This is a genomic window from Streptomyces sp. AC555_RSS877, assembly GCF_019049245.1.
Lineage (GTDB): Bacteria > Actinomycetota > Actinomycetes > Streptomycetales > Streptomycetaceae > Streptomyces.
In genome coordinates, this window is sequence record NZ_JAGMUK010000040.1 from 527,613 (window position 1) to 613,523 (window position 85,911).

Sequence of the window (85,911 nt, forward strand, 5' to 3'; positions counted from 1 at the left end):
CGAAACCGCCGCGCGACCGCGAGCTCGTGGGAGTCGACGTCGCCCGGGTTCTCACCGCGCACTTCGCCGATCCGAACGCTGTGCCGAGTGCGCTGAGCGACCGCTTCCATGACGTGTACGTTCCGATCCACTACAACGAGCCCATCGCCTCCGCCGCCAGAACGGCTGGGGAAGTCCGAGCCCGGGAAGCCGGCCGGTGGCTGGTACGGCACGGGACCGCCACCTCCGCCGTCACGGTCGGGTTGGCCTTGCTTGCGGCCGTTGGCAGGGTGGATGACATCCCGTTGATCCAGACCATCGGACTGCTCTCCTGTACGTTCGGACCGCTCGCGGCACGGGGCCTTGAACGCTTGCCGAGCGGTGCCGACTCACTGATCTGGCTGGCCGAGCGGGTGACCGGCTGGGGCCGGGTGTACGTGGTGGAGGCCCTGTGCGGGCTAGTGGACAGCGACCCGGCCGTTCGGCCCTGGCTCTTGCGGAGGGCGGTCGACGGCGACTACCTCAACGGCTACTTCGCGGGCCAGGTCGCGCGGATGGCCGAACTCCACGAAGCCGTCATGGCATTCGGGGACGACGCCGAGCTGATTGACCACACGACCCGGCTTCTCCATGTGATGACGTACAGCGACGGCATGGGCACTTCACTACGTCGCTATCCGTACGCGGTCGTCGTCCTGGAGGCACACGTTCGCTCTCTCGGAGGCCTCGGGCCCACGATCGAGCGCTACTTCGCCGCGGCCATGATCGCCCAATACCTGGCACACGAGACACCGATCGGCAGCGACGATCCTGGCATGAAAGCCCGTTGGGAACGATGCGGGACCTCATATCTCGCGCTGCTCGACCAGGAGACTTGGGGTGACACGGCGGGTCAGGGACTCGCTGCCGAGGACGACCGGCTCAAGTGGCTGGCCGACTCCGGGTTCCGGCGCCTGTGTGGCCCCGGAACTCAAGCCGAGGCCCCTCCAGCACAGCAGGTCGAGAGTGAGGAGTAACGCAACGCGGTCGGGGGATGACCAGCGGACCACATGCCTGGTCAGGTGTTGTCCGTACTCCAGGTCGCGGGGCCACGGGAGATCAGTCCGGTCTCGTACGCGAACACGACGGCCTGGGCCCGGCTGTTCAGCGTGAGCTTGCTCATGCATCGGTGGACGTGTGTCTTGATGGTCGCTGTGCTGAGGACGAGTCGCTGGGCGATGTCGGAGTTGGACATGCCCGCCCCGACCAGCCCGAGGACTTCCAACTCCCTGGGGGTCAGGGTGTCCAGTCCGCAGTGCGGCTCGGGTACGGCCGGGCGGGGGGTGTAGGTCTCGATGAGCCTTTTGATCACCGGGGCGCTGAACAGCATGTCGCCGGCGTGCACGGTGTCGATGGCGGCGAGCAGCCGGTCCGGCGGGGTGTCCTTGAGCAGGAAGCCGCAGGCGCCGACCTTCAGCGCGCCGTGGACGTACTCGTCGAGGTCGAAGGTGGTCAGGACGAGGATCTTGGGGAGCGGGGGCGCAGCCTGGGCGAGGATCCGCTCGGTGGCGGTGATCCCGCTGATGCCCGGCATGCGAATGTCCATCAGGATGACGTCCGGTCTGGTCCGCGCGGCCAGCTCGATCGCCTCCTCGCCGTCCTGCGCCTCGCCGACGACCTCGACGCCCGGTGCGGCCCGCAGGAGCGCGATGAGCCCCGAGCGGATCAGGAACTGGTCGTCTGCGACGAGCACTCTGGGCATGCGTGGCTTCCCCCTCCTCCACGGCTGCCCCGCCGGGAGCCGAGACCCTTCCTCACCTGTCGCGGGTCACGGGAACGGTCAATTCCACATCGAACCCGCCTCGCGGATCGGGGCCGGCGGTCACCGTCCCGATCGCGCGTGCCGATCAAACCATGGGCAGCGGGCCCAGCGGTGATGACGGCCGTAACTCGCTCTGTCCGGCGTCGGCCCCGAGGACGTGGAGTGCGTTGCGCGAACCTCGTCCGAGCCCAGGCCCCAAGCGATCGCACCACCCGGTTTCACCCACGGCTACACCCCTGGTGGTACATCAACAACCACTCTGGTCGCAGGCACGGTTCAACCCCTGGTTGGGCTGCGGGAGCCATGCCGCAGGCCCTGGAAGTCGGTGCTGTTCGGGTTCAGCATGAGCGTCCGGCCGGTGATGGGGCTCGACTTCGGGAGGAACACCAGGTCGCTGGAGGCGGTGCCCGAACGTGTGGTCCAGCTCGACTTGATCTGGGCGAACAGTTCCGGGTCCCGCCATTGCAGGGTGGTGCGGTTCAGGAACTGACCGGCGTCCCACAGCATGGTGGTGAGGTCGCGGCGGCGGGCGTAGTCGCCCAGGAACTCGAAGTACTTGCGCTGCTCGCCGAGTTGGATGATGCCGGGCCGGTTGTGGTCGTAGGCGAGCAGGGCGTACTCGCCGATGATGACCGGGATGCCGCGTGCGACGAAGGCGTTGTACGCGCGGTCGAAGGTGCCGGTGAGATCCTGCTCGGAGGTGGCGTCGAGGTCTCCTCATCATCACGTGCACCTTCCGTTGGTGGGCGGCGCAGTCCGGGCAGGTCCTCTGCCGGACGCGTCGACACGTGGGCTCGGCCTGCAGGCGGCCGGAAAGGGGTGAAGAAGGAAAGTTTCGCCGTATGCGGCGGAGAAATTAACATGACGATGTGTCCTGGGCCACAGGTTCGTCGGTAAGAGATGCGAGAATGGCCGTGGCACACCCATACGACGCTGTTCAACCGGCTCGTGCGTCAGACTCCTGGCCGGGCGCGGGCGGTTCGATGATCGAGAAGGCGACCTTGGCGGACTATGCAGTTGACGGGCCGGTGGACAAGGACGGTGGGCAGGGCGACACGTCCCGGCCGGTCACCATCGCGTACATCGCCCAGTCGGCGGGGGTCTCGGTCCCGACCGTGTCCAAGGTGATCAACGGCAAGTCGGGGGTCTCCGCGGACACACGCGCACGGGTCGAGGAACTGGTCAGCAGGTACGGCTACCGAAGGCCCACCGGCGCCAACCGGAACAACGTCGTGGAACTCGTGTTCCGCGAGCTCAAGCACATGTGGGCGATCGAGATCATCCGGGGCGTCGAGCAGGTGGCCCGCCGGCATCGTGTGGGCGTCATGGTGTCCGAGTTCGGGCTGCACGAAACCGCCCCGCCCACCTGGGACGACACCGTCTTCCGGCGCCCGAACTGCGTCTTGTCCGTGGCCCAGCTCTCCGAGGCCGAGCGTGAGCAACTGAAGGCGAAGGGCATCCCGTTCGTCGTCTTCGACCCCGCCACGGAACTGCCGGACGACGTCCCGTTCGTGGGCGCCACCAACTGGTCCGGCGGCCGGGCCGCGACCCGCCACCTCACCGAACTCGGGCACCGGCGCATCGCCGTGATCGGCGGCCCCCAGGACCAGCTGTTCTGCTGCGCCCGGATGGACGGATACCGCTCCGCGATGCACGCCGCGGGCCTGCCGGTCGACCCGGACCTCGTCGTGCACGCGCCGCTCACGCAGGAGGACGGCTGCGCGGCGGCACGTTCTCTGCTGGCCCGGTCCGACCGCCCGACCGCGATCTTCGCCGCCAACGACCTGCAGGCGCTCGGCGTCTACCAGGCGGCACGTGAAGCAGGCCTGCGCATCCCCGACGACCTGAGCGTCGTCGGTTTCGACGACCTGCCGGTCGCGGCCTGGGTGGATCCGCCCCTGACCACCGTCCACCAGCCCCTGACCGAGATGGCCGCAGCCGCGACCGAGCTCGCGCTCACACTCGGTCGCGGCGAGGCGGCTCCCCAGGTCGGGTTGGAGATCGCGACGACCCTGACGGTCCGCAACAGCACGGCACCGCCCAAGAGTTGATCCCGCGAGCGCGGCTTCCCGCGTGACCGACGGCGTTGACGCCCGCAGTGGGCGGCGGTCGGCATGCCCTGCCTGGCGCAGCCGGGTGCGTTCCGCGTGGGGAGAGGGTCGCACGGCCATTGACCACTGTGGCGGGCCGTCGATAGCCTCCGCTGGAAACTATCTGGATCCCGCTACGAAACTTTCGCATCGCGCCACGGATCTCCGCCGTGTGGACACACCAGTGACAGGAGTCGATGAGGGTGCCGAGCATGCCCGAGACGGACAACACCATCAGCAACCCCGTGATCCCCGGCTTCTATCCCGATCCGTCCGTCTGCCGGGCCGGCGAGGACTACTACCTGGCCTGCTCCAGCTTCGAGTACTTCCCCGGGGTGCCCATCTTCCACAGCCGGGACCTGGTCCACTGGACCCAGATCGGGAACGCTCTCGACCGGCCCAGCCAACTGCGCCTGCCACTTGACTCGCCTTCCTCGGGCGGAATCTACGCACCCACACTGCGCTACCACGACGGCCGCTTCTGGCTGATCGTCACCAACGTCAGCGGCGACGGCAATCTGCTGTTCACGGCCACCGACCCCGCCGGCCCCTGGTCCGATCCGATCCGACTGCCCGGAGTGCACGGCATCGACCCGGACCTCGCCTGGGACGACGACGGCAACTGCTGGTGCACCACCGCCGGAGTCGGCCAGATCCGCATCGATCCCCACACCGGGGAGACGCTCGGCGCGGCCCAACGGATCTGGTCCGGCACCCCCGGCGCCAAGGCCCCCGAAGCCCCGCATCTCTACCACATCGGTGACTACTGGTACCTGCTCATCGCCGAGGGCGGCACCGAGCGCTGCCACAGCGTCTCGATCGCCCGTGGCCGCACGCCCACCGGTCCCTTCGAGCCGTGCCCCGCCAACCCGATCCTGAGTCACCGGGGCACCGAACACCCCATCCAGAACACCGGCCACGCCGACCTGGTGCAGGGGCCCGACGACTCGTGGTGGATGGTGCTGCTCGGCGTGCGGCCGGGCGGTGGCACCCCGGGCTGGCACGTACTCGGCCGGGAGACGTTCCTGGTGCCGGTCGACTGGGTCGACGGCTGGCCCGTAGTCGGCGAACTGTCGTCCTCCCTGCCCGTGCCCTCCTGGCCACTGCAGCCGCATGCCGTCGTGCCGGACCGGGACGACTTCGAGCGGAGCGAGCCGGCTCCGTACTGGATCTCGCTGCGGCACCGGCCTGCGGAGGTGTGCACCACGAAGGAACGGCCCGGCTGGCTCACCCTGCACGCCCGAGGCACCTCACTCGACGACACCGACGTGACGTTCGTCGGCCGGCGGCAGCAAGACCTGTCCTGCCGGGTACGGGCCTTGGCCGACGTGTCGGAAGGAGGCGGAGGCCTGGCCGTCCGTCTCGACGAACAGCACCACTACGACATCGAGGCCTGGTCCGGCCAGGTGCAAGTGCGCGCCCGTATCGGGCCGTTGCACACCGTCGTGGCGTCCCGGGCGACACCTCCGGGACCCGTGGTTCTGCGCATCGAGGTGGCTGCCGTCCACACGATGAACGACGCGCGCACCGGCCCCGATGTCGTTTCGCTCGGCATCGAGGAGCCGGACGGCACATACGCCGAACTCGCCACTCTGGACGGCAAATACCTGTCCACGGAGGTCGCCGGCGGCTTCACCGGCAGGGTCATCGGAATGTTCGCCGCGGCCGGGGCCGTGCACTTCGACTGGTTCGAGTACCAGCCGCTCGATCACTGAGGCAGGCCCCACGCGGCCGACGACGAACCGCTCCGGGCGACGAAGTCTCCCTGCGGCCCGGAGCGGTTCCCTCGGCGAGCCTGGTGAAAGGGTCTGGTCGTGCACTGCCCGCTTGGACACGGGCAGGTCCAGGGACCGGTGGAACAGGTCCAAGCGGCCGACATCGTGCTGCGCGACCCACCACCCACAACCGCGGTGACCGCGCGGCTCTGTTCGGCTCCCTCCCGCGCGGAAGTGCCCCCGATCGTGTCGGCGATTCGTCCCTGAGGGAGCGTGAAGGGGGGGAGGAGAGTCTCCCTGCCACGAGCGATGCCGGTGCTGAGATGCTGCCCGTGTGAGCAGCCGCCGCCAAGGCACGCGGTCGCCAGGATCCGCGGTGATGACGATCCCGCCTCCCCTCCCGCCGTCGTGTACGACTGACCTGTCTGTGATGTGAAGGCGTACGTATGTCTACTGATCCGACGAACACGACGTCGACGGGGTCGTGCACGCGGTCATCGTCGACAGCAGCATCGGCCGCGGTCGCATCACGTCGATCGACACCGGCGCCGCCGAAGCCCTTCCGGGCGTGCTGAAGGTGATCCACCACCGCAACGCGCGGAAGTTGCCATACCGCGACAACGCCGGGTCGAACAATTAGGCCGGGCGGCGGTTGAGGACCTTCCAGGACGACCGGGTGCTCTTCCACGGCCAGCCGGTCGCGGTCGTCGTGGCTGTCACTTTGGAGGCAGCGCAGCACGGTGCGAGCCTGGTGCAGGTCGGCTACGACGCCCGGCAGCCCGCGACGGACCTGCGCGAGGCCGACCCGGACGAGCCGACCAACTACTGACCTGCGGCGGCGAACTCGACGTCTCCGTACAGCGCGTCGATCCCGCGACCCGGCCGCACCTTTCCACGGCCCTCGCCGAGGCCGTTCGAGGACGACCGGTCGCCGTGGCCCAGGTCGTGGACGGCCCCGACGGCCTCGTCGGCTCAACTCCGAGCGTCCTCGACGAGGATCACGTCACCTACGGGGGTGTGGACGGCGGGCCGGTGGACCGGGCGGTGGCCGATCAGGCCAGGGCCATGCTGTGGGCCGGCCGCACCGCCCGCGTCGACATCGGCGGGGAGGGAGACGGATGCCCGCAACGGCTGTCCGTCCTCTTCCACGGGCGTGCGTCCCGGCCGCGCCTGCTGGTGTTCGGTGCGGTGGACTTCGCCGCCGCCCTCAGCCAGGCGGGCCGCTGCCTGGGCTACCGGGTCACCGTGTGCGACGCCCGCCCGGTCTTCGCCACCGCGGCACGCTTCCCGTACGCGGACGAGGTGGTCGTCGACTGGCCTCACCGCTACCTGGAGCGCACCGAGGTGGACGAGCGCACCGCCGTCTGTGCCTCACCCACGAGGCCAAGTTCGACACCCCGCTGCTGCGCCTGGCACTCGGCCTGCCCGTCGGTTACGTGGGGGCCATGGGCTCCCGGCGCACCCATGACGAGCGCCTGCGCCTCCTGCGCCAAGAGGGCGTGACGGACGGCCGGTTGGCGCGGCTGCGTTCCCCGATTGGCCTCGACCTCGGAGCCCGCACGCCCGAGGAGACGGCTGTGTCGATCGCCGCGGAGATCATCGCCCACACCAACCAGGGCACAGGTCTGACCCTGACCCGGATCACCGGCCCGATCCACCGGCCGACCGGGCAGACGCGGCCGGTCTCGGCCAGGTGAGTACCGATGGCCCATCCGGCCGCGGCACAGTCGTGCTTCAGCCGACTGTGATGCGTGCGTTGACGCGACGCATCCAGTCCTGGTCGGTGTTCCACATGGGGTGGTGAGGTGCCGCGTTCGAGGTCAGAACGACACCCTTGAACCCTGCCTCGAGGCATCGGTCGACGACGAACTCCGCGAGGTCCTTGCCGACGGCGTCCTCCTCGAAACGGGTCAGCAGAGGCGTGTATCCCACCACGCCTTCGCCGAGGACGGCCGGGATTCCGCGGCGGCGGGCGAATCCGGCGACGGAGTCGACCCACAGGGCCAGGGTCTGCCGCATGGCCTCGCGGTGCGGAAGGTGGTTGTCGTACAGCCACAGGTCCCAGCGGTCGGGATGGACCCAGTCGTGCGCGTAGAACAGTTCGCGCGGGATCCCGGTGGCTGCCAGCCGCCAGGGCTCGTCAGGCTGGCAGTCGGCGAAGGCGGGTGCGTCCGGGCGCAGCATGCGGGCCAGTTCGGGGGTGGGCCAGGTGGCTGTGAGGGGTGCCTGCTCGGTGCCGTGTCCGAGTCCGGCGGCCTGGTACAGCGCGCCGAGGACGCCGTAGACGTAGAAGTGGAAGTGGGTGATCTGCGCCTGCTCCGGCAACTCGTCGAGTTCGAGTGGCCAGGGCTCTCCCAGCGAGTACGTGACGGGGATGCCGGGGTGACGCGCCCGCAGCAGCTCCACGGCACGGCCGAGGGGGCCGGCCATGCCGCGTACGCCGCGGCGAAGGGCGCACTGTGCTCGTTGGGACGCCAACTGGCCGTCGAGTACGGTCCGTACATCCGCGTCAACACGTTGCTGCCCGGGCCCATCCTCACCGCGGCCTGGGACTCGATCCCCGAGTCGGAGCGGGCGCGCAGTGTGGCGGCCACGGCGGTCGAGCGGTTCGGGCAGCCGGAGGAGGTGGCGGCCGCCGTCGCCTTCCTGGCATCGGCGGACGCCTCCTATGTGAGCGGCGCGAGCCTCGTGGTCGATGGAGGATGGAGCGTCATGAAGGAGTCCTCGCGAGCGACGCGCACCGTGCGGAAGGCCGTGCGCGGTCTCCGCGAACAGGACCAGAGCGGAAACGGAGAACGTGGTGACCCATCCGGGCAAGGGGCTGCACGGCCAGGCGGTGGAGGAGCTGGGCCGACGCATCATCCGCGGCGACTACCCCCCGGGCTCCGTGGTGGACCCGATCAAGTTCGAGACAGACCTCGGTGTCAGCAAGGCCGTGGTGCGCGAGGCGATGCGGGTACTGGCCTCCAAGGGTCTGCTCGAGTCGAAGCAGAAGCGCGGTACGACCATCAGGCCCCGCGCCGACTGGAACCTGCTCGACAGCGACCTGCTGCGCTGGCAGGGCAGCAGCGCGCCGACCGACGACTTACTGGAGGACCTGGCCGAGGTCCGAGCCATAGTCGAGCCCGCCCGAGCCCGGCTCGCCGCGACCCGCCGTACCGCGTCCGACCTGGACGCGATGCGGCAGGCACTCGACGCGATGGCGGCGGCGGGGACGGACGCCGACGCGATGGTCGAGGCGGACCTGGCCTTCCACCGCGCCCTGCTGGACGCCGCGCACAACGAACTGCTCAGCCGCATGGAGGTCGTCGTCGAGGCCGGTCTGCGCGTGCGCGACCGGATCGTGCACGGCGCCCAGCACTTCTCCGACTCCATCCCCGTGCACCAGGAACTGCTGGACGCCGTCGAAGCCGGTGATCCGGACGCCGCCGTGGCCGCCGTCGCCTCCCTCCTGGCGCAGGCTTCCGACGACCTGGCGGTCGTACGGGCGCGGGACGACCACGACCACGACGACGTCGCGACTGACACGCCGCCGGAGGAAGGCTCTTGAAGATAACCGGACTTGAGACCTTCCTCGTCGCCCCGCGCTGGCTGTTCCTGCGCGTCGCCACCGACGAGGGCATCACCGGCTGGGGCGAGCCGGTGGTCGAGGGGCGTGCGGAGACGGTACGCGCGGCGGTCCACGAACTCGCCGACCACCTCGTCGGCCAGGACCCGCTGCGCATCGAGGACCACTGGCAGGTGCTCACCAAGGGCGGCTTCTACCGTGGCGGCCCCATCCTCTCCAGCGCCGTCGCGGGCATCGGCCAGGCACTGTGGGACATCGCCGGCAAGGCCTACGGCGTCCCGGTGCACCGCCTCCTCGGCGGCCCGGTCCGCGACCGCGTCCGCATGTACGCCTGGATCGGCGGAGACCGCCCGAGCGACGTCGCCGAACTGGCCAAGGCACAGGTCGAGGCCGGCTTCACCGCGGTGAAGACGAACGCCTCGGCCGAACTCGCCGCGATCGACACCCCGGCCCGCACCGCCGAGGTCGTCGAGCGCGTCGCGGCCGTCCGCGAAGTGCTCGGCGACGAACGGGACATCGCCGTCGACTTCCACGGCCGGGTCTCCACCGCCATGGCCCGCCGCCTGCTGCCCCTGCTCGAACCACTGCACCCGCTGTTCGTCGAGGAGCCCGTCCTGCCGGAGCACTCGGGACACCTGCGCAGCCTGGTGGAGTCCACGAGCATTCCGCTCGCCACCGGCGAACGCCTCTACTCCCGCTGGGACTTCCGCGAGGTCATGACCAGCGGCATCGCCGCCGCCCAGCCCGATCTCTCACACGCCGGCGGCATCTCCGAGGTCCGCCGCATCGCGGCCATGGCAGAGACGTACGACGTCGCCATGGCCCCCCACTGCCCGCTCGGCCCGATCGCCCCTGGCAGCCAGCCTGCAGATCGCCTTCGCGGTTCCCAACTTCCTGATCCAGGAACGGAGCATGGGCATTCACTACAACCAGCAGTGCGACCTGCTGGACTACGTCATGGACCCGGAACCCTTCCGCTTCGACAACGGCTACGCCGTCGCCGCCTCCCGCCCCGGGCTGGGTGTCGACATCGACGAGAAGGCCGTACGTCGCGCCGCCGAGACCGGACACCGCTGGCGCAACCCCGTATGGCGCGGCGCCGACGGATCGTTCACCGAATGGTGACCCACCGACCGTCCACGGAATCACCCGCTCAAGGAGAGCACCCCTACATGAACCTGGTGGAATCACTCCGAGTTCACCGACTGCTGGCGATCGTACGAGGCAAGGACAGCGCCGCGGCCCTGCGCACCGTCGTCACGCTCGCCGAGGAAGGCGTCGCGGCCATCGAGGTGTCGCTGACCACCGCCGACGCGCTGACCGTGATCAGGCAGGCGCGTGCTGAACTCGGCCCCGACGCAGTGCTCGGCGCCGGAACCGTCCGCTCGGCCGCGGACGCCGCCCGCGCCGTCGACGCCGTCGACGCCGGAGCCTCGTACCTCGTCACGCCGGCACTGGTCGACGGGTTGGAGCCCTACGGCGTACCCGTGCTGATGGGTGCCCTGACACCGAGCGAGATCGAACTCGCCCTCGCCCGGGGCGCCGACGCGATCAAACTCTTCCCCGGCTCCCTGGGCGGACCCCCCTACCTGGGCGCCCTGCGCGACCCGTTCCCCGAGGTGCCGTTCGTCCCCGTCGGGGGAGTCGACGCAGCGGCCGCCCGCGACTACCTCGACCGGGGCGCGGTCGCCGTCGGCGTGGGCTCCCCGCTGATCGGCGACGCCGCCGACGGCGGGGACCTGGGCCAACTCCGTGGCCGCGTGGCCGCGTTCCGCGCCACCGTCACCCGGGAGACGCCATGACGACACCGGCTCACCAGACCGCGCCCGAAGTGGTCACCTTCGGCGAGACGATGGCCGCTCTCCGGGCCCACAGCATGCTGCGGCTGGGCGGAAGTCTCGGCCTGTCCGTGGCGGGAGCCGAGTCCAACGTCGCCATCGGCCTCGCCCGGCTCGGACACCGGGTGCGCTGGGCCGGCCGGGTCGGTGCGGACGAACTCGGCGCCCTGGTGCTGCGCACCCTGCGCGCCGAGGGCATCGACACCGCGTACGCGGTTGCCGACGACACCGGACGGCCGACCGGACTGCTGCTGACCGAACCCCGGTTGGGCACCCTGACGCGCGTCAGCTACTACCGTGCCGGTTCCGCGGGTTCGGCCGTCTCACCGGCCGACGTGCTGCCCGCCCTCACGCCGGAAACCCGCGTCCTGCATCTGACCGGCATCACGCCGGCGCTCAGTCCGTCCGCGGCCGAGGCGGCTGCGGCGGCCGCGACAACGGCTCGCGAGGCCGGCATCACCGTATGCCTCGACGTCAACTACCGCTCCCGGCTGTGGACCGCCGACCGGGCGCGCACGGTGCTCCGGCCTCTGCTGGACCGCACCGACCTGCTCATAGCCTCCGAGGACGAATTGCCGCTGATGCTGGAACGGCCCGACGCGGGCGAGCCCGAGGGCGTGAAGAGCCTCCTGGCCGCAGGTGTCAGGGAGGTGGTCATCAAGCGGGGCGCACGCGGGGCGACCGCCAATACCGCCGACGGCACGACCGACCGCTCCGCACGGCAGGTCGACGCGGTCGACCTGGTCGGCGCGGGCGACGCCTTCGTCGCCGGATACCTGTCGGGCCTCCTCCACGGCGCCGACATCCCGGCACGCCTGCTCCGAGCCGTCACCACCGCGGCCTTCGCCGTCGGCAGCCGGGGCGACTGGGAGGGCCTGCCGACGCAGGACGAACTCGGCCTGCTCGACGAACCGGACGGCACCACGATCCGCTGACGAGGAGGGCGACGATGACATCCGCCGCACAGCAGTCGACGACGATCGTGGTCCAAGGCGGCTACGAACTCGCCGAAGGGGGGCGTTGGACCGACGGCCGGTTCGTGTACGTCGACATCCTCAGCGGCCGGCCCTTCGAAGTGCACGACGGTCCCGACCTGGCCCCGCACCAACTGGCCCTCCTCGACGTGCCGTTGGGCGCCGTCGCACCGGTGCGTGACCAGCCGGGCACCTGGATCGCCGCCGCGGGCACCGGCATCGCGCTGCTCAGCGCCGACGGCAGGCTGGAATGGCTGGACCGTCCCGAGGACCGCACTCCCGTGCCCAGCCGGATGAACGACGGCGTCGCCGACCCGGGCCGGCCGCTTCTGGGCCGGCAGCATGCCCTACGACGGCACCCCAGGCGCGGGCTCGCTGTACCGCACGGATCCCGACGGCACAGTGGAGCGCGTCCTCGACGGCCTCACCATCGTGAACGGACCGGTGTTCAACAGCGACGGCACGGCCCTCTACCTCGCGGACAGCGCTGCCGGCACCATCCACCGCTGGCGGGTCGACCCGGCCACGGGCGACCTCACCGGGCACGAGATCTTCGCCCGCTTCAGCGGTGACGAGGGCAGCCCCGACGGAATGACCGTCGACGACGAGGACTGCCTGTGGGTCGCTGTGTGGGGCGGTGGCGCGGTCCGCCGGTACCGCCCGGACGGCCGCCTGCTCCGGACGCTGACCGTGCCCGCCCCACAGCCCACCTCGGTGTGCCTGCACCCCTCGGAGCCCCGTCTCCTGATCACGACAGCCCGGCACGGGCTGCGTCGCCCGACGGCGGCCTCGGGGGCGGTGATCAGCGTCCACGTACCGGCCCGGGCACCGGAAGCCCGGTCCTGGGGCGGGAGTTTTGGTGGGGCGGCTGCACGGTGACGACCGTCAGCCCGGCTCCACGGTGAAGGCCGCGCGCCCGGCTCCACGAGGCGTCACGCGAGCGGCTGCGATGCCGACAGGTTCCGGCCGGCTGCCCAGGACGCGAGGAGGCGCAGCCGTTCGTGCGTGGGGGAGCCCGGCGCGGCGGTCCAGACGGTCAGGTTCTGGTCGGGATCCGTGTTGGCGGTCAGGGTGTCCCAGTCGAGGACGAGTTCTCCGACGACCGCATGGTTGAGGGTCTTCGTGCCCACAGTGCGGCCGGCTACGTGGTGGTCGCCCCACCACTGGGCGAACTGCTTGTCACGCAAGGACAGTTCACCGACCAGCTCGATCAGACGGGGGTCCTCGGGGTACTTCGCGGCTTCCATCCGGAGCTGGGCCACGGAGATCTGCGCGGAGGTCTCCCAGTCGGCGTACAGCGTGCGCATGGCCGGGTCCGTGAACTGGATCCGGGGATAGTTCCGGTGCTTCTCCGGGAGGCGGGAGAAGTCGGTGACCAGGGCGGCGGCCAGCGCGTTCCAGGCCAGAATGTCCCCGCGCCGGCCCTGCACGATGGCGGGTGTGGCAGTGAGGTCGTCCAGGACCCGCTGCAGCTGCGGTTGGACCTTCTGCCGGCCGCGCCGCCGGGTGCGGGTGGTGGTCTTGCCCGCGAGCTGGAAGAGGTAGCCCCGCTCGTCGTCGTCCAGGTGGAGTACCCGGGCGAGGACGTCCAGCACCGGCGCGGACGCCTGCATACGGCCCTGTTCGAGTCGGGTGTAGTAGTCGGTGCTGATATTGGCGAGCTGGGCGACCTCCTCGCGGCGCAGCCCGTCCACCCGGCGGGGCCTGCCGCTGTCGGGCAGTCCCACCGTGCGCGGACTCAGCTCCGAGCGGCGCTTCTTGAGGAATTCCCCCAGCTCATTGAGGGGGACGTCGCTGGTCACGCTTCCCAGCATGACACTGATCGCACCTGCGAAAGGGGGGAGAGTTTCCTCCCTGGATGTTTCTTTCCCAGGACACTTCTCTCCGCTTTTCGCGCCTGCCCTCGCGTGTGAGGCTCGAACGTGAGCAGTCGTTTCCGACCGCGGCTGCGGGCCACGGACCCTCGCACTGAAGGAAGCAACCCCCATGCGCGGAGCAGTCATCTACGCCCCCGGCGATGTGCGTTTCGAGGAGCGCGACGACCCGAAGATCACTCAGCCGACCGACGCGGTGATCCGCACGGTCGCCGCCTGTGTGTGCGGCTCGGACCTGTGGCCCTACCGCGGCCTGGAACCCGTGGACGAGCCCCACCCGATGGGGCACGAGTACGTCGGCATCGTCGAGGAGGTCGGCAGCGAGGTCACGTCGGTCAAGCCCGGTCAGTTCGTGGTCGGTTCGTTCGCAACGTCGGACAACACCTGCGCGAACTGTCGCAATGGCTGGCAGTCCCACTGCCTGCACCGCGAGTTCATGAGCACCTGCCAGGCCGAGTACGTCCGCATCCCCAACGCCCATGGCACGCTCTTCGCCACGGACGAGCACCCGGACGAGGAATTCGTGCCCGGCCTGCTCGCCGTCTCCGACGTGATGGGCACCGGCTGGTGGGCCGCCCTCGCCGCCGAGGTGAAGCCCGGCTCCACCGCGGTCGTGGTCGGCGACGGGGCGGTCGGGCTGTGCGGCGTCATCGCCGCCAGGGAACTCGGCGCCGAGCGGATCATCGCCATGAGCCGCCACGCGTCCCGCCAGAAGCTCGCCCTCGAGTTCGGCGCCACCGACATCATCACCGAACGCGGCGACGAAGGCATCGCACGCGTCAAGGACCTCACCGGCGGCATCGGCGCCGACTCCGTGCTGGAGTGCGTCGGCACCCCCGAGGCCATGCGACAGGCCCTGAGCTCAGCCCGGCCCGGCGGCGACGTCGGCTTCGTCGGCGTTCCGCACGGCGTGGCGATCGACGGCGAGGAACTGTTCCACTCCCACGTCGGCCTGCGCGGCGGCCCCGCGCCCGTGCGCCGCTACCTGCCCGAACTGATCGACCTGGTCCTGTCCGGCCGGATCAACCCCGGCAAGGTCTTCGACCTCACGCTGCCCCTGGAGCAGGTCGCCGAGGGCTACAAGGCGATGGACGAGCGCCGCGCCGTCAAGGCACTCCTGACTCCCTGACGGCCCACCCTCCAGGTCCCGGGGCGCGCCGCCGACGGTGCGCCTCCGACGGATCAGCCCCGCCCACACAAGGACTCGTCATGACCACCTTCGCACTCGTCGGTGCCGGACCCGGTCTCGGACTCGCCACCGCCCGCCGCTTCGGAGCCACCGGCCACACCGTCGCCCTGATCTCCCGCAGCGCCGAGAACCTGGACGGCCTGACGGCCGAGCTCGCCCGTGACAACATCCAGGCCCGCGGCTTCCCCGCCGACGCCCTCGATCCGGCAAGCCTGACGGTGGCCCTGCGGGCGGCGGCCGACGCACTCGGGCCAGTCGAGATCCTCCAGTACAGCCCCGTGCCCCACGCCGACTTCATGAAGCCGGTCCTCGACACGAGCGCCGACGACCTTGACGCCCCCCTGTCCTTCTCCGTCAAGGGCCCCATCGCGGGCGTGAACCCCGTCCTGCCCGGCATGCGCGAACTCGGCCGCGGCACCCTGCTGTTCGTCAACGGCTCCAGCGCCGTGCGCCCCAACCCGAAGGTCGCCGGCACCTCGATCGCCTTCGCCGCCGAAAGCGCCTACGCCCGCATGCTGCACGACGCGCTCGCCCCGGAGAACATCCACGCCGCCCAGCTGATCATCCCCGGAGCCATCCGCCCCGATGCCGAGCACAGCAGCCCCGAGGCCCTGGCCCGGCGCCTGTACGACATCCGCACCCAGCGGGACGGCTTCCGCCACTACGCCGAGCCCCTGCCCGACTAGCCACTGGACGACCCCGTGAACCCGGCACCCCTTCGCGCTCTCGCCCGCGTGATCCCGTCCGCCGCCCTGCTGCTGGTCATGACCGCCTGCACCAACGACTCCCCGTCCCCGTCCTCCTCCGAGACCGCGTCGCCGCAGGCTGCGACAGCCCCGGCCGCCACCACACCGACCGGCAGGACGACCGAAATGAACATCCGGCTCACCCTCAACGGCCACCACATCGCCGCCACCCTGAACGACAGCCCCACCGCCCGCGACTTCGCCGCCCAGCTCCCCCTGACCCTGTCCCTGCGCGACCTCAACCAGGCCGAGAAGATCGCCGATCTGCCCCGAAGGCTGTCCACCTCCGGCGCCCCGGAAGGCGCCGACCCCGAGGTCGGTGACCTGGCGTACTACGCGCCCTGGAACCAGCTCGCCACCTACTACCGCGACGCCCCCTACGCGACCGGCCTGGTTCCCCTCGGGCACATGGCCGACGGCGGCACCGGGCAGCTCGCCACCGCCGACGAGATCACCATCGAAGCCGCGCCCTGACCCGCCCCACCGATCGCTCTCAAGGGAGTATCAGGAAGGCCGACCGGGGGGCACCTGCCCAACCCCGCTCGCCGAGGCGAGATCCAGGTCCAGACGCGCCGCGAGCTCGTCATAGGTGACCCCGAAGGTCTCGAGCACGGTGGTCCCTTCAGGACCGACGCGGAAAGTCGCCAGGTCGGTGTAGACACGGTCGACGCACCCCAGCCCGGTGAGCGGGTAGCTGCACTCCCGCACCAGTTTGGGCGCGCCGTCCTTCGCGAAGAGCGTCATCATGACGAACACCTTCTTGGCGCCGATCGCAAGGTCCATCGCACCCCCGACGGCAGGGATCGCGTGGGGTTTGCCCGTGTGCCAGTTGGCCAGGTCCCCGACGGCCGAGACCTGGAAAGCGCCGAGCACGCAGACGTCCAGGTGACCGCCGCGCATCATCGCGAAGGAGTCGGCGTGATGGAAGTAGGCCGCTCCCGGCAGCTCGGTGACCGGGATCTTTCCCGCGTTGGTGAGATCGGGGTCCACCTGACCGGGCGTGGCCGCGGGACCCATGTTGAGCATGCCGTTCTCGGTGTGCAGCACCACCTCCGACCCCTCGGGGAGGTGGTCGGCGACGAGCGTCGGCTGTCCGATACCCAGGTTTACGTAGGAGCCGTGCGGGATGTCGCGCGCCACCAAGGCGGCCATCTCGTCCTTGCTCAGCGGCCCGCGGTCGAGGTTCTCCACGAGCGAAGCAGTCGAGTTCACGCGGCCACCCCCGCCCGCACGACGCGGTCGACGTAGATGCTCGGCGTCACGACGACCTCGGGGTCGATCGCACCGGTCTCGACGATCTCGCGGACCTGGGCCACGACCGTGGTCGCGGCGGTGGCCATGACCGGTCCGAAGTTGCGGGCGGTCTTGCGATAGACGAGGTTGCCCATGCGGTCGGCGATGTGGGCGCCGATCAGCGCCACGTCACCCTTGATCGGGTGCTCCAGGACGTAGGTGCGGCCGCCTATCTCGCGGGTCTCCTTCCCTTCCGCCAGGGGTGTACCGACGCCCGTGGGCGAGAAGAAGGCACCGATGCCCGCACCGGCCGCGCGCATCCGTTCGGCGAGGGTGCCCTGGGGCACCACTTCGAGCTCGATCCGTCCCTCGCGGTAGAGCTGGTCGAAGACCCACGAGTCGGACTGGCGGGGGAAGGAACACACGATCCTTCGTACCCGTCCCTTGGCCAGGAGCGCGGCCAGCCCTGTGTCGCCGTTGCCGGCGTTGTTCGACACCACGGTCAGATCGCTCGCACCCTGCCGGATGAGCGCGTCGATCAACTCGACCGGCATGCCGGCCATGCCGAACCCTCCGACCAGCACGGTCGAACCGTCCCTGATCCCGGCCACGGCCTCATCGGCATCCGCACACACCTGAACAGTCATCGGACTCCATCCGTCACGTTCTCCAGGACGACCGCCAGGGCCTGTCCGACACCGATACAGATCGCGGCGACGCCCCACCGCTTCCCCGAGGCGCGCAACCGGGCGGCGAGGGTGCCGAGGATCCGGCCACCGGAAGCGCCGAGCGGATGGCCGATCGCGATCGCACCACCCTGGGTGTTGACGATGGCCGGATCGATCTTCCAGGCGTCCACGCAGGCCAACGACTGCACGGCGAACGCCTCGTTGAGTTCGACCGCCGAGACGTCCGACCAGGAGATACCCGCCCTCTTCAGTGCCCGCTCGGCCGCCTCCACCGGAGCGAACCCGAACATCTGCGGCTCGAGTGCCGACACTCCGCGACCCGCTATGCGAGCCAGCGGCGCGAGGCCGATGCGGGACGACGCCTCCTCCGAGCCGATCAGCACGGCGGACGCGCCGTCGTTGAGCGGCGAGGCGTTGCCGGCGGTGATGACGCCGTCGGGTCGGAACGCCGGCTTCAGGCCGGCCAGCTTCTGCGGCGAGGTCCCCGGCCGGATGCCCTCGTCGCGGGAGAGACGGACCTCGCCGTCCAGCACCACGGGAACCACCAGGTCGTCGTAGAAGCCGGAGTTCCAGGCATCGTCCGCGAGACGGTGCGAGCGGGCGGCGAACTCGTCCTGCCGTGCCCGGGTGACGCCGAACCGCTCGGCCAGCTGCTCGTTCGCCTCGCCCAGGGAGACGGTCCACTCCTGCGGCATGCGCTCGTTGACCAGCCGCCACCCCAGGGTGGTCGACACGGCGGTCACGTGGCCGGCGGGGAAGGCGCGTGACGGCTTCGGCAGGACCCACGGCGCACGCGTCATCGACTCCACCCCGCCGATGAGGACGATGTCGGCGTCCCCGCTCTCGACGGTCCGCGAGCCGATGATCGCCGCGTCGAGCGAGGAGCCGCAGAGCCGGTTGACGGTCGTGGCCGGCACCGACGTAGGCAGTCCGGCCAGGAGAACGGCCATCCGGCCGACGTTCCGGTTGTCCTCGCCGGCGCCGTTGGCGTTGCCCCAGAACACGTCGCCGATCAGCGCGGGGTCGAGCGACGGAGCCTTGGCGAGGACTCCTGAGACGGCGGCGGCGGCGAGGTCGTCGGGTCGGACCTCGGCGAGCGCTCCACCGAACCGTCCGAAGGGGGTTCTCACTGTGGTGTAAACGAAGCTGGCAACCATGGGACTCAACGTAGGCCCGCTGATTGATCTCGTCCAATACACAGTTCTGCTCGACTTATCACCTGTGCAGATAAGGTGTGGTCATGGAACTCCGGCAGGTCCGTTACTTCCTCGCTCTCGCCGAGGAGTGTCACTTCGGCCGCGCCGCCCAGCGTCTGCACGTGGCCCAGTCGGCCCTCTCCCAGCAGCTCAAGCAGCTGGAGCGGCAGCTGGGCACACCGCTCTTCACCCGGTCCACGCGGCGGGTGGAGCTCACCGAGGCCGGCCGCCAGCTGATCACCCATGCGCGATCGATCCTGGGCGAGGTGGAGCGGGCGGAGGAGCAGATGGCCCTGCTCGCCAGTGGCCGTGCCGGACGGGTGTCCGTCGGGTTCGTCGGCACCGCCACCTACGACGTCCTGCCGCGGATCGCCCGCACGGTCCGCGCGCAACTGCCGGGTGTGTCCCTCGAACTGCGCGGTGAGCTGCTGAATCCCGAACTGGTCGACGGCCTGCTCGCAGGCAGCTACGACCTGGCCCTCCTGCGTACCGGCACTCCGGTGGACGCCGCCGTCGAGGTCACCGCCCTCCGGACCGAACGACTGGTGGCCGTCCTGCCCAGCAGTCATCCGCTGGCAGGCCGCAGCGAGATTCCCCTCGCGGCACTCGCCGACGAGCCCATCGTCGTCCACCCGTCCCGGGACCGCTCCTCCATGCACGGCCGGGTTCTCGCCGCGTGCGCCCGGGCCGGCTTCGAACCCTCTGCTCTGGTCGAGGTCGGCGAGACCGCGACACTGGTGGTGTTCGTCGCCGCGGGGCACGGCGTGGCCCTGGTCCCGGAGTCCGTGCAGAGTCTCCGCCTCGACGGTGTGACCTACCTGCCGCTCATCGAGACGGAAACGGTCGGCCTGGGCCTGGCGCGCCGAGCGGGCCTGAACTCACCGGCCGCGGAACAGGTCGCAGCGGTCATCGAGGCGTGCGTGAGGCACTGAGCAAGCGGGCGTTGCCTGCCGGGGAGGAGCTCGGTTCGTTTCGCGACCCTGGCCACCCGAGGCCCTGCCCTCACGCACAGTCCCTCACGCACAACCCCTCACGAGACCACGCGACCAGGACCTTGTTCGTTCTCAGCGCCCCGTCGGTGTCGAGGAGGTGCACCGCAGCCGCGGGGTGCGCGGTCGTTCGTCACCTCGGTGTGTGACTCAGGTCTGCTCCGCGAACGGACGTGTGGTCCCGCCCGCACCTCCGTGATCTGCGGGCTCTGCCGCCTCCGGTGAGCGGGGAACCAGCCCGACCAGCAGGGCGCCGATGACGCCGGGTACGGCGAGTGCGTAGAAGTTCCACTGGAACGCCAGCCCGGCTCCGATGATGAGCCCGAGCAGTGGCGGGGCGAGCATCGAGCCGATGCGGCCGAAGCCCAGCGTCCAGCCCATCGCGGTGGCGCCCATGCGTACCGGATAGTGCTTCGAGACATAGGCGAGGACGAACGACTGCGTGCCCATCGCCCCGACACCAGCGCGACGGCCGCGTGCAGCACCGTCGTGGGCAGCCGCAGGCTGAGCAGTATCACGGTCAGGCTGGAGACGAGGAAGGTCGCGGTGATGATCGGCCTGGAGCCGAGTCGGTCGGCTGCCAGGGAGATGATGAGCGTGCCGACGACAGCCCCGATGCTGAACACGAGGAGGAAGCCGAGCGAGGAGCCTGCGGAGTGGCCGGCGCGACGCATGATCTCAGGGAGCCAGGTGTTGAAGCCGTAGATCATGAACAGGCACAGGCACGTCATCACCAGGAAGCACACAGTCGCCGCGACGTAGCTGCGCGAGAAGAGGGCTTTCACCGGCGACATGCTGTCCGAGCCGGTTCCGGACGGGTCTTTCTCCGACGTCGGCGGGGCTTGCTGCGCGTCGTCCGAGGTGATGTTCCAACGGTCGGCCGCCCTCCGCGCCTCGGCGTGCCGCCCCTTCGCCCGGAGGAGCTGGGGTCTGGGGCGCCACACTCTCGGTTCCCTCTTCCACTACATCCAGGATCCCTGGGGCGGCTGGATCGAGTACTCCGGCGACATGGACCGCATCACCGAGGACTGGAAGCCGAACGACTGGCACTGCCCGGCCGCCGTATGGAGCCCCGAGATGCCGGCCGACTTCATCACCAACCAGGAAGAGAAGCCCGCCTGAGCGTCGTTGTGAGAACCGGGAACAGGTCGGACGTCGACCGACGCGTCAACCGGGCCAGGTGCCGGTCAGGCGGCGGGTGGCGGCGGCGCCGCCGCGGTCGACCATGGCTTTGACGCCGGCGAAGATCGCGCCCTGGAGGACGGCTGCCGACATGGTCTCGCGCCAGGTGCGGTTCTCGTCGGTGGCGTCGGGGGCGTCCTCGTCGTGTCCGAGTTTCTTCCAGACCTGTTTGAACACTCCGCCGGCCAGCACGCCGCTGGCGGCGCCGAGCGCCAGGCCGACGGGTTTGTAGGCGATCTTCGAGGCTTTCATCGCCGCCTCCTGGCACGACGCACGATCAGCAGTGCGACGACCACGCCCGCCGCGACGACCAGAGGTGTGCGGTTGGCCTGCGCCATCCGCATGCCCTGGTCGGCCTTCTCACGGACCGGTTCGGGGGCCTTCTCACGGGCCAGCTCTCCGACGTGCACGGCCTTGTCGCGGACCTGCACAGTGGCCGCGGCCGCCTTGGTGCGTACCGGCTCGGGGGTCCTGTCCTGCACCAGGTGGGCAGCGTGCGTCGCCTTGTCCCGCAGTTGGTGTGTGACCTGGGTGGTCCTCTCGGTGACCTGCTGCTTGACGGCTGTCGTCTTGTCGTGGGCACGGGTCTTCACGTCGGCCTTCGCCGCGAGCGCCTCGACGGTCTCACCGAGTTCCTCGCGCGTCGCCTCGACCTGCTCGCGCAGTTCCTCCGGGGAGGGCGCCGCCTCCTTGCCCGGCTGCGACTTGTCCTGGGTCATCGCTGTGCCTTCTCCCTGATCTCGGCCACGTCGGCCTCGACGCTGCCCATGGTCCGTTCCGGTACCGGCGGAGAGGCCTTGCCGATCTGCTGTTTGCCGAGCGCAGCCATCACGGCGGTCACGGCGGCCAGGGCACCGGTGACGATCAGCGCCGCCACCCACACATCCATGACCAGTGACAGGGCGGCGATCACCGTGGCCACCAGTGCCTGCAGGGTGAGGACACCCATCAGGCCGGCGCCGCCGAACAGACCGCCGCCCTTGCCGAACCGCTTGCCCTTCTCGGTCATCTCCGCCTGCGCCAACCGCATCTCGTCCCGGACCAGCTGCGACAGCTGCCGCGAGGCCTGCTGGACCAGGTCGCTCACCGGTTCCTGCTCTGCCCGGCCGGTGCGGTGGGAGCCGTCTGCTGTCATGGGTGTTCACCTGTCCTTCGTCAGTGCTTCCGGCGTACGTGGCGACTTCGTCGGGGCTCTTGCGGCCTCAGCGTTCAAGGCGCCTACGGTCCTCTTCGTCCCACTTCCGTGTGTCGCGCGGCTGGACGTAGGGCTCGTCTCCGGCCGGATGACCGCCCGCGACAGCCCGCTGCCGGGCCAGCTCCGCATCGAATTCCAGGCCGAGCAGGATCGCCAGGTTCGTGATCCACAGCCACACGAGGAAAATGATCACGCCGGCGATGGCGCCGTAGGTCTTGTTGTACGAGCCGAAGTTCGCCACATAGAACGCGAAACCCGCCGAGGCGATCATCCAGATCACCAGCGCGAGGAAACTGCCCGGTGTGATCCAGCGGAAGCCGCGGGTCCTCGCGTTCGGGGTCGCCCAGTACAGGAGCGCGATCATGAGAGTGACCAGGACCACGAGCACCGGCCACTTCGCGATCGACCACACCGTCAGTCCTGTGTCACCCACGCCGAGGGCGGTGCCGATCTCTTTTGCGAGACCGCCGGTGAACACGACGATCAGCGCGCTGACCACGGCCATGACCATCAGCACCACGGTCACGCCGACCCGCACCGGCAGTACCTTCCACACCGGACGGCCCTCGGGGACGTCGTAGACCGCGTTGGCGCTCCTGATGAACGCGGCGACATAGCCGGACGCCGACCACACCGCGAGCACCAGGCCGACGATCGCCATGACCGAGCCGAGTCCCGCGTTGCCCTGCATCTGCTGCACCGCGTTGGTCAGGACATCCTGCGCCGCGCCCGGGGCGAGCGTCTGGATGTTGTCCAGCACCTGTTGCGTCGCCGACTGGCCGACGATCCCCAGCAGGGACACGAGCGCCAGCAACGCCGGGAACAGCGCCAGGATCCCGTAGTAGGTCAGCGCTGCGGCCCGGTCGGTCAGCTCGTCCCGTTTGAATTCCTTCAGCGTGCCTTTCAGCACGGTCCCCCAGGAGCCTTTGGGCAGGTCCTTCGGCCTGTCCGGCGCCTGCCGCTCCACCTGCTCGTCCGGCCCGGCATTCGGTGCGCGCACGGCCTCGGTCTCCTGCTCCCGGCCCGCCGCAGCCTGCTCGGTGTGCCTTCCATGCCTTCTTATCGTCCGTGTCATGCGGCACGAGTATCCGGTTAAAGTCTGCTTATACGCGCATATCAGACATTTAGGTCAACGGGTCGGCGGGAGCCTGTCTGAGCCGGGGCCGGCTCGGAAACCCGTGTGGCTCCGAACGGGTGGACTCGCAGGAACGCGTACCGGACGGGGCCCGCGCCCAGGGTCCGGATGGTGACGTTGTCGCCGACCCCTGACCTGGAAGAGGCACCCCGACATGCGACGTACTCCGTCCCGCCGTCAGTTCGCCGCAGCGCTGCTGGTGACGTCCGTGCTGGCCCCGATGACAGCGGCTCCCGCCACGGCCGTCCACGCCGCCGACGTCGACCGGTACGGCAAGGACGAGTGCCCACCGGACGGCCTGGGTCCCGAGCTGACCGCTCGGCTGGACAAGGCCATCGAGGACGTCCGCCGGCAGGCCGGCATCCCCGGCGTCGTCGTCGGACTGTGGATGCCGGGCAAGGGGAGCTACGTGCGCGCGACAGGGGTCGCCGACAAAACCACCCGCAGACCGATGACCACCGACCAGTTCTTCCGGATCGGCAGCGAGACCAAGACCTTCACGGTCACAGCGCTGCTCAAGCTCGTCGACGACGGTCGTATCGGACTGGACGACCCGATCTCCGCCTACATCCCCGGCGTGCCCAAGGGGGACCGGATCACCCTGAGGCATCTGGCCGAGATGCGCAGCGGTCTGTTCCCCTACAGCGCCGACCCGGACTTCGAGCACGACCTGCTGAGCGACCCCAGCCGCTCGTTCACGCCGCAGGAGGTGCTCGCGTACGGCTTCAGACACGCGAACACCTTCGCGCCGGGGAAGGAATTCCAGTACTCCAACAGCAACCTCGTCCTCCTCGGCCTGGTGATCGAGAAGGTCAGCGGTCACCGCCTCGCCGACTTCATCGACAAGCGGGTGCTCCGCCCGGCCCGCCTGCGCCACACGTTCTTCCCGGAGGGCCCCGAGTTTCCCGAGCCGCACCCGCGCGGGTACACCAACCAGACGCTGAGCGGAGAGATCGAGGACGCCACGGACTGGAACCCCAGCTGGGCCTGGGCGGCCGGGGCGATGATCTCGGACCTGCACGATCTGCGTCGCTGGGCGAAGATCGTCGCCACCGGCACGCTGCTCAGCCCGGAGACCCAGGCGCAGCGACTCAGGACACTGCCGACGGGCTATCCCGGTACGAGCTACGGCCTCGGCATCTTCGAATCCGGCGGCTGGATCGGACACAACGGCTCCATTCCGGGCTACGAGACCGTGACCGTCTACCTGCCCTCGAAGAAGGCCACGCTGGTGCTCATGCTCAACACCGACATCACTGACGAAGGGCGGGAGCCGTCCTCGCTGGTCGCCCGGGCGATCACCGAGATCGTGACCCCGAACAACGTCTACGACCGCCCGGTCCCTCCCCGCTGAGTTGCCGGGGCGTCCCGCCCCTCGGCAGGCCGGCCAGACGGTGCGAAGGGGCCGACAGACGGTCGCCCCGGGCCACGCCGTTTCCCGTACCGGCTGCATACACCCTGGGTAGACTCCCGGCGTGACCAGGAGCAAGAGCGAGTCTCTCGAGGGCCAGGTGGCGGCCGTGGACGGCGGTGACGGCACGATGTCGTCCGCGCCGCCGGACGAAGCACCCGCGGTCGCCGTGGGCGGCCGCCGTCTCGCCCTGGATGTGCACGGACGGCTGCGCACCATGATCCTCAGTGGCGAGCTGCCCCCGGGGTCGGTGCTGCTCCAGGCCGAGATGGCGCGGCAGCTGGGCGTCAGCCGTACGCCGATGCGCGAGGCGTTCCGGCTGCTCCAGGAAGAAGGGCTCATCGACGCGAGCCCCGACCAGCGGGCGCGGGTGAGAGGCGTGGACCCCGCGGAACTGGACGGTGTGTACGGCGCTCGCATCATGCTGGAGACGCTGGCCGTCAGCATGACGGCCAAGTCGCTCACCGCCGAGGACGTCGAGCGCATGGCCGAGGCCCTGCTGCGGATGCAGGAACTGGCGGGCAACGACACGCCGGACGAGTGGTATGCCGCGCACAAGGAGTTCCATGGCATCGCGACCCGCGCGGTGGGACCGCACCTGCAGCGCATGCTCGCCTCGTTGGCCGAACAGAGCGAGCGCTACATCCGGCTCGCCCAGCTCGGTGTGCCCGGTTCATGGGCCAGGGCGCACAAGGAGCACGAGGCGCTGCTGGACGCCCTGCGGACCAGCGGTCCCGCCGAGGCTGCGAGCGTGATCGCCCGTCATCTCGCGCGGACCGCCCTGAGCGTGCTGGCCGACATCGCCCCGGAATACGAGCCCATGGCCACGCGGACCGCGCTGGGGATCGCCGGCGGCGGTCAGTCCTGACCCAGGACGCGGAAGCCCTCTCTACCGGCGGAACACCTGGGCCGACCCGTTGCGGCGGACTTCGTGGACGAGTCGACCTCGACGGAACCATGGCCCCGTGCGGCATCACCGTGCGGACAGCAGTGGTTCCCGCCGAGGTCTGGACGCCCCTCCCAGAGGTGTACACACTGGCCGCGAGGTGTGCACATGTTGCGTGTGAAGGGTCTGCTGCATTACGGGCTCCGGGTGCCGTCGCTGGATGCGGGCGCGAGTTTCTACAGCGCGTTCGGGCTGGAGACGTCGGAGCGCGGTGACGCGGTGGTGATCCGCTGTGACGGGCGGGCGCAGGACCAGACGGTGTTGACGGAAGGGCCGGTCAAGCGGCTGCACCACGTGGCCTTCGCCGTGGAGCCGGGTTCTCTGCGGGAGTGGCAGCGTCACATCGAGGGCATGGGGCTGAGGTTGTTGGACGCGCCGGCCGAGGTGCCCGGGGGGCTGTGGCTGCGTGATCACGAGGGCAATCTGATCAACCCCCGTGACGAGGGGATCGCCCCGTGGCGGGAGTTCGGTACGACGGACGGCCAGGACGCCAACGTCGGCGACCGCATCCGTCGTGTCGACCAGGCCTGCTGGCTGACCGCGACTGAGCAGGCTCGGCCCGTCCTCAGCGCCTTGGGCACATGCTGATCAGTACCGATCTGGACGCCTCCGAGGCGTTTTATGCCCGCGCTCTGGGGCTGCGCCTGTCGGACCACATCCCCGGCATCGCCACGTTCATGAACTCGGGGCCGGGCGATCACCACGTCTTCGGGTTCGTTCCGGGAACGCATCCTGGTCTGCACCACTCCAGTTGGATGGTGGCGGACATCGACCGGATCGCCATGGGTGCGCGGAGCATGGCCGCCGTGGGCCAGGTGAAGGGCTGGGGTCTGGGGCGCCACACCCTCGGTTCGAACCTCTTCCACTACATCCAGGATCCCTGGGGCGGCTGGATCGAGTACTCCGGCGACATGGACGGCATCACCGAGGACTGGAAGCCGAACGACTGGGACTGCCCGGCCGCCGTATGGAGCCCCGAGATGCCCGCCGACTTCATCACCAACCAGGAAGAGAAGCCGGTGTGAGTCGCGTCGGCAGCGACTGCCCGCACTGCCCTCCTCACGCGCGGCCCGTGAGCGCCCCGCGGCTATGTCCGCCGTGTGGGCGGTTTCCGCTGCGCGGGTGAGGAGTCGTACGTATCTGCGATGCGATCACCCGATGGTGAGTTCGTCCCTGGTGCCTGTCGGTGGGACGCGACGCTGTAGACGGTGGCCCGTGACCGGTGCCGCCTGGACGACCAAGGGGCAGGGGACGGTATGACGCAAGAGGCCGGGCATGGCGGGGGCTCAGTCGAGCAGGCGGTGCTGTTGGCGGCGGGGCTTGCCGACCTGGCGGTGAGCGCTCTCGGCTCGGCCGTAGGCAGCGTACGGGGGCTGCTGAGCCGCTCCGACACGGCGGAGTTGGCGGCTGACGCGCAGCGGGACCTCACGGCGCGCGGGCGGCTGGCCGTGGACCGGTACGCGGTGGTGCCGCCTGCCCATCTGGAGGTCCTTGCCCAGAGCGTTCTGGCCCGGCGGGGCGTCGACGGTGGCTGACCGGGATGACCCGGCCGTGTTCAGAATGCGCGTCGATGAGGTGCTGAGCCGGTTCGTGGCGCAGGAGGCGGACCACCTCATCGCGATCGACCCCGATCTGGGCCCGGTGGCGGACCAGGTCGAGGCCGCCGTGGCGAGCGGCAAGCGGCTGAGAGCGGCGTTCTGCTACTGGGGCTGGCGGGCGGCCGGCCAGCCTGACAGCGACGCGCTGGTGCGGGCGGCGGCCTCCATGGAACTGGTCCACGCCGCCGCCGTCGTACACGACGACATCATCGACGAGAGCGCGGTACGGCGGGGCCGGCCCACCGCGCACGTCGCCCTCAAAGCCGGGCTGCGTGGTCGTCCCCGTGCCGCGCCCACCGCCAGGGCGCTGGCGATGCTGGTGGGGGACCTGCTCATGTCGCTGGCCGGCCAGCTGTTCGCCGGCAGCGGCTTGCCCACGGCCTACCTGGCCCGGGCCCGTCCCCTGTGGGCGACCCTGGCGCGGGAGCTGATCGCGGGTGAGTGCCTGGAGCTTCTGCGCACGGGTGGAGAACCGGACACGGCACAGTCGTTGCAGGTGATCCGGTACAAGACCGCGAAGTACACCGTCGAACAGCCCCTGTTGATCGGAGGCGTGCTGGCCGGCGCCGGGCAGGAGCTGACGGAGGGCTACTCCCGCTACGGGCTGCCGCTGGGCGAGGCGTTCCAGCTGCGCGACGACCTGCTCGGCCTGTTCGGGGATCCGGCCCTCACCGGCAAGGCCAACACGGACGACCTGCGGGCTCACCGGCCCACCGCCCTGCTGGCGGAAACCTGGAGGGTGGCCGACGGGGCCGACCGGGAGCGCCTGCGCGCGCTGTCGGGCCGGCGCGACGTGGGCAGGGACGGCCTGGAGGCGGTCCGGGAAGTGATGACCCGGCTCAGAGCACCCGACCGCATAGAAGGGATGATCACCGCCCGGGTCGAGGAAGCCACCCGCGCTCTGGACGACCTGGACATCCCCGTACCCGCGTCACGAGCCCTCACCGACCTGGCGCACGCGGCCGCAATCCGTCGGCACTGACATGCGGCGCGGGCGCCGCCACGCGTGATTCCTGTTCCGGCCCTGTCTGTTCCGACTGGAGACGAAGAGCCTGTGATGACCTACACCGAGGCGTCGATGGACGCCTTGCGCAGCAGTGGTGACGAACTCGCCGACGCGACGGTGGCGACCCTTTTCGAACGCGGGGAGGTGGGCACCTTCAACACGCTGATGCGCTACGTGTCGACCGCCGGCGCGCCGTTGCCCGACGGCCTTCCCGACGTGGCTCGGGAGTACCTGCATGCCACCAGCGCACCTCCGGCGTGGGTCGACTGGGGCGAGATGGAGAAGGCCAGGCTGTTCTTCATCGACAACAACGTGCACATCTCCACGGCGTTGTCCTTCGCCGCCATGCCCGCGTGTTACCTGGTCCCGCACGTGGCGAAGCTGCTGGCGACGACGCACGCGCTGGACTACCCCTCCAAGCGGATGGCGGAGACCGGGCAGTTCACCGTGTACCTCATGCAGCCCGGCGCTTTCGAGGCGGGCAGCACCTTCATTCCCGCCGCTCAGAAGGTCCGTCTGCTGCACGCATCCATCCGCCATCACCTCAGAAGGGACAACCGCTGGGACACCGACAGCCTGGGCGTGCCGATCTGTCAGGAGGACATGATCGGCGGGCAGATGTTCTTCTCACTGCTGGTGCTGGACTCCCTGCACCGGCTGAACATCCACATGAGCACCGACGGCGCGGAGGCCTACCTGTACGCCTGGCGGGTGGTCGGCGCGATGCTCGGCGTCGACCAGAGCCAGGTACCCAAGGACATGGAGTCCGCCCGCCAGTTCCTCGATCTGTACATGATCCGGCACATGGGGCCGAGCGAGGACGGCGCGCATCTCACCCGGCAGCTGATCGACCTCTACGAGGAAGTCGTGCCCGGCACGTTCTTCGACCCGATCGTCTCCGCCCTGATCCGCCACCTCGTCGGCGACACGTGCGCCGACTGGCTGGACGTGCCGCGCACCGCCTGGGACACCGTCGTCAAAGCCGTACCCCACCTGCTGGGCGTCCTGGAGACCGTCGAGGACCGCTCACCGCTCGGCGCCTGGGCCCTGGACCGTCTCGGCCATCTCACCACGATCCTCGAACTGTCCTCGCTCACCCGTGGCCGCGTCATGCACTACGCGATCCCGGAGCAGCTGAAGAAGGACTACGGCCTCTCCTCCACCGTGCCCCGCACCCGCCGCTGGACCCCGCCCGCCCCCGCAACGGGTCCCATCTGACCGCCGACCGAACGGACCGCCTGCATCGGGTTCCGCATCAGCCGGTCCCGGCTGGGCGCCCCGCGATGTGTGTCAGAGGCACGTCGGTATCGGCGAGTTCGTTCGCGGCGACTGTTCGGCCGGACGTGACGAGGTCGCGGATCGGATCGGTGACGTCCCAGACGTTGACGTTCATCCCGGCCAGAACCCGGCCCCCGGCGAGCCAGAACGCCATGAACTCCCGGGTGTCGGTCCGGCCGCGGAAGACCATCTGGTCGTAGGCGCCCGGCTCGGCGTAGCCGGTGTACTCCATGCCCAGGTCGTACTGGTCGGTGAAGAAGTACGGAACGCGGTCGTACGTCACGTCCTGGCCGAGCATCGCCTTGGCCGCGACCTGGGGCTGGTTGAGGGCGTTGGCCCAGTGCTCGACGCGGATGTGCTGGCCGAGCAGTGGGTGGAAGGCGTTCGCGACGTCTCCGGCGGCGTGGATGTCCGGGTGGGACGTGCGCAGGCGGGCGTCGACGCGGATGCCGTTGTCGACGTCCAGGCCCGCGGCTTCGGCGAGCCGGGTGGTGGGGGTGATGCCGATCCCGACGATGACCGCATCCGCGTCGATGCGGCGGCCATCGGTCAGCAGCACGCCGTTCGCCCGGCCGTCGGCGCCGGTGATCTCCGCGACCTGTACTCCGCAGCGCAGGTCGGTCCCGTGCTCGGTGTGCAGGTCGGCGAAGATCTGGGCCACCTCGCGGCCCAGCACGTGCAGGAGCGGGAGTTCCGACCTTTCCAGGACCGTGACCTCGACACCGGCTGCCCGGGCGGCGGCAGCGGTCTCCAGCCCGATCCAGCCGGCGCCGATCACCACGATGCGGGATGCGGAGGCAAGGGCTTCTTTGATGCGGTCGCTGTCGGCGAGCCGGCGCAGGTAGAGCACTCCGTCGAGGCCGGCTCCCGGCGTGGACAGGCGACGCGGTGAAGAGCCGGTGGTCAGGAGCAGCTTTGCGTAGCCGACGCGGCTGCCGTCGGCGAGCGTCACCTCGTGGGCGGCCGGGTCGATCGCGGTGACCGTGGTGCCCGGTCGCAGGTCGACGTCGTGCTCGGCGTACCACTGGGAGGGATGGACGTAGAGCGTTTCACGCTCGTCCTTGCCCAGCAGGTATCCCTTGGACAGCGGCGGCCGTTCGTACGGGCGCTCGCTCTCTTCCCCGAGCAGCGCGATCGGGCCGTCGAAGCCCTCGTCCCGGAAGGTCTGTGCCGCCTTCGCGCCGGCCAGGCCGGCTCCGACGATCACGAATGCTGTGTTCGCGGCCATGATCTCTCCTCTGCTGCGGGGCGTCGTCGTCCATGGCGGTGCCCTGCGAAGCGGTGGGGCTACGCCCCGGTGGCAGGGGCGGACCTGCTCGCTCCGCCGGCTGCGGCACGTAGTTCCACACAGCAACGTCCCGGCCGAGGGGCGAGGACCGCGTCGACGCCGGATGCCTGCAGACCGGTGAGGAAGCCGCCGAGGAAGGAGTGGTTGATCCCGCACACCAGCTCGGGCGAACGGGCGGCCAACTGGTGGAAGGGGCAGTTCAGGAGCCGTACTTCGGTCGGGGCCTGCCGGTCGGGCTCGAAGCCGTGCGCTTCCAGCACGGACTCGGAAAGTGTGAGAGCCCGCTCGGGTCCCAGACGGCCGGGGCGGTTGCTGGCGCGCGTCGCGGCCCCGAGTTCCTCTCCCCGGTGCCGGGCCGTGCGCAGCGCTGCCAACTGGGCGTCCTCGCCCTGCTGCTGGTCGAGGACCGCGTCGATGAGGATCTCGGCCAGGACGTCAGGGCGGCGCTCGGGGATGCTGATGCGGATTTCGGTGTCCGCCGGCTCGTAGACCTTCGGTTTGCGGCCGACTTTGCGGATGCCGCCGGGGTTGTCGTAGCGGGAGGTCAGCAGCTCGGCCGCGACCAGTTTGTCCAGGTGGAAGGCGGCGAGCTTGGCCGAGATCCCGGCATCGGCGGCGGCCTCCTCCCGCGTCACCGGACGGTGGGCGCGCCGTATGAAGCCGTACAGCCTGCGGCGCACCTCGTCCGCGAGCACCGTGACGGATTCCACCCCCGAAGCGGCGGGGGCCTGAGGTGGAGCCGGAGTCAGGTCTGAGGTCATGCCTCCACGATAACTCCCATCTGGGTGCGCGTAACTGGTTTTCTCTGCGTCTCGGAGCTGGTGGCTTGACCGCTCTCGCTAATAAGTCCAATATTGATTGGTGAAACTCTGCGAGAGGACCATGCCATGCCCAGCGAACTGCAGCAGCAGGCAAAACAGCCGGTCAGCGCCGCCCTCGCCGGCCCGTACGGGCACCCGTTCCATCCGATCCTGGTCACCGTGCCGATCGGCGCATGGGTGGGCAGCCTCGTCTTCGACATCGCCTCCCACCTCGTGGACGATCCGGATTTCCTCGCCCGCGGTGCGATGTGGCTGATCGCCGTGGGCGTGATCGGGGCGCTGGCGGCGGCGATGGCGGGCTTCCTGGATCTGTTCGCCATCCCCGCCGGCACGAGGGCCTTCCGTACCGGCCTCCTCCACATGACGTTGAACCTGCTGGTGACCGCCGCGTACACGGGCAGCTTCCTGTGGCGCCACGCCGACGGTGGGCCGTCCGGAAGCGTCGGGGCGTCGCAGCTCGTCCTGAACGCCGTGACGCTGGCCGTGCTCGGCGTCTCGGGGTTCCTGGGCGGCAAGCTCGCCTACCACTACGGCGTCCGGGTCGCCGACGAGGCGACCCAGGCCGAGGGCTTCGCTCCCGCCCGCCGGCACTCAGCCCGCCACTGACCCGCAGCGCCTTCCGCACATCCGAAGTGCACCCGCCCCCACTGCTCCGGGAGTTCCCCATGGACATCGCCGCGCTGCTCGCCCGCTGGATCCCCGTCCACCGCGACCGCAACCGCACTGCCGCACCGGCAGGTGCCGGCCGGACGGCATCTGCCGAACGCCACTTCCCCGTCGCCGTCGGCGCGGGACATGGGCTCGCCGCCGTCGTGACCCTCGTCCTGGTCCTGCTCACGGCACTCGGGAGGGGTGAGTGACATGACGCAGCACCTCCACTCCGCCCTGCACATCGCCCCCGCCGCCCCGGAACCGGTACCGGCGCCGCCCACCGCCCTGAGCGTGACCCACGACGCGGAAACGGTGGACCTGCCGGCCGCCGAACTCGCGGCCGGACAGTTCCTCCAGGCCCTGGGCATCGGCACCGATTCCGAGAGTCTGCGCGGCACCCCCCGCCGTATGGCCCGCGCCTACGCCGAACTGTTCAGTCCCCGCCCCTTCGACCTCACCACGTTCCCCAACGACGAGGGATACGACGAACTGGTCCTCGCCCGCAGCATCCCGCTCCGCAGCGTGTGTGAACATCATCTTCTGCCGTTCGTCGGAACCGCCCACATCGGCTACCTGCCCGGGCAGCGGATCCTGGGCCTGTCCAAACTCGCGCGGGTCCTGGAGCACTTCGCCTGCCGTCCCCAGGTGCAAGAACGGCTCACCAAGCAGGTCGCCGACTGGCTGCAAGCCCATCTGGAGCCCAAGGGTGTCGGCGTCGTCATCCAGGCCGAGCACACCTGCATGACCCTGCGCGGCGTCCAGGCCACCGGAGCCACGACCATGACCTCCACGCTCCTCGGGCTGCTGCGCGACGACGCCCGCTCCCGCAGCGAATTCCTGGCCCTGACGGGCCTGCCCCGCTGACCCGCACAGCCGAGCGGGACAGGATCGGACAGTGCCGCACGGGCCAGGAGGTGCTGCACTCCCTGTATGGACCATGCCCGGACCGACCCCACAGACGCGTTCCCGGCGCCCCGGCCCGCACTGATCACCCTCGGCCACAGCACCGCGGAGCGGGGAACGCTGGCCAGGCTCCTCCGGGAAGCCGACGTCGCCGCCGTCGTGGACGTCAGGACCGCTCCCGGCAGCCGCCGGGACCCGGATCTGTCACGGCAGCGCCTGGCCCGGTGGATGCCCGAAGAGGGCATCGCCTATCGGTGGGAGCCGCGCCTGGGCGGCTTCCGCAAGACTCCGCCGGAGTCGCCCGACACGGTATGGCGCAACGCTTCCTTCCGCGGCTATGCCGCTCACACCCGCAGTCCGGACTTCGTCGCCGCCATGGACCAAGTCGTGCACCAAGCGGCAGAACGGCGCACCGCGGTGATGTGCAGTGAAGCGGTGTGGTGGCGATGCCACCGGCGCCTCATCGCCGACTTCGCTGTCCTGGCCCGCGGCATGCTCGTCCACCACCTGATGCACGACGGACGCCTGACACCTCACACTCCGACACCGGGCGTGCGCCTTCGCAGTGACGGACTCCTTGTGTACGACGACGCGGACTCGGCACCGCCATGACGGAACGGACAGCAGGCCGTTCGCCTCGCCGACCGAGCCACGAGGTGCCGTTCGCGAGACGGCCAGGGCGGCGGCGCAGGCAAACGGCCGAGACGGGCAGCGCCCTCCGACGCTCCTCGACTCCTGGCCCGCCCGCCAGCTCCAGACGCAGTTGGAGCGGTTGGAGCCGGGACAGCGACCTCAGCCGCTCGGAGAACAACGCATCCCACTCCGCGACCCGCAAGGGCTGCTCTGCGGTGGGCAGCGTGCAGGACTGTGGCACCCACGCCGGATCGTTCATCGCGCTCACTCCCGTCATCACGTCCCACGGGTGGACCCCTCCGACGGTAAACCTGTACCTGGGTACCGGTTGCAACCCGACGCTGCCTGAGTCGGAAGCCGGCGCGCCGAGGCGCGGCGACGCCGATCTGAGCCCAGGCCCAGGAGGCCAGGGCTCAGGTGGTCGGGGTCCAGGTGGCCGATACGGCGGGATGCGACGGACGCTGCCGGCCACGCACGTATACGCCTGCAGGCTGACGTCAGGCACGTGTCGGCCAGACGTCAGGATGAGGCGCGGAGCCTGACGTAATGCGTTCGCAGCAACGGAAATGTCGGTGGGTGCACGACGACGGGAGTCGACCTCGCCGGTACCACCTCCTCGGCGCTGCGCGAGCTGAAGGCCACCGTTCGGCCTGCTGCGCCGGCCGAACGACCCCGACACGCCTTTGGACCCGTCTCCCGGACTCGCCCGGCTCCCCGAACTGGTCGCCGCGGTCGAATCCGCCGGTCCCAAGGTCACCGTCACCACCGAAGGCGAGCCGCGCCCGCTCTCGCCGGGAGTGGACCTGACGGCGTTCCGGATCGTGCAGGAGGCCCTGACCAAGGTGACCAAACACGCCGATGCGGCGGCCGTACACGTGCGGCTCGTGTACGCGCAGGACCGGCTGGACATCACGGTCACCGACGACGGTGCCGACAAGGCCCCGGCGACACTCGTGCCGGGCACCGGCTTCGGCCTCATCGGTATGCGTGAACGCGCCCACTCGGTCGGCGGTGCCCTGGATGCGGGGCACCGGCCGGAAGGCGGCTTCGAAGTCACCACCGCACTGCCGCTGTACCCGGAAAGCCAGGAAAGCCAGGAGGAAGAAGGGCCCTCAACCCGGCTCATCAAAAAGAGCCCAGAAAAAAATGGGCAGTGATGTCGAGAACCCGTGATCGGCTCCGTCCCTGCTGTGAACGCGACCACAATGGGTCGCATCAGCACCGAGGAGAGACACCATGGCGAAGTACTTGCTGCTCAAGCACTACCGCGGCGCCCCGGCTCCGGCCAACGACGTACCCATGGACAAGTGGACGCCGGAGGAGATCTCGGCTCACGTGCAGTACATGAACGACTTCGCGGCCCGGCTCGAGGAGACCGGCGAGTTCGTCGACGGCCAGGCGCTCGCCCCCGAGGGGACGTGGGTCCGGTACGACGGTGAGGGGCGCCCGCCGGTCACCGACGGTCCGTTCGCCGAGACCAAGGACCTCATCGCCGGCTGGATGGTGATCGACGTCGACACCTACGAGCGCGCCGTCGAGCTGGCCGGGGAACTGTCGGCCGCCCCCGGGGCGGGCGGGAAGCCGATCCACGAGTGGCTGGAACTGCGCCCGTTCTACGGTGTGTCGCCCACCATCACGGAGTGACCCTCGAGATGAACGAAGCCCTGCTCCGGAGCCTCACGCCGAGCGTGCTCGCCATCCTCGTCCGCCGCGGAGCCGACTTCGCGGCGGCTGAGGATGCCGTGCAGGACGCACTCGTCGAGGCGGTCCGCGTCTGGCAGGCCGACCCGCCGCGGGATGCGAAGGGCTGGCTGGTCACCGTGGCCTGGCGCCGGTTCCTCGACGCGACTCGGGCGGACGCCGCCCGCCGCCGGCGTGAGGAGAGCGTCGACGAGGAGCCGGCGCCCGGGCCCGCGCCCGCGGTGGACGACACGCTCCAGCTCTACTTCCTGTGCGCCCACCCGTCGCTGACGCCGTCGTCCGCGGTCGCGCTCACGCTGCGCGCCGTGGGCGGGCTGACCACCCGCCAGATCGCCCAGGCCTACCTGGTGCCCGAAGCGACCATGGCGCAGCGCATCAGCCGGGCCAAGCGCACGGTCTCCGGCGTGCGGTTCGAGCAGCCCGGCGACGTGTCCACCGTGCTGCGCGTCCTCTACCTGGTCTTCAACGAGGGTTACTCCGGCGACGTCGACCTCGCCGCCGAGGCCATCCGGCTCACTCGGCAGCTCGCGGCCGTGATCGACCACCCCGAGGTGGCGGGGCTGCTCGCTCTCATGCTGCTCCACCACGCCCGGCGCGCCGCGCGGACCGCGCCCGACGGCAGCCTGGTGCCGCTCGCCGAGCAGGACCGCGGCCGGTGGGACACCGAGTCGATCGCCGAGGGCGTCGACATCCTGCAGGCGGCGCTCGCCCGCGACCGGCTGGGCGAGTTCCAGGCCCAGGCCGCCATCGCCGCACTCCACGCCGACGCGCCCACCGCCGAGGAGACCGACTGGGTGCAGATCGTCGAGTGGTACGACGAGCTCGCGCGCCTGACCGACAGCCCGGTCGTCCGGCTCAATCGCGCGGTGGCCGTCGGCGAGGCGGACGGACCGCGCGCCGGCCTTGCGGCACTCGCGGCCCTGGAGGACACACTGCCCCGCCACACTGCTGTTGCGGCGTACCTCCACGAGCGCGACGGCGACCTGGCGACGGCGGCACGGCTGTACACGGAGGCGGCCCAGAAGGCCCCCAACCTGGCCGAGCGCAGCCATCTGACCCGCCAGGCCGCCCGGCTCAACGCCCGGGGGCGCAGTTGACGGGATGTGCCCGGATTCTCCGCGGCACCGCGGCACTTGCCGCGGACCGTGGCCGAAGCGGTCGCCTCGACCTCACGAGCCACGAGCTGAAGAAGGCGCCACATGACCGGGGTGTCGGTGCGGGAGTTCGCGCGGTGCGCTTTTACTGCGGTCGCATCAGGTGCAAGTCCTCACCCCATGCGTCCAGCACCGTGCCGTGCCCGGCCCGGCGGGCGACTGCCTCGACGTGCGCGAAGAGATGACGCTGTGTGGACACCTCGCCCGTTCGTGAGACGCGGTCCGCAGCATCGAGGAGCCTGCCGGTGTCCCAGCCGGGCAGGGGGAACCGGTCAAGTTCCCACTGCACGTACCTGTTGTAGGGACGGGGGCGGAGGTCGAGAGTGAAGAGCAGTTCCAGCAGGAACCGGATGCTGTCGGCGGCGTCGAGTCGGGCCGCGAGCGCATGTCCGTCGCGGCCGTTCTTGAGCGAACCGTAGAGAGAGTCGGCGTAGGCGTCGAGCCACTGGCCGGCTTGGCGGAATGCGTCATCGGCGTCGAGCCGTGCCGCGTCGGCCAGGATCTGCGCGACGCCTCCGTCGAGCCGGTCGAGCACGATCCGGGCGCGGGCGAGGGCGTACCGCTCGAAACCGGTGGCAGCGGTGCGGAACTCGGCGGCGGTCAGGATGACGAGGTCGAGTTCTGGGGAGCGGTGCCCTGTGAACCGGGTGAGGGCCGTTGTCGCGCGATCGGCGAGGACGACGTAGAGGTCGTGGTCGGAGTGCTCCGTACTCATGCCCTCGTGGGCCTGTGCCCCCTTGAGGACAAGACCGCCGACAGCTGGATCAGCGGCGGCGAGTTCGACGAACGCGTCGTAGGTGAGTGGCTGCTGAGCAGTCATTGCGTGATCTCCGGTGTGGGGATGACGGGTTTGCCGCGCCGGGCGGCCCCGAACTCGTGGGGGGGCGCCCGCACCGTCTGCGGCGGCGTGGCCGCCGCCCGGAAGATCAACGCACGGGTGGACTTCACCGCCGGGCCGGCTGAGAGGTCTCGCGTTCGACCGCCTCAAGCAGTCAAGTGGGAGGTCAGTCCTCCGTGGCCGAAACAGCCGTAGCAGCCGCTCATTGATCTCAACAGCCTTGCCTGCGGCCTGGCGTGGCATCCGGAGCCCGTCACTGGCCGGGTAGGCCGGATACGGACTCCTTCGCACGGTGACTTTGCAGCCACGAGCGCGCGTGACCTGCGCAGACTCCTGCTCCCCTTGACGCCGCTATCGTTGCTGCCGTGACCGGTTGTGCCGAGCGTCCGCTGCTCTTCCTCGATGTCGACGGACCGCTGATTCCGTTCGGGGCGGCGCCCGAGCTGTGTCCGGAGGGGTATCCGACGTATCCGGCGGGCCTCGCGTCACCTGGGACCGATGGGCATCCGCTTCTGGCAAGGATCAATCCCGGGCACGGGCCGCGGCTGACGGCTCTGCCGTGCGAGGTGGTCTGGGCCACGACATGGATGGCCGACGCGAACGAGAGCATCGCACCACGGCTCGGCCTGCCCGAGTTGGACGTGGTGATGTGGCCCGATCCCTGCGACGAGGACGACCAGGACGACCAGGACGAGCGAGACGGTCTGCACTGGAAGACCCGCACCCTCGTCCAGCGGGCAGCCGGCCGCTCCTTCATCTGGGTCGACGACGAGATCACCGACACTGATCGGGCCTGGGTGTCGGAGCACCATCGAGGGCAGGCCCTGCTCCATCGCGTCGATCCCGCCCGGGGTCTCACCGACGCCGATTTCACCGCTCTCGACGAGTGGCTGCGAACGGAACCCACCTGTCGATCCTGCCTGCCTGAGCGTGCGTGAGTGCTCCCCGTGAAGTCGCAGCGGACCTCTCCTGTGCCGCCCCGTGTATCGCTCCGCCTGACTCACCGGCGCCGGCCCCCCACGGGCTCAGGACGACTCGCGGACGACCAACTCGGTGGGAAGCGTGACGTGCCGACGCGGTTCCTCGGGGTTGCCGATCTCTTGCAGCAGGATGTGGGCGATCATGCTGCCGATCTCCTCGACGGGCTGACGCACGGTGGTCAGGGGCGGGTTGCTGTGGCGGGCGATGATGGAGTCGTCGAATCCGACCACGGCCACGTCGTCGGGGACGCGTCTGCCCTGCCTGCGCAGCTCCGCCAGCGCCCCCGCCGCCATGACGTCCGAGGCGACGAACACGGCGTCGAGTCCGGGGACTCGTTCAACGAGTGAACGCATCGCGGCCTCGCCGCCCTCCTCGGTGAAGTCGCCCGAGGCCACGAGTCGGTCCGTGGCCTCGTGGCCCGCCTTCTCGAGGGTCTCGCGCCAGCCCAGGAGCCTGCTGCGCGCCACGTCCATGTCGAGCGGTCCGCTGATGGTGGCGACGGTCCGCCGTCCGCGGGCGAGGAGGTGGCTGACGGCCGTCGCGGCCCCGCCGGTGTTGTCGGAGTGCACGTGGCTGAGTGACTCGTCGGGGGAGCGGCGTCCGGCGAGGACCGTGGGCAGTCCCATGTCCTCCAGCAGGCCCGGCAGCGGATCGTGCTCGTGCACCGACACCAGGAGCACGCCGTCGACACGCCGCTCCGCCACCGACTCGGTGAGCTGGTCCCGCTCGGCCTGGTCGCGTACGAGCACCAGTTGCAGTTGTGTCCGGGTCTCGGCGAGGGCGGTGCTGACCCCCCGGATGACGGCCGAGAAGTAGGGCTCCGAGCCCAGTCTGCTCGCCGACTCGGGGATCACGAGGGCCACGGAGTTCGTTCTGCTCGTCACCAGCCCCCGGGCGACCGAGTTCGGTACGTAGTTGAGCTCGGCGATGGCGGCGAGCACGGCGGCCCTGGCCTTCTCGCTGACGAGCTCCGAGCCGTTGATGACTCGTGAAACCGTGGTGCGTCCGACACCGGCGCGCGCGGCCACGGTTTTGATGGTCGGACGTTGCCTGCCAGCCATGACGCCTCCCTCGCTTCTGCGGTGCCCGGACGGCTCTCACCTGCGCGCATTGTGTCAGACGGCATCGCGTGTCCGCAGGGTCCGAGCGCGGGGACAGGAAATCCTCCCGCAACGAAGTGGTTTCGACTTCTTGACAGACGCCTTTCGCGGCGGCCAGGCTTCGAGCTCCTGAGTGGGAACGTTCCCATCGCAGTTTGGGAACGTACCCACCGGACAAATCGTGCCTACGGGGCGGACCGTGGGGCTCGAACTCCGGTGCGTCAGCGCCGCCGCTAGGAGGACGAAATGGACAAGCTCCGAATGAAGTCGCGTACGAGAGTCATGGCCGCCGTGTCGGCTGTGTCGGCTCTCGGTCTGGTCGTGAGCTGCGGGGGCAGCGACGGGGGGACCGGTGGCGGGAAGAAGGACGGCAAGGTCACCATCACCATGGGGCTCTTCGGCGTCATGGGCTTCAAGGAGACCGGTCTGCTGGACCAGTACATGAAGGAACACCCGAACGTCGTCATCAAGGCGGACGTCGCGGGCGACGAGCAGACCTACTACACCGCCCTGCAGACCCACTTGGCAGCCGGCAGCGGACTGAAGGACATCCAGGGCATAGAGATTGGTCGGGCCAAGGAACTGTCCGACACACAGAAGGACAAGTTCGTCGACCTGGCCGGCGTCACCGGGACGGACCACTTCCTTCCGTGGAAGCAGAGCCAGGTCACCACCGCGGACAAGAAGGTCATCGGCCTCGGCACCGACATCGGCCCGATGGCGGTCTGCTACCGCAAGGACCTCTTCGAACAGGCCGGCCTGCCCACCGACCGCGACGAGGTCGCCAAGCTGTGGGAGGGCGACTGGTCGAAGTACGTCGCCACGGGCAAGCGGTTCAAGCAGGAGTCGAAGGCCGACAAGGTCGCCTTCATGGACAGCTCCAGCGGACTGTTCAACGCCATGATCTACGGCAACTCCCAGCAGTTCTACGACAAGGAGGGCGAGCTGATCTACGGCACCAACCCTGTCGTGAAGGACGCGTGGAAGCTGGCATCCGAGGCGGCCACGTCCGACCTGACCGCGAAGCTCCGCCAGTTCCAGCCCGGTTGGGACCCCGGCCTGGCCAACAGCACCTTCGCCACCACCGTCTGCCCAGCGTGGATGCTCGCGCACATCAGCGAGAAGGCGGGCCCGAAGAACAAGGGCAAGTGGGACGTCGCCAAGGCGCCCAAGGGTGCCAACTGGGGCGGAGCGTTCCTGGGCGTGATGGAGAAGAGCCCTGTCAAGAAGGAGGCGCAGGAGCTCGTGGCCTGGCTCACCGCCCCCGAGCAGCAGGCCTACCTCTTCAAGAAGATCGGCAACTTCCCCTCGTCGCAGACCGCGTTGTCCCTGCCCGAAGTGGTCGATGCCAAGTCGGACTACTTCAGTGGCGCGCCCATCGGCAAGATCTTCAGCGCCGCGGCCCAGGAGATCCCCGACGAGCAGGTGCTCGGCCGCAAGGACGGCACGATCAAGGACATCTTCTCGCAGGGCCTGACCTTGATCGAGGCGCAGAACAAGAGCTCGAGCGAGGCATGGAAGACCACTGAGACGCGCATCGAGAAGGCCGCCGGCTGACCTCGGGCCACGTTGCCCGTCCTCCGCAGCAGCCCGGCGTCCCAGGCGCGGCCCGTGTGGGCCGCCGGGCCCCTTGCCCGTCTCCCTCATCCCCAGGAAGGACGCCTTCCGGTGGCCATCTCCACCTCGACACCCCCAGACGGTGCGCCCGGCACCGCCCTGCCGGCCGGGACCGGCACCGGCGGGGACCGCCAGCGGCGCCGAACGCTGCTGCACCGCCTCGACGTCCGCGGTGCGCCGTACGCCTTCATCGCACCGTTCTTCGTCGTCTTCGCCGCGTTCAGCTTCTACCCGCTCATCTACACCTCGTGGATCTCCCTGCACCGCGTCGAACTGTCCACCCTGAATTTCATGGAGTGGGTCGGCTTCGACAACTACACGGCGCTGTGGGACGACGACCGCTTCTGGAACGCGCTGCTCAACACCATCACGATCGGCGTCCTGTCGACAGTGCCGCAGCTGCTGATGGCGCTCGGGCTGGCGCACCTGCTCAACTACCGGCTGCGCGGCTCGACGTTCTTCCGTGTCGCCGCGCTGACGCCGTATGCCACGTCGGTGGGTGCCGCGGCCCTGGTGTTCACGATGCTCTTCGAACGCGACTTCGGCATGATCAACTGGATGCTGAGCCTGGTCGGCGTAGACAACATCGACTGGGAGAACAACAAGTGGGCCGCGCAGACGGCGATTTCCTCGATCGTCATCTGGCGCTGGACCGGCTACAACGCCCTGCTCTACCTCGCGGCGATGCAGGCGATCCCGCGCGACCGGTACGAGGCCGCGGCCATCGACGGCGCTTCGCGGTGGCAGCAGTTCCTGAAGGTCACCGTCCCCGGCATCCGTTCCACCATCGTGTTCACCATCGTCCTGTCGACGATCGGTGCCACCCAGCTTTTCGGTGAGCCCCTGATCTTCGGCCAGGGACCGAACGGCATCACCGGCGGAGCGGACAACCAGTACCAGACGCTGGGACTGCTGCTGTACGAGGAGGGCTGGAAGAACTACCAGATGGGCCGGGCCGCCACGGTCGCCTGGGCGATGTTCCTGCTGCTCATTCTCGTGTTCGTCGTCCAGCGAGTCGTCAAGCGCGTCCTCGCGCGCAAGGCCTGACCGGGAGGTTTCCATGACCACAGACAGCATCCCGGTCCAGACGGCGGACGTGCGCCCCGGGACCGAGCGGAAGGCCCGGAAGGGCACCCCGTCCGACGGACGACGCCCACGCCTGTTCCGGCACCCGGGTGCCGGACGTCAGCACCACGCGGGCCCCGTCGCCTACATCCTGCTGGGGCTCGCGGCCCTGTTCTCCCTCTTCCCGCTCTACTGGACGATGGTGGCGGCGTCGACCGACAACACGCGCGTCACCCAGACGCCTCCGCCCTTCCTGCCGGGACCCCATCTCCTGGAGAACCTCGGCAAGGCCTGGCAGGACGCCGCGTTGGGCAAGGCCATGCTCAACAGCCTGATCGTGGCCGGCGTGATCGCCCTGTCCACGGTGCTGTTCGCCACCCTCGCCGGCTTCGCGTTCGCCAAACTTCGCTTCAAGGGCCGCAACATCCTGCTGATGCTCGTCATCGGCACCATGATGGTGCCGCCGCAACTCGGTGTCGTACCGCTGTTCATGATGATGACCGAGCTGGGCTGGGGCCAGAAGCTGCCCGCCGTCATCTTCCCCACGCTCGTCAGCGCCGTCGGCGTGTTCTTCATGCGGCAGTACCTGTCCGAGGCGCTGCCCGACGAACTCATCGAGGCCGGCCGCGTGGACGGTGCGCACTCCCTGCGCATCTTCTGGAGCATCGTGCTGCCGATCGCCCGGCCTCCCATGGCCGTGCTGTTCATGATCACGTTCGTGCACGCCTGGAACGACTTCTTCTGGCCGTTCATCGTGCTCGACATGACCAATCCGACGGTGCCCGTCGCCCTCACCCAGCTCAGCGCGGGGTACGTGCGCGACCAGTCACTGATCATGGCGGGCGCTCTGCTCGGCACGCTGCCCCTGCTCGCCATGTTCGTCGTCTTCGGCCGTCAGATCGTCGGCGGAATCATGCAGGGCGCGGTCAAGGGATGAGCACCCTGCCCTCTCCCCGTTGCCGCGGCCCGTCGACGCCGGCCACCCCGCTTCGCCCCTCCCCCCTCGCAGCCCATCTGGAAGGACCCACGTGACCACCGCAACCCGACGTGTCGAGCCCGCCCCGGAGAACACCACCGCCCTCACCTTCCCGCAGGGATTCACCTGGGGCACGGCGACCGCCGCGTACCAGATCGAGGGCGCCGCCTCCGCGGACGGACGTACCCCTTCGATCTGGGACACGTACTCGCACACGCCCGGCAGGGTGCGCAACGGCGACACCGGTGACATCGCCACCGACCACTACCACCGCTGGCGCGAGGACGTCGCGATCATGGCGGACCTCGGCGTGAGCGCCTACCGGTTCTCCCTGTCCTGGCCGCGTGTGCAGCCGACCGGCCGTGGCCCGGCCGTCGAAAGAGGGCTCGACTTCTATCGCGCTCTGGCCGACGCACTGCTGGAGAAGGGCATCGAACCCGTCGTCACGCTGTATCACTGGGACCTGCCGCAGGAGCTGGAGGACGCCGGTGGCTGGCCGGAGCGCGCCACCGCGGACCGGTTCGCGGACTACGCGGCCCTGGCCGCACATGCCCTGGGGGACCGGGTGAAGACCTGGATCACTCTCAACGAGCCCTGGTGCAGCGCCTTCCTCGGATACGGCTCGGGTGTCCACGCGCCCGGACGCACCGACCCGGTCGCGGCCCTGCGCGCGGCGCACCACCTCAACCTCGCCCATGGCAGGGCCGTTCAGGCGCTGCGCGCCGAACTGCCCTCCCGGGCGCAGGCGTCCATCACCCTCAACATCCACCACCTCCGCGCGCTGACCGACTCCGCCGAGGACGTCGACGCGGCCCGCCGGATCGACGCCCTGGCCAACCGGGTCTTCACCGGCCCTGTGCTGGAAGGCCAGTACCCGCAGGATCTCTTCCAGGACACGGCGAGCCTGACCGACTGGTCCTTCGTGCGGGACGGCGACACCGCCACGATCCACCAGCCGCTGGACTTCCTGGGCGTCAACTACTACACGCCCACGGTCGTATCCGCCGCCAACGGCGAGGCCAGCCACGGCTCCGACGGCCACGGGGCGAGCGAGCACAGCCCCTGGCCCGGCGCCGACAACGTCGCCTTCCACCGGCCCCCGGGCAGTACGACCGCGATGGGCTGGGCGGTCGACCCCAGCGGCCTGTACGACCTGCTGATGCGACTGAAGGCCGATTTTCCCGCGTTGCCTGTGATGATCACCGAGAACGGGGCCGCGTTCGACGACTACGTGAACCCGGAGGGCGAGGTGGCCGACCCCGAACGCATCGCCTACCTCCACGGCCACCTCTCGGCCGTGCACCGGGCGATGGTGTCCGGCGTCGACGTGCGGGGCTACTTCCTGTGGTCCCTGCTGGACAACTTCGAGTGGGGCTACGGCTACAGCAAGCGCTTCGGTGCCGTCTACGTCGACTACCCGACCGGCAAGCGCATCCCGAAGGCCAGCGCGCGGTGGTACGCCGACGTGGCCCGCACCGGCACCCTGCCGGAGGCGAGCCACGGGACCCAGTGACAGAAGGGGCGCCGCACGGCCGACCGGCGAGGGAGCTCGCCGGTCCGCCCGCCCAGACGAAGAGCGACGCCGTGCGCTACCGGGTGGCGGCGGATGCCGTGCGCGTCGGCTTGCCCAGAGCCCAGAAGAGCACGCCGAGGAGCACGAACCCGATGAGTGGGACGACCTCCGTCAGCAGGTACTTCCAGCGCTCGCTGTGACCCCAGCCGTCCGGTGCGTACGCGGAGCCGAACCAGTGGTCGCCGAGTCCGGGGGCGACCAGCTGCACGCCGGCGAACAGGACGAGCAGGGTGAGGACCACGCTGATCGTGCGGGGGAAGGGCGCCTTGTAGGGCCGCGGCACGTCCGGGGCCTTGCGGCGCAGTACCGCGAGTGCCGGGAAGATGCCCAGGTAGCTGACCAGGGTGGTGGAGACGGCGAGGCCGAGGACGGCGCCGAAGAGCTTGGCGGCGCTGCCGTCGGTCAGCTGGTGGGCCAGGACGAGGACGACGGTGGAGACCAGCCCGCTGAGGATGTTGACCCGTACCGGGGTGCCGAACCGGCTGGAGATGACGCCGAGGAAGCGGGGCGCGGCGCCGTCGTAACCGGAGACGGCGAGGGCGCGGTCGGAGCCCATGACCCAGGTGACTCCCGAGGACAGCACCGTGAGGATGAACAGGAGCGCGGCGAGGTCGCCGAGCAGGCTGCCGGTGCCGCCGAGGGTGGCGGTGCCGTCGGCGGAGACGTGGCCGCCGTACACGGTGAAGACCTGCCGGATCGCGTCGATGAATCCGCCGAGACCGGTGATGGCCTTGACGGGCAGGACGAGCAGGATGCCGAGGATCGGCAGCGCGTAGAGCACGACGGCGAGGACGGCGCTGCGGAAGATGGCGAAGGGCACGTCCTTCTGGGCGTCGGTCATCTCGTCGCCCGCGGTGCTGGGCAGCTCGAAGCCGACGTAGTTGAACATCAGGACGGGCACCAGGGCGACGAATCCCGCGTACGTCGGGGAGAAGTCGCCGAGGCCGAATCCGTGCAGGCCGTGCTGGACGCCGTAGACGGCGACGGTGAGGGTGAACAGGCCCAGGAGGACGAAACGGCTCCAGGCGCCGATGGTGGGAATCCACTTGCCCACGTCGAAGGAGAGGATCGCGGCCAGGACGCCCACCCAGACGAACACGAGGGTGAAGGCGTAGAAGGCCGGCGTGCTCAGGGCCTTTCCGTCGTTGAAGAACGTGGTGTAGGCCGTGACGGCGGAAACGGAGAGCGTGCCGCCGAGCCACACCGGGTTGGTGATCCAGTACAGGAAGTTGTTGACGGCACCGGCCAGACGCCCGAAGGCACGGCTGGTCCAGATGTAGGGGCCGCCCTCGTCGGGGAACGCGGCCCCGAGTTCGGCGGTCAGCAGTGCGGAGGGCACGAAGAACACGACGGCCAGCACGATGAGCCAGGTGAACGCCTCGGCACCGGACGAGGCCACCGTGCCGATGGTGTCCACCCCGACGATGGTGCACAGGAGGAAGAAGAGGATGTCGAAGCGGCCGAAGTGCTTGCGCAGCTTCTGGCGCTCCGTCCGGGCCGCTGTCGGTGCCTCGGCATGCTCGGACGTGATGGGGCCAGCGGCCACGTGGAGCTCCTGCGTGCTCGTGGGACGGGCGGGATTCGGCCAATGATCTGCCGTCGCCCAGGGGCCCACAAGCGTTCATGTGCAAGTCTTGACTATCACTTCTCCGTATGGTTGCCACGGCCACCGCACGGAGGCGGCCGGTGCGAACCCGGTGGCACGGACTGCCGTACGCCGATCGAAGCCCTCGTCCTTCACGGCGACGTGGGTCGGCGAGGGGAGGATCCTCTCCACTCCTCGGCTGCCGTCAGCGGAACAGGGACCGGCGGCGCTGTCGACGTCGTCAGTTCGATGCGTCGCCCCTCGGCCGACGAGCGGAGCAGAGCGCTCATCGCCTCGAGCACGTGCAGGGCGAGTTCGCCGTTCGCGCGAGGCGCCCGCCGCCCGTCGGCGGCGACGAAGTCGAGCAGACCGATGCCCCGTGCGCTGCCGACATAGCCCGCCGACGTCGGGAGCGTGCGCCGGCGCTTGTCGCCGAGTTCGAAGAGCTGTACGTCGCCGTCGAAGCGGTTCGGATCCGGAACCGTGAGCGTCCCCGCCTCGCCGTGGACCTCGATCGGAGCCGCCGCTGTGGCCACGCCGTCGAAGCTCGTCGTGATGGTCGTCAGGGCCCCGTTCACGTGCTCGAGCACCCCGGAGACATGGCTGTCCACCTCGACCGGTATCCGCTCGCCCGCGCGCGGGCCGGAACCGATGACGCGCTCGGCGCGCAGCCGGCTGGACGCGCCGATCACGGCACGCACCGGACCCAACAGGTGGACCAGGGACGCGAGGTAGTACGGCCCCATGTCCAGCAGGGGGCCACCTCCGGCGGTGTAGTAGAAGTCGGGGTGGGGGTGCCAGCGTTCGTGTCCCGGGGTGACCATCACGGCCGAGGCGAACAGGGGACGTCCTATGCTCCCGGCCTCCACAGCCGCCCGCGCCGTCTGGATTCCGGTGCCCAGGACCGTGTCCGGCGCGCACCCCACACCGACTCCCGCCTTCGCGGCCGCCTCCAGGACGCTGTGGGCGTCAACAAGGTTGGCGGCCAGCGGCTTCTCTCCGTAGACGTTCTTGCCGTGGCCGATGGCGCCGAGGGCGATCTCGGCGTGCGCGGCGGGGACGGTCAGGTTCAGCACCGTGTCCACGTCCGGGCTGCTCAGCAACTCCTCGACCGTCAGCGCCTGGACGCCCGGCAGTTCACCGGCGACGGCGGCCGACCGGGAGGCGTCGAGGTCGGCGACGGCGGTGACGCGCACCGCGGGATGGCCGAGCAGAGTGTCCAGGTACGCGCGGGAGATGACTCCGAGCCCTACGACGCCGATGCGGTGCGCGTCGCCCACAGCATGCCCCTTTCGATGATGGTGCGGACCTGCGAGTTCTCGAGCACGTCGAGGCTGTGCCCCGGTGTCGTCACCACGATGCGCCCCGCGCCCCACCGACGGGTCCAGACGGCCGGCGAGCTGACGGGCCGGTGCCAGGGGTGCCACGGCCGGGTGGGGTGGGTGGTGGTGGCCAGGACGTCGATGAGGTCGTCGTGGAGCACCCAGTACTGCTCGGTGTACAGCTCGAAGTCCTCGATGCCGGCGGTGATGGGGTGCTCGCGGCCGAGCTCGGTGATGTTGACGGTGTGCGGCAGGTAGTTGTCCGCCGCGTCTCCCTGACGTTCACACGGCTCCTTGCCCGGGTGGGTCGCGAACTGGCCTCCCACCAGGTGCAGATAGTCGGAGGAGGCGCGGAACGAGTCGGCGATGCCGCCGTGCCAGCCGGTGAAGCCGGTGCCGGCCACGACCGCCGCGCGCAGTCCCGACAGCTGCGCGGCGGTGATCTCCGACATCGTGACGCACTGCACGACGAGATCGGTGCCGGCCATCTCGGCGGCGTCGGCGTAGACGTCGGTCGACTCCTCGATGCGGACGTCGTATCCGTTGCGCTGGAGGAAGGGGAGGAACAGCTCCGTGGCCTTGACCGGCTGGTGTCCCTCCCATCCGCCTCGGACGACCAGGGCGTTCTTCCGCGTCATCTGCTTCCTTCATGGGGCCGTCGCCCCGGTCTCGGTCGGAGGTGCTCGCCTTGAGGATGCGTCAGTCACCCGCGCTCAGGAAAGGGTTGCCGGCTACACGAAAGTTTCGGCTCTTCGGCAGCTGCGCACCGCGACAGCCGTCCGTACCGGCTCAGGCCGAGCGGTGGCGACTCGCTGACGGCGCCGTCGGCGGGCGCAGCGGTGTGGCGGAGGCCCGCACCCAGGGTCAGGCGGCCTCGGGTGTCGTGCGGAGCTGACGAGCGGGTGCGCCAGCCGCAGCGTGACGCTCCATACAGGGGTGGGACAGGCGGACGGGAGCGACATACGAGCGCTTCGGTCCCCGCGTGGATCCCTCCCGTTGCGGCGGCCCTCGCAAGGATGTCGACCCCGGTCGACTGCTCTCACCTCGGGGAGCGTTGGAAGGGCATGGACATGGCCTCGCCGAGGATGTCGGCCGCGCGGGCGATGATGGTCTCGCCGGCCTGTGCCAGTTGGTCGAGCTGCTCGGGGGAGAGCGCGTCGATGACGAGGTGGCGTACGGCGGCGACATGGCCGGGAGCGGCTTCGACCAGTTTCTGGCGGCCGGCGTCGGTCAGCTCGACCAGGTTGCTGCGTTTGTCGGTGGGGGAGGGGATGCGGCGGATCCAGTCGGCCTTCTCCATCCGCGCCACGGCGTGGGAGAGGCGGCTTTGGGACCAGCCGAGGGACTGGGCCAGGTCACCGATGCGCAGGTCCTGTCCTTCGTGCAGGGACAGCCCGTGCAGGATCACGTAGGAGCCGTGCGGGATCTGCGAGTCGTGCTGGAGTTGCTGGTCCAGTGCCTGGTCGAGGGCGCGCATCATCCTCATGAGCGCGTTCCAGGCGCGCGCTTCCGAGTCGTTGAGCCATTTCGGTTCCGGCATGACCTCACCCTAACTGGACGCATGAACCTTCATGAAGACTGTTGAAGCTTCATGGAAGCCGGAGTACGTTTTACATGAAGGTTCATGCAATCCTCTGCCCGGTGATGGCTGCCTGTCGGCGCCGCCCTTGGACCGGACGAGTTTCGACCGCCGTTGCACACGGCGCCCCACGACGTACGGGAGAACTCCGTCATGAAGCTGCTCGTCCTCGGTGCCACCGGCGCCACCGGCCGTGAAGTGCTCACCCAGGCCTTGGCTGCCGGGCACGACGTCACGGCCTTCGCCCGCGCCCCGGCGGCCCTGGAGGACCTGGCCGGGCGGGCGCGCGTCGTCATCGGAAACGCGACCTCGGTGCCCGATCTCGCCGCCGCGCTGCCCGGGCACGACGCCGTCCTCGCCGCCCTCGGATCCGGCAACTCCATCAAATCCGACATCGCCTCACGCGCGGCCAAAGCCTTGACCACTGCCGCCGCACAGGCAGGTGTACCCCGCCTCGTGGTGCTCTCCGCCTTCGGCGTCGGAGGCAGCCTGGGGGATGCCAGTGGGGTGCAGAAGATGATGTACCGCACGTTCATGCGGTCCCTCTTCGGCGACAAGGCCACCGCCGACCAACTGATCCGCGCCAGCGGGCTGGACTGGACGCTCTACCCCGTCACCCTCACCAACGGTCCCGCCACCAGCGACTACCGCGCCGCCGAACGGCTGCCGATGAAGGGCATGCCCAAGATCAGCCGGGCCGATGTCGCCGCCTTCATGCTCACCGCCGCGACGGGCACCGACTGGATCAATCGCACCGCCGTCCTCAGCAACTGACCTCCCCTCCCAAGCTCACGACCGCCGACGCCACTCAAGGAGCCTCCTGTGACTGCTACCTCGCCTCAAACTTCCGACTCGGCGGGCCGCACCGCCGGCGCGCTGGCTCTTGCCGTAGCCGCGGCCGCGGTCGGATCCGGCGTCGCCAACTCCGCGATCGCCCTGACAGCCCGGGCCGCCGGGGCCTCGGACGACTTCGAGGCCCTGTGGCCCAGCGTTTACCTGCCTCTGACGGTGCTCGGCGTTCTGGCCGGTGCGATCGGCTGGCACATGGTGAGACGCCGCGCCGGCGACCCCGCCGCCGTCCTGCGGTGGCTCGTACCCACGGTGGTCATCCTGTCTCTCATCCCGGACATCGCGATCGGCGTCAGCGACAGTGCTCCCGGCGTCAGTTGGGGCGGCGTGACGGTACTGATGCTCATGCACGTGGCAGTCGCGGTGGTGGCCGTGCCCGTCTACCGACGGTTCCTGCCCCTGCCAGTGTGATTCGAGGGATCACCTGCGCGAATACGTCTGTACAGATGGCGCTGCTCGCGGCGGCCGGTGCCGGTGTCGATGTCGCTGGGCATCGGGCGTGAGTTGGGCGCCACGGGCTGCTCGTCGTCAGCCTCCGAAGGCTGACAGCCCTCCGGCTGTGTCGTGCACGCTGTGCCGGATCCACACATTGGGTTCGACGTAGACGGCGTGGTCGTGCCTGGTGTCGCAGTGCACCGGGACCAGGGCGCCGGGTACCTCGATGTCACCGTCTCGGTCGAAAGGCAGACCGGTCCACTGCCGCCACTGGGTCAGAGAACCACTGACCGTCATCGACGTCGGAGCGATCTTCTCGATGGTGCCGCCGACTTTGACGTGCACCCGCAGCCACGGGTCGGTCGGCAGCCCGTCGTCGCGCCGTCGGCTGATGTAGTCGGCCATGGTGACGCGAGGATGCAAGTGCTTGGCTGTGGGGCGGACGGGGGCCAGCAGCACGTCGTGGCCTCGGCGGCCACATGCTTGGCGCAGCGCGGCCAACATGCGGTAGGACAGACCGCGGCCGAGGTATTCGGTGTCCACCGTGATCTCGATTGCACTGGCTGTTGTCGGCGGTCGCCCGCGGTGCTGGTCGCGAAACGCCCACACCAGCACCCGGTCCCATCCTTGGTCCGGCATCTCCTCGCGGTCGTCGATCACTGCGTTGAAGGGCACGCTGAGGCCGCGTGCGACGACGCGGGTGCCGTCCGTCGCCACCACGCAGTAGTGCGGGAAGTCCTCGGCCACTCGGCTCAACAGAGCGCCGGCCACCGGATCGTGGGGTGTGAAGGCGGGCCAGGTATCGGCGATCTCATAGACACGGGCGATCAATGACGGACGCTCGGCGAGTGTGGTTATCCGGATGCTGTCGGTATCTGTCACGGCCGTGCACGCTGCCACAAGGGGAAGATCGCAGCCACAGATTTTGACTCTCAGCTGTTCCGTGCGGCGTGGGCTCCGTGCTCACGTGTGGTGGGCAGCGAGGAACCGGGCGCATCCTTGCCGACTCCCCCTGCTGGCGAACACGCGTGGACGGGCCCTTACCTCCGGGGTAATCGACCGTCCTCCCTTCCCCCGGCAGGATCAAGCACGTCGGCGGGATCCCCGCCGGGATCCAGCCGCACCCGCGAGGAGAGCCTCATGTCCGTCAAGTCAGCCATGACCACGACGAGTTCAGCCACGACCGCGAGCTCCGTCGCCGAGGTCACTCGGGCCGTTGTGCAGGAGTTCCTTGCCGCCCGGATGGCCGGGGACACGGGACGGCTCGTCGCGCTCTTCGCCGACGAGGTCGACTGGCTGCTCGCCGAGAACCCCGCCGTGCCGTGGATCCGCCCGCGGTCCACCGCCGCCGAATGCGCCGCCCAGTTCACGGACCTCATGGAGCACACCGTGCCCGAGGACGCGCGCGCCTCCGTCGACACCTTCCTGGTCGACGGCACCAACGCCGTCCTGATGGGGCATCTGTCGGGGACCGTACGTGTGACGGGGAAGTCCTTCGAGGGTCCGTTCGCGCTGCACCTCACCGTCGAGGACGGCCGGATCACCCGGCACCACCTCTACGAGAACAGCCTGTCGATCGCCGAGGCGTGCGCCCCGTGAGGGCGCGGGCGGCCGCGCCCCGAGCGCCCAGTGACCCGGGGGCCAGGCGAATCTCCCCGCCCCCGCTGTTCGCGTCGAGGTGGACGAGACGCACACCGGTTGATCGCACAGCCAACCCATGTCTGTGAACTTCTGGCGGAATCTCCCCTTCCTTGTACGTGCTCGGTAACAGACCTACGGGGCAAGGTGTTGAGGCACATTCCTGGTGCAGACTCTGCTCGCAAACGCGAGTCGAAAGCGGACGCGTACGTCCGACAACGGGGGAACACCATGAATGCTGCTGCCCGCAAGAACCACACAGACCCCAGGGGCTGGAAGTCCTACGTCCTCGGAGCCGCGGCGGTCGCCGCGCTGCTCGCCTCCACGGCGTGCGAGCCCGGCGCGGCCGAGGGCTCGGACGACGACAAGCCCGTGGACCGGGCGAGCGTGACGGGTTCGGCGAAGCCGGGCGACGGCACGGGGAACACCGGCCGCAGCGAGGACAACGGCGGCGGCAACGCCGGCAACGGCGACAGTGGCACCATCGCCGCCTGCACCGCGGACCAACTCGGGGTCTCCGCGACCATGGAGCGCGCGGACGACACGGACGCGAGGCACCTCCTCATCACCGTCCAGAACGCCGGCGACAAGAAGTGCGACGTCTACCACTATCCCCACGTCGAGATCGGTGACGCACAGGCCCCGACCCCGGTGATCAAGGACAGCAGCACGGACCCGGGGGAGCCCACGACGATCGCTCCGGGTGAGGAGGCGCACGCCGCTCTGCTCGTCGCCGGCGGCGCCAGGGACGAGTACGAGGCGACCAGCATCACCCTCACGCTCCAGGGCAGCAAGCTCGGCAGCAAGGCGGGCGAGCCGGTCGACGTCCCCATGCCCGTCGACACCTTGTACGCGGACGACGGTCAACTGGTCACCTACTGGACGACGGCCTCCGGCTATGCGCTGGACTTCATCATGTCCAAGTGACGGACGTCGATGTGCCGGTGACGATCGACTGGGTACATCGGTTGAAATGCCGGGACCACGGTGCCGCGCAGCGGCCAGCCTATCCAGATCATGCGCATGACGCGGGAGGAGTGGAGCCATCCACGCCCAGCTTCCCTCCCTCTTCCGCGTGTTGACGCGTCAATGCTCGGCTTATTTCATTCCTGCGCAGGAAGTCGACGAGATGCTCCGGGAGCGGCCCGCCACCCTGTCCTTGAGCATCCCCGGCACCAGCCACGACCTGCACCTGGAACAGCCTGGAGCCCTGCACACCACCCTTTCGGACTTCCTTCTGGGCCTCGCCTGAGAACTTTTACGCCGTCCAACGGTTGTCGCCCCTCTGCGGAGCGCGAGCCCCCGCTGCTGCCCGGCGGGTCCTGGGGGGGGGAAGTCGACCCCCGCGCGGCAGCGGGAGCACGCTGCTACCCGGAGTACGTCTCGTACTCGGCGATCTTCGGCGTGCCGGTCGAGCCGGTGATCTCGAAGGAGATCTTCTGCAGCGAGGTCCGAGGGAAGGTGATGAGTCCCGCCCCGCTGCCGGAGGTGAGGACGGCGCCGGTGTCGGCGTTGATGACCCTGAAGGAGCCGATGCTGCCTGCGGAGCCTGACGCCTCTCGGATGTTGATCGCGGAGACGGACGTGGACGAGCCCCACTTGATCGAGATGGAGCCGGCCGAACCGGCCGGCGACCAGTAGGTGCTCAGATCGCCATCCCGCACGTTGCCGTAGCTCGTACCGTCGGCCTTGCTGGAGCCGTCGGAGCCGGCCCCGATACTGAGGTTGGTCCCGCTGGGCTGCGTCGGTCCCGGCGTGGTCGGTGTCGGTGTCGGTGTCGGTGTCGAGGTTGACGTCGGCGTCGGTGTCGGCGTCTGCGGTGAGCAGTTGCCGTTCGACACCTGCAGACCCTTGTTGGCGCCGGCCGTCTGGCTCACGATGCTCGGCACGCAACTGGCACCGTCGAGGCTGTACGCGTAAGGGATGCTGACAGTGGTGTTGGACTGCGGGTTGGGACCGGCAGGATTGTTCTCGCTACCGGGGCTGGACCACGTCACATTGTCGAAGATGTTGCCGCTGACCTGCCAGTAACCGGCCGCGTCGGTGTAGAAGGTGCCCAGGACGTCCTTGGAGTCCTTGAAGTAGTTGTTGTCGACCTTGGCGCGAGCCCCGGCTCGGGAGTTGATGCCGGACTCGTTGAGGCCCACGTAGTGGTTGTTGTAGATGTGGGCTGTGCCGCCACGGAGCAGGGGCGCACGGGAGTCGATGTTCTCGTACCGGTTGTGGTGATACGTGATGTAGCTGTTCGAGAGGTCGGTCTCACTGGACCCGACGAGGCCACCGCGGCCGGAGTTGCGCAGGATGCTGTAGGACAGGGTCACGTACTGGGTGTTGTCCTTCATGTCGAAGAGGCCGTCGAATCCCTCCGACTCGCCACCGGACGCCTCCAGGGTGGTGTGATCGACCCAGACGTTGCGGACGTTGCTCTCCATGCCGATGGCGTCACCGCCGTTGGACGTGGGGGAGCCCGACTTCTTGACGTTCCGGACGGTCACGTTCTGGATGACGATGTTGCTGGCGTCGCGAATGTGGATGCCCAGCTGGTCGAAGACGGCTCCGCTGCCGACCCCGATGATCGTGACGTTGCTGATCTGCTTGAGCTCGATCACACCGGCGGTGGTGTTGCAGCCGGCGCCCGACACCTTGGTGGTGTTGCCGTGGTTGATGGTCCCCTCGACCTGGATAGTGATCGGGGTGCTGCTGCTGGCCCGGCCGCACAGTGCCGCGTGGATCGCGGTCCCCGTGGTGGCCCGTACCGTCTGCCCGCCCGCACCGCCGGTGGTCCCGCCGTTCTGGGTCGCGTAGCCGGTGGCGCTGCCGGTCGCTGCCGACGCCTCGGGTATCGACAGAACCGCACCTGTCGCGGCCGCGACGGCCGTCGTGGCCAGTGCCGCATAGAGTCGCAGTGCGACTGATCGTCTCATCTTCGCCTCCCCATTCGTCTTCGGATGGTGGGTCGTGCTGCTACTTGCCGTGGCCGTCCGACAGGCCGTCGAGGTCGCCGACCTGCCGCGCCGACCTGCCGCAGGGCAGGTCGATGTGGCTGACCCCTTTCTGTGGCGGCTCCTGGATGCGACGATGCGGTCGTTCGAGAACATGAATGGCTCAGATGGCCGGATACCTTATTGCGGCAGGGCAAGCGCTTTCTTTGGAAGCTAGGGGCTTGCTGCGGACACGTCAATAGACGTGTACTTGATTCTTATTCACGAACATGAACGACTCGAGGAGGGATGGGACAGCCTGGTCGGCTCTCACCTGCTGCCTTGGAGAGCGCTCGGAGCTGTGCTCTGGCCTCGGTCTGGCCGGCACACGGCGGACGGGCGCGCGCTACCTCGCGCCCACAGCCATTGCATCCATTGCATTCCTGGCAGTCATGGGGTCGTTGGAGGTACGCAGAGCACCGCGATGCGCTGCACCGCGTTGTTGCCGAAGCCTCCGCGGTTCCAGGGCTGGGTGACCGGCTGGGTGTCGCCCTCCGCATCCGTGGCGCGGGCGGTCAGGACGTGGGTGCCGGGGACGGCCGTCCAAGGCGCGTGCCAGTGCCGCCAGGACCAGGAGTGGCGGTCCGGCGGGGTGAGTTCCGCCTCGTGCCAGGTGTGGCCGTCGTCCGTGCTGACCTCGACCTTGGTGACGGGAGCGCGGCCCGACCAGGCGCGGCCCTCCAGGTTCAGCGGGCCGGGCCGTACGACCCTGGTGCGCGACATGAAGTCCGGGAAGCCGGGCGGAATCATCAGCGCCCGGGGCGCGATCCGGGTGACCGGGAAGCCCGGCTCGTCGGGGGACTGGCGGTAGCGGTATGCCACCGTCTGCTGGAAGCCGGTGAACGGCGTGTCGGTGAGGGTGATGTCGCGCAGCCACTTCACATGGGCCATGCCGTACCAGCCGGGGGCCACCAGGCGCACGGGGTGTCCGTGCTGCGGAGGAAGCGGGGCGCCGTTCATCTCGTACGCGACCAGGACTTCAGGGTCGGTGGCCATGGCATCGGCGACAGACAGGCTGCGCTGGTAGTCCTGTTCCACGCCGCGCTCCACGCCGTGGTCGGCTCCCGTGAAGACCGCCTCTACGGCCTCCGGTTCCACGCCGGCCTCGCCGAGCAGCGTCCGCAGCGGTACGCCAGTCCAGTCGGCGGTGCCGACCGCCTCGACCAGCCAGGGCTGGCTCACGGGGCGCGGAGTGAGCCGGGCGCGGCCGTTGCCCGCGCACTCCATGGTCACTCGGTGGGTGACCGGAGGGAAGGAGCGGAGGGCCTCCAGGTCCAGCGTCAGTGGCGTACGGACCCGGCCCTGTACGGTCAGCGTCCATGCGGCGGCGTCCAGAACCGGGATGTCGTAATGGGTCAGGATGTAGTGCAGCCCGGCAGGTGTGACGTCGTAGCGCAGGGCCTCCAGGGGGAGGCCGTGGTTGCGGGCGGCGAGGGCGAGTTCCTCGTGGCTGATGCCCTCGGCGGGGTCTGCGACGCGCCCCGGCGTGCTGATGTCATCCAGTGATCCAGACGAATCCAGCTGATCCGTGCGACGGTCCATGGATCTGTCCATGGATCCATGGTCCTCCCGGCGGCCGACCCGGGCACCCCTTGGGCAGCGGTCCGGTGTCCGACCCGACCAGACGACCCGATCCGGGCCAGTTGACGCGGGCGCTGCCGGCAGGTGGCTTCAGCACTGTGGCTTTGTCCCGCGGGCAGTGTGCTCGACGGCCGGGTGGGACAATCTCTGCCGAGGCCCACGCTGCCGTGGTGGCCGGTGCCCGGCAGGCATCGGGAGGGCCGAAGGGAGGCATGGAGGGTGATCCAGCTGGTGTCTCTGAGGGTCGGTGCCAGGCCCGTCCCTCAGCCCGTCGCCACGCCGTTGGTGTGGGTCACGGCTTTCGTCGGGGCCTTGACACTGGTGGCCCTGCACAACACCCTGATAGGCCTGGACCGTCCTGCGCCTGCTCTGGCCGCGCTGTCCCTGCTCGCCGCCCTGCTCGGTGTTTACGCGCGCTTCGCCGCGGCCCCCGGTACAGCTGTGTTGTGCTGGCTGATCCTCAACGGCTTCGCCATCCCGCCTGTCGGTACCCTCACCTGGGCCGGCCACCGTGACACGTTCTGGCTCGCCTGCCTGTGCGCCGCGGCTCTAGTCGGCACGGTGCTGGCCCGGATCGTCCATGCCCGCGCCGCCTATCGTCGTATCACCCCTGCGGGGCCCTCCACGGCGGCAGACGTGGACGACTGGCCTGCCGGATACGGACCACCGGCGTAGGGCACATCCCGAACAGCGGATGGTCCGTCAGTGGGCCCGGCGCCCTCGATCTCATGCGGCTTTGCGCTTGTCTTTCCTGACTGGGCTCCGCACGCACCACGCACCGGATGCAGTGCGACGGTCGCCGGACGGCGGCGAGCACGCCGACCGACAGAGATGACCAGCGCGATCGACCACGGGCTCCAGGGACGTGCTCTCGCAACACATGGCCGGAGTCCTGTCGGCCACCGGAGTGAAGTAACGGACCAGCGCGAGGTCGTCGGTGTGTGCGTGGCAAGTATCCGTGCGGTGGCGAGCCGGTGGAACGTTGGGACAGTGACTGCTCCTTCCTGCTCCTTCCTGCTCCTGTGCCTGTCGACAGACCCCAGCCCGCGGTCGGACAGCCCGACGCTCGGCGCTGCACACGGCGATCGACGACCGGCCTCAGACGACAAAGAGTGGAGAATCCATGGGACACGGCGGAAACGTCATCCAGGAACTGACCGCCGATCACCGCGAGGTGGACGACCTCTTCTCGCAGATCGAGATGCTGCCCGGGGACGACCCGCAGCGACGCGATCTGGCGGACCGGCTCACCATGGAGCTGATCCGGCACTCGGTGGCCGAGGAAGAGTACCTGTACCCGGTGGTGCGCCGGTACGTCGACGGGGGCGACGATCTCGCCGACAAGGAGATCGCCGACCACGGCGAAGTCGAGCGCATGCTCAAGGAACTCGAAGGCTGTCAGCCCGGGGACGGGCGTTTTGACACGCTGGTTCTGCGGCTGAAGAACGCCGTCACGGCCCATGTCAGCGACGAGGAGAACCGGCTCTTCCCGATGCTGGCCGACGCCTGCTCCGCCGACAATCTGGAGGAGCTCGGCGAGAAGGTCCGCTCGGCCAAAAAGCACGCTCCCACCCGCCCGCACCCGTCCGCGCCGGACACCCCACCCGCGAACAAACTCCTCGCGCCCGGTACCGGCATGGTCGACCGCCTGCGCGACATGCTGACCGGGCGCGGAAAGCAGGACTGACAGCACTGAAGTGGCTCCTGGGTCCTGCACTCCGCGAGTACAGCGGGGCCCGCAGCCGGTATGCCCCGTACCGGACATCAGCGCCGCGCCAGCGCCAGCACGCTCAGTCCGAACATCAGGACGCCCAGGGGGAGATGAACGGACGGTATGTGTGCGATGCCGAGCACGACCTGGACCGAGGCGAGGAGAAGGAAGCCGGACGCGTGCCAGACGGGCCGGGGCGAGCCGCCGCCCGGCTTCCATGCCAGCACCGCCGCGAGCAGATACAGCATCGTCGCCCCGTACATCACGCGGGCTCCGACACTGTGCAGCGTCTCTCCGTAGGACGAGGTCAACAGCAGCCCGGCGGAGACCGCTTGAAGGAAGATGGTCAGGGTCTGCAGGGTGACAGCGATCTGCAGAAAGGAAATGTGACGCTGTGCCGTCGCCTGGGTCGCCATGCCACGGTCCCCTTTTCCGCCCGGAGGGCAGTAGATCGATAAGGTCTCACCAACCCGACGACGCGGGTCTGCGAAAGGTAAGGCGAGGGGGTCGGGAGCATGGGGACGGCTGGGACGAGCACAGGTGAGATAGCCGGTGAGCGGCGTCAACTGATCAATGTCGCCTACCGGTTGCTCGGTTCGCTGGCCGAGTCCGAGGACGCCGTGCAGGAGGCCTACGCGCGTTGGTACGCGCTGCCACGAAGTCGGCAGGACGAGATCGCATCCCCCGGCGCCTGGCTGACGACGGTGACCGGCCGGATCTGCCTGGACGTTCTCGGCTCGGCGCGCGCCCGGCGTGAACGCTATGTCGGCGCGTGGTTGCCCGATCCGCTGCCCGACCACGCCGAGTGGGATCACGTCCATGGCACCGACCCCGCCGACCAGATGGTCCTGGACGAATCGGTGACCATGGCCTTCCTCGTCGTCCTGGAGTCGATGACCCCCGCCGAGCGGGTGGCGTTCGTCCTGCACGATGTCTTCCGGTACCCGTTCGCCGAGATCGCCGGCGTTCTCGGCCGGACCCCTGCGGCTTGCAAGCAGCTGGCGGCTTCCGCCCGGAGGCGGGTGAGCGTCGCGCGGGCTCCGGGGACGGCGGCCGGGCAGGCCGACGTGGTGAGGCATGTCAAAGAGGCCTGGGAGACCAAGAACATCGCGGCCCTCGTCGGGATCCTCGACCCGGCCGCCGTGATGACCGCCGACGGCGGCGGCATGGTCGGTACCTTCCTGCGCCCGATCGAAGGCGGCGCGCGCATCGCCCAGTACATGGCCGCCATTGCCGACAAGGCTCCGGGGCTAGAACTCCTGGAGCGTTCGGTCAACGGTGTGCCGGGCTTGGTGGCCCAGCGTGCCGGCGTCGTCTTGACCGTGGCCGCGTTCGACGTCTCCGACGGGCGCGTCACCCGGATCTGGGTGGTCCGCAACCCGGAGAAGCTGAGGCCGTGGGTGCGGGAGGGCTAGGCGGTTTCGGGTGAGTCACCGTGCGGCCCGGAGAAAGGTGCCTCGATGCGGAGTGCGGCGTGACGGAACGACAGGGTCAGCCGCCGAGGTGGATGCCGATCGACCGGGCGACCTCGGTGTGGGCGAGGTACTCGACGATGCTGTGCGCCCGGTCGCGGGCGTTGATGACGGCGAGGTCGGACAGTCCGTCCGCCCAGTCGTCGCCCAGCGGGCATCCGATGGCCACCGCGTCGGTCGGGCACCAGGCGTTGAGCCAGTCGGCCACGACGTCCGGACGCTTCGGCCCGCCGACGAGCAGCCTGTTGTACACGCTGTCCATGCCGAGGGGACTGCCCGCCGTGGTCAGATGAACGAGGCTCACTCCGGGGGACAGTCGTGTGCTGAGATCCAGGCCGACGACCGTGCCGAGACTGTGACTGACGAGCACCACTTCTCCCGCGTCCGGCATGGTCTCGAGTACGCAGTCCAGGACCTCGTCCCGGATGCGCCGGTCGTCGAGGTACGCGGCCACGTCGCGGAAGATCAGGGCGATGGCCCATGCGTCGAGGTCGCTCCTGGCGGCCAGCCAGCTGAGCCGCTTCTGCAGGGCTCCGACCACGTCGCCCAGGCCGAACCGCTCGGTGGCCAACTGGCCCTCCTGGGGCATGTTCCACTTCGTGGCAGCCTCGCCGACGATCTCCTCGTACACCGCGCGGGCGGTGGGGGTGGTGGGGGCGACCACCTCCGCAGCCGTGGCGGTCGGCGCCTCGACGATGCGGGGGACGGCCTCGTGCGCGGTCAGGGCCTGCACCAGTCTGTCGCCGTAGTAGGGGAACCAGACGTCCGCCGGGTCGACCGGGGGCAGCCCGGCACGGACGAGCCCCTGGTTGAGTCCGGCCGCCCACTCGCGGCGCAGTTTCTCGGGCTCCTTGCCCTCTTGGGAGCGACCGTGCAGGAAGACCAGATGCCGTGTGCCGCCGAACGCGCCGTCCCGGGCGCGCAGACCCACACGCGCGGTGGCCTTCTCGGCGGCCGGGTGCGGCGCTGCGACGGTGGGAGCCGGGACCGCCGTCGGGCCGACGGCGGCCTCCGCGCGGCGCAGCCCGGACTCCGGGCCCATCTCGGCCAGCAACGCCTGCTGCCGGGAGGTGAGGGACAAGGCGGCGAGGTGCTTCAGGATGGAGCTGATGCGTACGCCCTCGTTGGACACCCAGTCGATGGCGTCGTCGCCGTCACCGGGCCGCCAGACCTGTCCGTCACGGCGCAGGATGCGGCCCTGGTCGTCGGTCCTGGGGACACCGCTGTGGTGGAGCGCGACGACCTCCCACTGGTCGTTGAAGACGGGCGAGCCTGAGTTGCCGGGCTCGGTGTCCGTCTTGTAGTGCAGGAAGTCGTCGAGGCGCACCTGGAGCATGTTGTCGCGCAGGGCGATCTCCTTCAGGCGCCCCATCGGGTGGCCGATGACGTTGACGGGCTCGCCGATCACCAGCTTTCCCGTCTGGGCGCTGAGCCGATTCCAGCCGAACGTCTCCCCGGGCGGCTGGAGGTCCGGGCCGGGGGACACCAGCACCAGAGCGAAGTCGAGGCGTGGGTCGGCCACGAAGAGCTCGTCGGGGTCGAGTTCCAGCCGTGTTGTCGGGTGCGGGGTGTTGTCGACGGTGACCTGGGCCTCGAACTCCACGAAGCACTGCCGGGCGGCCTCCGCGTCGGTGAGCACGTGATGGTTGGTCATCAGCAGGCTCGGAGACACCAGGAAGCCGGTGCCAACAGGCAGCTCGCGGCCGTTCTCCCGCACCGAGATCCGGGCGACGGTGCGTGCCGCCCGGGCGCCGCGCGGCAGGAAGCTCCATGCCTGGAGGTCCTTGGACACCCCGAGGATGCGTTCGTAGGCGGCGGTCGCTGCCAGCGGCTCCGCCCGGACGGCCTCCACCACCATGGCGGTGGGCACCGCGTGCCGGTCGAGCAGTCGGGCCGCGCGCGCCGCAAGCGCCTCCTGCGAATCCGGGAAGGTGACTCCGGCCTCCTGCTGCCGCTCGACCGCCCGCCGCTCGTCGCCGGTCTCGTCGTACCGCGCGGCGGCTGCCGCGGCCTGGCGCTCCCGGTCCTCGCTCGACCTGTCCGTCGCTGCCATGTCAGGTCACCGTCCTTCCGGCGGTGTGCCACGGCACGAAGGCGTTCGTCAGCCCCGCGAGAGCCGTACGCAGCTCCGGGTGGTGGCGCAGCAGTACCGTGATCATGCTGTTGTCGTCGATCCAGGCCATACCGGCCTTGGAGTACACCTCGGGGGTGTAGTACTCGGTGAAGAAGCGGTCGCTGTTCAGTCGGCGTGAGGCCATCAGGATGAAGATGCGGAACGCCGTGTCGCTGAAGGCGAATCCGGCCGGCAGCTTCTCCGCGTACAGCCCGACCATGAGGTCGACCTTCTCGATGTCGCCGTCGTAGAGCCACTGGATCTGTTCGGCCCACGCGCGGTTCTCCGTCAGCTCCAGGAAGTTCGCCGCGGGCTTCAGCCGCAGCAGCCGCCGGAACTCGTTGTAGCGGGGGACGCCCAGTTCCCGGGTGCGCAGGATGTCGGTGGCGGCGAGGTCCTGCAGATGGCCGTCCGGGCGCTCGAACTCCTGGAGGAACCTGGGGAAGTTGTTCAAGGTGACCAGTCCGGGATGAAGCGTGCCGAAGCTGTAGAGCAGATCGGCCATCTCGGTGGTCTCCAGGGCCTTCAGCGCCCCGGGCCCCGAGATGTCGCGGAGGGTGCAGTGGCGCAGGGTCGTGTCGTCGGCGGCTGAGCGCAGATGCCACTCGTCGCGGATGAGGGGGTGCATGCGGTAGACGGCCACGAACTCCTCGGTGAGGGAGTACGGGACGCCGTAGTGGTCCGTCTCGCCGCCGGGGATGCCGCTGACGACCTCGCTGTCGCTGATCCGGCCGAAGAGGTTGTGCACGCGCTCGCCGGCTATGCCCCACCAGTTGGCGCGCAGTGCCTTGACGGTGGTGGGGTGGCTGATCACGGCCGGAGTCCACTCCACGGTGTGGATCTTGGCGAGGAGCGCGGCGTTGACGAGTCGGGCGCGTTGGAAGAGTTCCTCGTCGTTCCAGGTCGGGTACGCGCCGTGGAGGTGGTCGCAGATCGCGTTGTGCTCACGGGCGAACAGGTCGTGCATCATGGCGAGGCCCAGCCAGAAGCCGGGGGTGTGCGAGGGATCCCGGGGGCGGTCCTGGGAAGGGTCTCGGAAGCGGTCTGGGGAGGGTTCCCGGGAAGGGACCGAGGGGAACGGGGATCGCTCGTCGTCCCACAGACGCAGCTTGCCCAGCTCGCCGGTGCGCATCAGGCGCTGTTCGGTCTCGTTCGTCCCGTAGATCTGCGACGCGTCCCACCAGTGGGAGGACTCGTTGATCCGGGTGTCGGGTGTCCCGGCTGGTGCGTGCGGGTCGCGGGTCGGGTCGTCCGGTGTCCGCATGATCCGCATGGGGTGTTCCGGCCACGGGTCGTCGTCCATGAGGGGGACCTCCCAGGGCTGTTCCGTGGGGCCGGTCCCGTGGCTGAACCAGTCGCGGACCATGAACTGGAGCCAGGAGGCGACCAGGGAGTTGACCGATTCCGCCGGGATGAGCTCGTCGCGGGTGAGCAGGGCGCGGCTGACCTCACGAGGGTTCGGCGCGGACAGGACGTCCTCGGGTGTGGCCGGGGCGATCCGGTCCAGCGGGATGTTCCGGCCGAAGCGGGTGCCCGCCATGCCCATACGGGGCGCGTCGAGGTCGTTGTGGCTGCCGTCGGGGGTCCGGTTGACCTTGTGGGTCTCGGAGGGGGGTGCCGGATCGGGCAGATCGACCGAGGGCAGGTGGCCGGTGTCGTGCAGGTTCTTCTGCCGGAGCTCGACGCGCAGTCCGAGGAGCGTCAGCAGGCCCGGTATGACGGGCAGTCTGTCCCAGCCGATGCGCCGGTCCACGTACTTGGCGCCGGCCGTGACGACCCGCCAGGGCAGTGACGTACGGTATCCGGCTGCGGAACGTCGTGCGGCGCGTCGTTGCTTGCTCATCGCGGTACTCCTTGGGCGGTTGCGAGGATCACGTCGCCCGTCTTCTCGCTGGTCATGTGGAGGGGATGGCGGCGACGAAGTACGACGTGTGGTGGCCGCGCAGGCGACTTGGGCGAGTTCGCCGGTCAGGCCGGCCGCGAGCTGTTCGTGGCCCTGGTCGCGGGCCAGGACTCGGCCTGCGCGGACCGGCGGCCCGTGTTCGCGCCGTCGACCTCCTCGCCGGCAGCAGGGGAGATGCCGGGCTGCGACTCCTGCGGAGGGCCGCTCTCACTCCCGGCGACGCCAGTCAGCTCCGCTCGCGCGGAAAGCACACCCTCCGTCAGGGCGTTGTGGCCGGCAGCTGGGTGGGGACGGCGGGCAACATCATGCCGTCGCCGACTGGCGCAGTGTGCGGTACGAGTCCACCCGACCGGGCGATGCGGAGCAGGTCCGGGAGCGTGTACGGCTCGGCGCCGTCAAGGTCGACCTGGTAGCCCAGGTCGCCGAGGCCCGCTGCGGTCATCCGGCTCAACGGGTTGTTGCTGCCCGAGATGAACGGTGACATGAGTTCGTTGACGAACACTGCTTCTCGCCAGTGGCTGTCCCTTGTCCCCGGCCCGCCGAAGTTGGCGACCGGTACGGGTACCGGCTGGGCCTCCGAGACGAGCGCGGCGAACTCCGCCTGGGCGCGAGGGCCCGTGAAGGTGGGGTCCTGGCCGCCGGCTCCCGTGAGGAGGCCGAAGGGCTTCCACAGGGTTCCGATGCCCAGTACGTGCCCCATTTCGTGGGTGATGACGTCGACGAGCGTGCCGTCCGTCTCCATCTTCGTCAGATCAGCGGAGTCGAACCTCATCACGCCCTTCGCGGGCAGCCCCGCCCCGGACAGGGCGCTGCCGTCGCGGAAGTCGGTGGGACCTGCCATGCCCAGGATGCCGCCGGGGCCGTCGATCGTGACGCCTTCCGCCTCGATCAGAAGGTCGTCGATGATGTCGTCGCCGACGACCGCGGTGTCGAGGTCCCCGACGATGACCTTGGCCCAGCGATCGGCCGCTGCTGCGAAGGCGTCCTGCTGATGTGGAGTCAGTCCGCCGAGGAAGCGGACTTCGATGGTGAACGGTGATGTGGTGTCGGCGATTTCCTTGGCGCGCTGGAAGTCGGCTACCGCTCGATACGTCTTGAAGGTGCCAGTGGTGACTTTGCTCATCACGGATCTCCTCGCTTCACATCCGATGAGAGTCACTCCCTCTACCAGGCTAGGCCGAACGGAGTACCGGCGCGCGTCGAGCCCTCGCCTCGCTCAACCGGCTGCCCAGCCGGAGCGCCGACCGTCGGCGGATCCGTGACTGTGCTGCGGGGCAGCGCCATGCGTCCCGCAGTTGACGCATCCACTTTCGGAATCGGCCACTCTCCAGAGCGTGGTCGACGGGACGACCGTCGCGGCACGGTTCTCCGCGGGCAGAGGACGCGGAGAAGGACGCGAGCAGAGGCAGAAGCAGAGGCGCAGGCAGAGGCACATGCAAGGAAACGCCATATAAGCAACTCTTCGGTAGAATTGGGGTAAATGGGTGATCATCTCAGGCTCGGGGATCCACTCCGGACGCATCCCGTCCGTAGGGAAGGAGGCCATCCCATGGCCCATGGCGTGTCACTCCACATCGGACTCAACCGCGTAGACCCCGCCAAGTACGGCGGGTGGGACGGCAAGCTCAACGCGTGCGAAAACGACGCCCGCGACATGGAGCAGATCGCCAGGGACGCCGGCTTCGACGACCGCACGATGCTGCTCGCGGCGGACGCGACGGTCGACAACGTGACCGCGGAGCTCCGCAAGGCGGCGAGGGTCCTGTCGTCCGGCGACATCCTGCTCCTCACCTACTCGGGTCACGGTGGCCAGGTGCCCGACAGGAACGGGCCGGAGGACGAGCCCGACCGCCTCGACGAAACCCTGGTCCTCTACGACCGTGAGTTCATCGACGACGAGCTCTACAAGGAGTTCGAGGCGTTCGCCGAAGGGGTCCGCATCTCCGCCTACTTCGACTGCTGCCACAGCGAAACAGCCGTCAGGGCGGTGCGCAGTCTTCTCACCTCGGACGCGATGGAGGAGCAGTACCAGACCCGCGACCCGGACCAGATCGAGGTCACCTCCCGGATCATGCCGCCGGACACACAGCGCGAGGCGTACGACCGGGACAAGACCCTCTACGACACGATCCAGCGCAATCTGCAGCCGAAGGACACCCTTGACCTACCGGCAAGCGTCCTGCTCATCTCCGCCTGCGCGGACAACCAGTTGGCCGCCGACGGCTGGGAAAACGGGCTCTTCACCGGAACACTCCGTGAGGTCTGGAGCGAGGGGAAGTTCACGGGCGGACACAAGTCGTTCCACCGCGAAATCCTCCGCAGGATGCCGCCCAACCAGAGCCCAGGCCTGTTCGTCACCGGTCAGGCCAACGACTCGTTCCTGCGGCAGCGGCCCTTCACCGTATAGAGAAGCCCGCAACGACGTGCGGGCCCGACCGACCCGCGCAGTACGGGAGTTCCACACACCGGGGAAGGGCTCGCCGTCCCCCGCGGGGGTGTTGTCCTTTCCCTCTGATGAGTGCGGCACCGTCCACTTCAGAGGCCCAGATCGGCGCGGCCGGGGGCAGTAACTCTGCCCGTCGGCCGCGACATTCGAAGGCTACGGCAGACCTGCCTACACCCCCGTAGTGACGATCCACCGTGCCCCGTGCCCCGTGCCTTCCGCCGATGTCGCCGCTGCAGGGCCACGCGGTCGAGGAGGCACATTTTTTGGCCCACCGCATGTGCACCTGGCTCCGCCACTGACCTCCCCAACGGTAGAGAACGCTGCCCAACCCCGACCCGTGCTCATGTGCGTACAGGAGAGGCTGTTCCCCCGGGCTGGCGCAGAGACTGCTGTCGGCCGACGCTTCGAACTCACCGCCACCGGTCTGGGCGACCTGGTGCCCGTCCTCGATCCCACCGGCCTTCCGGCCGCGCCGTGGGCGTGGCGACGACAGCCAGTGAACTGGTCACCACCACTGCAAGCCGGCCTCGGCCCGGATTGGGCTCTCATGCGCCGTTTTGCGGATGGATGAATCTACGAACTTGAGAATTCGCTGAGTATTTGACGCTGACATTCGTATCTGAGGACGCGCTTCACCCACGCCGGAAGTCCTGCCGGCTCCGGAGATGTCCTTGAGAGGCCTGATGAGACGCAATACGCGAAAGAGATCGAAGACTGCCCGCCGGGCGGTAGGCGCGGCGGCCGCACTGGCCGTAGGGGCCGGTGGGCTGGTGGCGGTCAACATCTACGCCTCGGCCGATGAATCCGGTGCGTCGAAGGGCTCTGCCCAGAACCAGGTGCTCGCGGCCGGCACCTCCACCCTCGACTGCCCCGACGTAGGCCAGAAGTTGACATCAGTGCCTGCCCAGGCGAAGGCGCAGGTCGACAGGGAACTGGCACTCCTCGACAAGCAGATATCCGAGGCATACCAGCGCCTTTCCACCTCCCAGAAGGCGATTCAGCAGGACCCCAACTTCGCCCAGAACGCGATCGTGGGTCCGCTGAAGGACAAGCGGAAGGCCACCATCGACCGGATCGCCATCGCCATCGGCCGTGTGGCAGCCAAGCCGCAGGGCCTGGATGCGTTGGCCGCCTGCACGCTGCGCGCCACCGGCAGCCAGCCCAACGCCGGTCAGGGCGGCAACAACACCAATGCCGGTAGGGCCGGCAACGGCCCCGTCGCCGCCGACTTCGTGGACATCACCAAGGTGAAGGCCAATGTGCGCACGCCGGCCAAGTCGGCGAACGCTTCCAAGGGTGTCTTCGTCACCAAGTGCGGGGTGAACGCCAACAAGCTGTACAACAGCGACAACGTCATCGTCGCGCCCGGTGTCACCAACGGCGCACACCACTTCCACGACTACGTCGGCAACCAGGACAACGACGCCTTCTCGAGCGACCAGGACTTCGCCAAGGCCGGGACCAGCTGCCAGAACAAGGGCGACAAGTCGTCCTACTACTGGCCGGTGCTGCGCCTGCAGGACGGCACGAAGGAGTTCGACGCCGACAAGCAGGGCGGCGGCCTCGAGGGCAACACGGGCCGGATTCTGACGGCCAAGAAGGCCACCTTGGACTTCGTGGGCAGCCCCCGCGGCAAGGTGGTGGCGATGCCCAAGTTCCTGCGCATCATCACCGGTGACGCCAAGGCGTTCGTCAACGGCACTGCCAACGCGAACGCTTCCTGGAGCTGCACCGGCTTCGAGAACAAGGTGCAGTTGAAGGACAAGTACCCCCTCTGCCCCTCAGGCAGCGATGTGGTGCGCACCTTCAAGTTCCAGAGCTGCTGGGACGGAAGGAACATCGACAGCGCCAACCACCGTACGCACGTGGCCTTCGCTGACGCCAACGGCAACTGCGCGACCGGCTTCAAGGCCATTCCGCAGTTGGTCCAGCGTCTGGTGTACGACGTGGACGCGCCCAGCCTCAAGGACAACGGCAAGACCCGTCCGTTCTTCTCGTTGGACAGCTTCCCCGAACAGGAGCACAAGCCGGTCACCGACCACGGTGACTTCATCAACGTCTTCGACGCGAAGCTGATGAACAAGGCGGTCCAGTGCATCAACACCGGACGTAAGTGCAGCTGAGTCCGAGTACCGAGCGGTGGGCGTCGCGCTGACGGCGCCCACCGCCATGAACGGAATGCCGGTGGGAGCGATCCCCAATGGGACGGAGTCTCCGGTCTTGGCGGGTAGTTGCGGGGATGGCGTCCATAGCGGGGGCTGAGTCCGCGGTGGACGGACAGCCAAGCAGGAGCGCGCCTGGCTGTCCTGCGATCAGCCGTCCAGCGGAAGACGCCCGCCGGTGCGTGTGCCGGCGCCGCAGACAACCTCCTGGCGTTGGCGTTGGCGGTGGCTTCGCTCGTGGTCCAGGACAGGGAGGGCGACCCTGACGGAGACCTTCTGCGACTGCGCGGTGATCTTGTCCGGGTTCATGCTGTCGTCACCGGGCGACGTACGCTGCTGCGCAGCTGCTCGATGGCATCCAGGACCGGGGGCCGGTGGGAGTGGCTGCGTTCGTATTCCTCGATCGCCGTCAGGTCCGACGGGGACAGCGGGCGCAGCTGCTGCTTGATTTCGTCGACGCTGAGCTGGCTGAAGCGGGCGATCGGGAGCTCCTCCTCGCGGGCCACCGCACCCCGCACACCTTCGGCCATGCGGGTCGGCTCGGGCATCTCCCGCACCGCGCCCTCGGCCGCATCCCTGACCCGCCGTCCGCCGCTCTGGGCGACATCCTTCACCCGGTCGGCGGCCGTCCGGAATGTGCGGGCCGCCGTGTCGGCCAGGCCGCCGCCGCTCTCCCGGACGAAGCCGTTGGACGCGGCCGCCACGGCCCGGGCGTGATAGGCGACGCTGTCCTCCAGCCTTTCGAGTAGTTCCTCGTCCTCGCGGCGCAACGCGGCGAGCAGGTCGGCGGTGGTCTGGTCATGGACCGCTTCCGCGATGCTCTGGCCGGCCCTGCAGGCCGCCAGCGCCCGGGCTGTGACCGCGTACTCGTCTTCGGCGTTGCTCAGCAGCCGTCGCTCGTCGGCAGGACGCCCGCCGCGCAAGATGTCCGTCACGAGCGTGGACCCGATGGTCAGCGGCAGCATGACGGTCCGCACGGCGCCGCGCGAGATGGACCGCGCGATGTCGACGCCGTCCGCGACCAGCCCGCCACGGGGTCGGAGCTCGCGCACATGGTGCTCGATTCGCTGGAGCTGGCCCTCGACGTCGGCCATCTGGCCTTCGAGCATCTCCCGGTACGGGCCGGGCGGCATGATGGCCACATCCGCCCTGAACCGGGCGGCGACGGCCTCATGCGCCTCGCGAGCATCCTCCAACGCCGGTACGAGCGCGTCCGTCACTACTGTCATCGGTGTGCTCCTGGGGGTCAGGCGGCCGGTCCAGCCGGCCGCGCAAGGGGATACAGCTGCCCATCGGCCACTCCCGCGGCCGGGCCACCGGGGTCCATCTTCTGGGACCCCGGACAAGATCGCCGGGAGGCTGGGCCCGTTCGCGTCCGTACGGCTGTCACCGGCTCGGTCCGCTTCGTCCCCTGGTCGCCTGCTGCCCCTGGTAAACCCATCGCAGCAGGCATGGAGAACACGTCGTCCGGAGAAAGGACGGTCTGGGCTGAAAGGGTGGTGACGGCCGTTGTGCTGTGTCGAAAATCTTGATCACGCGTTGGTCCGGGCGTGAATCCTCACGTGGACGACGCTACGCCGTACGCAGCACCGCTCGGGCTGACAGGCTCCCAGTCCGAGCGGGACGACCTGGGCGCCGATGCCGAGCCTGACGGCGCGTGGAGCCGGGCCGTGATGGTCTGCTGCTCAGCGGTCCTTGTTGCGGCTGCTGTGGTACTTGCCGTTGCGGACCGTCTCGCTTGAAGAGCTGCAGAGACGCGTGGTCTGGGCGACTCGGACGGCCCGGGCCATGAATGCGGTGGCAGTCGGGTCCGATGCGGTTGTGGGCCTGTGGCCTGTGCGCCTGCGCGACCAGTCGGCCGAGGTGGGCTGGTGAGTCATCCACCCGGTTGGCTTACGAGGTCGACGGGGTTCGCGCACAGGTTCGGGCTGCGCCGCGCCCAGGGGCGGCAGCCGCGTGACCCGCCTCGCGCCTGCGACCCGGCCTTCCAACTCCGGCGGGCGAGCATGGTGCCGCACTCCTCCACCGCGTTGACGACCTCAAGTGCCGGGCGCAGTGCGACCGGCCGCCCTGTGGCGCCTTCGACTCCGGTGACTTGTCGAGACCAACGCGCCCTGGGTGCGACGAGTTGTGAGCGCGGATCACGGTTCTGGTGAGTCTGAGGCGGTCCGCAGCCCGTACCGCTCTCTGGCTCGCCGTCCTGACCAGGCAATTTGGGCACACCAGGTGATGTTGCGGAGACTCGGGGAAGAAGTTGCGGCAGCCGATGGGAGGTTGCCGTGCAGGGTGGAGATCTGGAACTGGGTGAATTGCTGGCCGCTGCGGAGGCGGCGCCGCCCGGTGAATCCGTCGATGTGGTGGCACAGGACCTGCAAAAGCGATTCGGTGCGGAGCGTGTGTCGTTTCTGTTCGTCGACCTCATCGGTCAGCGGCTGGTACGGCTCGCCGCGGCCGGCGGGGATGTCGCGGACCATGTCGGGCCGATCGACCTGCAGGGCAGCGTCTACGACAGTGTTCTGCAGAGCCAGCACCAGCACGTGGCACCGGACGGCCAGGGCGGACAGCGCGTCATCACGCCGGTCACCAACCGCGGCGACTGCATCGGCGTCCTCGAGTTGACCCTGCAGTCCGCCGACGACACCGTGCTCCGCCAGGTCCGCGACGCGGCACACGCGCTGGCCTACATCATCGTCACAGACCGCCGCTTCACGGATCTGTACCACCTGGGCCGGCGCACCACCGAGACCAGCCTGGCCGCGGAGATCCAGCACCAACTGCTTCCCTCGGCCCCCTGCTGCGAGGCGGCCCAGTTCACCCTCGCCGCCGGGCTGATTCCGGCTGACGACATCGGCGGCGACACCTACGACTACACCGTCGATCGCGACACCCTGCACCTGTCCATCACCGACGCCATGGGCCACGACACGAACTCCGCCCTGCTGGCCACCTTGCTGGTCGGCGCGCTGCGGCGGGCACGCCGCAGCGGCTGTGACGCCCTCAAGCAGGCCCACCAGGCCCACGAGGCCCTGCTGAGCCACAGCCGCGGCCTCGCCACCGGACAGTTGCTGTGCATCGACCTCGGAACGGGCCTCTGCGAACTGGTCAACGCCGGCCATCCTCGGCCACTGCGGATGCGTGACGGCGCCGTCGAAGAGGTCAAACTGGCCGTCAACCTGCCGTTCGGTGTGGCAGCGTCCGCTGCCTACCGCGTACAGGAACTGCAACTGCGTCCCGGAGACCGACTGATCCTGCTCACCGACGGAATGCAGGAGCGCGACGCCGCCGCCGTCGACCTGGCCTCGATCGTTCGCGACACCCGCGCGCAGCATCCAAGAGAAGCGGTCCGAAGCCTGACCGCCGCGGTGTTGGATGCCTGCCATGGCAACCTCAAGGACGACGCCACGGTTCTGATACTGGACTGGCACGGCAACCGTCGCTCATCGGCCGAAACGAGACCCGACCCGCAGCAATGAGCCGCAGCGGCCCTCGGGTCGGCCCAGGCCGCCGCAGCTGGGTGTTTTCTCCTGGGCGGGTCAGGCGGTCACGGCCCGCTCGACGCTGGGATGGCACGGGATGACCTCATCCAGGCCGACGAGTTGCAGGACTCGCAGCACAGAGCCCTGGGCACCGGCAATGCGCAGCCATCCCTGAGCGTCACTCACCGCCTGGTAGGCGGCGACGAAGACGTTGATGCCGCTGGAGTCCATGAACGTCACGCCGCTGAGGTCCACCACGGTCCGCTGCGGCGTCGCCCCGCCGTCAGGCAACAGGGCCTCGCTGAGCACATCCTTGACGGTGTGGTCGATCTCGCCACGCAGAGTGACCACCCGGATGTCATGGACGGTGGTGTGGTCGACCGACAGCTGGCCGGACCGGGCTGCTCCGTGGGTGTCTGTCACCGTTTCCTCGACTGCGCTCGCTGGGAGGGACTCGGGCCCCGACGGTATTGCGTCGACAGCCTGCCCCGATGGTACGGCGAACAATCGTTCGGTATTTTATCCGGGAGCTCGAAGGGGCATGGGAGGCATGGTGCCGGGTACGCGCGGACGTGTGAACGGGGGAACAAAGGTGGACCCGGCGGAATCGATTCCCGATGGCGAGGGCAGCGTGGCACCAGGTGCCCAACCGGTACAGGACACCGTCGCCCTGGACGGTGATGGGCACATCATTGCTGAGGCACGCCACCGTGCGGCTGACTTCCTCACCCGCGTCCAGGCCGAGCACGGCATCCCGGTGTCCGCCCGCGCGATAGACCTGACCCAGCTGGTGGTCAGCGAGCTCGTCACCAACGCGCGCAAGTACGCTCCCGGGCCGGTGTTGATGGAGCTGCGCATTTGTGGCGCCGTGGTGGAAGTGGTCGTGTGGGACAGCGACCCGGTCCTGCCGGTGCCCCGGGCGGCAGACGCGGGCAGAGTCGGGCAGCACGGCCTGGAGATCGTCATGGCCGTCGCCCAGGGCTTCGAGGTCCAGCGGGAGCCGGTCGGCAAGCGCATCACCGCCCGCATCGCCCTGCCCGACGCTCCCGGCGGGGGCGTCAGCGGACGTCGTCCGCAGTAGCAGCCGGCGCTCCACCTCGGCCCACCGCCTTTCCGGCCTGCCGTGAAGCGGGGTGCTCACCGCGGGCGATGTCGGCGGAGGAGTGACCGGCCCCGAAAATCCGACACCACCGCCCGGCGGCGACCCGACCCGAGCCGGGCCGGGCCGGCTCAGGCTGTTGCGTGATTGACCAGGCCGGATTGCTTCTCGTTGTCGGCCGGCCTTCTCAGGCAAGGCTGCGCAATGCCTCGTCGTCCGTGCTGCCGGGCTGCGGAAAGTACACGTACAAGACGTGGCCCTCAGGCCCGGCGAGCGCGAAGGTCTCAAAACTGAGGCGGAGGACACCGAGGCCATCGACGGCGAGTCGCTTCTCACCCATCACGCGCTCGTACACGTCATGGGAGTCCCACAGGGCACGAAAGGTTTCGCTGCGCTCGCACATGCTCGCCACGAAGCCGTCGAGTCCGGTGCGGCGCGTGGCAGCCGTGGCGCGCAGACCTGCGACGGTTTGCAGGGTGATCTCGTCCCAGTCGGGATAGACCTCCTGTGCGCGCGGGTCGAGGAAGGTGAACTCGATCAGGTTGCGCCCCGGCCTCCATGCCGGATTGACCCGGGCGGCGAGCGCGGTGCTGGCCAGCACGTCGCGGCTGGGTGTGACGACGAACGCGGGAAGGTCAATCCAACGCTCCAGCAAGTGCAACACCCCCGGCCGCACAGTGGGGGCAGGGATGGCGTCCATGTCGGCCGGGGTGAGCGACGGCATTGCCAGGGACCCCAGGTAGGCCCGCTCGGTGTCGTCCAGACGCAGGACACGGGCCAGGGCTTCAAGGATCTCGCGGGAGGGATGCCGGTCGCGGCCCTGCTCGATCCGGGCGTAGTAGGAAGGGCTGACCCCGGCGAGCAGCGCCAACTCCTCCCGGCGCAGCCCTTTGACCCGCCGTCGCGTGTTGTCGACAACGCCGGCGGAGGCAGCGTCGATCTTCTCCCGTCGACTGCGGAGGAAGGAACCGAGCTGATTATCGTCAGGTGCCATCCAGAGGGACTTTACCGCTACGCACAGGCCGGGCCCGCTGTTGCGCCACTCGTGAAGCTGACCCTGCGAGAGCCCCCCTCAAGGGGGTGTGGCTCGTCAACTGCCTTGCTGTTGCCATGGAGGCATGGCAAACGAAACGAGCGAAACGTCTGTATGGCTGATCACCGGGTGCTCCAGTGGTCTGGGCCGCGCCCTGGCCGAGCACGCCCTTGAGCGGGGCGACCGGGTGGCTGTCACCGCTCGCAACCGCACGTCCGTGACTGATCTCGCCGCCCGGTACGGCGACCGCGCGCTGGCTCTCCGGCTGGACGTGACCGACCTCGAGTCGGTGACCGCGGCCGTCCAGGCGTGCGAGGCAGAGTTCGGGCGCATCGACGTCCTGGTCAACAACGCGGGATACGGCTACCTGACCGCCGTCGAAGAGGGCGAGGACCATGCGGTCCGCGCCCTGTACGACACCAACGTGCACGGCGTGGTGACCGTCCTCAAGGCCGTGCTCCCCGGCATGCGGGCCCGCCGCTCGGGGAGCATCGTCAACATCTCCTCCTTCGGCGGCCTGGCCGCCTTCCCCGCGACCGGCTACTACCACGCCACGAAGTTCGCGCTGGAGGGCCTGTCGGAGTCACTGGCCGCGGAACTCGCACCACTCGGCATCAAGGTGACGATCGCGGAGCCCGGCGGTCTGCGCACCCAGTGGGCGGGGGCGTCGATGCAGCAGTCCCCGATCCGCCTGGACGACTACGAGAAGACCGCCGGCAAGCGCCGCGAGGCCACGCTGGGCGTGTTCGGCCGCCAGCCCGGCGACCCGGTACGGGCTGCCGCAGCCATCGCCGTGGCCGTGGATGCCGACACACCGCCACTGCGACTGCTGCTCGGCTCCGACGCGCTCGCCGGAGCGCGCGCCCGCCTGGACCGGATGCGAGGCGAGATCGATGCCAACGAAGCACTGACCAAGAGCGTGGACCTGGAGGCGGTGTGAGCAGCATGGGCGCGTTCGTCGTCATCGGCGCCGGGCCCGGCCTGGGCGCCGCGGCGGCCCGCCGGTTCGGCCGCGAAGGACATCCGGTCGGGCTGATCGCACGCAGCGCCGAACGCCTGCAAACTATGGCCGCCGACCTGAAGTCTGAGGGCCTGACGACAGCAGTCGAAGCCGCGGACGTCACCGACGAGCAGGCCCTGGCAGCGGCGCTCGGCGCACTGCGCGAGCGGCTCGGTCCGATCGAGGTGGTGCTGTTCAGCCCGCGGCCGAGTCTCGCGTGGATCAAGCCCGTACTCGACACCGGTCCGCCGGACATCGAAAGCGCACTGGCACTGAGCGTCGTCGCCGCCGCGGCGGCCGTCCGCACGGTCGTGCCGGACATGCGCCGCCGACGGCACGGCACCCTGCTGTTCACCACCGGCGGCGCCGCCGTCGAACCGCATCGCGACCGCGCGGTGTCGGGAATCGCCTACGCGGCCGAGTCGGCTTACGTGCGTTTGCTCCACGAGGCACTCGCCGACGATGGCGTGCACGCCGCGCAGCTCACGGTTGTTGGCCCGATCGGGCCGGGCGCAGGACACGAACCGGACGGGGTGGCCCAGGAATTGTGGCAGCTTCACACCACGCGGGCCCAGCCACTGCTCATCCTGCGCAGACCCTGCTCCCTGGCTGAGTCGTGACCGGGTGCCCGGGTGCCCGGGTGACCGAAGAGCGGGTCCGACGACGTGCGGCCTCATTGTCATGCTGCCGGGCCCGTGCAAAGGGCCGAGCAGAAGAAGTCATCGGGCGGCACCGACACCCGGACCGACGACCACGGCCTGGGCGCTCGCGCGGCGGCGGTGGCCACGAAGGTGCACTCGGGTACGGATGCCCCGCCTCGGCCTGGGCCAGCCGCGCACCCGGCCGGACCATGTCCGGGCTGCCAACTCGTGACCACTCACACGGAGCGCTCCATGCATAGCAGTTGCTCCCGTTTCTCCCATGACTCGGCGACGGTGAAGCCGAGCCGCCCGTACAGGGCGATGGCACCTGACCGCCACTTCCACACCGACAGCCGTACCGCGCTGACGCCGGTTTCCGCGGAATGCGCAAGCGCGGCGCTGACCAGGCCGGACGCGATGCCCCGACCTCGGAAGTCCGGGTCTGTCCAGAGCCTCTTGATTTCCGACCGCCCGCCGACGGGGGCGGTCACCACCAGGCAGCCCACGGCCGTTTCGCCACTCAGAGCGATCAGTACGACATCGTCGGCGAACGCGGCCCGAGGGTCCAAGATTTCTGCTCGGTAGCGGTCCGGCAACCCGTCCGTATCGGCAACGGCCTCGCCCTTCTCGGCCTCGGTCCTCAGATGGTAGGCCGCCAACAAATCACCCAACCGGTCCACGGAAAGCTCCTGACCTGGCCAGCGGACGATGGCAACCTCTCGATCAGTCATCACGCCAGCATCACACGATCCCGATCAGGCACCGCACGAGCTCGTTGATCAGCGGAGGGTCTGGTGCCGATCGCAGGCCGATACGCACCAGCCGCATGGCGTGCCCACGCGCCATGTCTGCAGTGCTGATGATCAGCCCACACACTCGCATGTTCGATTTATCGTTCGATAACGTGGGGGTGGGAGGTGGATGTCGTGACGGCGGAGGCACCAGCAGGTCAGAGCACGGTGATGTATGTGCGCTGTTGCCCGGATCGGGTACCGGAGGAGGTGTACCGGCAGGTTCTGGAGTTGTTGGCGGAGCTGTCCCCGGTCGTGCAGGCACTGCCGCCCACTGCTGCCCTGGTGGAGCTGAAGGGCGCCCTGCGCTATCACGGCGCGGATGCCCGTCGGCTGGGGGAGGTGCTGCGGGTGCGTACCCTTTCCCGCCTCGGAGTCGACGTCCGGATCGGCATCGGGCCGTCCATCACGGTCGCGGCGACCGCCTCCGGCCAGATCAGCGCGACAGGTGGCGTACTCGCCGTCGCTCCGAAGCAGGTCGCCGACTGGTTGGGTCCGCTGCCCGTAGAGGCTCTGCATGGCATCGGTCCCCGTCAGGCGGCGGTGCTGCGTGACTACGGCATCCACTGCGTCGGCCTGCTCGCAGCCCTCCCGGCCGCCACGGTGCAGCGTCTGCTGGGCGGGCGCGCCGGCCGCCTGGCTGCCGACCGTGCCCGGGGCATCGACCCGAGACCCGTCGTCCCGCGTACGCTGCCCGCCGCTGTGACCGTCCGCCGCGCCTTCGACCGGCAGATCCTGGACGGCGCCGAAGTCCGCGCCGCCCTGCTCGCTCTCGTGGTCCGCCTCGGGCTTCTGCTGCGCCGCCGCGAACAGGTGGCCCGTGCGCTGACGCTGAACCTGAGGTTCGCCGGCGGTACGTCGTGGGAGAAGACCCGCCGCCTGCCCGAGCCGTCCGCGCACGACGACGATCTGCGCGCTCTCGCCTACCAGTTGATGGATGCCGCCGGTCTGCAGCGCGGCCGACTGACCGCGCTGGCCTTGAGGGGGGAGGACCTGGTCGACGCCGACCGGGTCGCCCGGCAGATCAGCTTCGACGACGCCCGCGAAGACCGGCTGGTGGCCGAGGCGGCCATCGACCGGGTCCGCGACAAGTTCGGCCCCGGCGTCATCGGCCCGGCCACCGTCTTCCGCCGCGCTTCCTGACCCGACCGGTGCGCTGTGCACGGGGGTGAGGCTCGTGCTGGAATCGCGGTCTGGACGGGGTGGCCGGCAGATTGCCGCGCCGGCCGTCCGCGCAGGCGGTCGACGACGCCGTTGCTCCGGCGCGGCATCTCGTCGGGGCAGTCCCCGTAGCAAGCGCACAGGCGCCGCGCGCCGCGTACGGCATGACGATGTACCTACTGATGGTCAGGGCCGTCAGCCGCACCGGCCGCCGCGGTGGTCTCGGGCAGCACTTGGCGATGCCTGTCCCGGGAAAGGTCGAGGAGAACTGGTAACGCTGTGGGTGTGCGGTGCGGACGGCTGGAACCTTTCGTGACCAATGCCGGCCAGTGGCTGATTCCCGGGGTTATCCGATCTGTCCCGGGCAGTCGGGCGGTGTTTGACTGCCGAGCTGCTGGAGATCGTGATGGTGCATTCACCCACGGAAGGCCGCGACCCTGTCGATGACGGCCGCTTGTGGACGGCTGAGCAGGCCAGGGACGTGACCCGTGGCTTCTTGCTCGTGGCCGCGCCGGAGGGCGGGAGCGGCGCGGAGTCAGTGCTGCTGGTGGTGTCCGAGCTGGTCACCAACGCGTTGCGGCATGCCAACGGGGTGACCGAGCTGAGGCTGGAAGTCGGGCTGGGTGCCGTAACGGTGGCGGTGCACGACGCCAGCATGGCCCCGCCGCAGCCCGTTACCTGGGACGCCGGCGAGCCGGGCGGGTTCGGCTGGCCGTTGGTGCAGGACCTGTCGGACGACGTCCAGGTCCACGTCCATATGGCTGGAAAGGCGGTGATGGCGGTCGTGCCATGCCCCACCGCCGTCCTGGCGCAAGGCTGACGATCGGGGCCGGACGCCTCGGGCCGTCGGGCTCGTTCAGCCGGTGGCGGTAGCCGCCACCTGGGCTCTGGTGCCGGCGAGCCGGTAGGACACCTTCGCGGTCGCGATGAGGTCGCCGGGATCCCCACGCGTGAATGCGGGCAGATCCGGAGGCCGTGACGTGCTCCCGCCTACTGGCCGTGTGGAGCGGAGCCTTGGATGCCGGCTTCCAGCCGTCGTCGGACCAGTCCTGCGGGTTGCAGACGTCTCGCACCGCCAGGCCAAGCATGGGCAACATGGCGCGGTCCAGCGGCCGTTCCTTGAACGCGGGCGGTTCGATTCGAGTTCACGGCAGATGCGGCGCGAGACCTCCCGATGTCGAGATCCCGGTGTCGCGCCCAAGGCATCGAAGCACGTATGCCTCCACCATCACCACGGCGGCGGCGGACGGGCCCGGTCGATCGTGCGGCGCCGCCGAACTGCCGTTCAGCAGGGAGGTTTCCGCGATGCCCTGCTCTTCTTCGGGGAGTGCTGATCGGCAGCGGATGGATACACCGGGCAGACACCCGCGTGTTCACGACCCTCGACAGACTGCACGACGCGGCGGGATGCCATGGGACCGCTGTTTGGCTCGGTGTTCCTTGGAAACACGTCCGGCGAACCGAGAACAAGGGAGAAGCTCTGCTATGGGCATCATCGCGTGGATAGTTATCGGTCTGCTCGCCGGCGCCATTGCCAAGGCGCTCATGCCGGGCAAGGACCCGGGCGGAATCATTGTCACCATGCTCATCGGTATCGCCGGAGGTCTGCTCGGCGGCTTCCTCGGCAAGGTGCTTTTCGGAGTCGATTCGATCGACGGCTTCTTCGAGCTGTCTACCTGGATCGCGGCCATCGTCGGTTCCGTGATCCTCCTCGCGCTGTACCGACTGGTCACCAACCGGGGTCACGGGCGAGGACATCGGCGTGGGCACGTCCACGCCTGACAACCCGGACATCCGGGTGCCAACACGATGAAGCGAAGTCCGCGAGTGCCCCCGTCTTCACGCGGGGGCACTCGCGTGCGTTGTGCAGCGGGCTGCTGGACGAATGCTGCCAAGCCGACCTCGACGAGTGCCGAGAATGCGCCTCTACTTTGAGTGCACCCCCATTTTGAGTAACTCGGCAGCCTCACACCGCACTTGCTCCCGCCGGACCCGCCGCTGCGCGGTCAGGCCGCCCGGTCGGGACGCCGTATGACATCAGGACGCATCCACCAGCGAGATCACGTCATCCCTGGGCGGAAGACCTCAGTAGCTGGGGAGCGCTGATTCAGTCCTCGGTGTATAGGCACCGCCCGGAGAATCCGGCGGCGTCCGAGAAGCTCCCGACCGCTGCTTTTCAGACAACCAACGGGCACAGAGGGGTGCTCTCGGCGTCACGGACCGGTGGTGTACCACTGCGCTGCACGCAGCGATGGAGCGCTGCCTGTGCGGCCGGATCCAGGGCGAGGCAACGCAACACCGCTGTTTGAGAGGGCTTACGCACTGGTGACCGGCGCATCCGCCCTGTAGCGTCGTCCGCAGATGTCGTGGTTCGCAGCTCCTGCCCGCGCATAGGCGCGGGCGTCTTGCTGTGCAGTACCCGAGGACCAAGACGACCACCTCCGGGTACGCGCGGTGCGGACCCGTTCAACAGGATGAAAGGCATCGGCATGGCCAGCGGAACCGTCAAGTGGTTCAACGCCGAAAAGGGCTTCGGTTTCATTGCGCAGGACGGCGGGGGTCCCGACGTCTTCGCGCACTACTCCAACATCAACGCCAGCGGCTTCCGGGAGCTTCAGGAAGGCCAGGCCGTGACCTTCGACATCACTCAAGGCCAGAAGGGCCCCCAGGCGGAGAACATCACTCCCGCCTGACATCGCCCAAGGCCGGCACGGTGCTCGAGGCGGTACTCCCGCCCGGGTGCCGTGCCGGCTCTGCGGACCACGTGGTCGATCATCAAGGTGTCGACCACGTCGCCCGGCCCGGACCTGAAATCCGCCGCGCGGCAGCAGTTGGCGGACTGTGGGTCAGCGCCTGGCGCGCCACCGTCCCGTCGCACCCTCTTGGTCCGCGTCAGCGGCGGAACCGCGGTCGCCAAGCCGCTGCCGTCCCGAGAGCGTTCTGCGAACCCTGCTTCTCATGGCGTCTGCGGTGTTCTGCCGAGGGAAGCGGACAAGACGCTCCTGCTCCCAGCGGCGGTCTCGGTGGGTGCCAGTCTGAGGTGCGCAGTGATCTGTTTTCCCCGGGTACGGGGTGCGACGACGACCCGCTCGCTGATCGCATGCACGAGGTGTAGTCCGTGACCGCCCACGCGGTGCCGGTCGCCGTGCCTCACTATCGGTTCCTCGGTGGAGGTGTCCCACACGGTGATCGTCAGTGCTTCACCGGACAGTTGTACGATCAGCCCGCAGGGGCCCGGGGCATGCCGGATGGCATTGGTGACCAGTTCGCTGACGGTGAGTTCGGCGTCCTGGGCGAGAGGGGCCGGGACAGGGTTGCAGCCGGTATGTGCGGCGTGGGCGAGGAAGGCGCGCAGGGCCTGGCGCGCGTCGACGGCGCGGGCCGCGCCATCGGCCCACACCGCGCTGCAGCGCAGCCTGGCGTCCTCATCCATGCCCTGCTCATCTGCCGCCTGCTTCATAAGCGGGATGACCATGTGCGTTCTTTCGTCGTGGTCGCCGCTCTGGGCGGCTTTCGGTCGTGCGTATACCCGGGCACCGACCGCGCACACCATGCACAGGCTCCCCGCTCTGCTATTCGAGTGTGCCGCGGAGGCGTGCACGAAAACCGAGCCGGAGCGGTGTACAGCCTCCGGCCTCGCCGTGAGGAGCGCTCCTCACGCCTGGCTGCTCAAGCGAGACCCTGGCGAAGGCAGGCCACGTGGCTGGGCCAGGGGCACGGCCCAAGGAAGACGGCAAGGCCCTGTCGTCAGGCTGGTTCGGTGCCTTCTGTCCGGACTCGCTGGGCGACGTCGCGCAGCTTGATGTTGTGATGCTGGGAGATGCTGCGCAGCACGTTGAAGGCGTCGTCTTCGGTGAGCTGGTGGCGTTCCCTGAGGATGCCCATGGCCTCGCCGACGGCGTGGCGAATCTCCATGGCGTGTTCCAGCTGGTCGATGGTGCGGGCGCTGGCCAACGCGACGGCGGCATGCGAGGCGAGCAGCCAGCCGGCGGTCTCGATGTCCTTGCCGAAGGCTCCGGGGCGGCGGGAATAGAGGTTCAGCGCGCCGAAGTCCTCGTTGTCGGTGTAGAGCAGGACGCCGGTCATGCTGCCCACGCCCAGCTTGCGTACCTCGGTGGCGAACCGCTGCCAGGCCGGCTGGGGCCGGCTCATGTCCGCGATCCGGTACACGCGCTCGCCGTCCCTGCGGCGGGCAAGATCGAAGCACGGTCCCTCGCCCAGCTCACCCTGCAGGCGGTCGGACTCCCGGACCATGTCCCCGCAGGCGGCCAGCGTCACGGCGCGGCCCTTGCGCACCGCCAGGATCCCGGCCGCGTCGCAGCCGTCCACCAGCCTCACCGCGGCCGCCGAAATCTCATCCAACGTCGCCTGGACCGAGTCCTGGGCCAGCAGATCCCGCGCCAGCACAGCCATCTGCTCGGCGTACTCACGCCACTCCACAGCCACCACCCACCTCGATCAAGGTCCAGCCACAGTACCCCCAGCTCTGCACGTTGCGGCCGACCGTCACCCCCGGCGGCGCTGGGGCCCGAAGGTTTCCGGAGTGCGTATGCCGAGGCGCGCAGATCAAGGCTCTCAGACTCCGGTCGGCCATCACCTGTGAGGCAGGGCCGGCGCCGGCACGAAGAAGTCAGGGGCACGGCTGGGTGAGCGGACACTGGCACGGCCGGAGGCGAGCTCGCTGTGTTGCGGCTCGGCCGCGGCCCGGCGCGCCGCCGTCACGAGAGTGCGTACGACGGGACACCGCCTGGACCGCTCGCTGCAGGCCACATCTCAAGTTTCACCGTGCAACCGAGGGAGCGCCCCCCCGGCACGCCGAGGGTGCTCAATTTCGGAGGCCCAGTTCACCGTCAACCACGGTTGACCGGCGCCACGCTGACGCATCGTTTCTGCCTACGGCCGACCGGGTGACCCCGTGCGCGCCTCGGGCGCCACCGCCTGCCTCCTCGCCCTGCCCGCAGCGACGGCTCCCGACGCGGAAGCGCTGCCGCTTGACAAGGCCATCGCGGCCATCCCGCAGGCCGCCGAGTCCCGCACAGGTTACAGCCGAGCGACGTTCACTCATTGGAACGTGGGCGCCAAACCCGACGACGGATGTGACACCCGCAATGAAGTCCTCGTGGCCGAAGCGGTCAGCGCACCGACGGTGGAGGCGGGGTGCAGGCTTCAGGGCGGCACATGGTGGTCCTACTACGACGCCAGAGAACTCGGCACCGCCGCCGGCCTGGACGTGGAACACATGATTCCGCTGGCCGAGGCATGGGAGTCGGGCGCTTCCCAGTGGACCGCCGCCCGGCGCGAGGCGTACGCCAACGATCTCGGTGACGCCCGTGCTCTGGTCGCCGTCTCGGCGGCGTCCCACCGCAGCAAGGGCGAGCAGGACCCCGCACAGTGGCTGCCGCCCAACGTCCAGGCGACCTGCCCCTACGTCATCGAGTGGACGGCCGTGAAACTGCGGTGGAAGCTCACCGCGGACACCGAGGAACGCGAGTCCCTCACCCGCCTCGCCGAAGGCTGCTCCGGCGCGACGGTCACGTACACCCCGGCCCCCTGAAGGCCCTGGCCGCTGTCGGCGATGAGTTCTCCGGCATCTGCCGTGGCGACGCAGAAGGGATACCGAAGCAGTCCTCGGCGGAGTCCTGACACGCCCCGGGGCCGGTCCGGGTCGTGCGGTTGACCCGATGCGAGAAGCCCCGGCTGGACGGGGGAGGCCAGCCGGGGCCGCACGCGGTGACATGCGGAGGGCGGTCGCCTCGCGGCGAAAGGCTCCGTGGGGCTTCAGCCGAACGATCTTCCCCACGGGCGGGGGGTGAGGCCCGGGGACACTGTCCCCTCCGCAGCCACGTATAGGTGAACGGACAACCAACTCCCGTTGTTCCTTGCCCCTCCCGACAGCCGCTGTGAGCTCGGACACGCCCTGCGACGCGGGCAGTTGAGGAAGTCGGCGATGAACACGGCGAACTCGTCGGGGGAGGGCAGGCGGAGGCCGAGGTCTTCAGCCTTGTCCCGCTCGGATCCAGCGGTGTCTCCGACGTCGCCGAGGGCAGGCGCGGTCCTGGAAGCCGGAACCAGGATCCGGGTGCAGCGGGCTGATGTGATGGGCGGTTGAGCTGCCGATGGGGCCTTCCGTGTGGTGTGGGGCTGGTCCTGCAACCGGTCTGTGCGCGGACCGAGTCTTGGCATGCAGAACCGAATACCCCTCACGCGAGGAGATCCTCTTGACTGCCACAGCCTTCGAGTCCGGCACTTTCGAGCCCGCCGCGGCGCAGGCCTTCTTCGACCCGTACTCCTGTGACCAGCCCGGCACCCCGGGCTGGGAGACGGCTTTGCAGTCCACGGAGGACGACTTCCTGCTGCCGCCGCCGGATCCCGCCCGGCGCCTCGACATCGCGATCGGCCCGCGCGACCGAAGGCGGCTGGACCTGCACGCCGCCCTCACCACGGCCGGCGTCCCGCCCCAGTTCGCGGACCGGGAAGCCATCGACCAGCTCAGCGCCCTGCCCGACAGCATCAACACCACCATCCAGCGCTGGATCCACCACACCACACAAGCCTGGTCCGCCACCCATTAGGCCAGCGGCCGCACCCAGCACGGCGCCGTTGCCTTCACGCTCCTTGGCTTCGGCAAACCCCGCCCAGGGACACCAGCTCGGCAGTCGCCGCCTCCACGATCACCTGCCTTGACGAGGATGCCGTGCGCTGCTTCCAGAGGGCCGCCACACCTTTCCGTCCGCATGCCGGCACCGACGCGATTGGCGGGCGACGGCGTCAGGGCATGACCGGCTGAGACATGTCCTGGCGCATCACCTGGATGGCCGTGCCTACGCGGGATCTGACGGGGCACCGGGCCTGCACGTGCCCGGGGTGCCAACTCCCCGAGGGATTCCGGATGCGTATGTGGGCGGGTGCCGCGGCCATCCCCGAGTCGGTTGCGGCGCCCGCCCTGCCTGCGCCTGCCGGCCTTCCGGCTGATCATTGCCTGGCAGACTCACCACATGCACATGCGCCGTCCGCTGGGTACGGGTCCCAGCACCACTGAGGAGCGGTCTTCAATTGGCGACGCTCGCGGCCGTACGGCCGCGGAGCGGGCCGCCGACGAGTCGCTCGCCCCGGCCCGCGAGGACGAGGTGGGAAAGGCGCCGCCAGGCCGCCGCCCGCTGGGCACAGGAGGTGGCCGCTCCTCGGTATCACCCCCCGCGTCCGAGGGCCGGTCTGGGGAACGCCCGCGGCCGCGGGGGACCGACGTGGGATGACGGGCGGCCTGGCTTGGTGTCGAGCGCTCGGCAATGACCGCCCGGCAACTCAGTCGATTCACGTCACTGCATCCCGGCATCTGCGAGCCGGCTGCCTGACGCGGGCGTGCCGGACTGAGTGGAGGTGGCCGCGGGGCGTCTGAGCGTGGCTGACCGGGAAGGCCGCGGGCGCCAGCGCTGCCGGTACGCGACGTCCCGCACGAATTCGTGTTCACCACCCGCCACCGGCTCGGCCGGCCCCCGGCGGCGCCTGACTGCGTCTTGCCCGCCCTGTCTTCCTGGGATTGTGGCCGGCTCTGTCTGGTGTTCGTCCTCCGTCACTGTTCGGTTCGCGGCTGATTATCTCGTCGTCGAGCGCGCGGAAATCTGTAGTGGCTGGAGTAGACATTGGGTGGTGGTGTGGTTATGGTTGCTCTCGTAGCTCAGAGAGACAGCAAGGCCTGGCAGACACGAACTGCCGGTCAGCAGTACAGCAAGTCGCAGTTCGCAGGACGGTGCGGTGGTGGAGTTCCGGAGCCAGAGCGGTTGCAGGACGGCGACGGGACTGACGGCCGGACCGGGTGGCCCGCAGTGATCAGGGGCCGCCGTGAGCAGGACCGCGGTTGACGCGGTGGCAGTACCCGCAGATGCAGTTCGCAGTAGAGCAGAAACAGCAGTTCGCAGTCCCCCGTTTGACAGGTAGTTGATCACTGAGGGAAGAACGGAGGAGCCCGCGCCATCAGGATCGCCCGGGCGGAAGTCTTGAAC

83 protein-coding genes and 8 pseudogenes are annotated in these 85,911 nt (G+C 69.3%); 56 read left to right on the forward strand and 35 right to left on the reverse strand.

Annotation, left to right across the window (positions count from 1 at the left end; translation table 11 throughout):
• Nucleotides 1-26 precede the first annotated feature (26 nt).
• Nucleotides 27-995, forward strand: a complete 969-nt coding sequence (locus KUM49_RS19740; RefSeq protein WP_217238167.1) for a hypothetical protein — start codon at nucleotides 27-29, stop codon at nucleotides 993-995.
• A 41-nt stretch (nucleotides 996-1,036) separates the two neighbouring features.
• Here KUM49_RS19740 and KUM49_RS19745 read toward each other — a convergent pair whose 3' ends face one another.
• Both KUM49_RS19745 and KUM49_RS49810 read right to left on the reverse strand, forming a co-directional pair.
• Nucleotides 1,037-1,720 carry a response regulator transcription factor gene (locus tag KUM49_RS19745; RefSeq protein WP_217238168.1) on the reverse strand — a complete coding sequence of 228 codons (684 nt, stop codon included), beginning with the start codon at nucleotides 1,718-1,720 and terminating at the stop codon, nucleotides 1,037-1,039.
• Nucleotides 1,721-2,056: 336 nt separating this feature from the next.
• Nucleotides 2,057-2,473: pseudogene (locus tag KUM49_RS49810) on the reverse strand (cellulase); the annotation flags it as partial.
• A gap of 290 nt (nucleotides 2,474-2,763) precedes the next feature.
• Here KUM49_RS49810 and KUM49_RS19755 point away from each other — a divergent pair.
• From KUM49_RS19755 to KUM49_RS19770, 4 genes and pseudogenes are all read left to right on the forward strand, one after another.
• A complete protein-coding gene (locus KUM49_RS19755; RefSeq protein WP_217238169.1) occupies nucleotides 2,764-3,831 on the forward strand; it encodes a LacI family DNA-binding transcriptional regulator in 1,068 nt (355 codons plus the stop codon).
• Between the two features lie 236 nt (nucleotides 3,832-4,067).
• Nucleotides 4,068-5,585 (forward strand): glycoside hydrolase family 43 protein, encoded by a 1,518-nt coding sequence (locus KUM49_RS19760; RefSeq protein ID WP_217238170.1) that lies wholly within the window; start codon nucleotides 4,068-4,070, stop codon nucleotides 5,583-5,585.
• A gap of 463 nt (nucleotides 5,586-6,048) precedes the next feature.
• Nucleotides 6,049-6,411 (forward strand): annotated as a pseudogene (locus KUM49_RS48420) (xanthine dehydrogenase family protein molybdopterin-binding subunit); the annotation flags it as partial.
• Nucleotides 6,412-6,530: 119 nt separating this feature from the next.
• Nucleotides 6,531-7,123 (forward strand): annotated as a pseudogene (locus KUM49_RS19770) (XdhC family protein); the annotation flags it as partial.
• Nucleotides 7,124-7,319: 196 nt separating this feature from the next.
• Here KUM49_RS19770 and KUM49_RS50230 read toward each other — a convergent pair.
• Nucleotides 7,320-8,015, reverse strand: coding sequence for a cellulase-like family protein (locus KUM49_RS50230; RefSeq protein WP_308406668.1), 696 nt, complete (start codon nucleotides 8,013-8,015; stop codon nucleotides 7,320-7,322).
• On the opposite strand from KUM49_RS50230, the pseudogene KUM49_RS19780 reads away from it, so the two are divergent.
• From KUM49_RS19780 to KUM49_RS50240, 7 genes and pseudogenes are all read left to right on the forward strand, one after another.
• A pseudogene (locus KUM49_RS19780) lies at nucleotides 8,007-8,312 on the forward strand (SDR family oxidoreductase); the annotation flags it as partial. The gene KUM49_RS50230 and the pseudogene KUM49_RS19780 overlap by 9 nt on opposite strands.
• Before the next feature lie 70 nt (nucleotides 8,313-8,382).
• Nucleotides 8,383-9,135, forward strand: a complete 753-nt coding sequence (locus KUM49_RS19785; RefSeq protein WP_217238172.1) for a FadR/GntR family transcriptional regulator — start codon at nucleotides 8,383-8,385, stop codon at nucleotides 9,133-9,135.
• Nucleotides 9,132-10,278: pseudogene (gene dgoD, locus KUM49_RS19790) on the forward strand (galactonate dehydratase). Before KUM49_RS19785 ends, dgoD begins: the two are co-directional and overlap by 4 nt.
• Before the next feature lie 47 nt (nucleotides 10,279-10,325).
• Nucleotides 10,326-10,955: a bifunctional 4-hydroxy-2-oxoglutarate aldolase/2-dehydro-3-deoxy-phosphogluconate aldolase gene (locus tag KUM49_RS19795; protein ID WP_217238173.1), complete on the forward strand. Its 630-nt coding sequence runs from the start codon at nucleotides 10,326-10,328 to the stop codon at nucleotides 10,953-10,955.
• A complete protein-coding gene (locus KUM49_RS19800; RefSeq protein ID WP_217238174.1) occupies nucleotides 10,952-11,926 on the forward strand; it encodes a sugar kinase in 975 nt (324 codons plus the stop codon). The genes KUM49_RS19795 and KUM49_RS19800 overlap by 4 nt, the downstream gene beginning before the upstream one ends.
• A 14-nt stretch (nucleotides 11,927-11,940) precedes the next feature.
• A pseudogene (locus KUM49_RS50235) lies at nucleotides 11,941-12,216 on the forward strand (SMP-30/gluconolactonase/LRE family protein); the annotation flags it as partial.
• 91 nt (nucleotides 12,217-12,307) lie between these two features.
• On the forward strand, nucleotides 12,308-12,844 hold the full coding sequence (locus KUM49_RS50240; protein ID WP_308406669.1) for an SMP-30/gluconolactonase/LRE family protein: 537 nt from the start codon (nucleotides 12,308-12,310) through the stop codon (nucleotides 12,842-12,844).
• Nucleotides 12,845-12,897: 53 nt separating this feature from the next.
• On the opposite strand, the gene KUM49_RS19810 is transcribed toward KUM49_RS50240, so the two are convergent.
• A complete protein-coding gene (locus tag KUM49_RS19810; RefSeq protein ID WP_217238175.1) occupies nucleotides 12,898-13,779 on the reverse strand; it encodes a helix-turn-helix domain-containing protein in 882 nt (293 codons plus the stop codon).
• 172 nt (nucleotides 13,780-13,951) lie between these two features.
• Between KUM49_RS19810 and KUM49_RS19815 the strand changes: the two genes are divergently transcribed.
• From KUM49_RS19815 to KUM49_RS19825, 3 genes are all read left to right on the forward strand, one after another.
• A complete protein-coding gene (locus tag KUM49_RS19815) occupies nucleotides 13,952-14,968 on the forward strand; it encodes a zinc-dependent alcohol dehydrogenase family protein (protein WP_217238176.1) in 1,017 nt (338 codons plus the stop codon).
• An 80-nt stretch (nucleotides 14,969-15,048) separates the two neighbouring features.
• Complete coding sequence (locus KUM49_RS19820) at nucleotides 15,049-15,714, forward strand: SDR family oxidoreductase (protein ID WP_217238177.1); 666 nt, start codon at nucleotides 15,049-15,051, stop codon at nucleotides 15,712-15,714.
• A gap of 15 nt (nucleotides 15,715-15,729) precedes the next feature.
• On the forward strand, nucleotides 15,730-16,248 hold the full coding sequence (locus tag KUM49_RS19825; RefSeq protein ID WP_308406670.1) for a cyclophilin-like fold protein: 519 nt from the start codon (nucleotides 15,730-15,732) through the stop codon (nucleotides 16,246-16,248).
• Nucleotides 16,249-16,278: 30 nt separating this feature from the next.
• Here KUM49_RS19825 and KUM49_RS19830 read toward each other — a convergent pair whose 3' ends face one another.
• The 3 genes from KUM49_RS19830 to KUM49_RS19840 are packed head-to-tail and all read right to left on the reverse strand — an operon-like array spanning nucleotide 16,279 to nucleotide 18,853.
• Nucleotides 16,279-16,926, reverse strand: coding sequence for a 3-oxoacid CoA-transferase subunit B (locus KUM49_RS19830; protein ID WP_217238270.1), 648 nt, complete (start codon nucleotides 16,924-16,926; stop codon nucleotides 16,279-16,281).
• Nucleotides 16,927-16,982: 56 nt separating this feature from the next.
• Entirely contained in the window at nucleotides 16,983-17,654 is a 672-nt protein-coding gene (locus tag KUM49_RS19835) for a 3-oxoacid CoA-transferase subunit A (protein ID WP_217238178.1), read from the reverse strand.
• A complete protein-coding gene (locus tag KUM49_RS19840) occupies nucleotides 17,651-18,853 on the reverse strand; it encodes a thiolase family protein (RefSeq protein ID WP_217238179.1) in 1,203 nt (400 codons plus the stop codon). Before KUM49_RS19840 ends, KUM49_RS19835 begins: the two co-directional genes overlap by 4 nt.
• An 83-nt stretch (nucleotides 18,854-18,936) precedes the next feature.
• Between KUM49_RS19840 and KUM49_RS19845 the strand changes: the two genes are divergently transcribed.
• On the forward strand, nucleotides 18,937-19,824 hold the full coding sequence (locus KUM49_RS19845; protein ID WP_217238180.1) for a LysR family transcriptional regulator: 888 nt from the start codon (nucleotides 18,937-18,939) through the stop codon (nucleotides 19,822-19,824).
• A gap of 207 nt (nucleotides 19,825-20,031) precedes the next feature.
• Here KUM49_RS19845 and KUM49_RS48430 read toward each other — a convergent pair whose 3' ends face one another.
• Both KUM49_RS48430 and KUM49_RS50730 read right to left on the reverse strand, forming a co-directional pair.
• Nucleotides 20,032-20,331 (reverse strand): MFS transporter, encoded by a 300-nt coding sequence (locus KUM49_RS48430; protein ID WP_254401421.1) that lies wholly within the window; start codon nucleotides 20,329-20,331, stop codon nucleotides 20,032-20,034.
• Nucleotides 20,332-20,390: 59 nt separating this feature from the next.
• A pseudogene (locus KUM49_RS50730) lies at nucleotides 20,391-20,825 on the reverse strand (MFS transporter); the annotation flags it as partial.
• Here KUM49_RS50730 and KUM49_RS19855 point away from each other — a divergent pair.
• On the forward strand, nucleotides 20,746-21,003 hold the full coding sequence (locus KUM49_RS19855; RefSeq protein WP_254401422.1) for a hypothetical protein: 258 nt from the start codon (nucleotides 20,746-20,748) through the stop codon (nucleotides 21,001-21,003). The pseudogene KUM49_RS50730 and the gene KUM49_RS19855 overlap by 80 nt on opposite strands.
• Before the next feature lie 45 nt (nucleotides 21,004-21,048).
• Here KUM49_RS19855 and KUM49_RS19860 read toward each other — a convergent pair whose 3' ends face one another.
• The 4 genes from KUM49_RS19860 to KUM49_RS19875 all read right to left on the reverse strand — a co-directional run bounded on the left by KUM49_RS19860 (nucleotide 21,049) and on the right by KUM49_RS19875 (nucleotide 23,333).
• Nucleotides 21,049-21,315 (reverse strand): DUF4235 domain-containing protein, encoded by a 267-nt coding sequence (locus tag KUM49_RS19860; RefSeq protein ID WP_217238182.1) that lies wholly within the window; start codon nucleotides 21,313-21,315, stop codon nucleotides 21,049-21,051.
• Nucleotides 21,312-21,782 (reverse strand): DUF3618 domain-containing protein, encoded by a 471-nt coding sequence (locus KUM49_RS19865; RefSeq protein WP_217238183.1) that lies wholly within the window; start codon nucleotides 21,780-21,782, stop codon nucleotides 21,312-21,314. Before KUM49_RS19865 ends, KUM49_RS19860 begins: the two co-directional genes overlap by 4 nt.
• Nucleotides 21,779-22,198 carry a phage holin family protein gene (locus KUM49_RS19870; protein WP_217238184.1) on the reverse strand — a complete coding sequence of 140 codons (420 nt, stop codon included), beginning with the start codon at nucleotides 22,196-22,198 and terminating at the stop codon, nucleotides 21,779-21,781. Before KUM49_RS19870 ends, KUM49_RS19865 begins: the two co-directional genes overlap by 4 nt.
• Nucleotides 22,199-22,265: 67 nt before the next feature.
• On the reverse strand, nucleotides 22,266-23,333 hold the full coding sequence (locus KUM49_RS19875) for a YihY/virulence factor BrkB family protein (protein WP_217238185.1): 1,068 nt from the start codon (nucleotides 23,331-23,333) through the stop codon (nucleotides 22,266-22,268).
• Between the two features lie 214 nt (nucleotides 23,334-23,547).
• Between KUM49_RS19875 and KUM49_RS19880 the strand changes: the two genes are divergently transcribed.
• From KUM49_RS19880 to KUM49_RS19905, 7 genes are all read left to right on the forward strand, one after another.
• Nucleotides 23,548-24,747: a serine hydrolase gene (locus KUM49_RS19880; protein ID WP_217238186.1), complete on the forward strand. Its 1,200-nt coding sequence runs from the start codon at nucleotides 23,548-23,550 to the stop codon at nucleotides 24,745-24,747.
• A 121-nt stretch (nucleotides 24,748-24,868) separates the two neighbouring features.
• A complete protein-coding gene (locus tag KUM49_RS19885) occupies nucleotides 24,869-25,672 on the forward strand; it encodes a GntR family transcriptional regulator (RefSeq protein WP_308406671.1) in 804 nt (267 codons plus the stop codon).
• 186 nt (nucleotides 25,673-25,858) lie between these two features.
• Nucleotides 25,859-26,338 carry a VOC family protein gene (locus tag KUM49_RS48435; protein WP_254401423.1) on the forward strand — a complete coding sequence of 160 codons (480 nt, stop codon included), beginning with the start codon at nucleotides 25,859-25,861 and terminating at the stop codon, nucleotides 26,336-26,338.
• On the forward strand, nucleotides 26,332-26,775 hold the full coding sequence (locus KUM49_RS48440; protein ID WP_254401424.1) for a VOC family protein: 444 nt from the start codon (nucleotides 26,332-26,334) through the stop codon (nucleotides 26,773-26,775). Before KUM49_RS48435 ends, KUM49_RS48440 begins: the two co-directional genes overlap by 7 nt.
• Before the next feature lie 231 nt (nucleotides 26,776-27,006).
• The gene (locus KUM49_RS19895) at nucleotides 27,007-27,285 is read left to right on the forward strand and encodes a polyprenyl synthetase (protein WP_217238187.1); all 279 of its coding nucleotides are present in this window, start codon (nucleotides 27,007-27,009) and stop codon (nucleotides 27,283-27,285) included.
• A 25-nt stretch (nucleotides 27,286-27,310) separates the two neighbouring features.
• Nucleotides 27,311-28,330: a polyprenyl synthetase family protein gene (locus KUM49_RS19900; protein ID WP_217238188.1), complete on the forward strand. Its 1,020-nt coding sequence runs from the start codon at nucleotides 27,311-27,313 to the stop codon at nucleotides 28,328-28,330.
• Nucleotides 28,331-28,405: 75 nt separating this feature from the next.
• Nucleotides 28,406-29,572 (forward strand): oxygenase MpaB family protein, encoded by a 1,167-nt coding sequence (locus KUM49_RS19905; protein ID WP_217238189.1) that lies wholly within the window; start codon nucleotides 28,406-28,408, stop codon nucleotides 29,570-29,572.
• Between the two features lie 37 nt (nucleotides 29,573-29,609).
• Here KUM49_RS19905 and KUM49_RS19910 read toward each other — a convergent pair whose 3' ends face one another.
• Both KUM49_RS19910 and KUM49_RS19915 read right to left on the reverse strand, forming a co-directional pair.
• A complete protein-coding gene (locus KUM49_RS19910) occupies nucleotides 29,610-30,860 on the reverse strand; it encodes an NAD(P)/FAD-dependent oxidoreductase (protein WP_217238190.1) in 1,251 nt (416 codons plus the stop codon).
• Nucleotides 30,861-30,919: 59 nt separating this feature from the next.
• Complete coding sequence (locus KUM49_RS19915; protein WP_217238191.1) at nucleotides 30,920-31,681, reverse strand: metalloregulator ArsR/SmtB family transcription factor; 762 nt, start codon at nucleotides 31,679-31,681, stop codon at nucleotides 30,920-30,922.
• A gap of 126 nt (nucleotides 31,682-31,807) precedes the next feature.
• On the opposite strand from KUM49_RS19915, the gene KUM49_RS19920 reads away from it, so the two are divergent.
• The 7 genes and pseudogenes from KUM49_RS19920 (at nucleotide 31,808) to KUM49_RS19950 (ending at nucleotide 36,726) form a co-directional block, all read left to right on the forward strand.
• Nucleotides 31,808-32,347 (forward strand): DUF2231 domain-containing protein, encoded by a 540-nt coding sequence (locus KUM49_RS19920; RefSeq protein ID WP_217238192.1) that lies wholly within the window; start codon nucleotides 31,808-31,810, stop codon nucleotides 32,345-32,347.
• Nucleotides 32,348-32,406: 59 nt separating this feature from the next.
• Nucleotides 32,407-32,601: a hypothetical protein gene (locus tag KUM49_RS19925; protein WP_217238193.1), complete on the forward strand. Its 195-nt coding sequence runs from the start codon at nucleotides 32,407-32,409 to the stop codon at nucleotides 32,599-32,601.
• A 1-nt stretch (nucleotide 32,602) separates the two neighbouring features.
• Nucleotides 32,603-33,256 (forward strand): GTP cyclohydrolase I FolE, encoded by a 654-nt coding sequence (folE, locus tag KUM49_RS19930; RefSeq protein ID WP_217238194.1) that lies wholly within the window; start codon nucleotides 32,603-32,605, stop codon nucleotides 33,254-33,256.
• Between the two features lie 66 nt (nucleotides 33,257-33,322).
• The gene (locus KUM49_RS19935; protein ID WP_217238195.1) at nucleotides 33,323-33,907 is read left to right on the forward strand and encodes a DUF488 family protein; all 585 of its coding nucleotides are present in this window, start codon (nucleotides 33,323-33,325) and stop codon (nucleotides 33,905-33,907) included.
• Nucleotides 33,908-34,523: 616 nt separating this feature from the next.
• Nucleotides 34,524-35,085, forward strand: a pseudogene (locus tag KUM49_RS19940) (sensor histidine kinase); the annotation flags it as partial.
• A 79-nt stretch (nucleotides 35,086-35,164) separates the two neighbouring features.
• Entirely contained in the window at nucleotides 35,165-35,572 is a 408-nt protein-coding gene (locus tag KUM49_RS19945) for a YciI family protein (RefSeq protein WP_217238196.1), read from the forward strand.
• An 8-nt stretch (nucleotides 35,573-35,580) separates the two neighbouring features.
• Nucleotides 35,581-36,726: an RNA polymerase sigma factor gene (locus tag KUM49_RS19950; RefSeq protein WP_217238272.1), complete on the forward strand. Its 1,146-nt coding sequence runs from the start codon at nucleotides 35,581-35,583 to the stop codon at nucleotides 36,724-36,726.
• Nucleotides 36,727-36,868: 142 nt separating this feature from the next.
• On the opposite strand, the gene KUM49_RS19955 is transcribed toward KUM49_RS19950, so the two are convergent.
• Entirely contained in the window at nucleotides 36,869-37,603 is a 735-nt protein-coding gene (locus tag KUM49_RS19955; RefSeq protein WP_217238197.1) for a hypothetical protein, read from the reverse strand.
• Between the two features lie 383 nt (nucleotides 37,604-37,986).
• Between KUM49_RS19955 and KUM49_RS19960 the strand changes: the two genes are divergently transcribed.
• Nucleotides 37,987-38,559 (forward strand): HAD domain-containing protein, encoded by a 573-nt coding sequence (locus KUM49_RS19960; protein WP_217238198.1) that lies wholly within the window; start codon nucleotides 37,987-37,989, stop codon nucleotides 38,557-38,559.
• 87 nt (nucleotides 38,560-38,646) lie between these two features.
• Here the strand turns inward: KUM49_RS19960 and KUM49_RS19965 are convergent, their stop codons facing one another.
• On the reverse strand, nucleotides 38,647-39,663 hold the full coding sequence (locus KUM49_RS19965) for a LacI family DNA-binding transcriptional regulator (RefSeq protein ID WP_217238199.1): 1,017 nt from the start codon (nucleotides 39,661-39,663) through the stop codon (nucleotides 38,647-38,649).
• Nucleotides 39,664-39,984: 321 nt separating this feature from the next.
• Here KUM49_RS19965 and KUM49_RS19970 point away from each other — a divergent pair, with 321 nt between their 5' ends.
• The 4 genes from KUM49_RS19970 to KUM49_RS19985 all read left to right on the forward strand — a co-directional run bounded on the left by KUM49_RS19970 (nucleotide 39,985) and on the right by KUM49_RS19985 (nucleotide 44,873).
• Nucleotides 39,985-41,259: an ABC transporter substrate-binding protein gene (locus KUM49_RS19970; protein WP_374200179.1), complete on the forward strand. Its 1,275-nt coding sequence runs from the start codon at nucleotides 39,985-39,987 to the stop codon at nucleotides 41,257-41,259.
• Nucleotides 41,260-41,370: 111 nt separating this feature from the next.
• Entirely contained in the window at nucleotides 41,371-42,366 is a 996-nt protein-coding gene (locus KUM49_RS19975; protein WP_217238201.1) for a carbohydrate ABC transporter permease, read from the forward strand.
• Between the two features lie 13 nt (nucleotides 42,367-42,379).
• Nucleotides 42,380-43,321 (forward strand): carbohydrate ABC transporter permease, encoded by a 942-nt coding sequence (locus tag KUM49_RS19980; RefSeq protein WP_217238202.1) that lies wholly within the window; start codon nucleotides 42,380-42,382, stop codon nucleotides 43,319-43,321.
• Between the two features lie 91 nt (nucleotides 43,322-43,412).
• Nucleotides 43,413-44,873: a GH1 family beta-glucosidase gene (locus tag KUM49_RS19985; RefSeq protein WP_217238203.1), complete on the forward strand. Its 1,461-nt coding sequence runs from the start codon at nucleotides 43,413-43,415 to the stop codon at nucleotides 44,871-44,873.
• 76 nt (nucleotides 44,874-44,949) lie between these two features.
• Here KUM49_RS19985 and KUM49_RS19990 read toward each other — a convergent pair whose 3' ends face one another.
• The 4 genes from KUM49_RS19990 to KUM49_RS20005 form a co-directional block, all read right to left on the reverse strand.
• Complete coding sequence (locus tag KUM49_RS19990) at nucleotides 44,950-46,479, reverse strand: APC family permease (protein ID WP_217238204.1); 1,530 nt, start codon at nucleotides 46,477-46,479, stop codon at nucleotides 44,950-44,952.
• A 191-nt stretch (nucleotides 46,480-46,670) separates the two neighbouring features.
• Nucleotides 46,671-47,798 carry a Gfo/Idh/MocA family protein gene (locus KUM49_RS19995; RefSeq protein ID WP_217238205.1) on the reverse strand — a complete coding sequence of 376 codons (1,128 nt, stop codon included), beginning with the start codon at nucleotides 47,796-47,798 and terminating at the stop codon, nucleotides 46,671-46,673.
• Nucleotides 47,768-48,478, reverse strand: a complete 711-nt coding sequence (locus KUM49_RS20000) for a ThuA domain-containing protein (protein WP_217238206.1) — start codon at nucleotides 48,476-48,478, stop codon at nucleotides 47,768-47,770. Before KUM49_RS20000 ends, KUM49_RS19995 begins: the two co-directional genes overlap by 31 nt.
• Nucleotides 48,479-48,879: 401 nt before the next feature.
• Nucleotides 48,880-49,380 (reverse strand): MarR family winged helix-turn-helix transcriptional regulator, encoded by a 501-nt coding sequence (locus KUM49_RS20005; protein WP_217238207.1) that lies wholly within the window; start codon nucleotides 49,378-49,380, stop codon nucleotides 48,880-48,882.
• Between the two features lie 192 nt (nucleotides 49,381-49,572).
• On the opposite strand from KUM49_RS20005, the gene KUM49_RS20010 reads away from it, so the two are divergent.
• Nucleotides 49,573-50,193, forward strand: coding sequence for an NAD(P)-dependent oxidoreductase (locus KUM49_RS20010; protein WP_217238208.1), 621 nt, complete (start codon nucleotides 49,573-49,575; stop codon nucleotides 50,191-50,193).
• Nucleotides 50,194-50,241: 48 nt separating this feature from the next.
• Nucleotides 50,242-50,679 (forward strand): DUF6069 family protein, encoded by a 438-nt coding sequence (locus tag KUM49_RS20015; RefSeq protein ID WP_217238209.1) that lies wholly within the window; start codon nucleotides 50,242-50,244, stop codon nucleotides 50,677-50,679.
• A 117-nt stretch (nucleotides 50,680-50,796) separates the two neighbouring features.
• On the opposite strand, the gene KUM49_RS20020 is transcribed toward KUM49_RS20015, so the two are convergent.
• Entirely contained in the window at nucleotides 50,797-51,585 is a 789-nt protein-coding gene (locus tag KUM49_RS20020; RefSeq protein WP_217238210.1) for an N-acetyltransferase, read from the reverse strand.
• 258 nt (nucleotides 51,586-51,843) lie between these two features.
• Here KUM49_RS20020 and KUM49_RS20025 point away from each other — a divergent pair, with 258 nt between their 5' ends.
• From KUM49_RS20025 to KUM49_RS49815, 3 genes are all read left to right on the forward strand, one after another.
• Nucleotides 51,844-52,302 carry a nuclear transport factor 2 family protein gene (locus KUM49_RS20025; protein ID WP_374200175.1) on the forward strand — a complete coding sequence of 153 codons (459 nt, stop codon included), beginning with the start codon at nucleotides 51,844-51,846 and terminating at the stop codon, nucleotides 52,300-52,302.
• A gap of 270 nt (nucleotides 52,303-52,572) precedes the next feature.
• Nucleotides 52,573-53,268, forward strand: coding sequence for a DUF4232 domain-containing protein (locus KUM49_RS20030; protein WP_217238211.1), 696 nt, complete (start codon nucleotides 52,573-52,575; stop codon nucleotides 53,266-53,268).
• Between the two features lie 202 nt (nucleotides 53,269-53,470).
• Nucleotides 53,471-53,593, forward strand: coding sequence for a hypothetical protein (locus KUM49_RS49815; protein WP_302185445.1), 123 nt, complete (start codon nucleotides 53,471-53,473; stop codon nucleotides 53,591-53,593).
• 115 nt (nucleotides 53,594-53,708) lie between these two features.
• On the opposite strand, the gene KUM49_RS20040 is transcribed toward KUM49_RS49815, so the two are convergent.
• Nucleotides 53,709-55,265, reverse strand: a complete 1,557-nt coding sequence (locus KUM49_RS20040; RefSeq protein WP_217238212.1) for a polysaccharide lyase family 1 protein — start codon at nucleotides 55,263-55,265, stop codon at nucleotides 53,709-53,711.
• A 447-nt stretch (nucleotides 55,266-55,712) separates the two neighbouring features.
• Nucleotides 55,713-56,876, reverse strand: coding sequence for a sulfite oxidase (locus KUM49_RS20045; protein WP_254401425.1), 1,164 nt, complete (start codon nucleotides 56,874-56,876; stop codon nucleotides 55,713-55,715).
• Between the two features lie 246 nt (nucleotides 56,877-57,122).
• Between KUM49_RS20045 and KUM49_RS20050 the strand changes: the two genes are divergently transcribed.
• Together KUM49_RS20050 and KUM49_RS20055 are read left to right on the forward strand one after the other, a co-directional pair.
• Nucleotides 57,123-57,578 carry a hypothetical protein gene (locus KUM49_RS20050; protein WP_217238213.1) on the forward strand — a complete coding sequence of 152 codons (456 nt, stop codon included), beginning with the start codon at nucleotides 57,123-57,125 and terminating at the stop codon, nucleotides 57,576-57,578.
• Between the two features lie 448 nt (nucleotides 57,579-58,026).
• Complete coding sequence (locus KUM49_RS20055; RefSeq protein ID WP_217238214.1) at nucleotides 58,027-58,590, forward strand: hemerythrin domain-containing protein; 564 nt, start codon at nucleotides 58,027-58,029, stop codon at nucleotides 58,588-58,590.
• Nucleotides 58,591-58,667: 77 nt separating this feature from the next.
• Here the strand turns inward: KUM49_RS20055 and KUM49_RS20060 are convergent, their stop codons facing one another.
• Nucleotides 58,668-59,030, reverse strand: coding sequence for a hypothetical protein (locus KUM49_RS20060; protein WP_217238215.1), 363 nt, complete (start codon nucleotides 59,028-59,030; stop codon nucleotides 58,668-58,670).
• 99 nt (nucleotides 59,031-59,129) lie between these two features.
• On the opposite strand from KUM49_RS20060, the gene sigJ reads away from it, so the two are divergent.
• On the forward strand, nucleotides 59,130-60,029 hold the full coding sequence (sigJ, locus tag KUM49_RS20065) for an RNA polymerase sigma factor SigJ (RefSeq protein WP_217238216.1): 900 nt from the start codon (nucleotides 59,130-59,132) through the stop codon (nucleotides 60,027-60,029).
• Nucleotides 60,030-60,105: 76 nt separating this feature from the next.
• Here sigJ and KUM49_RS20070 read toward each other — a convergent pair whose 3' ends face one another.
• From KUM49_RS20070 to KUM49_RS20080, 3 genes are all read right to left on the reverse strand, one after another.
• Nucleotides 60,106-62,139 (reverse strand): serine protease, encoded by a 2,034-nt coding sequence (locus KUM49_RS20070; RefSeq protein WP_217238217.1) that lies wholly within the window; start codon nucleotides 62,137-62,139, stop codon nucleotides 60,106-60,108.
• Nucleotide 62,140: 1 nt separating this feature from the next.
• Nucleotides 62,141-64,042, reverse strand: a complete 1,902-nt coding sequence (locus tag KUM49_RS20075; RefSeq protein ID WP_217238218.1) for a peroxidase family protein — start codon at nucleotides 64,040-64,042, stop codon at nucleotides 62,141-62,143.
• 319 nt (nucleotides 64,043-64,361) lie between these two features.
• A complete protein-coding gene (locus KUM49_RS20080) occupies nucleotides 64,362-65,225 on the reverse strand; it encodes a leishmanolysin-related zinc metalloendopeptidase (protein ID WP_217238219.1) in 864 nt (287 codons plus the stop codon).
• Nucleotides 65,226-65,651: 426 nt separating this feature from the next.
• On the opposite strand from KUM49_RS20080, the gene KUM49_RS20085 reads away from it, so the two are divergent.
• Nucleotides 65,652-66,509 carry a caspase family protein gene (locus KUM49_RS20085; RefSeq protein WP_217238220.1) on the forward strand — a complete coding sequence of 286 codons (858 nt, stop codon included), beginning with the start codon at nucleotides 65,652-65,654 and terminating at the stop codon, nucleotides 66,507-66,509.
• Between the two features lie 722 nt (nucleotides 66,510-67,231).
• The gene (locus KUM49_RS20090) at nucleotides 67,232-68,671 is read left to right on the forward strand and encodes a DUF1996 domain-containing protein (RefSeq protein WP_217238221.1); all 1,440 of its coding nucleotides are present in this window, start codon (nucleotides 67,232-67,234) and stop codon (nucleotides 68,669-68,671) included.
• 189 nt (nucleotides 68,672-68,860) lie between these two features.
• Here KUM49_RS20090 and KUM49_RS20095 read toward each other — a convergent pair whose 3' ends face one another.
• Complete coding sequence (locus tag KUM49_RS20095) at nucleotides 68,861-69,019, reverse strand: hypothetical protein (protein ID WP_217238222.1); 159 nt, start codon at nucleotides 69,017-69,019, stop codon at nucleotides 68,861-68,863.
• Entirely contained in the window at nucleotides 69,016-69,939 is a 924-nt protein-coding gene (locus KUM49_RS20100; RefSeq protein WP_217238223.1) for a hypothetical protein, read from the reverse strand. The genes KUM49_RS20095 and KUM49_RS20100 overlap by 4 nt, the downstream gene beginning before the upstream one ends.
• A gap of 1,050 nt (nucleotides 69,940-70,989) precedes the next feature.
• Between KUM49_RS20100 and KUM49_RS20105 the strand changes: the two genes are divergently transcribed.
• A complete protein-coding gene (locus tag KUM49_RS20105; protein ID WP_217238275.1) occupies nucleotides 70,990-72,183 on the forward strand; it encodes a PP2C family protein-serine/threonine phosphatase in 1,194 nt (397 codons plus the stop codon).
• 60 nt (nucleotides 72,184-72,243) lie between these two features.
• Here the strand turns inward: KUM49_RS20105 and KUM49_RS20110 are convergent, their stop codons facing one another.
• The gene (locus KUM49_RS20110; protein WP_217238224.1) at nucleotides 72,244-72,609 is read right to left on the reverse strand and encodes an STAS domain-containing protein; all 366 of its coding nucleotides are present in this window, start codon (nucleotides 72,607-72,609) and stop codon (nucleotides 72,244-72,246) included.
• Between the two features lie 169 nt (nucleotides 72,610-72,778).
• Between KUM49_RS20110 and KUM49_RS20115 the strand changes: the two genes are divergently transcribed.
• Nucleotides 72,779-73,267 carry an ATP-binding protein gene (locus tag KUM49_RS20115; protein ID WP_374200180.1) on the forward strand — a complete coding sequence of 163 codons (489 nt, stop codon included), beginning with the start codon at nucleotides 72,779-72,781 and terminating at the stop codon, nucleotides 73,265-73,267.
• Nucleotides 73,268-73,472: 205 nt separating this feature from the next.
• Here the strand turns inward: KUM49_RS20115 and KUM49_RS20120 are convergent, their stop codons facing one another.
• Nucleotides 73,473-74,279 (reverse strand): helix-turn-helix domain-containing protein, encoded by an 807-nt coding sequence (locus KUM49_RS20120; RefSeq protein ID WP_217238225.1) that lies wholly within the window; start codon nucleotides 74,277-74,279, stop codon nucleotides 73,473-73,475.
• A gap of 124 nt (nucleotides 74,280-74,403) precedes the next feature.
• On the opposite strand from KUM49_RS20120, the gene KUM49_RS20125 reads away from it, so the two are divergent.
• Nucleotides 74,404-75,258, forward strand: a complete 855-nt coding sequence (locus tag KUM49_RS20125; RefSeq protein ID WP_217238226.1) for an oxidoreductase — start codon at nucleotides 74,404-74,406, stop codon at nucleotides 75,256-75,258.
• Between the two features lie 5 nt (nucleotides 75,259-75,263).
• Nucleotides 75,264-75,938 (forward strand): SDR family NAD(P)-dependent oxidoreductase, encoded by a 675-nt coding sequence (locus KUM49_RS20130; protein WP_217238277.1) that lies wholly within the window; start codon nucleotides 75,264-75,266, stop codon nucleotides 75,936-75,938.
• A gap of 257 nt (nucleotides 75,939-76,195) precedes the next feature.
• Here KUM49_RS20130 and KUM49_RS20135 read toward each other — a convergent pair whose 3' ends face one another.
• Nucleotides 76,196-76,690 carry an N-acetyltransferase gene (locus KUM49_RS20135; RefSeq protein WP_217238227.1) on the reverse strand — a complete coding sequence of 165 codons (495 nt, stop codon included), beginning with the start codon at nucleotides 76,688-76,690 and terminating at the stop codon, nucleotides 76,196-76,198.
• A gap of 231 nt (nucleotides 76,691-76,921) precedes the next feature.
• On the opposite strand from KUM49_RS20135, the gene KUM49_RS20140 reads away from it, so the two are divergent.
• From KUM49_RS20140 to KUM49_RS20155, 4 genes are all read left to right on the forward strand, one after another.
• Nucleotides 76,922-77,893 carry a hypothetical protein gene (locus tag KUM49_RS20140; protein ID WP_217238278.1) on the forward strand — a complete coding sequence of 324 codons (972 nt, stop codon included), beginning with the start codon at nucleotides 76,922-76,924 and terminating at the stop codon, nucleotides 77,891-77,893.
• A 397-nt stretch (nucleotides 77,894-78,290) separates the two neighbouring features.
• Nucleotides 78,291-78,731 (forward strand): ATP-binding protein, encoded by a 441-nt coding sequence (locus KUM49_RS20145; RefSeq protein ID WP_217238228.1) that lies wholly within the window; start codon nucleotides 78,291-78,293, stop codon nucleotides 78,729-78,731.
• A 665-nt stretch (nucleotides 78,732-79,396) separates the two neighbouring features.
• Nucleotides 79,397-79,693, forward strand: a complete 297-nt coding sequence (locus KUM49_RS20150) for a GlsB/YeaQ/YmgE family stress response membrane protein (RefSeq protein ID WP_217238229.1) — start codon at nucleotides 79,397-79,399, stop codon at nucleotides 79,691-79,693.
• Nucleotides 79,694-80,400: 707 nt separating this feature from the next.
• Entirely contained in the window at nucleotides 80,401-80,604 is a 204-nt protein-coding gene (locus tag KUM49_RS20155; protein WP_037751662.1) for a cold-shock protein, read from the forward strand.
• A 263-nt stretch (nucleotides 80,605-80,867) separates the two neighbouring features.
• Here KUM49_RS20155 and KUM49_RS20160 read toward each other — a convergent pair whose 3' ends face one another.
• Together KUM49_RS20160 and KUM49_RS20165 are read right to left on the reverse strand one after the other, a co-directional pair.
• A complete protein-coding gene (locus tag KUM49_RS20160; RefSeq protein WP_217238230.1) occupies nucleotides 80,868-81,386 on the reverse strand; it encodes an ATP-binding protein in 519 nt (172 codons plus the stop codon).
• Between the two features lie 272 nt (nucleotides 81,387-81,658).
• The gene (locus tag KUM49_RS20165) at nucleotides 81,659-82,324 is read right to left on the reverse strand and encodes a GAF and ANTAR domain-containing protein (protein WP_217238279.1); all 666 of its coding nucleotides are present in this window, start codon (nucleotides 82,322-82,324) and stop codon (nucleotides 81,659-81,661) included.
• Between the two features lie 502 nt (nucleotides 82,325-82,826).
• Here KUM49_RS20165 and KUM49_RS20170 point away from each other — a divergent pair.
• Both KUM49_RS20170 and KUM49_RS20175 read left to right on the forward strand, forming a co-directional pair.
• On the forward strand, nucleotides 82,827-83,465 hold the full coding sequence (locus KUM49_RS20170; RefSeq protein WP_217238231.1) for an HNH endonuclease family protein: 639 nt from the start codon (nucleotides 82,827-82,829) through the stop codon (nucleotides 83,463-83,465).
• Nucleotides 83,466-84,129: 664 nt separating this feature from the next.
• A complete protein-coding gene (locus KUM49_RS20175; protein WP_254401427.1) occupies nucleotides 84,130-84,483 on the forward strand; it encodes a hypothetical protein in 354 nt (117 codons plus the stop codon).
• Nucleotides 84,484-85,911: the final 1,428 nt, after the last annotated feature.

Coding starts and splice junctions, on each gene's coding strand:
- KUM49_RS19815 (WP_217238176.1), top strand. CDS start 13,952: ATGCGCGGAGCAGTCATCTACGCCCCCGGCGATGTGCGTTTCGAGGAG.
- KUM49_RS20025 (WP_374200175.1), top strand. CDS start 51,844: ATGTCCGTCAAGTCAGCCATGACCACGACGAGTTCAGCCACGACCGCG.
- KUM49_RS20070 (WP_217238217.1), bottom strand. CDS start 62,139: ATGGCAGCGACGGACAGGTCGAGCGAGGACCGGGAGCGCCAGGCCGCG.
- KUM49_RS19835 (WP_217238178.1), bottom strand. CDS start 17,654: ATGACTGTTCAGGTGTGTGCGGATGCCGATGAGGCCGTGGCCGGGATC.
- KUM49_RS19795 (WP_217238173.1), top strand. CDS start 10,326: ATGAACCTGGTGGAATCACTCCGAGTTCACCGACTGCTGGCGATCGTA.
- KUM49_RS20160 (WP_217238230.1), bottom strand. CDS start 81,386: ATGGTCATCCCGCTTATGAAGCAGGCGGCAGATGAGCAGGGCATGGAT.
- KUM49_RS48430 (WP_254401421.1), bottom strand. CDS start 20,331: ATGGGCACGCAGTCGTTCGTCCTCGCCTATGTCTCGAAGCACTATCCG.
- KUM49_RS19905 (WP_217238189.1), top strand. CDS start 28,406: ATGACCTACACCGAGGCGTCGATGGACGCCTTGCGCAGCAGTGGTGAC.
- KUM49_RS19935 (WP_217238195.1), top strand. CDS start 33,323: ATGGACCATGCCCGGACCGACCCCACAGACGCGTTCCCGGCGCCCCGG.
- KUM49_RS19925 (WP_217238193.1), top strand. CDS start 32,407: ATGGACATCGCCGCGCTGCTCGCCCGCTGGATCCCCGTCCACCGCGAC.
- KUM49_RS20140 (WP_217238278.1), top strand. CDS start 76,922: ATGTATGTGCGCTGTTGCCCGGATCGGGTACCGGAGGAGGTGTACCGG.
- KUM49_RS49815 (WP_302185445.1), top strand. CDS start 53,471: ATGCTCCGGGAGCGGCCCGCCACCCTGTCCTTGAGCATCCCCGGCACC.
- KUM49_RS50230 (WP_308406668.1), bottom strand. CDS start 8,015: ATGGCCGGCCCCCTCGGCCGTGCCGTGGAGCTGCTGCGGGCGCGTCAC.
- KUM49_RS19810 (WP_217238175.1), bottom strand. CDS start 13,779: ATGCTGGGAAGCGTGACCAGCGACGTCCCCCTCAATGAGCTGGGGGAA.
- KUM49_RS50240 (WP_308406669.1), top strand. CDS start 12,308: ATGCCCTACGACGGCACCCCAGGCGCGGGCTCGCTGTACCGCACGGAT.
- KUM49_RS19915 (WP_217238191.1), bottom strand. CDS start 31,681: ATGACCTCAGACCTGACTCCGGCTCCACCTCAGGCCCCCGCCGCTTCG.
- KUM49_RS48435 (WP_254401423.1), top strand. CDS start 25,859: ATGTTGCGTGTGAAGGGTCTGCTGCATTACGGGCTCCGGGTGCCGTCG.
- sigJ (WP_217238216.1), top strand. CDS start 59,130: ATGGGGACGGCTGGGACGAGCACAGGTGAGATAGCCGGTGAGCGGCGT.
- KUM49_RS20095 (WP_217238222.1), bottom strand. CDS start 69,019: ATGAACCCGGACAAGATCACCGCGCAGTCGCAGAAGGTCTCCGTCAGG.
- KUM49_RS19895 (WP_217238187.1), top strand. CDS start 27,007: ATGACGCAAGAGGCCGGGCATGGCGGGGGCTCAGTCGAGCAGGCGGTG.
- KUM49_RS20005 (WP_217238207.1), bottom strand. CDS start 49,380: ATGCCGGAACCGAAATGGCTCAACGACTCGGAAGCGCGCGCCTGGAAC.
- KUM49_RS19855 (WP_254401422.1), top strand. CDS start 20,746: ATGTTCCAACGGTCGGCCGCCCTCCGCGCCTCGGCGTGCCGCCCCTTC.
- KUM49_RS19950 (WP_217238272.1), top strand. CDS start 35,581: ATGAACGAAGCCCTGCTCCGGAGCCTCACGCCGAGCGTGCTCGCCATC.
- KUM49_RS19955 (WP_217238197.1), bottom strand. CDS start 37,603: ATGACTGCTCAGCAGCCACTCACCTACGACGCGTTCGTCGAACTCGCC.
- KUM49_RS20080 (WP_217238219.1), bottom strand. CDS start 65,225: ATGAGCAAAGTCACCACTGGCACCTTCAAGACGTATCGAGCGGTAGCC.
- KUM49_RS19845 (WP_217238180.1), top strand. CDS start 18,937: ATGGAACTCCGGCAGGTCCGTTACTTCCTCGCTCTCGCCGAGGAGTGT.
- KUM49_RS19865 (WP_217238183.1), bottom strand. CDS start 21,782: ATGACCCAGGACAAGTCGCAGCCGGGCAAGGAGGCGGCGCCCTCCCCG.
- KUM49_RS20130 (WP_217238277.1), top strand. CDS start 75,264: ATGGGCGCGTTCGTCGTCATCGGCGCCGGGCCCGGCCTGGGCGCCGCG.
- KUM49_RS20150 (WP_217238229.1), top strand. CDS start 79,397: ATGGGCATCATCGCGTGGATAGTTATCGGTCTGCTCGCCGGCGCCATT.
- KUM49_RS20085 (WP_217238220.1), top strand. CDS start 65,652: ATGGCCCATGGCGTGTCACTCCACATCGGACTCAACCGCGTAGACCCC.
- KUM49_RS19920 (WP_217238192.1), top strand. CDS start 31,808: ATGCCCAGCGAACTGCAGCAGCAGGCAAAACAGCCGGTCAGCGCCGCC.
- KUM49_RS20155 (WP_037751662.1), top strand. CDS start 80,401: ATGGCCAGCGGAACCGTCAAGTGGTTCAACGCCGAAAAGGGCTTCGGT.
- KUM49_RS19945 (WP_217238196.1), top strand. CDS start 35,165: ATGGCGAAGTACTTGCTGCTCAAGCACTACCGCGGCGCCCCGGCTCCG.
- KUM49_RS20040 (WP_217238212.1), bottom strand. CDS start 55,265: ATGAGACGATCAGTCGCACTGCGACTCTATGCGGCACTGGCCACGACG.
- KUM49_RS20060 (WP_217238215.1), bottom strand. CDS start 59,030: ATGGCGACCCAGGCGACGGCACAGCGTCACATTTCCTTTCTGCAGATC.
- KUM49_RS20135 (WP_217238227.1), bottom strand. CDS start 76,690: ATGACTGATCGAGAGGTTGCCATCGTCCGCTGGCCAGGTCAGGAGCTT.
- KUM49_RS19840 (WP_217238179.1), bottom strand. CDS start 18,853: ATGGTTGCCAGCTTCGTTTACACCACAGTGAGAACCCCCTTCGGACGG.
- KUM49_RS19875 (WP_217238185.1), bottom strand. CDS start 23,333: ATGACACGGACGATAAGAAGGCATGGAAGGCACACCGAGCAGGCTGCG.
- KUM49_RS19900 (WP_217238188.1), top strand. CDS start 27,311: ATGCGCGTCGATGAGGTGCTGAGCCGGTTCGTGGCGCAGGAGGCGGAC.
- KUM49_RS19880 (WP_217238186.1), top strand. CDS start 23,548: ATGCGACGTACTCCGTCCCGCCGTCAGTTCGCCGCAGCGCTGCTGGTG.
- KUM49_RS20030 (WP_217238211.1), top strand. CDS start 52,573: ATGAATGCTGCTGCCCGCAAGAACCACACAGACCCCAGGGGCTGGAAG.
- KUM49_RS19760 (WP_217238170.1), top strand. CDS start 4,068: ATGAGGGTGCCGAGCATGCCCGAGACGGACAACACCATCAGCAACCCC.
- folE (WP_217238194.1), top strand. CDS start 32,603: ATGACGCAGCACCTCCACTCCGCCCTGCACATCGCCCCCGCCGCCCCG.
- KUM49_RS20075 (WP_217238218.1), bottom strand. CDS start 64,042: ATGAGCAAGCAACGACGCGCCGCACGACGTTCCGCAGCCGGATACCGT.
- KUM49_RS20090 (WP_217238221.1), top strand. CDS start 67,232: ATGAGACGCAATACGCGAAAGAGATCGAAGACTGCCCGCCGGGCGGTA.
- KUM49_RS19820 (WP_217238177.1), top strand. CDS start 15,049: ATGACCACCTTCGCACTCGTCGGTGCCGGACCCGGTCTCGGACTCGCC.
- KUM49_RS20165 (WP_217238279.1), bottom strand. CDS start 82,324: ATGGCTGTGCTGGCGCGGGATCTGCTGGCCCAGGACTCGGTCCAGGCG.
- KUM49_RS20000 (WP_217238206.1), bottom strand. CDS start 48,478: ATGACGCGGAAGAACGCCCTGGTCGTCCGAGGCGGATGGGAGGGACAC.
- KUM49_RS19965 (WP_217238199.1), bottom strand. CDS start 39,663: ATGGCTGGCAGGCAACGTCCGACCATCAAAACCGTGGCCGCGCGCGCC.
- KUM49_RS19870 (WP_217238184.1), bottom strand. CDS start 22,198: ATGACAGCAGACGGCTCCCACCGCACCGGCCGGGCAGAGCAGGAACCG.
- KUM49_RS48440 (WP_254401424.1), top strand. CDS start 26,332: ATGCTGATCAGTACCGATCTGGACGCCTCCGAGGCGTTTTATGCCCGC.
- KUM49_RS20045 (WP_254401425.1), bottom strand. CDS start 56,876: ATGGACAGATCCATGGACCGTCGCACGGATCAGCTGGATTCGTCTGGA.
- KUM49_RS19980 (WP_217238202.1), top strand. CDS start 42,380: ATGACCACAGACAGCATCCCGGTCCAGACGGCGGACGTGCGCCCCGGG.
- KUM49_RS19830 (WP_217238270.1), bottom strand. CDS start 16,926: ATGGCCGCCTTGGTGGCGCGCGACATCCCGCACGGCTCCTACGTAAAC.
- KUM49_RS19800 (WP_217238174.1), top strand. CDS start 10,952: ATGACGACACCGGCTCACCAGACCGCGCCCGAAGTGGTCACCTTCGGC.
- KUM49_RS20010 (WP_217238208.1), top strand. CDS start 49,573: ATGAAGCTGCTCGTCCTCGGTGCCACCGGCGCCACCGGCCGTGAAGTG.
- KUM49_RS20125 (WP_217238226.1), top strand. CDS start 74,404: ATGGCAAACGAAACGAGCGAAACGTCTGTATGGCTGATCACCGGGTGC.
- KUM49_RS19745 (WP_217238168.1), bottom strand. CDS start 1,720: ATGCCCAGAGTGCTCGTCGCAGACGACCAGTTCCTGATCCGCTCGGGG.
- KUM49_RS20055 (WP_217238214.1), top strand. CDS start 58,027: ATGGGACACGGCGGAAACGTCATCCAGGAACTGACCGCCGATCACCGC.
- KUM49_RS20100 (WP_217238223.1), bottom strand. CDS start 69,939: ATGACAGTAGTGACGGACGCGCTCGTACCGGCGTTGGAGGATGCTCGC.
- KUM49_RS20120 (WP_217238225.1), bottom strand. CDS start 74,279: ATGGCACCTGACGATAATCAGCTCGGTTCCTTCCTCCGCAGTCGACGG.
- KUM49_RS19860 (WP_217238182.1), bottom strand. CDS start 21,315: ATGAAAGCCTCGAAGATCGCCTACAAACCCGTCGGCCTGGCGCTCGGC.
- KUM49_RS19970 (WP_374200179.1), top strand. CDS start 39,985: ATGGCCGCCGTGTCGGCTGTGTCGGCTCTCGGTCTGGTCGTGAGCTGC.
- KUM49_RS19910 (WP_217238190.1), bottom strand. CDS start 30,860: ATGGCCGCGAACACAGCATTCGTGATCGTCGGAGCCGGCCTGGCCGGC.
- KUM49_RS19755 (WP_217238169.1), top strand. CDS start 2,764: ATGATCGAGAAGGCGACCTTGGCGGACTATGCAGTTGACGGGCCGGTG.